This is a genomic window from [Flexibacter] sp. ATCC 35103, from assembly GCF_001975985.1.
GTDB lineage: Bacteria > Bacteroidota > Bacteroidia > Flavobacteriales > Flavobacteriaceae > Flavobacterium.
This window is the reverse complement of the sequence record NZ_MTQF01000012.1, coordinates 115343-203988: the sequence shown is the minus strand read 5'-3', so window position 1 is coordinate 203988 and position 88646 is coordinate 115343. Positions and strand designations below refer to the sequence as shown.

Below are 88646 nucleotides of genomic sequence, written 5' to 3'. Positions count from 1 at the left end.
ACCTTTTTCAGGACAACTCATGGCTTATATTATAACGTCAGATTGGAATTTGGAATTTATTTATTGGAATTTATAAGTATTATTTCAAATACAAATAATGATTGTAATAATCTATAATCGCCTTACCTTCAAGTAGAATATCGGCTCCAATAATGCCATGAACAGGTTTCGCCTTATAAGCTTCCAGAGCTTTATTTACATGCGAAAGATCAAAAATTACAAGACTAAAATCCAGATTTTTCCAACTTCCGAGTTGCAAGTTATTGTTTGCCGAAATTTGCGTTCTCATGCCTGTTCCACCAGCGCCTGAAGCTTTTGTTTTTGATTTTTTTGCACTTAACTCAAAACGTTCAATGCTTTCAAATCCTACACAGGAATTAGATGCACCGGTATCTAAAATAAAATTCCCGGACACACCATTGATTTTGGCTTTTATTAAAAGATGTTGCGTTTTGGTAACCTTGAATTTTATTTTTTTGTATTTCTCTTTTTTGAGAACCTCGTGAAGATTTTCCATTTTGATAGCGATTGAAAACCAAAAATAAACCAATTACAATCAATAAACTAATCATATAAAAGATATAATTTGTTGATTTTTCTTCTTGAGAAATCGAACCATAATATACAAACGAACTCCAGTAATAAGGTGATTTTTTAGTATTTGGGATTGATTTATCTTGTAAAAAAGCAATTTTAGCATTCGTACAAGCTTCATAATACGGAACATTGTTTTTAATATTTTTATAAAAATCAGTCATAAAAACCGATGTCGTATAATCGTTCACCTTCCATAAAGAGAACAATAAATTTTGGGCTCCCGCAAACTGAAAACCTCTCGCCACACTCATCGCACCTTCGGCTTTATAAAGTTTGCCAATTCCCGTTTCGCAGGCACTTAAAACCACTAAATCAGGATTAATATTTAAGTTATACAATTCTGAATATAAGATTTCCTGATCATAGAATTTAATGCTTGCCGGAGTTTCGATATCGCCCGAAGAAGCGTGTGTGCTTAAATGTAAAATCGAATATTGGTTGGCATTATTTTTAAAGTTAGAAAAACTCGCTTCTGCATTTTTTAAATATTTTCCTTTAAAATTACTTTTGATAGATTCTAATTCTTTCTTCGAATAACTCAATTCAAAAGCGGTTTTTTCGAAAATGGGGAAAATTCCCAAAACTGTTTTTTCGGATCTTGAAATTGGTTTAGAATTAAAATACATAGTTGCCGAAGTATTATAAGCAATCTCAAAATCATTCAATAAATAATGCATTTTGGCAAAATTGGTTGTTGATGATTCTTGCGTAATCAAAGCTTCAAAAGGCAGGAAATTTAAAATTCCGTCGGGAACAATGATGAGGTTTTGGTAAACAGAATTATAGGGTAGTTTTAATAAATCGTAAGCTATTTTTCCAGAATGATTATAGCCCGAAATGTCATTCGTAATTGAATTTGAATCATTGAAGTAATTTATAAAATGTATAATATTATAAATCTTTCCGTCACCAACCTGAAGTCGATTTAATGAAATTCGATTGTTTTGCAAAGTAAAACAATACTGATTCTCAAATCCCATAAAATAATAAACCAGTATTGCTTTGTCTTTTTCTAATTTCGAAAACAAGGCTTTTAAATCGTATTTTTCAGGAATATAATTGGGGTTTTCTGATTGCACTTTTTTTAGCAAAAGCATCAATTCGTTTTGTTTTTTTATAAACTTATTTATTGCTGAAATATTAGCCAAATCACCTTTCTGCTGTTCTTTTAAAATAGCATTATTTAAGTTTTGAAGTTGGTGTAAAAACTGTTTTTCTTCTGCGGAAGCATTCTTAATATTCGAACGATAACGTTGCAATATTCCAGATTTTGTTCTTTCAGAAAGGTTAAAAGCTTCTTCTAAATATTTGATTTTGCCTTCTTTTTGATACAATCGATTACAAATAGAAATAGACTTTTCTGTGCGATTACGTGATCGCAATTGTGCAATAATTTTAGCGTTTTCGTAAATCAAAGAATTCATCAATAAATTTTCGATGTAAAATGAAAGTCCAAAAGCCTGAAGTGCTTTTGTAGGCTGTTTTAATTCTAAAATTTCAGCCTGCAAATCGAGCGCGTCAATCAAAACTGTTTCGGCATACAATTGATTTTGATTTGGAAGTATATTTTGGGAATTGTAATTAGGAATTAAAATTCTAAAAATAGCTTTGATTTGCTTTTCGCTTTCAACATATTTTCTTTCTTCAAAAAGTAATAAAGCCTTTTCGTGATAAAGTTTAGCTAGTTTTCTTGGTTGTTGACTGGGAGTTTGTAAAAAGAGTTTTTCTGCTTTTTCTAAATAAGAACTGGCAATCTCAAATCGTTGCCATTGTCTGTTTAACGACGAAAGATTTCTATAAGAATTCGATAAAGTTTCTGATTGATTTTTTTCGTTTTGTAAATACTTTATTGAAGATTGAAATGCGTTTTCAGCTTTCTGATGATTTTCAGGTCTCATCAAATTTCCAGTAGAATTAAGCAAATAACTATTTCCCAGATTATTCAATAAAATCCCTTTCTGCGAGTTGGATAGTTTTTCTGTTTTTAGAGTATTTTCTAATAATTCGATTGCCAAAGAAATTTTACCGGAACTCTGATACACATTTGATAAATTCAGAATTGCAGCAAACTTTTGTTTTGGAGCGTCAGGATAATTTTTAGAAGTATTTACAATAAAAAAGTATTGCTTTATCGTGTTTTCTGCGCTGTCATAATCGCCCAAAACCGTATATAAATTGCCTAAAGGTTTCAGACAATATTCGATAATATCATAACTGTTCAGTTTGTTTTTCTGATAAATTTGCCAGGCTTTTTCGTAGCTCGAAATTGCTTTTTCGGTTTGCCCGAATTGGTTTTCATAATAGGCTTTATTGCAATTTAGAACTACAATCGCCAATAATTCATCTTTGGTTTTAGGTTTTGGATTCCTCCAAAAATCAGCTTCAATCCGGTTTAAGTTTTCTATGGCTTTCGCCGAAGGATTTGCCACAAAAACATCAACCGCATTGTATATTTTATCTTCCGGACTCTGTCCGAAAACAGTCAGATTTATAAAAAGAAAAATTAAACCATATAAGTTATATAAGTTCATATTAATTTGCTGTGCATAGCTTTAAAGTTTTTTCGCCACGAATTCACGAATTATTATATAAAAATAAAATTCGTGAATTCGTGGCAAATTCTCTGCGAATCTTTGTGAAAATCTTCGTGCATCTCTGTGTAATAACTCTAAAATTTCCAGATTCCGTAAAACTGGAAATAGTTGAAATTCTGTTCAAAATTCATCACATATCGTGCGCCCAAACTCGGTCCGATTCTCGCGAAACCTAATGTTAAATCGAATAAAACCCCTGTTTTTAAATTGGCAAACGAATTTTTCTCCGAACTTGATTCGGTTCTCGTATCCATTAAAAACTGATCGGTTCCGCCTTCGAAGCTTTCAATTTTTTTGTTTATCGTTTGTTCTGATGAAACATCAAAATTCGCCTGAATTCCGGCACCAACTCCAATATAATTATTAATGTTATATCTTATCAAAACCGGAATTTCCCAGTTTACGCTTTTGTTTTCGGTGGTGGTTGTCGTGCGTTGAAATTGTTTTACACCATTTGGGTTTACCACATTTTGATCGACAACTGTTGCAGCATCTTCGTATTTGTTGATAGCGTTTAACCATTCGGCTTGCCAGTAAAAACGATACGATTTAAAAGGCGAAATAGTCGCGCCCACAAAATAACTGGTCGATTTTTCGAGATCAGGATACACATTATAACCTGCTTTTGCACCAATCGAAATTCCGGGCAGGAATCGGGTTGTGGCGTAATTAGTAATTATAGGTTCGTTTTTATCAAAGATAATTGCGGTACGGCTTTTAGTTTTTACTTTATGAAAATCCTCGGCAAATTTCATAGAGTATTTTACAAAGCCTTTTGTACTGTCTTTTTCGTGTACATTTTTTTGCTCGCTTCCGGGTAAATAAATGTTTTTGAACGTAAAGAAAATTTGATTTTTCTTGATAATTGTATCAAGACAACTCACGGTAGGAACTTCATCTTTTGGACAAATAGGACATTTTGGGTACATATCCTCAACCTGAAAAGTTTTCTTGTCGAACATATCCGGAACATCTGTTTCCAGCCTGATCATTCGTGCAGGACCTTCACCATTATTCTGGAAACGGGTTTTAAAATTTACTCGTTTAAAACGCACCAATCTATAATTCATAAAACTTCCGTTAGATCCCATTTTGTTAGGATCGTGAGAAGTTACGATTTCCATTTCGAGGTTTTTTATTTTGTGGTTTTTATAACTTCTGTTGGGTACAAAAATACCTCGCATAGTAACAGTTGCGCTGGTATCTTTGATCATTTCCGGAGTGGTTTTAAACGTATAAAATACATTGTGCGTTTCACCCGGATTAGCATCATCAAATTCTAAAACCGAAACGTTATGATAAGTTTTATTAGCATCTAATAATGAAGCATCAAGATTTTCTTCAGTAGTTGTATTTCTATATTTTTTGATTTTGAAATTATTTTCGGCGGAAGCCAAATACCGATCAGAATCCTCAAGATCGTTTACCGAAGCAACAGTTTTTTCTTTTACTTCACGTTCGTTTGCATAAGTCCTGAAATCGACCAATTCGAAATTATTGTTCTTAAATTGTTTCTCATTATAAAACAAATAAAGCTTTCCGCTTGCGACATAATTCTCCATATTTTGATAACCTACTACGACTACCATTTCCTGATCCGGAATAGGATCGCAGTTTTTTATAATCGCAAATCCGTTTTGGTCTGCGATTGAAGCGATGTCTTTATAATTAGTGTCGGTAATATCATTTACGGCTACTTTTTTTGGTCGTGTTGCAGGAGGTTTTCCGTTGTCGTAATTGTTGGTTACGGCAAGTCTTGTGGTATAAGTTCCTTTGTTTTTATAGACATGTTTGGGTTCCGCTTCTTTACTATAATGTCCGTCGCCCAGTTCCCATAAATACGAATAACTTGGTTTTGGAGCGCCAGCAATTGGTATTAATGGCGGTGTTTCGGGCTTGTAAGTAATAACGTTTCCGTTTTGGATCAAACCAATATTGGCTCTTCGGGTTATGGTGTCTTTTACTTTGGTTTGTGAGAAAGAGAATAGAGATAAAAGAAGAAAGAAGATAGATGATAGTGGTTTCATAACTAGTGGTTTTTAGCCCTGATAGTAGTGGAAATCCTTTTCCTGACTTCTTTAGGAAGGAAAAGATTTCAACGTCCCGAAGCTTCGGGAGCAGGATTAGCTTCTTAAAATCATCAGAATTAAATTTGAAAACTGGATTAAATGTAAAAAAAAGTGATGAGCAAATCACCACTTTTTCTTAAAAGTATTTTGTAAGTTACTGAATAGCATTGATTGCCGCTACTAGTTGCGCTTCGGTACCAATTGTTGTTTCGGCTAAAGTAAAGGTGTAAATATCGTTTGCAGCAACGGTTACCGCTTTGATCGCATAACGCCATTGACCATTAAATTCTGTTACAAAAATCACATGACATTTTAAACCAATTGGTATTTGTCCGTAATGTTCGCTAAATAATCCTGCTGCGGTATAGGTGTCAAGTTTTGCCAATGCGTTGTTTCCTTCGCCATCATATGATAAGTAAATTGCACTATTATTGTTGTCGTAACCATCAGGTGCATCAGCAAGAATGGTCGTTTTAGGTCTTGGATCACTGTAAAAACGGTCTACGTTTGTCCAGCCAAAGTTTCCAAAAGTTACATAATAATTTGTTCCTTCGCCTTGAACACCGCCTTTTCCACCAGTTCCGTCAGCATTTGGTTTAGGCTGTTCCCAGGCTAATTCGCCTTTATCATCAATTACTCCATTCCATAAAGTCATTGCATTGTCTAATCCATCTGTTAAGGCAGTTGGTACAATTAAATTCATAGAACAAGAAGTTTTAAGTTCTACTCCGCCTTGCGTAGCTTTGATGAAGAACTCGCCTCCTGAAATCAGTAAGTTTTTCTTTCCGTCAGGCATAACTCCCATTGTTGGTTTGTTGGTCACCAGCATAGTTCCTTTATCAAAAAGTTCGATGTATTCAATGTCTACGGCGCCCGTTACGGCAACTCCGTTTTTAGTAAGGCAGTCTCCGTTAATGTTTAGTTTTACGCCTTTTGCAGATATTATGGTTTTAACACCATCTCCGGCCATGATCGTAAATCGCTGTTTTGTTGATGATACTCCTTTTTCGCTTATGCTTTTAAAAGCTGCTCCGGTTGGCGGAATGTTAACATTGCTGTCATCACCATCGCTATTATCGCAACTGATGAAAGTGATAACTGATAAAAATAAAAGTCCGAATTTTTTAAAATTTGTGTTCATGATTTCTAGTTTTTATAAATCTGCCCTGATTATTTTCAAGTGGTTCTCAGATTCTGGTTGTTAATTGTATTTCTATATCAATTTGGGTTTGATATTGTTACCCTTATTTTTGAAATTATTTTTATGGCTTGTTTTATAATGTTATATCAAGTTGTTTTATAAAATGTTACCCTGGTTTTTAATTTTCTTTCGAAAGGCATTTGTCTTCAAATAAATTTCCGTCTTCGTCTACGGCAAGGAGAATATTTTTTTTCCGCGAAAGCGTAATACTCAAATAAACCCAGACAATTGACCAAAGTCCGAATGTAATGCAGGTAATAAACAGATGAAAAGAATGTTTGATTGCTGTTTTTTCTTTAGATAAAACCACATAAGGCAATTTTTCATTGTGTTCTGTAATTACAAAACCATTCCGGGTTTTGGCAGAAATCATTTGGTTAAACTGTTTGAGATTTTTTTCGGTTATGAATTGATAGGTTTCCATTTCTCTTAATTTTTTAACTGTTTTAAAAGATTTTTGTATTGTTATATCAACTTGATATGTTAATTGTTACCCTATTATGTGAAATTTATTTACAATTGTTTTTTAAATTAGCTACAAAAAGTTTTTTTATGGGAAAAAGTAAAATTCATCCTGATCAAATGTATATTGAAGGACTTGCTGCAAATGACTCTGCAATCATTCAGACGATCTATAAAAAGTTCGTTCCAAAAGTGGTGATGTTCGTTATGAACAATTCAGGAGACAAAGAACATGCTCAGGATATAGTTCAGGAAATTATGATTTTACTTTTTAATCAGGCAAAAGCCAATACACTACAATTGACTTGTCCTTTTGACGCTTACTTTTTTTTATTGTGCAAAAGAAAATGGCTCAACGAGCTTAAAAAAACATCAAATAAAGGGGTAACAATTAATGAAGATGCAGTATCTATGAATGAATCTGCAATAGAATTGATTACACACACAGAAGAATTTGATGAAAAACAGCAGCTTTTTGATACGATGTTCCTAAAATTAGCAGATAAATGTCAGGAGTTGTTAAAGCTGAGCTTTACCACTAAAACAATGGAAGAGGTTGCTGAAAAGCTAAACGTTACATACGGTTATGTTCGCAAAAAGAAATCGTTATGTGTAGGGCAATTAACGCAGTGGATTCAGGAAGCCGGAAATTTTAAATCACTAAAAAACAATTAGTCATGAACGAAGAACGCTATATATTATTCGATCAATATCTTCAGGGAGAAATGACAGCTGAAGAAAAAGATAGTTTTGAACAAAATTTGTCTCACGATCATGAATTGGCTTTAGAATTTGATACTTTCAGAGAAGTACAATTACGCCTGAAAGACAAATTTGAGTTTGAAGAAGAAAGAGAAGCGTTTAAAGCAAACCTGACTACGATTTCAGACAAACATTTTAATACCAATAAAGCTAAAGTGGTTGTTATGCGACCTTGGTTTTATGCAGCAGCAGCATCGATCATTATTTTGTTCGGGTTATTCTTTTTTGATTATAATAATCCAACTTTTGCCGATTATGATAATCCGGAACCAGCTTCATTTGTTGAAAGAGGCGATACAAATGCAACTTTAAAAGAAGTACAAACAGCGTTTAATGATGGGAAATACGCAGCGGCAATTCCACTTTTTGAAGAAATTTTAAAAGAAAATAAAACACCCGAAATTCAATATTTTTACGGAGTTGCTTTACTCGAAGAAAGTAAATATCCTAAAGCCGAAAGCATTTTTAATGAATTAAGATCAGGAACATCTGCTTATAAAGAAAAAGCAACCTGGAATCTTGCCTTGTCTAAACTGAAACAAAAGAAATACGCAGCGTGTAAAGAAATTCTCGAAACCATCTCTCAGGATTATGAAAATTACGATGATGTCGAGAAACTTCTGGATGAGCTGAATTAAATTTCATGAAAACATAAAATTTTTACATGTATTCACACCCGACAGGTTTTTAAAAACCTGTCGGGTTTGCTGTAAATAAACTTTTACCATGAGTTTGCATTTCATGTAACAAAGAAGGAAAAAAGAAATCCGTTTTGTATCCGCGTTTTCACGAAGTGAATCCGTATCATCTGCGTGCCATCACATTCAAATTGGGAAAGTTTTTAATATTGTCGTAATTTTGATCCTTTAAAAATTAAAACATTGAATTCAACACCCATAATTACCGATACACATACACACCTATATTCTGAAGAATTTGATCAGGATCGTGACGAAATGATGCAAAGAGCTATAAATGCCGGAGTAACACGTTTTTTTATTCCTGCAATTGATGCAGCTGCAACACAATCGATGTACGATTTAGAGCAAAATTATCCTGATTATGTATTCCTGATGATGGGTTTGCATCCCACTTATGTCAAAGATAATTATGAAGACGAATTAAAGCATGTAGAAACCGAACTGGTAAAAAGAAAGTTTTATGCCGTTGGTGAGATTGGAATCGATTTATATTGGGATAAAACACACCTGAAAGAGCAACAGATAGCTTTTAAGAGGCAAATTCAGTTGGCAAAACAATATAAATTACCCATTGTAATTCATTGCCGTGAAGCGTTTGATGAAATTTTTGAAGTTCTCGAAGAAGAGAAATCCGATGATTTATTTGGTATTTTTCATTGTTTTTCCGGAACATATGAACAAGCACTTCAGGCGATATCTTACAATATGAAGTTGGGAATTGGAGGAGTAGTAACATTTAAAAACGGAAAAATCGATCAGTTTTTAAATCAAATCGATTTAAAACACATTGTTTTAGAGACAGATTCTCCCTATTTAGCACCAATTCCGTATAGAGGGAAACGCAATGAAAGCAGCTATTTGATAAATGTTATTAGCAAATTAGCGGATATATATGACGTTTCTGAAGAAGAAATAGCACAGAGAACAACTCAAAATTCTAAAGACGTTTTCGGGATTTAACCCATTATGTAACATACTTTAAATTTTTTTTTGTTCTTTTGCCCACTAAAATTGATATTAATGCAGAAATTTGATGCCATTCGACCTTTTTATGATTCAGAAATAAATGAAGCACTTCATGGTGTAGTTAATCATCCGATGATGAAAGCCATGATGAATTTTACTTTTCCAGAATTAGAAGATCAAGTTTGGAAAGATCAATTGAAGAAAACACATTCTATTCGTGATTTTCAATGCAACTTTATTTATAATACAATTCAAAAAGTTTTAGAGAAAAGCTCTGAAGGATTAACAACTTCAGGATTCGAAAAACTGGAGAAAAATGAATCATATTTATTTATCTCTAACCACAGAGATATTCTTTTAGATACAACCTTATTAAACGTTTGCCTTTTTGAACATGGTTTGGTCATGACAGCATCGGCAATTGGAGATAATTTGGTTAAAAAAGCATTTTTAAATACATTGGCAAAACTTAATAGAAACTTTTTGGTTCTTAGAGGATTAACGCCAAGAGAAATGCTGCAGAGTTCTAAGTTATTAGCCGAATATATGGGGCAATTATTGCTTCGCGAAAATCGTTCGGTTTGGATTGCTCAAAGAGAAGGACGTACAAAAGACGGAAATGACGAAACAAATCCGGGAGTTTTAAAAATGATCGGGATGGGTTCTGATGAAGCCAACTTAATGGATTATTTTAAGAAATTAAAGATTGTTCCGGTTTCTATTTCATACGAATACGATCCTACAGATGTTTTGAAAATGCCGCAATTAATGGCAGAAGCAAACAATGAAGTTTATATTAAAGAAAAAAATGAAGATTTCATGACCATTTTAAGTGGTATCATGGGAACTAAAAAAAGAATTCACATTTCTGTTGGAGATGTTCTGGATACTGAAATTGATCAAATTGTGGCTGAAAATGACAACGCAAACAAACAAATTCAGGCTTTGGCACAAGTAATAGATGATTCGATTTTAAAGAATTATCAATTATGGCCAACTAATTTTATTGCTTACGACATCTTAAACGAAACAGATAAATTCTCTCATTTATATAAAGAAAGTGAGAAATCTCTTTTTGAGCGTCGTTTAGAAATGCGTATCGGAAGTGATAATCCAGTTACAAGACAAGGATTTTTAGCCATGTATGCAAATCCTGTAGTCAATAAATTAAAATACCAAGATGTCATCTAAAGCTAAAATATTGCTGATTTATACCGGAGGAACTATCGGTATGAGTAAAGATTTTGAGACAGGCGCACTCAAAGCGTTCAACTTTGGAAAATTATTGCAAAAAATCCCTGAAATCAAGCAATTAGATTGTGAGATTGAAACAGTTTCATTTGAAAACCCAATCGATTCATCGAATATGAATCCTGGAGAATGGACAAAAATTGCCGAAATCATAGAAGAAAATTACATTGCTTATGATGGTTTTGTAGTACTTCATGGTTCTGATACCATGTCATATTCTGCTTCGGCATTGAGTTTTATGCTGGAGAATTTGGCAAAACCTGTTGTGTTTACAGGCTCTCAATTGCCAATTGGGGATCTTCGTACAGATGCTAAAGAAAACCTCATCACAGCGATTCAGATTGCCTCTTTGCAGGAAAACGGAAAGCCGGTTATCAACGAAGTTTGTTTGTATTTCGAGTATAAATTGTACCGCGGAAATAGAACTTCAAAAGTAAATGCAGAACATTTTAAAGCATTTACTGCACCAAATTATCCTGAATTGGTAGAATCTGGTGTTCACTTAAAATTAAACTCACATTTATTTCTTCCTGTAAAAGAAAACGCTAATTTGATTGTACACAAAAACTTAGACAATCATGTAGCGATTATAAAAATGTTCCCGGGAATGAGCGAAGTCGTTTTGTCTTCGATTCTTGCCATAAAAGATTTAAAAGGAATTGTCCTTGAAACATACGGCTCAGGAAATGCCCCAACCGAAGATTGGTTTTTGAATTTGATTCAGAAATCGATTCAATCCGGTTTACACATCGTTAATGTAACACAATGTTCCGGCGGAAGTGTAAATATGGGACAATATGAAACCAGTACAGCCTTAAAATCACTTGGTGTTATCTCAGGAAAAGATATTACTACAGAAGCTGCAATTACAAAATTAATGTATTTGTTAGGTGCTAATATTCCTCAATCTGAATTTAAAACGATTTTCGAAACTGCTTTGCGTGGTGAAATTTCGTTGTAGTTTTTATCATAAAAACTTTTTCACCATATAAGCGATATAAGTTCATTTTAGTTTAAGTGAAATTGATATAGTTTGTGTTTATGTACGAATTAGAATTTTAGTTTAGGTTTCTTTATGTTTTGACTTATAATTTCTCACATCATTTATATGGTGAAGAAAATTAATCTTTATAACGAACTGCACAGCTTTCCAATTCTTCTTCAGAACTGCGGTTTTTATAATATACATATACAATTACCGAAACGATACATATAATTCCCTGAATTGCAACCGTATTCCTGGTTCCTATTATGTGTGAGACATAACCAATAATCAAACTTCCCACAGGAATCATTCCCTGATATGCCATTAAATAATAACTAATACTTCTGGAACGCATGCTTACAGTACTTTGGGTCTGAATGTAAATGTTTATAGAAGAAGTTTGCGCCATCATACCAACTCCGCTCAATGCCATACAAATAAGCGCAACAGATAAACTATTTGAATAGGCGAGAATAATGATGCTGAAACCCAATAATAAACTCGCCGCTATCATTATTTTACCCATATTATCTGCCCGTTTAAGATTGGCCAGATAAATTGCCGATACAATAGAACCAATTCCGGCAGCACTTTCGAACCAACTAAAAGTCTGTGCATTCCCGCTAAAAATATCTTTAGCAAAAACAGGCATCAAAGTATTAAAAGAAATCACGAATAAACTGCTGCACATTAACATCAAGAGCATTTTTGCCATTTCGGTTTCCTTTTTTACATAGTCTAAACCTTCGATAAAATCATTCAGCATTTTCATTTTATCAGTAGCTTTAATATGTGGTGTGATTTTCATCATCAATAAAGAAACCAAAACAGGAATGTAGCTCAGGAAATTACCAATAAAACAAATGTCTTCACCATAATTGTGCAAAATGATTCCGGCTAAAGCAGGACCTGCAATTCTGGCAAAATTATTTAGAGTTGAGTTTAGCGCCACTGCATTTGGCAAATCTTCTTTATTATCTACAATTTCGATCATCATAGTTTGTCTGCAAGTCATATCAAACGAATTGATAATTCCCTGAATTAAACTCAGCGCCATAATAAAGTTGATATTGTATATTTTTAGATAAATCAATAAAGCCAAAGCTCCCGCCTGAAGCATTGCCAAAGACTGTAATACAATCATGGCGCGGTGTCTGTCGTAGCGGCCAATTATACTTCCGGCTAAAGGTGCCAGAAATAAAGACGGAATCATACTTAAAAAAGTAGCTAATCCTAACAAGAAAACTGAACCTGTAACACTGTAGACCATCCAACTTACGGCAGTTTTTTGAAGCCAGGTTCCTATTACCGAAACAGATTGTCCGTAAAAGAACAACTTGAAGTTTTTTGATTTTAGCGCTTTAAACATGATGTCTGATTTTTGTTTTACAAAGTTCGGAATTATGATTTCATTAGAAAAATTAATAATTTTACTGATAATAAGTATTAAAACTTATCGATATGGAAATTTATCAATTAGAGTATTTTATAAAAACGGCTGAGGTTCTTCATTTTACAAAAGCTGCCGAGTTGTGTTTTGTAACCCAATCCGGATTGTCGCAACAAATAAAAAAACTCGAGGAAGAGCTGGGAATGCCTTTGTTTATACGCATTGGTAAAAAAGTTCAGCTTACTGAGGCAGGATCTGTTTTCCTGATTCATGCCAAGCAAGTAATCGAAAACGTACAAAGCGGCAAACAGGCCATAGATGATTTGAATGAAATGATTGGCGGGGAATTGAGAATTGGTGTTACTTATATTTTTGGACTTTTGGTTTTACCAATTGTCAATTTATTTGCAAAAACATATCCTAATTTAAAAATCGTCGTAGAATATGGATCAACTGAACCTCTTGAAAATAAATTACTGAATAACGAATTAGACCTGGTTTTGGTAATTTCGTCTAAAGAGATAAAACAAACCATCCAGAAAATACCATTATTTACTTCGAATCTCGTTATGGCGGTTGCAAAAACACATCCGTTAGCTGTTTTAGATAAAATTTCGTTTAGAAAAATAGGAGATTATCCGCTTATTTTACCTGTAAGAGGATTTAGTTCGAGAGAATTTCTCGATGAGTTGTTTTTAAAAAATAATATGAAGCCAAAAGTTTCGATAGAATTAAATGCCGTTCATGCACTTTTGCAATTGGTAGAAGAAAGTGAGTGGGTTACAATTGTAACTGAGAAAGCCCTAAAAGGCTGGGATAATCTTAAAGCAATCGCCATTACAGGAGTTCCAACACAAAGAGAATCATTCATGTTAACGATCGAAGGAGCGTATCAAAAAAAGGCTGTAAAACTGTTTATGGAAGAATTTAGAAAAAGTATGTAAACTAATGTTGGATTTTGTTTTTCTAACTCATTTTTTTTTGTGTTCTTTGCAGACCAATTTAGAGAGGTGTCCGAGTGGTTGAAGGAGCTAGCCTGGAAAGCTAGTATATGGGTAACTGTATCGTGGGTTCGAATCCCATCCTCTCTGCAAAATAAAAAAAAAACTTAAACCCTGAAATTTTTTCAGGGTTTTTTATTTCTGGATGTTATCATGCTTCAAAGTTTCTTTAATCGATATAGCGTTTGTTTTTAATATAAAACGTCAATTCGCGTATATTTTTTCTTAATGGCGTTTGTTTTTTATCAATATTAAAGTATCTATATTTTAATTCGTTTTCTGGAGCAAAACGACGGAAAACTTTCGAAAAGAGCCGTTGAAAAAGAATTTTCAGTCTTAACGGAAGAAGAAGTTAAAGATATTGAGGATAATTATGAATTGCGAATGAAGTAAATTTTATAATCAAGAGCAAATGTAGGTATCCTCTCCAAAATAAAAAACCGCAATTTCGTTTTGAATGAAGTTGCGGTTTTTTGCTTTTATATAAATTAAAAAGAATCTATTTCTCTTTTAATAATTTCTCTAAATATTCGTTTTTGTCCTTTTCAGCCTGAACTAAACGTTCGTAAAGTTCCACAACTTTGTCTAAAGGATTAAAATTGCAATAATTACCAGTATTAAAAACTCCATTATCATAAATATTATTAAAATAATTAATGATGCTTTCTTCTGAAAAGTTTTTAATTGCTTCAACAGAAACTCCAAGTGCTTTTGCGATTTCTTTAAGTTTTTCTTCTTCCAGGTTTTCGCTGTTTTCTATAGCAGAAACAGATTGCTGAGATATACCTAAAGCTTGTGCAAGTGCTTCTTGTTTCATGTCTTTAAGTTCACGAATACGGCTTATTTTTCGCCCTATATGATATGGTTTTGTTGTTGCGCTCATACCTCAAAGATATTTAAAATTTTAGAGAAAAACAGATTTAAGTAAAAAACAGGCTAGTTTTTGTAAGATACGGTTTTCATTATTTTACAACTGGAATATAAATGTCAAATTTAGCTCCAAGACCTGGTTTGCCTGTTGCTGTAATGATTCCGTTATGGTTTTCTATAATTTTTTTTGCTATGGCAAGACCAATTCCTGTGCCTTTATATTCTGTTTTATTATTTAGCTGCTGAAACATTTCAAATACCCGCGTTTCAAACTGAGGTTCAAATCCTATCCCATTATCATTTATTGTAATATGACAATAATTAGTAAACGATTGGTTTTTCTTTGTTTTTGGCTTCGTATAAATGCTTTCTATCGTAATATGAGGTGTTTTTTCTGTTGTCGAAAACTTCAGGGAGTTGCTTATCAAATTACATATTAATTGGTGAAACTGTGATGGAATTATAAAGGCAGTACAATTTCCTGATATTTCAATAATAGCTTTTTTGTCTGTTATCTCTTCTTTTAAATCTTCCAGTACTTTATCAATGATATCATTAAGTTTAATATTCTCAAATTTCATCTCGGTTACATTTGTGCGCGAATAATTCAATAAATCATTTATCAGTGCCTGCATATGAAAAGCTGCAACTTCGATACGTTCAAAATAATGTTTGCCTTTATCAGTTAAATTTTGATGCTCATCTGTAGTAATTCGATTAGAGAAAACCTGAATTTTCCTTAAAGGTTCCTGAAGATGATGACTGGATATATAGGTAAATGCCTGAAGTTCGTTATTCGCAAGAATTAATTCGGCAGCACGTTTTTCTTTTTCATTGTTCTGATAAGTAAGTTCGGCATTTGCTATAACAAGTTCAGCGGCGCGATTCTCTTTTTCCTTGTTTTGGTAAGCTAATTCTTTATTTGCGATCACGAGTTCTGCCGCACGTTTTTCTTTTTCATTGTTCTGGAAAGTCAGTTCTTTATTCGCAATTGCAAGTTCAGCAGCGCGATTTTCTTTTTCATTGTTCTGATAAGTAAGTTCGGCATTTGCTATGACAAGTTCAGCGGCACGTTTTTCTTTTTCCTTGTTTTGATAAGTAAGTTCGGTATTTGCTATAACAAGTTCAGCAGCGCGTTTTTCTTTTTCCTGATTTTGATACGCCAGTTCAGTATTGGCAATAACAAGTTCAGCAGCACGTTTTTCTTTTTCCTGATTTTGATACGCTAGTTCTTTATTGGCAATAACCAGTTCAGCAGCACGTTTTTTTCGATCTTCTATTTGCAGTGCAAGTCTTTTGTTAACAAGCCATAATTCATCCTTATGATTTTTGTTATTATGTTCTGGAAGAGTATCAGTATCAGGTAAAGTAAATTTTTTTTTACTCATGTTATCGGGTGCATTTTTCCAAATATAATCTAACTGAATTTAAAGTCTTTCCTTTAAAAATAATAAGTGAAATAATAATTTACGAAGTAGCAGTTTTACACAAAACATACTTTTTTAAAAATAGGTTTTTTCTTATGTTTTAAACTTGAGTGAATTATTTATACGGTTGCTTATTTTTAATAATAATTGGCGCCACAATTGATTTTTTCTAAGATTATTTGATTTAGTGGAGTTCAATTTTAAAAATATTTTCAAAAAGTATGTAGCATTTTCATTTTATGATCGTCTTGATTTAAAATGTCTGAATTATTCGGTTTACAAAAATGGCCAAGTTTGTATAAAGGATTTGACAAGTAATCAATCATCAATCAAATAATCATATCAATCACAATCATGAAAATAAATTTTTCTAAATCTCTGGCAATATTCTTTCTTTTTAATTTAATCGGTACTTCGGCTAATTCACAAAACCAACAATTTACAGATAGTATAGATCTTTTTCTAAAAGATAAAATGGAGAAGCTACATATACCTGCACTTCAAATTGCAGTTGTTCAACATGGAAAAATAATTAAACAAAAAAGCTACGGATTTGCCAATATAGAAAATTCGGTTAGTGCTGTAAACGAAAGCATGTTCTCTATTAATTCCTGCACAAAAGCATTTGTAGGTGTTGCAGTAATGCAGCTTCAGGAAGAAGGAAAATTAAATATCAATGATCCTGTTTCAAAATATCTGGATGACTTGCCATCTGCGTGGAAAGGATTAACGATCAAACAATTATTTGCCAACATTTCCGGACTTCCAAACATTATTGATGAAAGAGAAAATTTATTAGCCGATACTGAAAAAGATTCCTGGGAAAAGGTTAAAACATTACCAATGGAATTTAATACCGGAGATCGTTTTCGTTACAATCAGACTGGTTATGTTATCATTGGCAGAATTATAAATAAGTTAAGCGGAATGCATTTTACTAAATTTATTGAAGATCGCCAGTTTAAAGTAGTCGGGATGAAACAAACGCGTTTTGGAGATTCGAATGATATTATTCTAAATTCAGCAGGAGCTTATACAACTCAGGATATTATTAACGGACGCTGGGCTACAACTAATGAAGTAAGAAGTAGTTATGCTAAATTCCCGGAATATTTTAGAACGTGTACAGGAATAATTTCTACATCAGGAGAAATTGCCCAATGGATTATTGCCTTGCAAAATGGTAAATTATTAAAACAAAAATCAAGTTTAGATTTGCTTTGGCAACCGGCTCTTAGAAACAACGGGCGTGTAGGCGGATTTAATAAACTGGTAAACGGATATGCAATTGGCTGGCCAACCGTTACCAGAGAAGAACATCCTGCCGTGGGACCAATTGGCGGAATGAGATCTGCATTTTTCGTTTATCCAAAAGATGATATTTCTATCGTTGTGCTAACAAATCTTCAGGGAGCAAATCCGGAGTGGTTTATTGATGAAATCGCAGGTTATTATATTTCTGATATGAAAGAGTCAAATGGTTTTGGATTATCGCCTTCTGTAAAAAAGTTAAGAAAACAATTAATAACCCAGAAGTATAACAATGCATTTAAAATTGCAGAAACTCTAAAAAAGAATGATTCAGCCTTTACGCTAAGTGAAAATGATTTGAATGATTTTGGATATAAATTACTGGCTGAAGGAAAGCAGAACGAGGCCTTGAAAATTTTTAAACTCAATGTAGATCTTTATCGACAAAGCTCAAATACATATGATAGTTATGCAGAAACACTGGCAGGTTTAGGATACAAAAAAGAAGCTATAAAAAATTATAAAAAAGCATTTGAATTAAATCCAAAAAATACAAATGCTCAGGAACAAGCAAAGAAGCTGGCAAGTATATAAAATACAGACCTAACAGGTTTTTAAAACCTGTTAGGTCTAATCTAAATTTAAAGCTTAATCTCAAACAAACTAAAAGAACCTTCTTTATAATGCTCCGGTAATTCGCTTGTCCATTCGATGGTGCTTATGCCTTTGTATTCAAAACCACAGCTTGTGTAGTATTTGTTTATTCTTTCGTTTCCGCTATGTGTGTCAAGTCTAATATATTCTTTGCCGTTTTCTTTGGCGTATTCTTTTGTCCAGTCAATGATTTTTTTGACATATGATTGTCCTCTGAATTTTGGGTTTGTTGCAATACGATGCAAATATACAGCCGCATCCTGAGCAGCTTCTTTCCAGATAATCAAATCATTAAAAGTAAGTACAAATGTACAGGCAACTTCATTTCCTTCTTTGATTATAAAATGGCGATTTTCTGCGATTTCATTTTCTATCAGAGCTCTTTCAAAACCTCTCCAGCTTTTATTATTGACCGTTTTTTGATACGATGTAGCTTCGTTATAAATGTCAAAAACAGCATCGATATCTTCATTTGTAGTTTTAAAAAATTCCATTATTAGGGTTTATTCTGATGATTAATGAATCCTGCAAAGGTAGATTTTCATGGGCGTAAAGACCGTAAAAAGTTTCGTTTTAACTTTTTTTATCAGGATCCAGCCAAACCACATTCTGCTCCGATTCGTGATTCTGACCAATAATATTTCTATATAATTCTGGTCTTCTAGCTTTTATGTAGCGACTTCCTCCAGCCTGAACGCATTTTTCAGGAGTAAGTGTTGCACTTGCAAAAGAGTCATCAAAAGAGCGACATTCCGCCAAGACATCTCCAAAAGGATCAATAATCATAGAACAGCCATTTTTTAGCTGATCGTCATCCATACCAATTGGGTTCGAAAACACAGTATAAATGGCATTGTCATAAGCTCGTGCCGGCAACCATTTCATTAACCAGTCGCGACCTTTCATTCCGTCAAATTCCAATCGCAAAGAAGTAGGATCAGCTTCACGGTTTTCCCAAAGCTCAGGAGCAACAAAACCAGCTCCAGGTCGGGTAGAAGGCGTGCACATTGTAACGTGAGGCATAAAAATAATGTCAGCGCCTAAAAGTTTTGTCGCACGCACATTTTCGATAATATTATTGTCATAGCAAATTAAGATTCCGCATTTCCAGCCTTCGATTTCAAAAATACAATAACGATCTCCGGCAGTTAAATAAGGATTTATAAAGGGATGCAGTTTTCTGTATTTCGCTATCAGACCATTTTTATCAACACAAACATATGCCTTGAATAAATGATCATTTTCATCTTTTTCGAACAATCCCGCTAAGATTACAATATTATTGTTCTTAGCAATTTGGGTAAGTTTAAGAATGCTTTCCCCAGTTGGGATAATTTCTGCTAAATCCAGCATTTGTTCTTTCGATAAATGTCTTGCAAAAGTATAACCGGTTATCGAACATTCGTGAAAGGAAATCACATCGCAGCCTTCGTTAGCCGCTTTTGCAGCAAGTTTTTCGATTACCGATAAGTTATAATTTTTATCACCACTTTTATTCTCGAACTGAGCTGTGGCTATTTTTAGATTTTTCATATTAAACACTATTAATTTGAGTCAAAAGTAGCGTTCGTGAAATTCTATAAATTGTATAAAACCGACATTTTAGATTATAGTGACAGGAGAAGTTTTGATGAGGTTATTGGTTAGTTTTCCAGCACTAAACAAATATTCTTTTGGAGTGATTCCGGTATGTTTTCTAAACTCTTTTATCAAATGAGACTGATCAGAAAATCCCGCATCGTAACAAATTGTTGTTAGGTTGATGTCTTCAGATTTATCTTTTAGTAGTTTTAGAAAGTGATGCAGTCTTATAATGTTACCAAATTTCTTTGGGTTTAATCCAATGCATTCCTTGAATTTTCTTTCCAGATGTCTTTCTGTATAACCGGTGTAATTTACTAATTGCTTAATAGAGAAATCTCCTTTATTAGCAATAATAAAATCTAAAGAATTGTTGATGATAAACTGATTTGAAACTGGTTTAGTTATAATTTGATTCCTGAAAAACTGATTTAATAGCGTCACTCTTGATTGATTATTTTGTTCCGACAATTTTTCCTGAAGAACAGCAATTTTTTGACCAAATACATCTTCAACCGGAATAATAGCATCCTGAAATTCATTGGCAGGAATGCCTAATAATTGATGTATTCCATTGGGTTGAAAAACAACAATTATCAAAGTAATTTCATTATCAGAATAGATATCTTTAAAACCATTTAGCTGTCCATATAAAAAAGAAGCAGGCAAATACTCCTTTGCTTCATACTTATTTAGACCGGAAATAAGTTTACTTTTCAAAGAAAAAACAACACCAGTATTACCATCAGAAAACAACCGAAGTTTTTGAATAGCAGTTGTAGCATTATCTAAAAAAAGATAATGTTTTATATAAGGGGCTAATTCTTTTTGAGGTGAAACCTGCATGACTGTAGTCGTTTTTTTCGCAATTGAATCTTGAAGAATCTACTTTTTACAAAATTAAGGATATTTTTCCGGATTACTATTTTACGTTTTTTGCAGATATTTTTCTTTCGAAAATCTATAACCAAAGAAAAACACTCTTGTTAAAATTATCTAAAAAATATTATATATTTGACCCGTATATAAATATCTGAATGGATTTACTCCCTTATTCTCCAGGCTTACATAAACTGGTTACTTTACATGTCGATGAAACTCAAAAACTAACTAATAGTCAGGGTTTTGTGGCTGTTACAAATTCGATTTTAGAAACATATAATCTTGAAAAAGTGGGTGTTATTGTGCATGATTTTGATAATAACAGCTTTACAATTTCGTTTTGCCTGAAAGAATCCCATATTTGTATACATACCTGGCCAGAATATAATCAACTTACTCTTGATGTTTATTTGTGCAATTATCAACAAGATAATTCGCAAAAAGTTAGAGATGTTATGGCCCATTATATTGCTTATTTTGAAGGAACAATTATAAAAGATTTTGAAATTAACCGTTAGTATATGAAAGTTCCTTGTTACAATTGTGATACTGTTACCGAATTAGAAGTTGGTTTTGAAGTCAAGAGTTTTGTTTGTCCAAACTGCCATAGTTTATATATAGAAGATAGCGAAGGACTTCGTTTAAGATCTAAATTTAAGCCGGAAGTCGTAAACGATTTTACTCTTAAAATTGGGGATAAAGGCATTTTTGAAGGAATAGAATATCTGGTTACTGGTGCTATTACCAAAAAAGTGAAAGGAGGTTATCATTGGGCAGAATATATCCTGAAGAATGATGCCGGTGATTTTGTCTACCTTTCTGAATCAGACGGACATTGGATATTTTTAACCGAAATGGAAGAAAAGTTTGATGTAAGAACACATCCCAAATCTATAACATATAACAGTAGTTCATTTTATCTTTATGAATATTCTGATACAGAAATAGATAACGCACAAGGGTATTTTGATTTTGAGTTGCCCTCAAAAAAAGTTCATCTAACTGAGTATATTCAGCCCCCTTTGATGATTTCTATCGAAAAAATGAACGGTGTCGAAACAGCTTTTTTAGGAGAATATATTAGCAAATCAAAGATTAAAAAAGCATTCCAAAAGGCTCATTTGCCGTATCAAACTGGAGTAAATATTGCGCAGCCTTATTATTTTGATGTAAATAATACGGCCATTATTTTCTGCATTTTTCTTTTAATGATTATTTCGACAAACTGGTATATTTATAAAGATCAGGCAGAACAGGTTGTGTTTAATAAAGCGATTGCTTTTAGTGATTTTAACGATAGGGAATTTACTGGTGAATCCTTTGTTTTAAAAGGAGGTTCAGCCCCAATGACAATTCATGTTTCTACAGATGTTGACAATTCATGGGCGAATGTAGATGTTGCCCTGGTAAATGAAACAAGTAATGACGAAATTCATGCTAATAAAGATATTGAATATTATCACGGCTATGAAGATGGCGAAAGCTGGACGGAAGGAAACTGGTCTGAAAAATTTAATATTTGCGGTGTCAAAGAAGGAAAATACCATCTTTTGATAAAACCGCTAAAAGCACCCGAAGACACAAAAAATACTGCAATGAAGATTAAAGTAATCTGGAACGAACCTTCGAATCGAAACGTATGGATTATTGCTATATTTATGATCGTTGTATATGTTGTGATACGATATTTTAAAATTAATTTTGAAAAAACCAGATGGGCAAATAGTGATTACTCCCCATACAGCGAATAGCAATTATGAAAAGTATTTTAGATTTTTTAAAGAATAATCTGGCCGCACTAGCAATAGGACTATTTTGCTTTGCATCCTATTTGTATTTTGCTTATTCCGGAAACAGAATTTGCGATTGCGAAACCACAGAAAAATATAGTACTTCGGGAAGTCGAAGTTCAGTGAATCATTTTTATCATAAATAAATTTATAAAGTATGGATTTAATACATTATCAGCCCATCGTAAATTCGATCATTTATTCTCTTTTAGGGTTTGTTATCCTGTTAGTAGCTTATTTCATTATCGAAAAAATGACTCCGGAAAATACCTGGAAAGAAGTTGTCGAGAAAAATAATATTGCTGTTGCTATTGTTTTAGCAGCATTTATCATTGGGATCTCAATGATTATTAGTGCCGCAATTCATGGGTAAAAAATTTCTTAGATTTGAATTTTTACTACTGTTTGCTGTATTTATTATTGCAACCTGCGGACTTGTTTATGAACTTGTTGCAGGTACTTTAGCCAGCTATTTATTAGGAGATTCAGTCAAACAATTTTCGTTTATTATTGGTGTTTACCTGTTTTCAATGGGTATTGGCTCTTTTTTCTCCAAGTTTTTCCATAAAAACCTCCTGAATACTTTTGTAGAAATCGAGATATTAGTGGGATTAATTGGTGGTTTGAGTTCTGTCATTTTATTTTTATTGTTCGAAAGTGTCGAGTACTTTCAGTTCATCTTGTATTTGCTGGTTTTTATAACCGGATTTCTCGTTGGACTAGAAATCCCGCTATTAATGAATATCCTGAAAGATAAAGTCGAGTTCAGGGATTTGGTTTCAAATGTATTTACCTTCGATTATATTGGTGCTTTATTAGCGTCGATACTTTTTCCTTTAATTCTGGTTCCAAAATTAGGAATAATGGGTACTTCATTATTCTTTGGTATGATAAACGTGAGCATTGCCATTGCGTTGTGTTTCCTTTTAAAACGAGAATTAAAAAACAGCTACTTTTTAAAAGCAAAAGCCATTTTTTCGTTTGTCATCTTGTTAAGCGTCTTTATATTTTCAGATACTATTTTAGCATATTCAGAAGGAAAACTTTACGGCGAAAACATCATTTATACCAATTCAACTCCTTATCAAAGAATTGTTTTAACGCATAATAAGAGTGATTACAGACTGTATTTAAACAATAACCTGCAATTTAGTTCTGCAGATGAATATCGTTATCACGAAGCTTTGGTGCATCCTGTAATGTCGATCGCTAAAAATGTAAAACATGTTTTGGTTTTGGGCGGAGGAGATGGTTTGGCCGTACGTGAAATTTTAAAATACAAAGACGTTCAGAAAGTTACGTTAGTCGATCTGGATCAGGGAATGACAAAATTGTTTAAAACCAATAAAGTACTAACAGATTTTAATAAAGGATCGCTAAACAACCCTAAAGTTACCGTTATAAATACCGATGCCTACATTTGGGCAAAAAGCTGCAAAGAAAAGTTTGACGTCGCGATTATCGATTTTCCGGATCCATCAAATTATAGTTTAGGAAAGTTGTATTCACTGAATTTTTATCAAACCATAAAAACGATTCTACAACCAGATGCCGCAGTTGTTATCCAGACAACGTCGCCTTATTTTGCCCCAAAATCATTTTGGTGTATTAATAAAACAGTCATGCAGGTTTTTCCTCAGGCCGATGCCTATCATGCGTACGTTCCTTCGTTTGGAGAATGGGGTTATACCATCGCCATCAATGGTTTTGGAACTACATTTAATACGGTAAACAGAAAAGCTGACGGATTAAAATTCTACAATTATCAGTTTGACAGATTTAATTATTTCACCAATGATATGATTTCAAATGAAATTGAGATCAATCGATTAGACAACCAAATTTTAGTACGCTATTTTGATGAAGAATGGGGAAAATTACAGTAAATCAAGACGCAGTTTTGTAAAAGGAATTGGAGCTTCTTTATTGCTGATTCCGTTTCTGCAATTTTGTTCAGATAAAATTATGCACCTGTTACTTCGTTTGTCCGGAACCAATCATCTTTTGGGACATCGGTTATGGATAAAAGATTTTCCAAAACCAACATCTCAAATTCATATTCCGTACCTGATTGTAGGTGGCGGAATTTCGGGCTTAAGTGCTGCGAGACAATTTAATAAAAAAGGAATTTCTGATTTTCTTTTAATTGAATTAGAAGGACATTTAGGCGGGAACTCATCAAATGGAGAAAATAAATATTCTAAATATCCGCTTGGAGCCCATTATTTGCCTTTGCCTAATTTTAAAGATAAAGAATTATTACAATTTCTTGAAGAAGAGAAAATCATTCTAGGATATGATACAAAAGGATTTCCTGTATTTGATGAATTGCAATTATCTTTTGCACCAGATGAACGCTTATTTTATAAAAACAACTGGCAAGAAGGTGTGGTTCCAAAAGAAGGAAATTCAGTAAGCCAGGATCTCGATTTTCAGCACTTTTTTAAATTAATGGATGCATTTCGCGAAGGAAAAGGAAATGACGGAAAGTATTTATTTGATATTCCGCTGCAGCTTTCGTCAGAAGATGTTGCGACCAGAAGTTTAGATAAAATGACAATGAAAGAATGGTTTGAAACCAACAATTTCAAAGCCAAACCATTATTTAATTATATAGATTATTGCTGTAAAGACGATTTCGGACTTGGAATAGAGTATGTTTCTGCCTGGGCTGGAATTCATTATTTTGCCGGACGAAAACAAGACGCTTCTTTAGATAAAAAAGACAGTGTTTTGACCTGGCCGGAAGGAAACGCCAGACTAGCCTCTCATCTAAAAAAATATACGAACCAGAAAACCTTGAAAAATCATTTGGTTTATGAGGTAAAAATCGAAAACAATAAGGTCGTTGTTAAAGCATTTGATGATATCAGAAAGATTTCGGTAGAAATTATTGCCAACACAGTAATTATGGCGACTCCTCAGTTTGTAAATCAGTATTTAATAAAAGATCGCAAAGAATTTACAAAAGAGTTTCATTATACGCCGTGGCTTTTGGCGAGCTTAACCGTGACTGATTTAGCAGATAATTTTAGTTTCCCGCTTTCCTGGGATAATGTTATTCATGAGGCAAAAGGTTTGGGTTATGTTTATGATCAGCACCAATCTTTAAATCAGGTCCAGACAAAAAAAGTAATAACCTATTATCATAGTTTCTCTTCGTCAGATTTAAGAAAATCACGAAAAGAATTGTATAAAAAAAATCAAGAATATTGGAAACAATTTGTTTTTGATGATTTGAAAATTGCGCATCCTGATATTGAAGATTGTACAGAAGAAATGGAGGTTTTTTTATTAGGACACGGAATGGTGAGTCCTGCGCCCGGATTTATTTTTGGAGAAGCAAAAAGGGACGCTTCAAAAAGTATTGAGAATAAGATCTATTTTGCACATACTGATTTATCAGGAATATCCATTTTTGAAGAAGCTTTTCATCACGGAATCAATATAGTAAACAAAATTTTAGATGAAACAACCCTGGATTCATAAAGCCAAAACAGATTTTGTATTCATAATTGGTCCATCATTCTTTGTATTGATGATTATATTTTTGTTTCAGGATTATATTACTGAAATTGAAAATAAATATTCATTCTATACCTGGCTTTTTCTAATCGTTTTTATTGATGTTGCACATGTTTATGCAACCTTGTTCAAAACCTATTTTGTGGCAGATGAATTTAGAAAAAATAAAAAGAGATTGCTATTATTGCCCGCAATTTGTTTTGCAATCGGGATTATTCTTTTCTCTTTTGGCAGTTTGGTTTTCTGGTCCTTTCTTGCCTATGTTGCTGTTTTTCATTTTATCAGGCAGCAATATGGTTTTATGCGATTGTACGCCAGAAACGAAGAGAAAACAAGACTTTTAGTTGTGGTAGATAATCTTGCTATTTATGCTGCAACAGTTTACCCAATGTTATATTGGTTTTTTTCTTCTCAAAGAAAATTCAACTGGTTTGTCGAAAATGAATTTTTTCGCTTTCAGAATGCATTTTTACTGAAAATACTATTTTGGATCTACGTGATTATCCTGTTGATTTATGTAATCTATACTGTTTATAAAAGTATCAGAAATAAGTTTTTTAATATTCCTAAAAATGCGATTATTCTGGGAACCGCACTTTCATGGTATTTTGGAATTGTCTATTTTAATAATGATCTCATTTTCACTTTGCTAAATGTAGTATCCCACGGAATTCCGTATATGGCTTTGGTTTATTTTAGGGAAATCGAGAATAAGCCAAACAAAATTCCGGGAGTTTTTAAAGACTTAAAAAAGTATAATGTAATCTTTATATATGTATTGATTTTATTGGTAATTGCTTTTACAGAAGAGTTTTTATGGGAAATTTTAGTTTGGAACGAAAATATTTCATTGAGAATATTTGATTTCTCTTCCTGGCAATTTTTAGTAGTGCCTTTATTAAGTGTTCCTCAATTTACTCATTATTTACTCGACGGATTCATTTGGAAATCTAATAAAGGCTTAACTAAAATTGCTTAAAAGGCAAGTCTTTATTGGTCTTAATCCTGTAAAATCATTTTCACTTTAGGCAAAATACGTTCAATAAATAAAGTATAAGCGGCCGCCGAAGGATGTAAACCATCTGCAGCGACTAAGTTTGGTTTTTCAAGACCTTTTCTGGTAATGTCAGTAATTGAAACAAAAGGAACTCCATTTGTTGTGCAATAATGCTCTGCAAAAGAGTTATACTCATTTATTTCATTAGAAATTCTCATGCCCTGACCTTGCATTTGTGTTGTTCCAAATGTGGTATAAGCATAATCAGGAATCGAAATAATAAGAACATTTCGTTTGTCTCCCTTGGCAAGCATAATTGCTTTTGTGACCAATGCCGGAAATTCTTTTTCATAAATAGAAAAATCCCTGCCCTGATATTGATTGTTAACACCAATTAAGAGCGTCACTAAATCATAATTAGAATCCGGGTTTTGGTTGTTTATTGCTGAAATTAAGTTAGTTGTTGTCCAGCCTGTTTTAGCAATTATTTTTAAAGAAAAGTTACTTTGCGGATATATGGCTTTTAGGCTAGATTTTAACTGTTCCGGATAACGGCAGGTTTCACAAACACTTTCGCCTATAGTATAGCTGTCTCCTAATGCCAAATAATTTACTGTGGCAGGTAAAGGCAAAGGATCATTTGGTACTTGTGTTGTGGGAGGTATTATGGCGGTTTCTGACTTTGTTTCGTCAGAACTGCAGCTTAAAAGAAAGATAGAAAGGATAACAATAACTATTTGTTTGAAATGGGGTTTCATAATTTAGATAAATTAAGTTTCAGGTCATTTTAAACAAATAGTTACGTTATATAACTTGTTTTGGTTTTACACCATTTCTGTTTTCATGAGAATTTGTTCTTCGATGGCATTCCAGAGTCCAATTCGTTTTTCTAAAGCCAGGATAGAAATTTCTTCAACCTCTTTCCATTTTTGGTCATCATCTTCACATAAATCAGTAATCATTTGCATCGCCATTGGTCCATGTTCATCTGCATCTAATTCTATATGTCTTTCAAAATAATACAGAAGTTTACTCAAATTTGTATCGGGAAGATTTTTTTGAAAGTTTTTCAGGATCGCCGTAAACATACTCGGGATTAGATCTTCTCTCCCAAAAGTAAATGCAGCAGCAATTTGATGCGGTTTTCCTTCTTCGATAACTCTAAAAGTAAAATCTAAAAACGCCTTTATATCCGGATGTAATGAACTTTGTTTTATCGCAACAAAAATGTTGTGCAGCGAATGTACTTCATATAAAAAGGTATTGATTCCGTTTGTATCAGCACCACAATCTTCCATTGCTTCCAGATACATTTCATAATGACTTTGTCTTCTTCCGTCAATTGTTAAATCAGTTTCTTCGGCCAGAACAATTTCATTGATTAAATATCTTGTTTCCGGATTTTTTGTAGCAAACCAAGGTGTTGTTGTACAGGTAAGTTTTGCTTGTAAAGCTTTTAATAAAGACATAAAATCCCAAACCGCAAAAACATGACTTTCTAGGAAACTATGCAAGTCGTCGATACTTTGGATTTTATTGTATAAAGAATGGTTTAAAAGTTGGTCTTTTTGAGGTTGAATGCTATTGTTTATAGTTTCAATATTCATTTTCGTAAATTTTGTGCAAATATAAAAAGCTTCTCGGTTAGAAGAAGCTTTTTATATTGTTTTTGTATATATTTTAATAGTTGTTGACTATTTAAAAGCTGGAATTCCAGTTACATCCATTCCCGTAATTAGTAAATGAATGTCATGGGTTCCTTCATAAGTAATCACACTTTCGAGGTTCATCATATGGCGCATAATCGAGTATTCGCCTGTAATTCCCATTCCCCCCAACATTTGTCTGGCTTCTCTGGCGATATGAATTGCCATATCAACATTGTTACGTTTTGCCATTGAAATTTGTGAAGTTGTAGCTTTTCCTTCGTTTCTTAAAACACCTAAACGCCAGGTTAATAATTGCGCTTTTGTGATTTCGGTAATCATTTCTGCCAGTTTTTTCTGTTGTAATTGAGTTCCGCCAATTGGTTTCCCAAACTGAATTCTTTCTTTCGAATAACGTAAAGCAGTATCATAACAATCCATTGCTGCACCAATTGCTCCCCACGCAATTCCGTATCGGGCAGAATCCAAACAGCCAAGCGGAGCGCCTAAACCTGATTTATTAGGTAATAGATTTTCTTTAGGAACTTTTACATTGTCAAAAATCAATTCTCCAGTTGAGGATGCACGAAGTGACCATTTATTATGTGTTTCTGGAGTTGTAAAACCCTCCATACCGCGTTCTACAATTAATCCGTGAATTCGTCCTTCTTCGTTTTTTGCCCAAACAACAGCAATATCAGCAAAAGGAGCATTCGAAATCCACATTTTGGCACCATTTAAAAGATAATGATCACCCATATCCTTAAAATTAGTAATCATACTTCCCGGATCAGAACCATGATCTGGTTCAGTCAGGCCAAAACAGCCCATGAATTCTCCTGTGGCCAGTTTTGGTAAATATTTCATGCGTTGTTCTTCGTTTCCGTATTTCCAGATTGGGTACATAACTAAAGAAGACTGAACAGATGAGGTCGATCTTACGCCAGAATCTCCGCGCTCAATTTCCTGCATAATTAAACCATATGAAATTTGGTCTAATCCTGCGCCGCCGTATTCAACTGGAATATAAGGTCCGAAACCGCCGATTTCTCCAAGTCCTTTTATAATTTGTTTTGGAAATTCTGCTTTTTGAGCATATTCTTCTATAATAGGAGAAACTTCTCTTTTTACCCATGCACGAGCAGATTCACGAACTAATTTATGTTCGTCTGTAAGCAAATCGTCTAGGTTATAATAATCTGGAGCTTGAAATAAGTCTGGTTTCATTTTTTGATAGTTTTACAAAACAAATTTACGTAATAAAAATATAACAAAACAACGTTAAATTGTTATATTTTTACGATTGTTAAAGAAGAAAAATAATATAAAGACGAATAAATTTTAGTTTATTGAAAATTTATAAGCTATTTTTGAGATTCCAAAAACAATTTTAATGAGGCTGATCATCTCTTTTTTACTCTTTTTTGTTCTGAATAGTGCATTTGCTCAGCAAAAAAGTGCATTAACGGAACAAGAGTATATCGTATTACAAGACAAAATTCGATTAAATATTAACGTAAATGTCGATAGTGCTGTAGTATATGCCAATAAAATGGCGAAATCTAATAATTATAAACATTTGGCCTTCTCAAATGGTGCTTTGTCATACTTATTTCAGTTGAAAGGAAATGCAGTAAAATCAAAACAAAAATATCAACTGGCATTTAATTATTTGGAAAAAATGACCGATTCAGAAGATAAAATTCAATTAAAAACATACTTATATAATTATGCCGGCCTCTCAGAATGGAAAAGAGGAAATTTTAGCGCAGCCCTGGATAATTACCAGCAGGGAATTAAACTTTCGACACAAATTGGAGATGTTATTCAAATTGTAAAATTTAAAAATAATATAGCCTCCATAAACGATGCTGTAGGTAATTATCGTTTAGCTATTAAAGATTTAAGACAACTTAATGATTTTGTAGATAAGAATCAAGGTGTTTATACCAGAGAACAGTATTTAAATAATAAAAGTAATATCAATCTGAGTTTAGCAGGTTCATATGAAAATTATTATATGAAAAATTCTAAACAAAGATTCTTACTGGATTCAGCGGAATATTTTTATAAAAAAACAATCAGTTATTCACAGAATTTTACAGATAACAAGATTGTGGCAAAATTAAGCCTGGGGAATATTTATAGCGTGCTCAAGGAATACGAAGATGCTGAAAAAACATATTATGACATTGTTTTTCTCGCTCATCAAAACAATATGCAGCAATTGTTGTGTTCAGCAAATTATAATTTGGGAGACATTTATTATACTACAAAAAAGTATGATAAAGCATTAGTGTTTTTTAAAAAATCTGATTCAATTGGCGCTATAACAAAGAATAACGAACTGGATTATTTAAAGTCAAATTATTTTCAGGCAAAAATTTACAACATCCTCAAAGAGCCCGATCTGGCTTATAAACATTCAAAAATTTATTTGGATAATTATGAAAAATCCGAAGCAAAATTAAACGATCAGATTTTAGAAGTAAATTACAAGCTGGGCGTAGGAGGTTTGACTGATGAAATGGTCACCATCAGGGAAAAATACAAATACGACGTTTTTTTAACTAAAGCATTGAGAGTATTTTATGTCGTTTTATTTGTTGGAATTGTTTTTTTATTAATTAAAAACATAAGAGATAAAAATAAGGCTCATAAAAAGATGAATGCCCTGATTGAAGAGTTTAAAGCGAATCTGGAAAAGAAAAACCAACCTGAAATTGAGGAGGTTTTAATTGAACATGAAGAGGAAGTTCACTCTAAAAAAGAAAATGTCAATTTAAGTATTGATGAAGCCAAAGAAAACAAAATAGTAGAGAAACTATTGGCACTCGAAAGCAAACACGAATATTTAAATGCCGATTTCACGCTGCCTTATGTGGCTAAAAAGATCAAAACAAATACAACTTACCTATCATACGTTGTTAATAAACGATTTGGTAAATCATTTGGAGAATATTCGAATGAACTTAAAATCAATTATGTGATTAACGAAATGATTACCAATCATATGTATCGCAAATATTCTACTCAGGCTATTGCAGAAAGTGTAGGGTTTAAAAATGCGGTATCATTTGCTAAATCATTTCGCAAAAGAACTGGAGTATCTCCAGCTCAATTTGCGAATAATTTATAATTAAAAAGGCTTATTTTTTATAAGATATCAATTCTCAAGGATGACCATTTCCGTTTCCGTTTCCTTTTGTAGGTTCTTCATTCCCGCCAAGAACAGTTTTTTGTTGATTTTTAGATAATTTTTCATTTTCAAAATCTTCGAAATTCAATTTACAATTTTTCATCTTTTTATTTATTATTTGTATTAGTGTTATTTATTGTTTCCTGAGTATTTCCGTTTCCGTTTCCTTTGGTAGGTTCTTCACCATCACCGCCTCGAACTGTTTTTTGTTGACTTTTAGATAATGTGCTATTTTCAAAGTCCTGTAGTTTTAATTTATAATTTTTCATATCTATTTATATTTATTTCTATTTTGTTGCTGGTTGGGTATTTCCGTTTCCATTTCCTTTTGTTGGTTCATCATCACCACCACGAACTGTTTTTTGATGGCTTTTAGATAATTTTTCATTTTCAAAAACTTCGAAATTTAATCCTTGATTTGTCATGTTTGTGTGTATTAGAGTTTATGATTTATCAAAACTAGACAAAAAGCAAAACCCTTAATCGAGATTAGGGTTTTGAGGATTTTGTTGTAAATTTAATCAATTTAAATAACTGTATATCAATGTTTTAGTTCTTTCATTCAGACTGATATAATTTATAAATTGTATGTAGTATAATTGATAAAATGTGTGCTAACGGCGTTTTTTTTCCAATAAAAACAGCAATATTTGCATTGTAATTATGATTTTAAAGATTCGTAAAAATGTTAAAACTTGTCCAAAAATTTCTACAAATAAATAGATACTCGGAAATTAAAAATGAGTTTAAGGATTTGTTTCTTTCTCATCCTAATTACCCTAGTTTATTTGCAATAACAGATTCTCTCGATTTATTGTCTGTAGAGAATGCTGCGGTAAGAGTTTCGAAAGAACAAATAGTAGATTTGCCATCGAACTTTTTAGCTTATTTTAAAGAGGAACTTATATTGGTAGAAAAAGCGAAAAATTTCGTTCGTATTAATACCATTAAAAAAGGAAGCTTAAAAATGTCGTATGAAAAATTCCTTTTAGACTGGAACGGAGTAATTGTTGCAATAGAACCAAATAATGTAGTTGGCAGAGAAAACCTGAAAGTTGAATACAGCTGGTTAAAATATACTTTACCATTATTATTAGTAGTAGGATTATCGTTTTACTACAATACATATAATGTATTTAGTCTTGTTTTTTTAATCACATCTATTTTAGGACTTATTGTTAGTGTGCTTATTGTTCAGGAAAAATTAGGTTTTAAAAATAGTATTATTTCAAGATTTTGTAATCTAAGTTCTAATTCATCTTGTAGCTCAGTTATTAATGGAAACCAGGGAATAGGGAGTAATAATTGGATCAATTTTTCTGATCTACCGCTTATTTTCTTTGGTTCAGGTTTAATTGCCATTTTAGTACAGCCTTTGCAATCTGCGATTTTCGTTGGTTTTTTAAGCTTATTGGCTATTCCGGTGATTGTATCTTCGATTTGGATTCAAAAATTTGAAATTCAAAAGTGGTGTGTAATGTGCCTGGTAGTTTCGGGTTTTATTTTTGCACAAAGTGTAATATGGTTTGCATCAGATTTATTTACATTGAGTTTTAGTTTTGGTGAGATGTTCCCGTTTTTATTCGCTGTTCTTCTCCTGTTGCCAATTTGGTCAATATTAAAAACAATGATAAAAAATATATTGGCTAGTGAAAGTTCTCTTAAAGAGATGAAAAAATTCAAAAGAAATTATTCTTTATTGAATTTCCTTTCAAAGAAAGTTCCATATACCAATGGATTTGAAGATTTAAGAGGTTTGAATTTTGGAAATAGAAATGCGGCAGTAAAACTTTCGATTATTATAAGTCCAAGTTGCGAACATTGTCATAAAACATTTCAGGAAGCATTTGATTTGGTTTTAAGATTTCCGGACAAGATTTTTTTAAATGTATTGTTCAATATTAATCCTGAAAATGTAGAGAATCCATACAAGGCTGTTGTAGAAAGGCTTTTAGCTATAAACAGAGCCACTCCGGGCAAAACGGTAGAGGCTATATCTGACTGGCATATTAAAAAAATTGGCCTTAAAAAATGGTTAAAGAAATGGCACGTAGATTCTGTAAGTATAATGATTAATCAGGAAATACAAAAACAATACGAATGGTGTTCTAAGAATAATTTTAATTATACACCAGTTAAAATTGTAAACGAAAGAGTATTTCCTAGTGAATACGAATTGAGTGAATTAAAATATTTCTTAAATGATTTTGTTGAAGAAATTGAAATCCTGGAAAAAAAGATAGCATAAAGCTTTTGACAGATTTGAATGATATTATTAAGATTTAATTTTTAGCACGATATATGTTAAAGAAGATTTTGAATTTAGAGAGTGCTCAACACATAAGCAAAAATGAGCAAAAAACAATAAAAGGAGGAATACCTGAATGTTGGGTTTATGCTATAGAAGCTGGTTGTGTTTTAATACCCGTAGGAGGAACTTGTCCTGTGAATACATTAGCAGGAATTTGTGAAACAAGTCGCCTTTGTTGTTAATTTTTAGCGTTTTGATAGAAGTACAGTACAGCCTTTTTTAGAATTTAGTCATGTTTTTTTTAATTTGTAGGCGCTCGATCGTGGAACATTGAGCAATTTCCCCACATTGATGATTGGTGTAGGGATTCTTAGGAAAATTGGTCACTGAGTTGATTTTATTTGGTTAGGGTTAACCAGTGCCATGTCCTACAGAAATTGTATTTCTAATAAATATGCTTTTAAATACCTGACAGAGAAGATCTAATCTTCTCTGTTTTTTTATGTCAAATCAAGAAATTTAATCTTAAATTGCTCTGAAATTAATAGCTATAAGTTGAAGAAATTTACCAATTATAAGCAGGCAGATTATAAAGATTGTGGTCCTACATGTTTAAAGATTATTGCTAAGCATTACGGCAAAACAATCCAGATTCAGGAGTTGAGGGACATTAGCGAAACAACTCGTGAAGGAAGTAACTTGCTTTTTTTGAGTGATGCAGCAGAGAAAATAGGTTTCAGGACCTTAGGGGTAAAATTAAATCTGGAGCGATTAAAAGAAGCGCCGTTACCTTGTATTCTGCATTGGAATAAAAATCATTATGTGGTTCTTTATAAAATTAAAAAAGAGGTTTATTATATTTCGGATCCTGCCTTTGGCTTAATTGAATATAACAAAGAGGATTTTCTTAAATTTTGGATCGGAAACAATGCAGACGATTCTACCCAGGAAGGTGTTGCCTTATTGATGGAAGCTTCACCAAAATTTTTTCAGTCTGAATTTGACAAGGAAGAAAACAGCGGTTTGGGCTTTAAATTATTGTCGCAATATGTATTGCGATATAAGTCGTTTTTAACCCAATTAAGCATAGGTTTACTGGCCAGTAGTTTATTACAGCTAATATTTCCGTTTTTAACCCAAAGTATTGTTGATGTTGGAATCCAAAATCAGAACATTCATTTTATTTACTTAATTCTTTTTGCCCAACTATTTCTTTTTGCTGGAAAAATAGGTTTGGAACTTATAAGAAGTTGGATATTATTACATCTTTCTACCCGTATTAATATTTCGCTTATTTCGGATTTCTTTATTAAATTAATGAATTTGCCTATTTCGTTTTTTGATGTACGAATGACCGGAGACATTATGCAGCGTATTAACGATCATAGAAGAATCGAAAAAATTCTGACTACATCATCATTAAATGTCTTGTTTTCTGTTATCAATATGTTTGTTCTTGGCGGTGTTCTGGCTTATTTTAATTTAAAGATCTTTTTTGTGTTTTTTATCGGAAGCATACTTTATTTTGGATGGATTACTTTGTTTTTAAAACGCAGGGAGGTTTTGGATTACAAGCGTTTTGCCGAGGTTTCTCAGGAACAAAGCAAAGTAATGGAACTTATTAACGGAATGCAGGAAATAAAGCTTCACAATGCCGAAAAACAAAAACGCTGGGGATGGGAATATGTTCAGGCAAGACTTTTCAGGGTTTCGATAAAAGGTCTGGTATTAGAACAGACACAAACCATTGGTTCATCAGTAATCAACGAATTAAAAAATATCTTTATTATATTTCTTTCCGCAAAATTGGTCATCGATGGTTCTATCACACTTGGTATGATGCTGGCGATAAGCTCGATTGTAGGAAGTTTAAACGGGCCAATTACACAACTTATAGAATTTGTGAGAGAGCTTCAGGATGCTAAAATATCACTCGCCAGATTGTCTGAAATTCATGAGAAAGAAGATGAGACCCAGCAGGAAATTCATCAGACAAGTGATGTACCCTACGATTCAGATATTGATATAAAGGAGCTTTCGTATCGATATCTGGGTTCTGATATCCCTGTTCTGGATAATTTGACCTTAAAGATTCCAGCTAATAAAGTAACTGCAATTGTGGGCGTCAGCGGAAGCGGGAAAACAACCCTAATGAAATTGCTGCTTAAATTTTATGAGCCTGAAAAAGGAGAAGTAATTATAGGCAATACACAACTGAAGAATATTTCGCAAAGAGCCTGGCGCTCCAATATTGGTGCCGTCATGCAGGAAGGTTTCATCTTTAGCGATACCATTGCCAATAATATTGCCATTGGTGTAGATAAAGTCGATAAGGAACGGTTGGTTTATGCATCAGATGTTGCTAATATAAAAGAATATATCAGTGGTTTGCCCCTTGGTTATAATACTAAAATTGGTGCTGAAGGAGTGGGCATGAGTACCGGACAGAAACAACGTTTGCTTATTGCAAGAGCTGTTTATAAAAATCCTGAAATCTTATTTTTTGATGAAGCCACCTCCGCCTTGGATGCCAATAATGAAAAAGAGATTATGCAAAAGCTCGATGTTTTCTTTAAGGATAAAACGGTTGTGGTAATCGCGCACCGATTAAGCACGGTTATGAATGCAGATCAGATTGTAGTTCTCGACAAGGGAAAAATTATCGAAATAGGAAATCATTCGGCTCTGGTAGAGCAAAAAGGGAATTATTTTGAGCTGGTAAAAAATCAATTACAATTAGGAAATTAAATCATGGCTGAAGATACCGCATTTGAATTAAGAAGTGAAGAAGTTCAGGACATTCTCACCAAAGTACCACACTGGATGATACGCTGGGGAACCGTTTTGATATTCGTAATTATCTTTATGCTCTTTTTTGTATCCTGGTTCATAAAATATCCAGATGTTGTCAATACCCAGATTGTCATTACCACCAATATTCCCCCGGAGAAAATTGTTTCAAAATCCTCAGGCCGTATAGAGGCTATTTTGGTAAAAGACAAAGCGTTAGTTTCAAAAAATAGTACATTGGCTATTATCGAGAATACGGCCAACTATAAAGATGTTTTTTTATTAAAGAAAATCGTTGATGCTTATAATATCAACAATCCCAAGAGCGCTTTTCCTTTTGGTTTGCTGAAAAACGCACAATTGGGCGAAATTGAAAGCGCTTTTGCTGTTTTCCAGAAAGATTATCAGGCAGAACAGCTTAACAAGAACCTGCAGCCTTTTGAAGTGGAGAACAGAGCCCAGGTTTCTGAAAAAATTCAGATTAAGGAAAGACTGGAAATCCTGCAGCAGCAAAAAGTGATCAACGAAAGCGAATTGCAGCTTCAGAAAAATGAAATTGCCCGTTTTGAAACCCTTTTTGGGAAAGGTATTATTTCGGCACAGGAAATGGAAGCCAAGAAGCTAGGATATCTTCAGGCTCAAAAGAATTATAAAGGCCTTCTGACGTCTATTTCTCAGTTGAGGTCCTCTTTGATTGATAATTCAAAATTAAGTCAGAATACGCAAATAAGTGGCACTAAAGAAGAAGTTACGCTAGGAAGAAACATGGCGCAATCTTTCTATCAGTTAAAAAAAGTAATAAAAGACTGGGAACTTACTTATGCTTTAAAATCATCTGTTAGTGGTGTGGTTACTTTCTTGCAGGTCTGGACAGAGAACCAGACTATAAATGTTGGCGATAATGTTTTTTCGATTATTCCCGATACCAAAAATGGTTTTGTGGGGAAAGTAAAAGCTCCGGCTTTAAATTCAGGAAAGATAAAAGTGGGACAAGTGGTTAATATCAGGCTGGCCAATTTTCCTGATCGTGAATTTGGGGTGCTAAAAGGTAAGATCCAGAATATTTCATTGGTTCCGGATAAAGACGGGAATTTATTGCTGGATGTAGCCCTGCCAAATGGATTGCAGACCTCTTATAAAAAACAAATTGTGTTTCAGCAGGAAATGAAAGGAAGCGCAGAAATCGTAACTGAAGACCTTCGACTAATTGAAAGGATACTTTATCAGTTCAAAAGTATTTTTGAACAGGTTTAAAATTTCAAATAAAATTCTTTGGTTAATTCTATGTATTCCGAAGTGTAAACATGTCTGTCGATTTCGATAATTAATTCATCGATTTCAGTTTCTGAATTTTCATTTCGGCTAAAAGCCAATAAACAACGTTTTATTGCCGATGTTGAATTTCCTTTTACACGAGTAATTTTTATTGGATATAATTCGGACTCTTTTGCTAAAGAAATAAAGTTTTTTTCTTCTTTAAACGGAAGAATTACGGCAAATATTCCGTTTTCGGAAAGTAATAAATCAGCAGCTTCGATTAATTCCTCAAAAGGCATTGCATCTTGAAAACGTGCCAAATCACGCTGTTCGTTTTCAGTTTTGTAATCTTCGGCATAAAAAGGAGGATTCGAAACAATCAAATCATATTCGTCTTCCGGTTCTTCGATAAATTCATCTAAACCTGCATGAAAACAAAATAAACGATCGCCCCAGGGAGAGTTTTCGAAATTGTCGACTGCTTGTTCATAAGCGTCTTCGTCAATTTCAAGAGCGTCAATTTGTTCAGCGTGAGTTCGCTGAGCAAGCATCAAAGCAATAATTCCGGTTCCGGCGCCAATATCCAATACACTAAATGGATTGTGGTTTATAGGAGCCCATGCGCCTAATAAAACACCATCTGTGCCAACTTTCATCGCAGTTTTATCTTGTTCTATAGAAAATTGCTTGAAAGTGAATTTAGACATTGCTGAAAAATTTAAAATAAAGATATTTAAGAAAACTGAGCAACTGAAAACTGTGACCGAAAGCTGAGAACTTTTTACAAGTACATCTCTATCAATCCTTCCGGAAGGTTCATGATGACTTTTTTATTTTCACGATCAATTTTTACAAGGAAATGATCAATCATTGGAATTAGCATTTCTACTTCACCATTTAGAACTTCAAAAAGAGGCTGTGCGGTAGTGTCATTTACGGCAACAATTTTACCAAAAATACCTAAACGTTGGTCTTCGATTTCAAAACCGATAACTTCGTGGAAATAAAATTTGTTACCACTAAGTTTTGGTAACATATTTAAAGGAAGATAAATGGCATTGCCCATAATGGCGTCTGCATCTTCTTCTGTGTTCATGTCTTCAAAACGAATTCTTAAAAAATCGTTTTTATGCAATGAACTTTTTTCAATAAAAAAAGGAACCAGGTGTTTGTTGCATTCAACAAACACTGATTCCAGATTTTCGTATAACTCAGGTTCGTCCGTGTCTAAATAAGCCAGAACTTCACCTTTGAAACTAAATTTTTTAGCGATTTTACCTAAATAAAAACATTCTTCTTTACGCATTCTCGCTAATTATAATTATGCTTCAGTTGTTTCGTTATTTTCTTCAGCAGCAGGAGTTTCTTCAGTTGATTCAACTTCAGCAACTTCTTCTTCAACTGCAGGAGTTGCAGCAGCGATAGCATCAGCTTCAGCTTGAGCTGCAGCAGCTAAACGTTTAGCGTTAACTTCTTGTTCTGCTTTAAAAGCTTTAGCTTTAGCATCAGCTTGCGCTTTTGTTAAACCGTCTTTTTTAGCATCAACTTTTCCAGCTTTAGCATCTAACCAAGCAGATAATTTAGCATCAGCTTGCTCTTGAGTTAAAGCACCTTTACGAATACCTCCATCAAGGTGGTGTTTCAATAAAGCACCTTTGTAAGAAAGAATTGCTCTTGCAGTATCAGTTGGTTGTGCACCATTGTGTAACCATTTAACTGCACTATCAAGGTTTAAGTCGATAGTTGCCGGGTTAGTGTTTGGATTGTAAGTACCGATTTTCTCTAAGTATTTACCATCTCTTTTTGAGCGTGCATCTGCAGCTACAACCCAGTAAAAAGGTTTTCCTTTTTTACCGTGTCTTTGTAATCTAATTTTTACTGACATAATCTTATGATTAAATTTTGAGGTACTCGACCTCTGTTAATTAAGGGCGCAAAGATATAATTTTTTTATGAATTATCCGTTCCAAACTATATTAAATATGTTTGTGATAAATTCTTGCTGTTTTTTAATACTTTTCAACTTTACATATTTGATTAAATGCGGTATTTTTGCCTCAAATTCATGACTTTATGAAAAAATATTTTTATTTATTAATGACAGTTATTTTATTTATATCTTGTACTGAAGATGTAAAATTCAATAATCCGGCGTTTCAGGGTTTAAAAGACAACAGTTTTTGGAGGGCTCAGAGTTACAATGCTTACACAACTACAAACGGAGATTTTATTATCGAAAGCGCTTTAGGTTTCGAAAAAGTGACTTTTAAGATGCCATATCCAACTCAAAAAACATATATATTAGGTATTGACAATACGACGACAGTAATGTACTCTAATAGTCTTCCTGCACAATCAGAACAATTTACAACAGGAGAGAATAGAGGAAGCGGGCACATTATAGTGACAGAATTTAATACAGAAACTAAAACGATCTCCGGGACATTTAAATTTAAAGCAATAAATGAGGATAAAGGAAATCTCGAAAAGCCTGAGATTAATTTTACAGAAGGGGTTTTTTATAAAATTCCAGTTAATATTACTGCCAACTACTAAGAATTAAGTTTTTCATTTACAATTGTTTGATTTTTATTTTTTTAAATCTAAATAAAAACATAAATAAACTAATATATAGTAGATTACAGAAAAATAAGACTACATTTGCTATATTATTATAAATAAGTACATATGAACATTTTTGTTGGAAGCCTTCCATTCAGTATTGAGGAAGCAGATTTAAGAGAGTCTTTCGAGGCTTACGGAGCAGTAGATTCAGTTAAGATCATTACTGATAAATTTACAGGAAGAAGCAAAGGTTTTGGTTTTGTTGAGATGCCAAACGATGCTGAAGCTCAAAAAGCAATTGATGAATTGAACGGAGCTACTGTTCAAGGTCGTGCAATTGTGGTTAATAAATCTGAACCGAAACCAGAAGGCGAAAGAAGAAGCTTCAACAATAACAGTCGTGGTGGAGATTCACGCGGTGGTTATGGTGGAGGAAACAGCCGTGGTGGAAATGACCGTGGTGGTAACAGAGGAGGATATTAATATTTTTTTCTAAATATATAAAAGGGATCAACTTATGTTGATCCCTTTTTTTATGCAGTAAAATTTGTTTCAGGTTTTATATGTTTCAAGTTTCAGGTTTCACGTTCCAATAACCTGAAACTTGAAACCTGAAAAAAAATAAACTATAAGTTAGCTACAAGCCAGTCTCCAACTTCACTGGTTTTGTATGCTTTTGATCCTTTTACAGCTAAATCTTCTGTAACAACTCCTTGTTCTAATGATTTGTTTACAACAGCTCTGATAGCTTCAGCTTCATCTTTTAGTCCAAAAGCATCTTCGAACATCATCGCTGCAGATAAAATAGTCGCTAACGGGTTAGCAATATTTAATCCGGTTGCTTGCGGATAAGATCCGTGAATTGGTTCGTATAAAGAAGTATGTTCACCCACAGATGCAGAAGGCATTAATCCCATTGAACCTGAAATTACAGAAGCTTCATCTGTTAAGATATCTCCAAATAAGTTTTCTGTAATCAAAACATCATAAGAGTTTGGCCATTGTACCAAACGCATTGCAACAGCATCAACAAATTCGTAAGAAACCGTAACTTCCGGGTAATCTTTTTCCATTGCCTGAACTGTTTCTCTCCATAAACGAGAAGTTTCCAAAACATTTGCTTTATCAACGCAACATAATTTTTTGCTGCGGGTCATTGCAAGTTCAAAACCTTTTTTAGCCAAACGCTGAACTTCTGCTCTTGTATAAACGCAATTGTCAAAAGCAGTTTCTCCGTCATCTCTTCTTCCTTTTTCTCCAAAGTAGATTCCGCCAGTTAATTCTCTTAAGAAAACCAAATCAGTCCCTTCGATTCTTTCTCTTTTTAAAGGGGAATTATCAATCAAAGAAGGGAAGGTAAAAGTAGGACGTACGTTTGCAAACAGCCCTAATTTTTTACGCATTAATAATAATCCTTGCTCCGGACGAACTGGTGCACTTGGATCGTTATCGTATTTTGGATGACCAATTGCTCCAAATAAAACAGCATCGGCTTTCATACAAACTTCGTGCGTTTCATCTGGGTAAGGAACTCCAACAGCATCAATCGCAGCTGCGCCGGTTAATGCCGGTGTCCATGTTATTTCGTGATTGAATTTTTTTGCAATAGCATCAGATACTTTTACTGCTTCATTAATTACCTCAGGACCAATTCCGTCTCCTGCTAAAAGGGCTATGTTTAATTTCATTCTATGTGTGTTATTTAAGGTTCAAAGTGACAAAGGCTCAAAGGCTCAAAGTTTCTGAAATGACGAAGATTTGAAATCTCTGTACCTCTGAAACTTTGAACTTTTGAACCTTTAATTGGTGACTACATTAAGCATTTTTTGAGTTGCTATAATCGCCGCAACGGTTTGATCGGAGTCTAAACCGCGTGTTTTAAATTCTTTTCCGTTGTTTGTCCAGGTGATGATCGTTTCGCATAAAGCATCAGAACTACTTCCTGGTGGGATTCTTACGGCATAATCGATCAATTTAGGAAGTGTTAGTTTTTTACTTTTGTAAATTTTGGATAAAGCATTCATAAAAGCATCAAACTGACCGTCTCCTTGTGCATGTTCTTCAATGATTTCTCCATCAAGATTTAAACTTAATGTTGATGATGGACGTGTTCCTTTTGAATGCATTAATACGTAAGACTGTATGGTGATTTTATCTTGGTAAGTGTGACTGTCCAGAACATCTGAAATAATGTACGGAAGATCTTCCTTGGTAACAGTTTCTTTTTTGTCGCCTAATTCGATGATTCTTTGGGTAACCAATTTCAAATCTTCCGGATTTAATTTTAAACCTAATTCCTGAAGATTTTTTTCGATATTGGCTTTGCCCGAAGTTTTTCCTAAAGCGTATTTTCTTTTTCTTCCAAAACGTTCCGGAAGTAAATCATTAAAATATAAATTGTTTTTATTGTCGCCATCAGCGTGAATTCCGGCAGTTTGTGTAAAAACATTATCACCAACAATTGGCTTATTTGCCGGGATTCTATATCCGGTAAAAGTTTCGACTAATTTACTAACTGTATAAAGTGAAGTCTCTTTTATGTTGATGCTTACTTCTGGTAAGTAATCATTTATCACAGCAACAGTACTTTCAAGCGGAGCATTTCCAGCGCGTTCTCCCATTCCGTTTACTGTAACGTGAAGTCCGTTTATGCCTGCTTTTACAGCTTCCATAACATTGGCAATACTTAAATCGTAATCGTTATGTGCGTGAAAATCAAAATGAATTTGAGGATATTTTGCTCTTATTTTTGATATGAATTCAAAAGTCAAAGACGGAACTAATACGCCTAAAGTATCAGGAAGTAAAATTCGTTTAACAGGCTGAGTAGCTAAAAAATCCAAAAACTGAAAAACATATTCTGGAGAATTTCGCATCCCGTTGCTCCAGTCTTCCAGATAAACATTGGTTTCGATATTGTTTTCTTTTGCTAAAGCAATGATTTGAGCGATTTCAGAAAAATGTTGTTCCGGAGTTTTTTTTAATTGATGCGTCAGGTGATTCATTGAACCTTTGGTCAATAAATTCTGTACTTTGGCCCCCGCTTTTTTCATCCATTCAATAGAGACACCTCCGTCTACAAACGAAAGTACTTCGATACGGTCAATATATCCGCGTTCTTCGGCCCAGGATGTAATGCCTTTTACAGCTTGAAATTCTCCTTCGCTTACACGAGCCGAAGCAATTTCGATTCTATCAATATTTAATTCCTCCAACAATAATTGCGCAATGGTAAGTTTTTCTGCAGCAGAAAAAGATACTCCTGAGGTTTGTTCACCGTCACGGAGCGTCGTGTCCATTATTTCAATTTTTCTTTTTTCCATATTGATATTCTAATTTCTAATGGGTTGGATATAATTGATATCCGCATTTTAATTTTTGACGCTGATTTTACGGATTCGCTATCGCGAAGACGCTGATAAAAACGGATTTTTAGTATTCGGTAAAATGAAAATCCGCGTTAATCCGTGCTTTTGCGATAGCAAATCTGTTTTATCTGCGTTCTATATTTTCTAATTTAATTTAGAAAAACCCGACAGGTTTCAAAAACCTGTCGGGTCTAATAGATCGAACGAGATTTTATTAATACGGAAGTTTATCGGCGAAAGCCACGATATCTTCTTTAATATTTTGCAAATAATCAATGTCATCAAAGCCATTAATCATATTGTTCTTTTTATATCCGTTAATCGCAAAAGATTCTGATTGACCGGTTGCCAATAAAGTAATCGTTTGGTTTGGCAAGTTGATTTCTAGTTGCGTATTTGGATCCGCTTCGATTGCTTTAAAAATTGTGTCTGCAAATTCCGGACTAACCTGAACTGGTAAAACTCCAATATTTAAACAGTTTCCTTTAAAGATATCTGCGAAGAAACTTGAAACGACAGCTCTAAAACCGTAATCGTAAACTGCCCACGCAGCGTGTTCTCTTGAAGATCCTGAACCAAAGTTTTTTCCTCCAACAAGGATTTTTCCGCTATAAGTTGAATCGTTCAAAACGAAATCAGCTTTTGGAGTATCGTCTCCGTTATATCTCCAGTCTCTAAAAAGATTGTCTCCAAAACCTTCGCGTTTTGTAGCTTTTAAGAAACGAGCCGGGATGATTTGATCTGTATCTACGTTCTCAATTGGCAGCGGCACTGCACTGCTGGTAAGTATATTAAATTTATCGTATGCCATTTTGATTTTTGATTTTTGATTAACGATTTATGATTTTAGATTTATTGTTAGAACGTAAAACTGTAATCGTTAAATTTTTTTGTAAAATGTAAATTGAAATTTTAGAAGGTTTTTTAATGAAGTGTGCTGAAATCTGAAATCAGAGATCGTTAATCTTCATTCATAAATCTTTAAAAAAGCTCTCTCGGGTCTGTTAGTTTTCCTGTAACAGCAGCAGCGGCAGCCATAATTGGGCTTGCTAATAATGTTCTTGAACCAGGACCTTGGCGACCTTCAAAGTTTCTGTTTGAAGTACTTACCGCATATTTTCCAGCAGGAACTTTATCGTCGTTCATTGCTAAACAAGCCGAACAACCCGGCTGACGTAATACAAAACCAGCTTCTGTCAGAATATCTAAAATACCTTCTTCTTTAATTTGAGCTTCTACAACGTGAGAACCCGGAACTAACCAAGCGGTAACATTATCTGCTTTTTTTCTTCCTTTTACAATTTCGGCGAAAGCCCTAAAATCTTCAATACGTCCGTTTGTACAACTTCCTAAGAAAACGTAATCAATTGGTTTTCCAATCATCACATCATCTTCCTGGAAGCCCATATAAGCTAACGATTTTTTGTATGTTTCCTCACCGCCTTCAACTTGATTGGCGTTCGGAATATGTTTTGAGATACCAATTCCCATTCCTGGATTAGTACCATAAGTAATCATTGGCTCGATATCTGAAGCTTTGATGTTTAATTCAGCATCAAAAACAGCATCAGCATCCGTTTTTAAAGTTTTCCAGTATTCAACCGCTTTTGTCCAGGCTTCTCCTTTTGGAGCAAATAATCTTCCTTCAAGGAAATCAAAAGTAGTTTGGTCAGGAGCAATCATACCACCACGAGCACCCATTTCGATACTTAGATTACAAACAGTCATACGACCTTCCATCGTCATGTTTTCGAAAACATCTCCGGCGTATTCAACAAAATAACCTGTTCCTCCAGAAGTAGTTAATTGAGCAATAATATAAAGCGCAACGTCTTTTGGGCCAACGCCTTTACTTAATTGACCGTTTACGTTGATACGCATTTTCTTTGGTTTTGGCTGCATAATACATTGAGTAGAAAGCACCATTTCAACCTCAGAAGTTCCGATACCAAAAGCAATCGCTCCAAAAGCACCGTGAGTAGAAGTGTGAGAATCACCACAAACAATAGTAGCACCTGGCAAAGTAATTCCGTTTTCAGGACCAACTACGTGTACAATTCCATTTTTAATGTGACCTAATCCCCAGTGCGAAATTCCGTATTCGGCAGCATTATCTTCAAGCGCTTTAAGCTGATTTGCAGATAGAGCATCTTCAACTGGTAAATGTTGGTTTATGGTTGGTGTATTGTGATCTGCAGTTGCAAAAGTACGCTCCGGGTATAAAACCTTAACGCCTCTGGCTTTTAATCCTAGAAAAGCAACAGGACTCGTAACTTCATGAATGAAATGGCGGTCAATAAAAAACACATCTGGTCCATCTTCAATTTTACGCACTACATGTGAATCCCATACTTTGTCAAATAATGTCTTACTCATTTTTTATTTTTTTTAATTGTAATTCTATAACCACAGCAATTCCTGCTCATTATAATAGGAAAACAAAATTAGAAAAAGATATAAGGGCGTCAATTTGAATATTTCATTATATACGATACCCAAACTTAAATACAAATTGCGATTGACTTTTTTGCAATAAGATTTGGTTGTAGAATGAATATAAATTGGTTTTACTTTTCCTTTTCAGGTTAATTTTGATTTGATTGCTTTAATTTTAATAGTTGGCAAATTTATCTCAAAATCAATATAAAATATAAGTTTTTATTAAAAAAAATGTAACAAAATGAGTTAAAATAGTAATAATTATTAGATTTGATTTGTTTTAAAGTTTCTGCTTTTTTGGATTTTAATAGCTTTAAATGCCAATTTATGAAGATTTTAAATACCCTAAAATTCATTAAAATACTACGACATCCAAGAAGTGTATTTTTATGAAATTTTATGATTTTTAATGTAAAAAGAGATCTGTTAGAGAAGATAATTTTAAAGATTAATTCAATGAGTTTTTAAACTCCAAAGGTGTTAAGTTGGTTTTCTTTTTGAAAAGTTTACTAAACGATTGAGGATATTCAAAACCCAATTGATACGCTATTTCTGCTACCGAAAGATTGGTAGAAATCAGAAAGTCTTTTGATTTTTCAATTAGTTTCGAATGAATGTGCTGCTGAGCATTTTGTCCGGTTAAATTTCGGAGCATATCAGATAAATAATGAGTAGAAACATTGATTTGTGAAGCAAGAAAATCCACGGTAGGTAATCCTTTTTTTAGAGTTTCGGCATTATTAAGATAATTGTCCAGCGTTTCTTCGACTTTTAGTAATAAATCGTGGCTGATTGTTTTTCTGGTAATGAATTGACGTTTGTAAAAACGATTGCTATAATTAAGTAAAACATCGATATAAGAAACAACTACATCCTGACTCATTTCGTCAATAGCCGTATGAAGTTCATTGTCAATGCTGGTTAATAATCCTACAATAGTTGTTTTTTCGCTATCAGAAAGATGAAGCGCTTCATTGGTATCATAAGAGAAAAAGCCATATTTTTTGATCGTTTTTCCCAAAGGATAATTTCTAATAAAGTCCGGATGAAAAAGCAGTGTATAGCCAAAATATTCAACTCCTTCCTGATTATCGGTAAAAATCAATTGATTGGGAGAAGTAAACATTAATCCGCCTTCATTAAAATCATAATAACCCTGACCGTAACCCATTTTTCCGTTAGTAGAATATTTATAAGATATTTTATAAAAATCGAGCAGAAAATGGTTATTAGTTAAATCAGCATTTATAATGAGTTTGGTATTATCAACCAAGGTAATCATAGGATGAAGCGGCTTTGGGAGCTGAAACAAACTATGAAATTGTGATATTGAGGAAATTTTTGACGGATTGTTGTTTTTCTTTTCCATGATATAAAGGTATAAAAAATTAAAAACCAATACCGCACAGCTTATCAAAACCTGAGCGGTATTAGTAATAAATTATGCTCCCAAAAATTGTTTGCCAAATGCGGCGCGAAAAACTTCGTCTCCTTGTTCCTGTCTTTGTTTGTAAAGTGCTTTTGCATCTTCTCCAGCTACATATCTCAGTTGGGTTTTTCCGTCTGTTGCAGCTTCGTAAACAACATCTGCAATTTGCTCTGGTGTTGATGCCATTTCAAACATTGCGTCTACATTTTCAAACATTTTGTTTGCCATTGCCTGATATTCAGGTTTAACACCAGTATCAAGAGAACCGTGAAGGAATTCTGTTTTAATACCGCCAGGAGAAACCGTTTTAATGTTTATTCCAAACGGATTTAATTCATAAGCCATACTTTCGCTCCAGCCTTCTAATCCCCATTTTGTTGCGTGATATACAGATCCTAAAGGGAAAGAAATCAATCCGCCAATAGAAGTTGTTGAGATAAATAATCCGCTTTTTCTTTCTCTGAAATATGGAATAAAAGCATTGGTAACACGAATTACGCCTAATAAATTTGTGTTTAATTGTTTTGTAATTTGATCGTCATTAAAGCTTTCCAAAGGTCCAATTAGACCGTAACCTGCATTATTAAAAACGATATCAATATCGCTTAATTCCAGTGCTTTTTTAACGGTACTTTGTATTTGGTCAAAATTCGTAACATCTAAAGGTAAAAGGGTTACGTTGTTTAAGTTAGAAAGTTCAGTTTCTTTTTCAGGATTTCTCATTGTTGCGATTACATTCCATCCTTTTTGTTGAAATAATTTTGCCGTAGCTTTTCCTAATCCTGATGAAGCGCCTGTGATAAAAATAGTTTTCATGATTATTATTTTTTAATTGTTATAATTTGATGAAGCAAAGTTCAGGATAGAGTGTAGTTTAAAAGTGTTCATTTTGGTGCAATGAGTATCCAAAATGAATAATCGAAGTTTTTAACTTCAAATAATCTAAATTTTATCATTTTTATCGCTTTTTAACAGTTTCTAATAATGATTTTGATTAATGCTTTTTGTTCAATTCTTTATTTCCTTAAGCCAAAAAAAAGCGTAAATTTGAACTTCCTCCATTTTGCATTTCGAGATTTTTTATAGTTCATATAATCAGTTATTTATGTGGAAAAGAGCTTGGGATTTGGAATTTTTAAAATTGTCTTTTTACAAAACTTATGTATTTAATATTCGATACCGAAACTACTGGATTACCAAAACGCTGGGATGCTCCAATTACTGATTCTGATAACTGGCCGCGCTGTATTCAGATCGCCTGGCAGCTTCATGACGAGATGGGGCAACTTATCGAACATCAGGATTATTTGGTTAAGCCTGACGGATTTAATATTCCGTATGATGCAGAACGTATTCACGGAATCTCGACTGAATTGGCTGAAGCCGATGGAATCACGTTGGCCGAAGTTTTAGAGAAATTCAATATCGCTTTAAGTAAAACCAAATTTATTGTAGGTCAGAATTTAGGTTTCGACGTTAATATTATGGGCGCTGAATTTCATAGAATGGGCGTAGATTCTCCAATGAGTTCAATGCCGGTTTTAGATACCTGTACCGAGGTTACGGCTTCATTATTAAAACTTCCCGGAGGTCGTGGAGGTAGATTCAAATTGCCAACACTAACAGAATTACACGAATATCTTTTTAATAAACCTTTCGCGGAAGCGCACAACGCAACTGCCGACGTTGAGGCAACTACGCGTTGTTTTTTGGAGTTAATTAGAAGAGAAGTTTTTACCAAAGAAGAACTAGACGTTCCGAAGGATTATTTCAAGGAATTTCAAAATAGAAATCCACAGGAATTTCCGTTAATTGGTTTAAAACACATCAATTTAAAAGCTGCTTCTGATAAAATCAGGGAACAATTAAGGGCTTTAGAATCTAATGATAAAGGAACTACGGTTTCGGCATCTGACAGAGAAGATTTTAAATTGGCAAAATATGCGCATTTACACAATCATACCCAGTTTTCGGTTTTACAGTCGACAATAGGAATTGGGAATATTGTTGCGGCTACAGCCAAAAACGGAATGCCTGCCGTTGCCATGACTGATACCGGAAATATGATGGGAGCTTTCCATTTTGTGAGCGCCGTTATGAATCACAATAAAGCAGCATCAGGAAAAAATAAAGCTTTGGTTGAAGCTGGTGAAGAACCAACAGAAACTGAAATCAAGCCAATTGTAGGGTGTGAATTTAATGTCTGTGATAATCACTTAGATAAAAGTAAAAAAGACAACGGTAATCAGGTTGTGTTATTGGCCAAAAATAAAAACGGCTATCACAATTTGGCAAAAATGTCGTCGATTGCCTTTACAGACGGATTTTATTATGTTCCCAGAATTGATCGTGCAATTGTTGAAAAATACAAAGAAGATATCATGGTTTTGTCCGGGAATTTATATGGAGAAATCCAGAGTAAAATCCTGAACGTTGGTGAAAATCAGGCCGAAGAAGCTTTGATATGGTGGAAAGAACAATTTGGTGATGACTTTTATTTAGAAGTAATGCGCCACAATCAGGAAGACGAAAATCGTGTGAATAAAACCCTGATTGAGTTTTCTCAAAAACACAACGTCAAATTAATTGCGACAAACAATACCTATTATTTAAATAAAGAAGATGCCAATGCACACGATATTTTGTTGTGTGTAAAAGATGGTGAAAAACAAGCTACGCCAATTGGCCGTGGTCGCGGATATCGTTACGGATTGCCTAATCAGGAATACTACTATAAATCATCAGAAGAGATGAAAAAACTCTTCGCTGATTTGCCTGAAGCGATTATAAATATTCAGGAAATTGTAGATAAGGTTGAGATTTATTCGCTCTATCGAGATGTATTACTTCCTAAATTTGACATTCCTCAAGAATTCGTAGTTCCTGAAGATGAATCTGATGGAGGAGTTCGAGGTGAAAATAAATATCTGCGACACCTTACAATGGTGGGAGCCAAAAAACGATATGGAGAAATTACTGAATCGATTCAGGAACGTTTGGATTTTGAGTTACTGACCATTTCGAATTCCGGATATCCGGGTTACTTTTTGATTGTTCAGGATTTTATCGCCGAAGCCAGAAACATGGACGTTTCGGTAGGACCAGGTCGTGGATCTGCAGCAGGATCTGCGGTAGCATATTGTTTAGGGATCACCAATATTGACCCAATTAAGTACGATTTGCTTTTTGAGCGTTTCCTGAATCCGGATCGTGTATCCATGCCCGATATTGATATTGACTTTGATGACGAGGGCCGTGGTCGTGTTATGGATTATGTAATCAAAAAATACGGTCAAAAGCAGGTTGCGCAAATTATCACTTATGGTAAAATGGCAACCAAATCAGCGATTCGTGATACAGCTCGTGTACTGGATTTACCTTTATTTGAAGCCGATAGAATTGCAAAATTGATTCCGGCAATGATGCCATCTAAATGGAATCTTGCCCGTTTTATTTCTGAAAACGAAGACGAGGTTAAAAAAGCCCTTCGTTCTGATGAATTTGATAATGTAAAAGAATTAATCGCCATTGCCAACGAAGATGATTTGGCGGGAGAAACCATTCAGCAGGCAAAAATCCTGGAAGGATCCATGCGAAATACCGGAATTCATGCCTGTGGAGTAATTATTACGCCATCGGATATTACAAATTATGTTCCCGTTACCACCGCAAAAGATTCTGATTTATATGTAACACAGTTTGATAACTCGGTTGCAGAAAGTGCAGGATTGCTGAAGATGGACTTCCTGGGTCTAAAGACCCTTACTTTAATAAAAGATACCGTTAAACTGGTAAAATATAGAAACGGAATTGATTTGGATCCGGATACTTTCCCGATTGATGATGTTGAGACTTATGCACTTTTCCAGAGAGGAGAAACAGTTGGAATCTTCCAATACGAGTCACCCGGAATGCAGAAATACATGAAGGATCTGAAGCCAACGGTTTTTGGAGATTTAATTGCCATGAATGCCTTATATCGTCCGGGACCTTTAGAGTATATTCCGTCTTTCGTAAGAAGAAAAAATGGCGAAGAAGAAATCAAATACGATTTAGATGCCTGTGAGGAATATTTAGGAGAAACCTACGGAATTACCGTTTACCAGGAGCAGGTAATGCTTTTGTCGCAATCGCTGGCTGACTTTACAAAAGGTGAGGCCGACGTTTTGCGTAAGGCGATGGGTAAGAAACAAAAAGATGTACTGGATAAAATGAAGCCGAAGTTCGTAGAACAAGCGGCGAAGAAAGGACATGATGCAAAAGTTCTGGAGAAAATCTGGAAAGACTGGGAAGCATTTGCGAGTTACGCCTTCAACAAATCGCACTCGACTTGTTATGCCTGGATTGCGTATCAAACAGCGTATTTAAAAGCACATTATCCTGCAGAATATATGGCAGCGGTACTTTCGAATAATATGAATGATATCAAACAAGTATCATTTTTTATGGAAGAATGTAAACGAATGGGATTACAGGTTTTAGGACCGGATGTAAACGAATCGTTTTACAAATTTACGGTAAACGATGAATACGCTGTTCGTTTTGGGATGGGTGCTATTAAAGGAGTGGGTTCCGGAGCTGTGGCAACCATTGTAGAAAGTAGAAAGGACGGTAAGTACAAGTCGATTTTTGATTTGGCGAAACGTATCGATTTGCGTGCTGCGAATAAAAAAGCAATCGAAAATCTGGCTTTGGCAGGAGGATTTGATTCGTTTGAAGGAACGACAAGAGCGCAATATTTTCATGATGATGGCGACGGAATTACTTTTTATGAAAAAGCAATTCGTTACGGATCGAAGTTTCAGGAAAATGAAAACTCATCTCAGGTAAGTTTATTTGGAGAAGCAAGTGAAGTTCAGATTGCAGAACCTGTTGTACCTCCTTGCGAGGATTGGAGTACAATGGAAAAATTGGCGAAAGAGAAAGAAGTTGTAGGGATTTATATTTCCGGACATCCTCTGGATGATTTCAGATTTGAGATGAAATATTTTTGCAATGCCAGATTAGAAGCGCTAAAAAGCATGAATGAATATGTGGGTAAAAATCTAAATTTTGCCGGAATCATCAATAACGTACAGCACCGTGTGGCTAAAAACGGAAAAGGCTGGGCAGTATTTAATTTAGAAGGTTACGATGAAAGTTATGAATTTAAAATTTTTGGTGAAGAATATTTAAAGTTCCGCCATTTCCTGATTCAGAATAATTTTGCTTTCCTGAAAATAATAATAAAAGATGGCTGGGTAAATCACGACACGGGTAAAAAGTCAGATCCAAGAATGCAATTTGTTGAAATTAGGCAGTTGCAGGATATTTTAGAAGCTTTTGCTAAAAAGCTGATTTTATTGTTGAATATAAAAGATTTACAAACAGAATTTATTCATAATCTGAGTCAATTATTTAATGCGAATAAGGGAGATAATTCTGTGACTTTTGAGATCATGGAGTTAGAAAAAATCAAACGTTTGGTTGAAGTAGAAACTCCAACTGATTTTGAAGAAGCAGATGATGCTGTTTTTGTAGACGAGAATGAAGATGCTGATGCGCCGCAAGAAACTAAAATTCAGGAAGTAAATGAAGTCGAAGAAATAAAAGTAGTAACAAAACTAACCATGCCTAGCCGTAGGCTAAAAGTTAGGATTTCGACAGAGTTATTGATAGAATTAGAAAAAATGCAGGTAAATTTTAAGCTGAACTAAATTTTAACAGTTAAAATTTAGAAGAATGCATTTTTTTTACGTTAAAAATATGCATGCATAATACTTTTTTAGTAATATTGCTTAAAATTACAACGATTTCGTACCAAGTCTAACAATGCAAACTATAAGAATATGTTAAAATAATCTAAGTTTGTATAAATTAATTAAAATCAGAATTATGAAAAAGAACCTTTTCTTACTAGGATTATTAGTTTGCTCTATGGCCACAATGGCGCAAACAGAAAAAGCGGATAAACCAGAAAGTTGGTATTTTAAAATTGGTGGATCTTATTTCAACCAAACTGCTTCTACAGAATTTCCAGTTGTTGGAGGTCAATTACCAAATAGAGATGTCTATGCAGGTACTTTAGCAAACAATAAATTAGTTTCAAGAGAAGGTGTTACGGGTTCTTTTGGACAAGGTTTTAGAAGTGGAATTACTGCTGGTTACCGTTTTTCAACACGTTTAGGAGTTGAGATGGCGGCAAATTACTACATCAGTAATACTAAAACAATGGCGCAGACAACAGATAGACTTATTTCATATAACCCGGCTACTAGTCCTGCAGCTACTTATTTAAGTTTTACTGCAGAAGGAGAAATTAAAGCTTTTGATTTAGCTCCGGCACTTGTAATGTTTTTAGGTGAAGCACACGGTTTTGAACCATATACTAAAGTTGGAATCATTGTTCCAATTCACGGAACGTTAGATATTAAAACAGATAGAACTTACAGTACTTTTGTAGGAGCTAACCAGGTAGCAACTACCAATGCTTATTCAAAAGATGTTGTTAAACCAAATCCTTCACTTGGATTTATGGCGTCTATTGGTACTTCTTATAAATTAGGAAAACATATTTCTGCTTTTGCAGAATTAGAATACCGTAACTTTACTGTACACGGAAAAACTAAAGAAACTGAAGTATATACTGAAAATGGTGTAGATAAATTAAATACTCCAACTACTTTCCGTCCTGATGCATCATATTCTGCAAGTCACACTAAATATGTTGAAACAATTAGTTCTACTTCAAATAGTAAAGTAACTAATGCGGCAGGTTTTGATAGTACCAGAGCAACTGACGATGTTAGTACTTATGTTGGTATTTCAGGTTTAGGTTTGACTTTAGGTCTTAAATACAGCCTATAATTTTAAGAAAATTATACTTTATAAAAAAAGAGGATATTCATTTGAATATCCTCTTTTTTTATTTTCTGTCATTTCGAGCGAAGAAAAGAAATCACACGAGAAACTCCGTACAGAATGTTTATATCACTTGTGTAGAATAGATTAAAATCCATCCCTACAATATAAATCGAGCCGAAGGCTCTTTATATAGAGTTCCGGAGGAACGGATTATTTTGTAGCAAGGGATTTTAATCCCTTGAACGCGACGTAACCATAATATTTGCCATCCTGATTTCTAAAATATTTTTCAGGAGCTAATCCCGCACCCGAGCCTGAAAGTGCGAACTGGCGAAGCAATCCGTTACAATCTTTTGCTTTTTAAAGAAAAAAGCAAAAGGATTTTCACTTCTATCGGGGCTATGACAATCATTTTCATAAGAACTTTTTCGTTTTTTACACCAAACCCGACAGGTTTTTAAAGCCTGTCGGGTTTATAAGATTGTGTGATAAATTTATTCTTGATTTTTATAAATGTGATTTTCTAAACTCTTTCAAAACTTCATCAATTACCCAGGTTGTTCTTGCAGCTGAAGTTCCTTTTGAAGGAGAAAAACCTTCATTACCCAAAAGCTCTTCAACAACAGTTTCTATAAAAGGCTGTTGAATATGAAGCGGATTTTCGATTGTAATACTTTCTTTTTCGCCATTTGTATATTGAACATGTATAGGATCATTTCCAAAAGTAGAGAAAGAAATTTTTCCTTTGTCACCTACAATATCAGTGTTGTCGTAACGCTCAAAACTGGCAAAATTCCACAAGCCGGTTCCGTGAATTCCATTTTCGAATAAAAACGACATAGAAACAGCATCTTCTGCCGGATAAGCTTTTAGTTGTGAACTGGCATGTCCGCGAACAGATTGAATTGGACCTAATACAAAATCAAGAAAATCTAAAGTATGGCAGGCTAAATCAACAAATATCCCGCCTCCTGAAATATGCGGTAAAACGGTCCACGGTAAGTTGATTTCATCATCATATCTTTCTTCAAAAGGATGGTATAAAACGCAATTTACGTGTCTAATAGTTCCAATTTTATTCTGATCAATTAATTCTTTTATCTTTAAAAAACGAGGTAAACTTCTTCTGTAATAAGCAACGAATAATGGGACATTATGTTCTTTGCAAGTGCTGATCATTTCGTTGCATTCTTCAAAATTCAGTGCCATTGGTTTTTCTACGTAAACTGGTTTTCCTGCTTTGGCACATAAAATAGTATATTCTTTATGAGATGATGGAGGAGTAGCAATATAAACGGCGTCAACTTCAGGATCATTGATTAAATCAACTGCATTCGAATACGATTTAGGAACATTATGACGTTTGGCATAATCTTCTGCAAGAGCGGCATCCCTTCGCATTACAGCAACCAATGCTGAGTTAGGCGTTTTCTGAAATCCCGGACCGCTTTTAACTTCGGTTACATTCCCGCAACCTATAATTCCCCATTTTACAATTTTCATTTTCTGGTTTTTTAGTTATTCAAATTTAAAAAGTTTGCCACGAAATCACGAATTATTTTCATGGAGATTCTGCAGATTTAATTTTACCGCAAAGCACGCAAAGATTTTATACTTAGAGGATTTTATAAAAAAAAAACACAAAGTTCGCAAAGCTGGTTCAATACAAAGCTTTGCGAACTTTGTGTTTTTACAAAGCTAAGCTGATAGAGAAACTTTGCGTGCTTTGCGGTAAAATTCTTCGACATAAAAATAAAGCCACGAACTCACAAAAATAATTCGTGAATTCGTGGCTAATAAAAATTAAAGTTTAAAATTTTACTTTTTAGGCAAAGCTTTATAGCCCATGTTATAAAGGGTGAACGCCTGAATATCTACATTTTCCTGAATGCTTGCTGCAACAGATTTTCCTGCTCCGTGACCTGCTTTCACATCAATACGAATTAAAACCGGATTAGGACCAGTTTGTTTTTCTTGTAATTCAGCAGCGAATTTAAAACTATGTGCCGGAACAACGCGATCATCATGATCTCCTGTTGTAACCATGGTTGCAGGATACTGAACTCCTTTTTTTACATTTTGTACAGGCGAATATCCTTTTAAGTATTCAAACATTTCTTTATTATCCTGAGCCGTTCCGTAATCAAAAGCCCAACCTGCACCAGCGGTAAAAGTATGGTAACGCAACATATCCATTACCCCAACTGCGGGTAATGCAACTTTCATTAAGTCTGGACGTTGTGTCATTGTTGCTCCAACTAATAAACCACCGTTAGAACCACCGCGAATCGCTAAGAAATCTGATGAAGTATATTTTTGAGCGATTAAGTATTCGCCAGCAGCAATAAAGTCATCAAATACATTTTGCTTTTGCAATTTAGTTCCGGCATCGTGCCATTTTTTACCGTATTCACCACCACCTCTTAAATTGGCAACAGCATAAACTCCTCCGTTTTCTAACCAAACGGCATTTGCAATGCTAAAAGCTGGTGTTAAACTAATGTTGAATCCGCCATATCCGTAAAGGATCGTTGGGTTTTTACCGTCTAATTTTGTTCCTTTTTTATACGTGATGATCATAGGGATTTTTGTTCCGTCTTTTGAAGTATAAAATACTTGTTTAGATTCGTAATCATCACTTTTAAAATCAACTACAGGTTTTTGATACACCTCAGATTTACCTGCTTTTGGTTCAAACGAATAGATTGTTCCCGGAGTTGTATAATTGGTAAAACTGTAATATAATGTTTTTTCATTCTTTTTAGCCCCAAATCCACTTGCAGTTCCTACGGCAGGAAGTTTGATTTCGCGCACTAGTTTTCCGTTATAATCGTATTGTTGTACAAATGAAACGGCATCTTTAGTATAATTGGCAAAAAAATATCCTCCACCAGTAGTTGGCGATAAAATATTTTGGGTTTCTTTAATAAAATCTTTCCAGTTTTCAGGTTTAGGATTGCTTACATCAACCGTAACAACACGTTTGTTTGGTGCATTAAGATCTGTTTCGATAAACAATTTCGTTCCTTCATTTTCGATAATCTGATTGTCGCTGCTAAAGTTGTCTACAATTGTCACGACAGGACTATTTGCTTTCGTTAAATCTTTAATGTACAATTCATTTCCATAAGTAGAATTTGCAGCCGATATTACCAGAAATTTATCATCTTCAGTAACATAACCTCCTACATATCTACGCTTTTGGTCTGCACCAAAAATAACTTTATCTTCTTTTTGAGAAGTTCCTAATTTATGAAAATACAGTTTATGCTGATCTGTTTTTGCAGACAGTTCACTTCCTTTTGGTTTATCATAACTAGAGTAATAAAACCCTTCGTTTCCGCGCCATGAAATTCCGCTAAATTTTACATCAACTAAAGTATCTTCCAGAACTTTTTTTGACAAAGCATCTATGATAATTACCTTTCTCCAGTCGCTTCCTCCTTCAGAAATGGCATAAGCGGCTTTGTTTCCGTCTTTAGAAAAATCTAAACCTCCAAGAGAAGTTGTTCCGTCTTTAGAGAAAGTATTAGGATCTAAAAAAACTTCTTCCTTGCCATCTTGTCCTTTTCTATAAATGACAGATTGATTCTGTAATCCGTTGTTTTTTGAGTAATAAGTAAATTTTCCTTCTACAAATGGAGCACTGATTTTTTCATAGTTCCAAAGTTTTTCCATGCGTTTTTTTAGTTCATCACGAAAAGGGATTTTATCTAAATAACCGTAAGTAACTTCATTTTGAGCTTTTACCCAAGCGCCGGTTTCAGCAGATTTGTCGTCTTCAAGCCAGCGATAAGGATCACTTACTTTTGTGTCAAAATAGACATCAACTGTCTCGCCTTTTTTAGTTTCGGGATATTGAATCTTATTTTGCCCAAATGAAATTCCTGCGGTTGTAATTGCCATTATAAGAAATGTTTTTTTCATTGTATAAGTTTAAACGGTTATAGCAAAAATAACCTTTTTGTTTTGAAATGATAACGATAAAAAGTTAAACCATATAAGACTTGTAAGTTCATTTAGTTTTAACTATTTCTCTTATAAGTCGTATATGGTTTTAAAATGTTACAGATTAAAGTTCACCCCTAAAACAATATTTCGTCCAATATTAGGAATCCCGTCTGTTTTTAATCTTGAAAGATGAGCGATGTATTTTTTATCAAATAAATTGTTTCCGTTCAGGTTTACATCAAAAGCATGTTTGCCTAATTTTACTGTTCCTCCAAAGCCCAGATTTACCAAAGTATAACCGTTTGAAGCCGTTTCAAAACCACTTACATTGTTCTGATTAAAAGTCGAAGAAACATTTAATGAAGCATATCCTTCTTCGAACCAGTTTTTGATTTTAAATTCAGTTCTTAAAGTATTGTTCCAGTTATTAGCAGGAATCAGAGGCAAATAATCCTTATTGTCTTTTTTACCGGTTACGGTTTCAAAACTGGTTTCAAAATGCAGCCAATCAAGCGGATGAGGATGAAAGTGCAAACCAACTTCACCACCATATAATTTTGCATTGTCCTGTACATAAGCAAAGACATCATTGTCATCACGCGTTTCTCCGGTTGGCGAAGTATAAATGTAATTGTTTACATGATTATAAAAACCATTAATGAAGAACTCAAAATGAGTGTTTTTGTATTCTAAATTCAAATCAGTCTGAACATTTTGCTCTGTTTTTAAATCAGCATTTCCAATTTCGTATCGGTTCGTTCCTTCATGAACACCATTTGAAGTTAATTCGGCCAAATTTGGCGCTCTAAATCCTGTTGCCACATTTAGTCGAAGTGTTACCGGTTCAGCCAGTTGTGTTTTATATCCCAAAGATGCATTAAAACTGTCAAAAGATCTGTCTAAAGGTAAAAAGTAACCTTCTTCACCTTCTGTTCCGTGTGCTGTTGAGTTAATGTTTCTATTATCAAAACGCAATCCTGCCTGAACAACACTATTGTCCCATTCGTAATTTGCAGTTCCAAAAACCCCAATATCATTTGTAGTGGCATCCGGAATTAAGTATTCTTCTCCTGAATTTTTATTGGTTTGATGCATTCCCTGAACACCTAAAATAGTTTCAATTTTTCCAAGTTTCGGAAAATGATACTTAGCATTGTAGTTAAAAGTATTCAGTTTCATATGAAGAGATGCCTCATTGCTGTCTTCAAACTCGCTTCTGTCATTGGCGATATACCCTAAATCAACGTCTAATTTCGAATTCTGAAAAAAGATAACATTGTTTAAACTCAATAAATGGTTAAAAATCCCTTGTCTTGGGAACATGGTGTTTTTGCTTGACGATTGTTCTGCAATTCCGTCTTCAGGCATTCCAAGATCCAGTTTATTGTAATTGTATCTTAAAACACTTGAAAAACTGGAGTTACTGTATCCAATTCCGGTTTTAAAATCGGTTTCATTATATCGTGTATTTGTTACGCGATCTCCATCGGCAATTTTATAATCAGAATGTGTGTTGAAACTTCCACGAGCAAGAAATTTCCAGTTATCAGTAGATGTTTTTAATCCAATAGAAGAATTACTTCCTTGTGTATTCGTGAAATATTTTTGACTAAAATTAGCTTTGAATGTGTTTGCATCGGCAAATTTTTCAGGATTAAAATATAAAACCCCGCCCAAAGCATCAGAACCATATAATAAAGAAGCAGGTCCTTTGATTACTTCAACACTTTCGATTCCGGCATCGTTTAAACCTAAACCATGCTCGTCGCCAAATTGCTGATTTTCGATACGAACACCTTGTGAATAAACTAAAACACGATTACCGCTCAATCCACGAATTACAGGTTTACCTATAGATGTTCCTGTCGAGATTTGCGAAACTCCGGGAATTGTTGCCAAACCTTCAATTAAAGTTGAAGTTCCTTTTTGCTGCAGCGTTTTAATGCTTTCGTGCTCTACCTTCATGACGTTTTGCGATTGCAATTTGTTAAAAGGTGTTGAAACTACTACTTCATCCATTTCAAAAACAGATTCTGTAAGTGTTATATCGATAGTGTTTTCTTTTAGTAATTTAGAGATTGATTTACTTTGAGTGGTGAATCCAACAAAAGTAAACGTAAGTCGAAAACTCCCGTTTGGAAGATTCTTAAAATCATATTTTCCGTTTTCATCGGTTGTAGTTCCTTTATGTAGTTCTGGCGCATAAACAGACACGTTTGCCAGTGGCTGGTTCTCAAGATTTGTTACTGTTCCTGAAACCGAATTTTGAGCAGAAAGAATGCTCGAAAACCCTAAAATAAGGGCTAATATTATTTTTTTCATTTGAAAATGATGCTATAGTTAATTTGATTTTGTCTTTTAAAACAAAAACTAAAAGAAATAGTAAAATCTTCCTATCCGGAGCGTTTCAGGATGGGGAAATCAACTAATTTTTTTTGAATCAGATTAAAAGATTTTGATTGTATTTCGAATAGTATCGAAATTAAGAAACTACAGCTTCGGGAGGTCCGCGTAATAAATACGGACTTTCAGAAAGGGAAAATATTTTCTCTGAAAGGGAGAAAAAATAAGGAATTTGAGTGTTGAAGTTGTGAAATTGAAAAGCGAATTGTTCCGGTACGATATAACTTCCAAAAACAAAATGACAAACAAAACAAATATCATAATCATGATGCTGATGTGTTATCTCACCACTAGGATCATTATAATTGTGATGACATTGTTTCTCTGAAAGTTGTTTTACAATATGCTCATAACTGTGTATCGACTGAAACAATATTGAGAACAATACTGTCAGAGCGAGAGAAACACTTAATATGAGCTGTTTTCTTTTCATTCGTGACAAAGGTATAAAAGATCAAAGTAAAATTGATTTATTTTTTATATTCTAATGCTTATTTGTTGAAAAAAGTGCAACAATTGCTTTTATTCGCCATCAAAAACAGAATAATTACGATCTGATTGTATCCGGAACTAGCATTATATTATATTTGTAAGTAAAATAAATCTACACTAAAAACCGTTTACTTGAAAAACTCTTTAAAACCAAAATACGATATGCGATTACTTTTAAGTTGTTTATTTTTAGTGTCGTTTTTCAATTCTTTTTCACAAGAGGTTAAGCCTGAGCTACAACCCATTGTAAAAATCGATTCGTTGTATCGTGAAGATCAATTTTACTTTTCGATTACCTATAATCTTTTGGTTCAGGGACCATCAGGACTTAAACAAGATAAATTTTCAGCGGGAATTTCGGGTGGTTTTTTGCGCGATATGCCAATTAATAAAGACAGAACTATTGCAATTGCAGCTGGTTTAGGATTTAGTTACCAAAATTTTTACCAAAACCTAACCATTTCAAAAGATCAGAACGGGAAACAAGTTTATGGTGTAAATAATTACAGCGAATTTGTTTCGAACAGATATAAGCAATATTCAGTAGATGTGCCCATTGAATTTAGATGGAGAAATTCGACTTATGAAAGTTATAAATTCTGGAGAGTATACAGTGGTGTAAAATTAAGTTACGTTTTCTCAGATAAATCAATTTTAAAAGATGGAGAGAATAGTTATAAAATCTCCAATAATAAAGATATCAATCAATTTCAATATGGTATATATCTTTCAGCAGGTTACAATACCTGGAATGTATATTGTTATTATGGTTTAAATGGTTTGTTTGATAAATCAGTTAAGACAATTTCTGGCGAAAATGTGGCAGTGAAAGCAATGAATATTGGTTTGATTTTCTACATTTTATAACCATAAATACAAGAACAACAACTGCGGAAATATTCCAATAAAAGTCCCAATTAATAATTCATTTGGTGAATGTGCTTCCATTTCTAAACGTGAAGAGGCTACAACACCTGTCATTAAAATTAAAAAAGCTACCCAATACGGGTTTTGCAGCTGGAGATGAATATTTAAGCCTATTGCAAAAATCGTAAATCCAGTAATTGCCATCATATGTAAACTTGCCTTTATTTTAAATAAAGAACATACCAATGCTAATATCGTACTGAACAAAGCACCAAGAAAAAAGAAATGAAGTTCTGGATAACGAGTAATTACAATGCTTCTTTTGACTAATAAAATATACAGAAAACACTGTAAAATAAGCGGAATTTTACGCTGGGAAGTCTCATGAACCATTACTGAATTTACATGTCCAGTTGAGCGAAGCAATAAGAAAAACAACACAGGAACTAAAATCGTAATGATCAGAATCTGAAATAAAACATAATATTTTTCCTCATTTGTAAAAATGTCATTTTTACAAAAAAGGTAGAATAAAGAAGCATACATCGAGATGAAAATCGGATGTAATATATACGAGAATAAAGGCAGGATTCTTTTCAAAACGTTGTATTTAGTGGTGTTCAACAAATATAAACAAATATGAATACGGTTTGGCAATCGATATATTTTTTAAGAAAATCACAACTCTTTTCTATCATTAATGTTTTAAATTTGACAAAAAGAATTTCTAAATGAGCATAAACTTAAAAAGCCTTATCCCGGTTCTTAATGCCCAATGGACAGGCTCAGACGCTGATATTTTTGTTGATCATATTTCAATCGACAGCCGTTCGTTACAAAACGGTCCTGAAACTTTGTTTATTGCCTTGTCAGGTGTTAATAATGATGCTCATTTGTATATAGTAGAACTGATCGAGAAAGGCGTTCAGAATTTTGTCGTGCAATACATTCCTGAAAATTGCGCCGGAAAAGCCAATTTTTTGATAGTTGAAAATACACTCAAAGCCTTGCAGGAATTTGCGGCTTATTATCGTAATCTTTTCCATTTTCCTATTATCGGATTGACGGGAAGTAACGGTAAAACGATCGTAAAAGAATGGCTTAATTTCTTGCTGAGCCCGGATTATAATATTATCCGAAGCCCAAAAAGTTATAACTCACAAGTTGGCGTTCCATTGTCTGTGATTGCGATTAATGAGAAACATAATTTAGGGATTTTCGAAGCCGGAATTTCGACGGTTAACGAAATGATAAAGCTCGAGAAAATTGTAAAGCCTACAATTGGGGTTTTAACCAATATAGGTTCTGCGCATGATGAAGGTTTTGAAAACCTGCAACAAAAAATAAACGAGAAATTATTATTATTTAAAGAGTCTGCAGTTATAATTTATCAAAAAAATCCACTCGTAGAAGAATGTCTTACTTCATTTTCGGCTCAATATTCATTAAACGAAAGAAACCTTTTTTCATGGAGTTTTTCAGATGAATCTGCGGATGTTTTTATTCTGAAAAAAGAAAATAAAAGTGATTCAACAAGTATTAAATACCAATATAAAGACGAGGTTTTTAATTTAGAAATTCCGTTTAGTGATTCAGCATCAATAGAAAATGCTATTTCGTGTTTGTTGGTTTTGCTTTATTTTAAATACGATTCTGAAACCATTCAAAACCGTGTTCAAAACCTATATCCGGTACAAATGCGTTTAGAGGTGAAAAACGGAATCAACAACTGCAGTATTATTGATGATAGTTACAGCTCAGATTTTCAATCGCTAAAAATTGCTTTGGATTTTCTGGAAAGCCAGCAAAAAAAGAACGCTTCAAAAACGATTATCCTTTCGGATATTTTTCAAAGCGGATTCTCAAACGAAGAGTTATATTCTAAAGTCGCACAATTAATATCTGATAATAAAATAAATCGCGTAATAGTGATTGGTGCAACGATTTCTTCTTTTGCAGCTAAATTTTCGAATTGTATTGCGTTTCAAAATACAGCTGAATTCATTGCACAGATAGAAAGTTTGAATTTCGAAAATGAAACTATTTTAATAAAAGGGGCAAGGTCATTTCAGTTTGAAGAAATTGTTTCTTTACTCGAAGAAAAAACGCATGAAACGATTCTTGAAATTAACCTGAATTCGATTAGCCATAACCTGAATTATTACAAATCAAAATTAGCTCATAACGTTAAATTGATGGTTATGGTGAAAGCATTTGGTTATGGAAACGGAGGTTTGGAAATTGCAAAATTATTAGAGCATCATAAAGTAGATTATTTAGGAGTGGCTTTTGCCGATGAAGGAATCTCGCTTAAAAATGGCGGCATAAAATTGCCCATTATGGTTTTGAATCCTGAATCGACCAGTTTTCCTTCGATTATCCAATACAATTTAGAGCCTGAAATTTACAGTATAAAAGGATTAAAAGCTTTCCTGAAAATTGCACGCGAAAAGAATTTAAAAGATTTCCCCATTCATATAAAATTAGATACAGGAATGCATCGTTTAGGTTTTGAAGAAAATACCCTTGACGAATTGATTCAGACCTTAAAAGGAAATTCAACAGTAAAAATAAAAAGTGTTTTGTCGCATTTGGCAACAAGTGACGAACTGCAGCATTACGATTTTGTGATTTCGCAGATCAATTTATTTGATAAACTGTCGTCTAAATTAATATCAGAATTAAATATAAACCCAATTCGTCATATCTTAAATACTTCCGGAATTAGCAATTTCCCAGATGCCCAATATAATATGGTGCGTTTAGGAATTGGTTTATACGGAGTTTCGAATGATCCGGCTGAACAAAAATATCTGGAGAATGTGGGAACTCTTAAATCGATTATTTCTCAGGTTCGTATTATTCCTGCCGGAGACAGCGTGGGATACGGACGTCGCTTTATGGCAGATCGGGAAACTAAAATTGCTACAATACCAATAGGTTATGCTGACGGAATTTCGAGATTATGGGGGAATCAGGTTGGTTTTGTAACTATTAAAAACCAGAAAGCAAACATTTTAGGAAGTGTTTGTATGGATATGTTAATGGTTGATGTAAGTCATATTGATTGCAAAGAAGGAGATTCGGTTATTATTTTTGGAGAAAGCCCAACTGTTATAGAAATGGCAGCAGCGTTAAAAACAATTCCGTATGAAATAATGACCAGTATTTCGCAACGTGTAAAACGGGTATTTTTCAGATAGATTTTGAAACTTTGCAGAAAATTGCGTATTTTCGATATCAATTATTATAAACTAAAATAAACAATTATGGGGATATTTTCAGAATTTAAGGAATTTGCAATGAAAGGCAACGTAGTCGATTTGGCTGTCGGGGTTATAATTGGGGCTGCTTTTGGTAAAATTGTGAGCTCGTTAATTGAAAATGTAATTACACCATTAATATTAAAGCCGGCATTAGATGCGGCGCATTTGTCTACGATAGAAGAGCTTACGGCTTTTGGCGGAGTCAAGTACGGTTTGTTTATATCGGCAGTAATTAACTTTATAATTGTTGCTTTTGTATTGTTTTTAATTATTAAAGGAATAAACAATCTTAAAAAGAAAGAAGTTCCGCCACCGGCAGCACCAGCAGGACCAACACAAGAAGAACTTTTGATACAAATTAGAGATCTTTTAAAAAATAAACAATAACACAATATACCGCTACACTAAGTCTAACTTAACCGCTTCTTGATTGAGGCGGTTTTTTTATTTTTGTTTAATTTGTAACATTTTGTTATTTTTTGTGAAGCGCCTTGTTTTGTTTTTTATTATAGCTACTTTTGCAGAGTAAATTAGATTAATTCATACTAAAGATATAAAAATGAGAATAGCCGTTGTAGGTGCCACTGGTATGGTTGGCGAGATAATGCTTAAAGTTTTAGCAGAAAGAAATTTTCCTGTTACAGAGTTAATTCCTGTTGCTTCTGAAAAATCAATAGGTAAAGAAATTGAATATAAAGGTCAAAAATATAAAGTTGTAGGATTACAAACTGCTGTTGATTTAAAAGCTGATATTGCTGTTTTTTCGGCGGGAGGAGATACTTCATTAGAGTGGGCACCAAAATTTGCAGCTGCAGGAACAACAGTTATTGATAATTCTTCGGCATGGAGAATGGATCCGACAAAAAAATTAATCGTTCCGGAAATCAATGCTGATACTTTAACAAAAGAAGATAAAATTATTGCAAACCCAAACTGCTCAACTATTCAAATGGTTTTGACTTTGGCTCCTTTGCATAGAAAATACAACATCAAAAGAATTATTGTTTCTACTTATCAATCGATCACCGGAACTGGTGTAAAAGCGGTAAGACAATTAGAAAACGAGTACGCTGGAATTCAGGGAGAAATGGCTTATAAATATCCAATTCATAGAAATGCGATTCCACATTGCGATAGCTTTGAAGAAAACGGATACACTAAAGAAGAAATGAAATTAGTTCGTGAGACTCAAAAAATTCTTGGTGATAACACGATCAGAGTTACGGCAACTGCAGTTCGTGTGCCTGTTGTAGGCGGACATAGTGAAGCAGTAAATGTTGAGTTTACAAATGATTTTGATGTAAACGAAGTTCGTGAAATTTTACATCATACAGATGGAGTAGTGGTCCAGGATAATTTAGACACATTTACATATCCGATGCCATTATATGCCGAGGGTAAAAATGATGTTTTTGTAGGTAGGATTCGTCGTGACGAAAGCCAGCCAAACACCTTAAACATGTGGATCGTTGCTGATAACTTAAGAAAAGGAGCGGCAACAAACACCATTCAAATCGCTGAATATTTAATTCAGGCAGGTTTGGTATAATCAGAGATTAGAGAAAATTGTTATAGAGAAAAAACCGTAATTGCAGCAATGTGATTACGGTTTTTTTGTAAGCAAATGTTTTTATTAATTGGTAACTTAGCCATTAAAATTAGATTTATGAACTTTGATAACTATAAAATAATTCCAAATTACAAGACTAATAAAACAGACTTGTTTCTTGCTGAAAATGAAGATATCCTGGCTTGTGAGAAAACCTTGAATATTACTTTTGATGAAGATTATAAAGAGTATGTTTTAAACTACGGAAGCGGAATTCTGGGCGGAACTTACGTGCGGATCTATCTTCCGGAAACCATAATTCTTACTTTAGAAGAATGGAAAAATCGTATAACTGAATATTGGTTTTGGGATGAAGGTAAAGATGTTTTATCTAAAGATGAGGTGCTGAATTCAATTAGAATTGGAGACACGTACGACGGAGATGAAATCATTCTTTATAAAGGCGAGTATTATATTTTACCAAGACATAGCGAAATGATTTATAAAACAGGAAAGAACCTTGAAGAAACTATAACTTGGTTGTGCGCATCAGGAATACTGACCGAAGCATTTTCTGAAAGAGAGTTTGAGCCTTTTGATCCGGGTGATTTAGGCAATTAAAATTAAATAATTCCTAATCATAGAATAACTAAAAGCTCTTTTGAATTTGGTTTTAAAATAGGGTCGTTAAATCAAAAAAAATAAAATGGAAAACTTAAAATATATTGAAGATAATTATATAGAGATTCAGGACGTAATTAAAATAGCAAATATTTCTTTAGAGAAGCTAAATGAATTGATTGAAAGTAAACTCGTTCCTGAGCCTTCTTATATTGTGAATTCAGAAACTATTATTACTTCTTCACTAGATGATAGTCACAAAATTGTTTTTACAAAGAAATATTTTCATCCGGTTATTTTAGAACTTATAAGAGAACATTCTGAGTATAAAACTCCGGAAGACTTTAAAAAGCAATTCAAGGAAAATTTACTGTCTAATTTAAAAAATCATACTCAAAAGACATTTGCTTATGGAAATGTGTTCGATGAGAATAATATAGTAGAAACTCAAAAAATAGATAGTGCGCTGGAAGAAGAGTGGACTTACTTTTGTAAAGGAGTGTACGGAATATGCACTTTAAACAATAATGAGAATGATATTATAGAAAAAGAAATTGCAATAAAAAGGATTCTTAATTTCATCGAAAATAAATCTTCTTTGAATAGTGATGATAAAAATAAATTACAGGAATTAAACGATGAATTCAATAAATCTACCAGCAATTTTGCACCCTATCAAAGAGAATTAAGCAGCAGGGGAAAGTATCTTGATAAGCTGCTAAAAGAATTTGATTTAGAAGATTTAATAAAAAAGTATTATTAAAAAGTTGTCATAAAAAAAGCGAGAATTTAATTTCTCGCTTTTTTTATTATTTAATATTCAGGTGCTAATTCTAACTCTAATCCTTCTAACTCGGTAGTAATTGGAATCTGGCAGCCTAAACGGCTATTTGATTTAACATAAAATGCTTCCGACAGCATGGCTTCTTCCTCATCTCCCATTTCCGGTAATGCAACATCATTAAGAACATAACACTGGCAGGAAGCACACATGGCCATTCCGCCACAGGTTCCTTCAACAGGAAGTTCGTATGCTTTGCACAACTCCATTATATTCATTGCCATATCAGTTGGAGCTTGTAACTCGTGTATAACTCCTTCTCGATCTTTAATCTTTATTAATACATCCATTTTAATTTTTGGAATTTTACTGGTTAGGATTTTATAACGTGAAAAAATCCTTACTTATGTTAGCTATTTTTAATACTAAATGCGTATTCTTTTTTGTTGCCTTCTTTAAGGCGCATTTTTAAACCAAGAGTATTCCCGTTTTTCTCCAATATGGTAACTAAAGCAATTACGGAATAATAATCTTTATCTGACTGAAAGATTAGAGTACCTTCGTAAGTTGAATTCGTTACTCCTTGTTTGTCTGTTGTTACAGATACTTTTCTTGGATTGGTGAATTGCGCAGAGCTATAAGTTGCCTTGTTTGCAAATTTAGCTTTTCCATCACAGAAATCGTATAAGAAATCATAATTACCAATTCTTAAACTGCCTTCTTGTTCATTTGCATTTGTCGAAAATACAATCTGACCTGCGTATTGAAAATCTGACCACTCTTCGGCTTCATTTAGCCATGCTTTATCAACAATTAGAGTTTGTGTAGTTTGCTGTGCATAATTTGCAGAAACAAAAAATAATAATAAAAACAGAGCGTAATAATTCTTCATAATTTGATATTTAGGAGTTTTGTGACAAATTTAAGTTAAATATGTAACAATACCTTGCCTGAAACTCTTAAATCTTTACGTTGTTTTTTGTGAAATCCGCAATAAGCGACATTTTTCTAGTTTGTTTTTTGCACATTCAAAAAACAAACCACCCAAAGAACTATTATTCTTGTTAATTGATTAAATGTAAAAAGGAGAAAAAATCTCCTTTATGTTACATTATATTTACCACAGTTTCAATTTGCGGAGCGTATTTTTTTATTGTTGTTTCAACGCCTGCTTTTAAGGTCATTTGATTTACGCTACAGCTAATACAAGCTCCTTCAAGACGTACTTTAACATGTTTGTCATCGTCTATAGAAATTAGTGTAATGTCTCCTCCGTCAGAATTTAAAAAAGGTCTGATTTCATCCAGAGCCAATAATACGTTGTTTGTTAATTCTTCTGTTGTCATAATTTTATCAATTAGAAAATTAGTCAATTAGAAAATTAGAAAATTCACTTTGAAGTAAAATTATCTCATTATCTAATTTTCTAATTATCTCATTAGTATTGTCTTATTATCTAATTTATTTTTTTACTGCTGAACAACCTGCCATAGTTGTTATTTTAATGGCTTCTGTCGCAGGTAAATTTTCATTTCTATTTACAGTTTCCTGCACAACATTTCTGGTTATCTCCTCAAAAATGGTTTCTATTACTGATGCTGTCTGCAAAGCTGCAGGACGACCAAAATCTCCCGCTTCACGAATAGACTGTACAATTGGAACTTCTCCTAAAAATGGAACATCTAAATCTTCAGCAAGGTTTTTTGCCCCTTCTTGTCCAAAGATATAATATTTATTGTCAGGTAATTCTTCTGGTGTAAAGTATGCCATATTTTCAATAATTCCCAAAACTGGAACATTAATGTTGTCCTGCATAAACATAGCAACACCTTTTTTGGCATCGGCAAGAGCTACAGCCTGAGGAGTACTTACTACAACAGCTCCGGTAATTGGTAATGATTGCATGATCGAAAGGTGAATATCTCCAGTTCCCGGAGGTAAATCGATTAGCATAAAATCTAATTCTCCCCAATCTGCATCAAAAATCATTTGGTTTAATGCTTTTGCAGCCATTGGACCTCTCCATATAACAGCTTGACTTGGAGCTGTAAAGAAACCTATAGAAAGTATTTTGATGTCATAACTTTCAACCGGCTTCATTTTTGATTTTCCGTCAACAGTAATCGAAATTGGTTTTTCGTTTTCAACATCAAACATAATAGGCATCGAAGGTCCGTAGATATCTGCATCAAGAACTCCAACATTAAAACCCATTTTTGCAAGTGTCACGGCAAGATTTGCAGTAACAGTTGATTTTCCAACTCCACCTTTACCAGAGGCAACGGCAATAATATTTTTGATTCCCGGAATCGCCTTCCCTTTTATTTCATTCGGGTTTTCCTTTGCTTCAACCTTAATGTTTACCTTAACTTTTGCTTCAGGAGATACCAGTTCATGAATCGTTTTTCTGATATCATCTTCGGCTCTTTTTTTAATGTGCATTGCCGGAGTGTGCAAAAGCAAATCGACTACTACTTCATCACCAAAAGTAATTACATTGGCAACAGCACCACTCTCAACCATATTTTTTCCTTCTCCCGCTATAGTGATTGTCTCTAGAGCTTTAAGAATTTCTTTTCTGTCTAATTTCATTTTAATCTACTGTTTTCTATTGAAAGAAATCGATTTAAGCATTGTGTTTATTTAAACTGATTTCAGACTACAAAGATAACAGATTATGTTCGGATTCAAACCCTTTTAAATCGTATTTATTGATATTGAGATTACTCAAAACGATTGAGATTGTTTGTCTTTGCTTTCTGAATCTAAAATGATATTGAAATTTTTATTTTATAATTCTGTATTTAAAACATTTTACGCTTAAAATATGTGCAATTGTATAAACTACTGTATTCAGATGCTGTTGTTGCAAAGTAAAATAAAAAAGAAACCCGACAAATGGATCATCTGTCGGGTTTCTTAAAAAAATGGTCTACAAGCTTATTCGTATTTTAAATATTTCAGCACATCGATTTTGGTTACCTGATACGCTTTTGTCAGAACAATTAGTAATGTCAAAAACAACAAAGAAATCAGTGCAATACTAAACGGAACAAATGAAATCCCAATTCTGAAAGCAAAATTCTCCAACCATTTTTGTAACAAAATATAAGCCGGAATAATACCAATCATAAAACCAATTAAACAAAAACCTACATATTGTTTAGATAATTCTTTTAGTAAAACATCTGTTTCTGCACCTAATGTTTTTCTAATTGCGATTTCTTTCAATCTTCTTTCCATAGAAAATGAAGCCAAAGCAAATAATCCGAAAACAGCAATAATAATAACCACAAGATTTAAAATAAAAAATAAATCTTTCTGTTTGATTTGTTCTTCATAAGTTTTGGCAAATCCTTTATTGATAAATTCATAATCAAAAGGATAATCTGGATTGACATTTTTCTCCCAATAAGATTTTAATTTTGCTAAAGTTTCGGTCAGGTTATTAGGCGAAACTTTTATGTAAACGTTTTCAAAATTATTCCATTTTAAAGTTTTCATAGTTACAAAAATCATTGGCGGAACTTTACTTTGGAGCCCTGTTATGTGAAAGTCTTTTACGACTCCAACGACCTTAAATTTCATAATTCCTTTTTCATTCCCCCAACCAGAAGTTAATATAGTATTTATAGGGTTTTTTAGTCCTATTGCTTTGGCAAGAGTTTCATTTATTAACCAGTTGTCAATCGTATCTGAGGCAAATTTTGGTGATAAATCTCGTCCTTCAACAATCTTAATTTTCATCATATCCAGAAAGCCATAATCCATTTCGATGTTTCTGGGTTGCACAAAAACGCCATTGTGTGTAAAACCTGAGCTTGAACTGCTGCCGTATCCAAAAGAACCTGTAAATGTAGATACATTCTCTACACCTGAAAATTTAAGAATTTCTTGTTTAGTCGTCGTGTATTTTTGTCCTTTTTTAGATTGGTCAGTATATCTAAACGGAACGCGAATTACCTGGGATCCGCTAAAACCAAGATCTTTATTCATCATATAAGAAACCTGTGAATTTACGATTAGCGCACCAATGATAAAAAAAGCAGCAATACCAAACTGAAAAATCAACATTGAATTTCGAACCCAAATTCCGCTTTTACTTCTGGAGAAATTCCCTTTTAAAACTTTTAGCGTTTCAAAATTTGAAATATAAATGGCCGGAAAAATACCTGCAAGAATGATTACTAATCCAAATATACAAATAAGCTGCAGGTAAAATTCACCACCATTCATTGTCAAAGACTTCTGCAAAAAATTATTGTAATAAGGCAGTGACAGCTCTACAATTGCCAGCGCACAAATAATTGCCAAGATGACAATAATTGCAGTCTCAAAAATAAATTGAGCTATGATTTGCTTTTTACTGGCACCAACGATTTTACGAACGCCTACTTCTTTGGCACGCTTTATTGCTGACGCAGTTGCGAGATTGATGTAATTTACAAGCGACAATGTAAGAATCAAAATAGACAGACCTACCATGATATAAAGCAGTTGTAAATTGCCTCTTCCTTCAGGAAAATTATCACCGTTAGGGGATTTTGTACCATGCAAACGTGCTGTTGCCAATTGATCAATAATAACTAAAATCTGGCCGTTTTCTTTAATATATTGTTCAGGTGTTTGTCCTTTCTCTTTCGCTTCTTTTACAGTTCTATTGACAAAATTTACGTGTAGCATCTTCTTTAAAACCATTTCTTTACTAACTCCTTTTTTGGTTTTAATCATTAAGGTATAATTAAAGTTACCCCAATTATTGATGTCGTTCTCGCTGATCAAACCTCCAAAAACATAATTTGGTTCTACAGATGAAGGTCTCATGATTTTATAAACCGATTTTACAACATACGGCTTATTGTCCTTTGTGATAATTTTACCAATAGGATCTTCATTTTTAAAAATTAATTTTGCGGTTTCATCAGAAATAGCAACACTGTTTTTTTCTTTTAAGATGTCTTTTTTAGCTCCTTTTAGAATTGGAAACGGAAAAGAATCGAAGAAATCATAATCTGCAATGATAATTTTTTTGCCAATCCATTTTTGGTTTTGATATTTTATTACCTCCTCAGTATACCAGCCGGTATAAAAAGTTATAGATTCAATCTCAGGTATAGTGGCTTTGCAGGTTAAACCAAAAGGTACCGGACTTGAGTTCCATAAATCGGCATTTCCAAATTTATTTAGAACTTCATATACGTTTTCTTTTTCAGGATTCCATTGATCATACGAGTTTTCATTATTCCAATATAAAATTGCGAAAATGACACCGGCAATTCCAATGCTTAATCCCATGACATTCAAAAACGAAAACAGTTTGTTTTGCTTTAAATGATATATAAATATTTTAAACCAGTTAAAAATCATGCTTTATTTTTTATAGTTATTATAGTCGTTTTGGATAATCAATAGTTTTTTTAAGAACCATTTATTTTTAAATCATAGCTAATATTTTGCATACAAATCCCATCAGGACGATGAATGCCGTTACAATAAACTTTATCATTTTAGTATTATTTAGCGTCCATAAAAACATCAACATTTCTCTGATTTAATTTTTCAGAAAATATAACACCATCTTTCATGTGTATTGTTCTTTGCGAGAACGAAGCATCATAATCAGAGTGTGTAACCATCAATATAGTAGCGCCTTTAGCATGTAGATCAGTTAAAAGTTCCATAACCTCATTACCATTTTTACTATCTAAATTTCCCGTAGGCTCATCGGCAAGGATAATTTTTGGATCGTTTACCAAAGCTCTTGCAACGGCAACCCTTTGTTGTTGTCCTCCTGAAAGCTGTTGCGGATAATGTTTTAATCGATGTGAGATATTTAGTTTCTCAGCAATCGCTTCGATTTTTTGTTTTCTTTCAGATGCTTTTACATTGTTATAAAGTAAAGGCAATTCGATATTGTCATAAACCGAAAGCTCATCAATCAAGTTGAAATTCTGAAAAATAAAACCAATGTTTTCTTTACGAACAGCTGCTCTCCCTTTTTCTTTTAAGCCAACCATTTCCTGATCTAATAGTTTGTAGCTTCCGCCGCTCGCGCTGTCAAGAAGCCCAATGATATTTAATAAAGTCGATTTACCACAGCCAGAAGGTCCCATAATAGTCAGGAAATCTCCTTTTTTAATTTCTACAGAGATTCCGCTTAAAGCTGAAGTTTCTACTTCTTCTGTTCTAAAAACTTTGGTTAAATTTTGAATTGTTATCATAGTTTTAAAATTTTAGTTGTTGTTAATTCTATTTTTTGATTGATGATTGAAACGCTGTTAATTGTTAATTATAAATTGTTAATTGTAAACTGAGACTGAAAACTGAGACTGAAAACTGTTTACTGCGAACTACTAATCGATAATTCCTCAATATCTTTATAATCAGAATAAGAAGATATAATCACAGATTCGCCTTCTTTCAAACCTTCCAGTACTTCATAATACGAAGGATTTTCTCTTCCTAATTTTAGGTTTCTTCTTTCGGCTTTATTTCCTTTTACCACAAAGATCCATTTTCCTGCGGTTTCCTGATTAAAACTTCCTTTTTGAACCACAAGAGTTTTGTTTTTCTCTGATAAAATTAGTTTCACACCAAAACTAAGTCCGTCTTGCAAAACGATATTTTCTTTAGACGTAAAAGCCAATTCTACTATAAAATGGCCGCCTTTTACTTCCGGAATTACCTTAGTGACCAGAACTTCCAGATTTTTTCCTTTAAATTCTACCTGACCTTTTAAACCTTCCCGAACTTTTTCGAGATAAAATTCATCGACTTCAGCAGTTAATTTATAGCCTTGTTTAGAATCTATTTTCCCGATGCTTTCACCAGCCTGAAACGTTTTTCCTAAAACAGGCTGGAACGAAGTCAATCGACCGGATTCAGGAGCAATAATCAAAAAGTTCTTTTTATTGTTTCTTAAAATATCCAGACTTTTTTCCATCGTTTGAATCGAATGATTGATTTGAGAAATCTGAATTTGATTCGTTTGTTTTTCTTTTTGAATACTTTGCTGAATCGTTCTTTTTCGTTCTTCCTGAAAACGAAGACTTTCTTTAAACGTATTCCAGTCGTTTTTAGAAATCACTTCTTTTTCATATAATCGGGCATTCATGTCATATAATCTTTTGGCATCATTATAATCATGTTCGATCAAAACCAAATCTTTGTTTAGATTTAGTTCCTGATTTCTAATGTTTAGTTTTCCTGTATTCAAATTGTTAATTTGTTCGATAATCGCCGTTTCCTGAGTCAGGTAATTAAGTTCAGTATTGGGGTTGTACAAACGTGCCAGCGACTGACCTTTAGTAACCATGGCTCCGTTTTCGACAAAAATCTCTTTTACAGATCCTCCTTCAGTAACATTTACAAGCATCACATTCAAAGGTTCTACTTTTGCCTGAAAAACAACAAAATCTTCAAAAAAGGCTTTTTCAACTTTCTGAATACTTAAATCTTCTGCTTTTACATTTAAGCTTCTTTTAGTGTTAAACGAAAAAAATACGATTGTTGCCAAAACTAAAAAAACTCCAATTACTATTGTGAGATATCTAAATTTTCTATTTTTACGAGGAATTACTTTGTCCATTTTTTTTAATAATTTACTGATTACCAATAGGTAAATACTGTGCCATAAAAATTATTATTTGTAAAGTATTGATTTTAAAGAAGCTTTAAAAACCACTCAAAAAAGAGGTGTTCGATAATGAACAGTTGATCGTTCATAATCGCACAAAAAAAGATATCATGCGAAAAAAACAAGCCCAAATATTAATCGTTGACGATCAGGAAGAAATTCTTTTTTCGGCAAAAATGATCCTGAAAAAACATTTCGAAAACATTTTTACGGCAAATAGCCCTAAAAAAATCATTTCTATTTTAAGTGAAAATGAAATAAATGTGGTTTTGCTAGACATGAATTATAGAATTGGTTTTGAAGATGGGCGGGAAGGCATTCATTGGCTTAAAGAAATTAAAACACTTTCACCACAAACGGTTGTGATTTTAATGACAGCTTTTGGAAAAATTGATACCGCTGTTGAAGGAATAAAAATTGGTGCTTTTGATTATGTTTTAAAACCCTGGCACAACGAAAAATTAATAGAAACAATTGATAAGGCTGTGACCGAAAGTAGAAAAAATAACAAAAAAGTAGTGGAGCAAAAAACAGAAAAAAGCTATTTTACAGGCAATTCTCCTAAAATAAAACAAGCTTATACGATTGCTGAAAGAGTTGCCAGAACAGATGCTAATGTTTTAATATTAGGAGAAAACGGAACAGGAAAATATGTTTTTGCCGAATTTATTCACTTGAATTCAGAACGAAAAGAACAGCCTTTCGTTCATGTTGATTTAGGATCTTTGAGTGATAATTTATTCGAAAGTGAACTTTTTGGTTATGCAAAAGGCGCATTTACTGATGCTAAAACAGATACACCCGGAAGATTTGAAGCCGCACAAAACGGAACCATTTTTTTAGACGAAATAGGGAATATTCCATTGCATTTGCAGTCAAAATTATTACATGTTCTACAAACTAAAACCGTTACACGATTAGGAGAAAGTAAAGCCAGACCATTGAATGTGCGTATTATTGCAGCAACTAACAGCGATTTAAAAGCTGAGGTAAAAAATAAAACTTTCCGTGAAGATTTGCTGTATCGCATCAATACAATGGAAATTTATTTACCATCATTACGCGAACGAAAAGACGATATCGTTCCTATGGCGCATTTTATCCTCGATAAAATTGCCCAAAAATACAATCATGGTCCCGAAGCTTCGGGATGGCATTTTGATGATAATGTAGCGCCATATTTAGAAAAATATCCCTGGAAAGGAAACATTCGTGAACTTGAAAATAAGATCGAACGTGCTTTGATTTTGTCTGATAACAATACGATTTCTGTAACCAATCTTGATATTCTTGATTTCGAAGAAATTCAGGAAAACGATGAAAACCCATTGTCTGAACTGGAAAAAAGTGCGATCGAAAAAACCCTCTTCAAATACAATGGCAATATTAGTAAAACAGCTGAAGAACTTGGTTTGTCAAGAGCTGCTTTGTACAGAAGAATTGAGAAATACGATTTAAAAAATATTTAAGAACAGGAAAGAAATGATAGAATTAATTTTAACATTATTAACTTTAAGTTTAGTTGGTACTCTTATTTACTTGTTTCGATATAGAAATAAAGAAAAACCAAAAGTTGGAGTTAAAAGAAATAATTCTTCAGAATATTTTAAAGACTATATAGAATTAAAATTATACTACGGTTCTATATTTTTAATTGTAATTGGTATTGTTGGTCTGCTTGCAATTGTAATTATAGAGATGATCTTTATATAAGTTAGTCTCAAAGCAAAAATTAAAGCTTAGCTAACCTTGCGGTTAGGTTCAAGCATAAAAAATAAATAATGAAAAACTGGAAATTCTATAATGCATTATTCATAAGGGTCCTCTTTATTATGATTCCCTTTTTCTTTTGCATTTTTTTGATTTATAAAACGCTTTATTACAATGCAATTTTAGTAGGGTTTTTTATATTTCTATTGTTGTTTGAGATGTATTTTTACATCAAAAATCATTCTTTGTTTTATGATAAAACATTGCTTTCAATATTGCAAAGTGATTTTTCTACCAATTTTCCGGAAGAATATAAAAAGGAGAATTTCAAGAACTTATATCTTTTATATAATAAACTGAAACTGCAGCAACAAGAACAAATTTCTAAAGAACAAATTTATCAGTCGATTTTAAATAATATTGATACCGCAACTTTAATTCTTGAAAAAGACAATGACGATTGGAATATTTTTTTAATGAATGATTGTTTTTCCCATTTATTTAAAGTGCCAAAAGTGAGCCATTGGACATATCTTAAAAATTATTTACCATCACTTTGCAGTGAGATTGAGAAGGTAGGTTTTGCCGAAATAAAGTCAGCCATTTCGATTAAAATCGAAGATAAGGATTTGCAGACTTTTGTGCTTCAAACCTCCAATACGAAGACTTTCGATAAAGAATATTTTATTATTTTACTGGATAGTATTCAACGTGTAATTGAGAAAAAGGAAAAAGAAGCATGGATTAATTTAATGAAGATTATTTCGCATGAATTAATGAATTCCTTAACGCCAATTCGGGCACTTTCTCAGAATTTGCTTCATATTGTTGACCAGGAACAACTGGAAGAAGATGATTTTGAAGACATAAAAAGCAGTATTTCGACCATTATAAACCGAAGTGATCACTTGCAGGTATTTGTCGAAAATTATCGAAAATTGGCAATGCTGCCAACTCCAACCAAACAAATGACACCCATAAATACACTTTTTGAAGATTGTATGCGAATTATGAGTCCAATTTTGAAAGCGGAGAATATCGAATTAATAAACGAAATTAACAGTTCAAGATCGATTTTGATAGACAAAAGCCAGATGGAACAAGTGATTATTAATTTAATTACCAATAGCGTTTATGCTTTAAAAGAAAAGAGCGAAAAGAAAATGTTTTTGTCCAGTTATACCGAAAATAATCGCTTTTTTATCACCATTTCAGACAACGGAAAAGGAATTGATACCGAAATTAGAGATAAAGTATTCCTGCCATTTTTTACTACCAGAAAAGATGGCGCCGGAATTGGATTAACGCTTTCTAAAAACATCATCGAAGCGCACGGAGGTTACCTAAGTTACCAAACTGATGAAGATAAAACGAGCTTTGTGATTTGTTTGATTTAGGTTTTTTGAACCATATCAAGGGTATAAGTTCATATTAAAAATTACGCATAAATCTCTCGCAAAGTTCGCGAAGCTATTTTATTAATCGCGCAAAGTCGCAAAGAAAAACTTAGCGGCTTTGCGCGACTAAATGACAAAGTAAATCGAGACAATACTTTAAATGAACTTATATCACTTATATGGTAAAAACATTAAAATTCAATCTCAGGTGTCCAAAAGTGTTTTTCGAGATCTATGATTTGATTGTTTACTACTTCAATGCCTTCACTTTCCAGTAGTTGCTGCATTAAATTAGTTCCGTCAAAATGATGTTTTCCGGTTAGTAATCCTTTTCGGTTTACAACTCTATGTGCCGGAACATCTTCCATATTATGGCATGCATTCATTGCCCAACCTACCATTCGGGCAGAACGAGCCGTTCCTAAAGCTTTCGCAATTGCGCCATATGAAGTTACTTTTCCGTACGGAATTTGTCTGGCGATCGCATAAACCCTTTCAAAAAAATTATCTTCAGCCATAGATTTGGATTTTTTTTCACCGTAGATTTCACAGATTAAAATGATTTTTAACTTTGCCTGTAAAATTAAATTTTCAACCAGATTTTACAGATTTATGCAAATCTAAAAGGATCTTTTTTATTTAATTTTATCTGCAAAATCTGCGTGAAACAAATTTAAAAAAATCATTTGTAATCCTTAGATTTATAAGTTACCCGAAATAGTAATTCAGGATATTAAAAAGTGTAGCAATGGCAATTATTCCCGTGATACTACCAATAATAGTATTCATGTTTCGCATGATATAATCGGTTTTCTTTTCGATTCTTCCAAAGAAACCAATATAACTGTATAAAGCAGCAAATGAACCCAAAACAGACCCGAATACAAAAGTAAAAATAATATTATTTTCGAATGCAAAAAGATGATATGAAGCCAGCGTAACACTTACCACCACATAATACGGAATAGGGAAAAAGTTCAAACCAGAAAGTAACATTCCTAAAAAGAAACGGCTTTTTTTACTGCTCTTTTTAATCTTCGATTTCTTGGCTTTTGGTTCTTTTGCGATAAACAAAAAGTAAATCGTTAATATCGAAAATATAGCAAACCCAACCTCACGCAATAAAGTTACCACATCAGGACGATTATCGATTACCTGAGCAAATAAAACCGCTAAAGAAACCTGAAAAAAGATCACTAAAACGGCGCCGGCAACAAACCATAAAGCGTTCCTTTTTCCTTCTTTCAAATTTACTTTAGCTGCTGTCATATTGATTAATCCAGGCGGAATAATCCCAATGAAAGCGGCAATAAAACCTGAAAGTAATGGGGTAAGTAATGCCATTCAGTTATTTAATGGGTTTGAAAAATTGTTTTTAAAATTAAATTAGTCTTTAATTTTAAAGCGAATATACGTAATTGCCTTGTTAATTTCTAAATATTGTTTCTCGTAAAAAGTCTGAAAAGCAGTAACTTCCTCAGGGCTTCCTTCGTTTGTATACACATTATGATTTGCATATAAAACTTCATGTCCTTCACCGTGAAGTAATCCAAGCGTGTAACCGTGCATGAATTCACTATCGGTTTTAAGATTTACGACACCATCTTTTTTAAGGATCTTTTTATACAATTTCAAAAACTCTGAATTGGTCATTCTGTGTTTTGTTCTTTTGTATTTAATTTGCGGATCCGGAAAAGTAATCCAGATTTCATCCACTTCATTTTCATTAAAAATATGATCAATCAATTCGATTTGAGTACGAATAAAAGCAACATTATGAAGTCCGTTTTCTACAGCGGTTTTGGCACCTCTCCAGAAACGAGCCCCTTTAATATCGATACCGATAAAATTTTTGTTTGGATATCTTTCTGCTAAACCAACAGAATATTCTCCTTTTCCACATCCTAATTCTAAAACTAATGGATTATCATTTTTAAAGAAATCAGAGTTCCATTTCCCTTTCAAAGGCATTAAATCGCCTACAACTTCTTCTCTGGTTGGTTGAAAAACGTTTTCAAACGTTTCGTTTTCTCTGAATCTTTTTAGTTTATTTTTACTTCCCACTTTTACAAAAATTTTCAGCAAAATTAAGGAATATAAACGAATGAAAATAGCTGAAATACGTTTAAAGTTTATTAGCCACGAATTCACGAATTTTTAATTATCAATTACTATAAAATAGGAGAAGAAAAAATTCGTGAATTCGTGGCTAATTTTAATAATATGAATATTTTTTTACCCGTAATGAGCCTCGGTAATAGGTTTTAATTTAGGATCAAGCGTTTCATCGTGTTGAGACAAATCAAGTCCGATATGTTCATTTTCTTCAGAAACACGAAGCGGAATGATAAAATTAGTTACTTTAAACAAGAAATAAGCTCCAAAGAAAGTAAAGATTGAAACCAAAACCAGTGCCATCATATGGTGAGCAAAAACGTTCCATCCTCCGTGAAGTAAACTTGCATCTTCGCCATGAGCAAAAATAGCAGTCAAAATCATTCCCATAATTCCGCCAACACCGTGACAGGCAAAAACGTCAAGCGTATCATCAAATCGTTTAGAGAAACGACAATTTACAACTGAGTTCGAAACCAAAGCGGTAATAAACCCAAAAAACATACTCTCAGGAACAGAAACAAATCCTGCAGCAGGAGTTATAGCAACTAAACCTACAACAGCGCCAATACAAGCACCAAGCGCTGAAACTTTTCTGCCATTCATTCGATCAAAGAAAACCCATGTCAACATTGCAGCGGCTGACGAAGTTGTTGTCGTTGCAAAAGCCATGGCAGCAGTTCCGTTGGCCGCAAGAGCAGAACCAGCGTTGAAGCCAAACCATCCAAACCATAACATTCCCGTTCCTAATAATACGAACGGAATATTGGTTGGTATATGAGCACTATTTTTTCTTTTTCCTAAAACCAAAACTCCGGCAAGCGCAGCAAAACCTGAACTCATATGCACGACAGTTCCTCCGGCGAAATCTTTCACACCAAAATAACTTCCTAAAACACCAGTAGGATACCAAACGGAATGGCACAAAGGCGCATAGATAAAAATGGTAAACAAACTAATGAATAATAAATACGATATAAAGCGAACACGTTCTGCAAACGAACCCGTAATAATTGCCGGAGCAATAATCGCAAATTTCATCTGGAACAACGCAAACAACATAAACGGAATCGTACTCGCCAATTTTTTATGAGGCAAAACGCCGACATAATCCATAAAAGCAAAAGTAGTAGGATTACCAAAAAAGCTATAAAAATGCTCTCCGGAACCAAAACCTACAGGATCGCCAAAAGCTAAACTAAAACCCACAACAACCCATAAAAGCGTTACAACGCCCAAGCAAATAAAACTTTGCAACATGGTCGAAATCACATTTTTTCGGCCTACCATTCCTCCGTAGAAAAAAGATAACCCAGGTGTCATGATCAAAACCAAACAGCAAGAAGTTAACATCCAGGCGACATCGGCAGGAACGATATGATCAGTTGTTCCAAATTCTGATAATACGTAACTATTCTCTGTAACTGTTGGCCAAAATGCGCCCGTAATACAAACAATACTTATAATAATAAAGGAAATGATCCAGCGTTTTTCTATTTTCATTTTTCAAATACTTTATTTAACCCTATTTTTTTTGGGGTCAAAGTTAAAAAAAAATAAAGATTTTGATTTTTAGGGCTAACAAAATAGAGGCTGTTGTTTTATTTTAGTCAATTTTGTAAAATTCGATCTGTTTTTTTGAGAGTATCTTATTTTGAACTTCTAATTTAAGGATAAAATTGCCAATTGTATTATAATTAATTTGATATAAGATCTTGTAAAACGCTAGAAAAGTTAGGATTATAATAAGAAAGTTCGAAAATGTTTATTTTTTCTGAAGCTTTGCGATCAACACATCTTCAATTGGTGCTTTTATCTTAGTAGCAGCATCAACTTCTTCATTAGGAACCGTCATTGATAAAACATAGTGCTGAATTTTCCATTCTTTCCCCACTTTTACCAAAACACCAGAACCGCGACAAATTTTCATTTGGGTATTTAGCAATTCGTCGAACCATGCAATTTTTCCTGATTTGTCAAAAAAGATATGACGTTCAAGAGCCGTAAAATTCCAGGTAGTTCCTTTATCAAAAAATGGTTTTGCCCAAACTTTAAACTCTTTTTTATTCCAGTTTTCTGTGGCATCAGTTCCAATAAAAATTCCGTCTTCGGCAATTAGATTAAAGTAAGCGTCAAATTTCACATCGGCAGCAGCCTTATGCCACGTATCGATAGTTTGATTGACTTTGTCTTTTTCAGACGTTTGTGCATTTGCAAAAGTGGCAATGAATAATAAAAGTAGAATCGATTTTTTCATAAAAAGTTTTATTTTGGATTTAAAGTTAGCAAAAATTATTTCAAAGGAACAAAGGTGCAGAGGTTCAAAGGTGCAAAGTTTTTTTGTTGGGCGAATTTAATCTCGCAAAGGCGCGAAGTCGCAATTTTTTTTTATTGGTATTCGTTTTAATCTCGCAAAGGCTCAGATTAAATAAAAATCAAATTGATTTAGTTTCGCGCAGATGATAACAGATTAAATTTATAAATCCTCTGCGTCCATCTGCTTAAATCTTTTTAAATCTGCGTGAAACAAAAACGTTGCGACTTCGGAAATTTCTCAACGCTTAAATTAAAAAACTTAAAACAAATCCCACTAAGTGAAAGAAAAACCAAAAACTTTGCGCCTCTGCGCCTTTGCGAGATTAAATGAAAAAGCAATACAAATCTTATATTACTTATATGGTGAAATCTTAGTATATTTGAGAGCTTTAAAATCGATACATCATGAATTCAAAAATACTTCTCACCTCAATATTTGTTACTTCTTTAGTTTTTACTTCTTGTAAGAAAGAATTAGAACCACAAGAAAGCACACCAACATCTGAATTAGTAAAACTAGGATTAGCAAAAGATACCACAAAAACACAGTCAGTTGTTCAAAATCCGGTGACAAATCCTAATACCGTAATGGGCGATACTAACGGCATAAATCCTGCACACGGACAACCCGGACATCGATGCGATATTGCAGTTGGTGCACCTTTAAATTCTGCTCCAACTCAGCAAGTACAAACAACAAATACGCAAACAGCACAACCTGTACAAGTAAATGCGGGTCAGCAAAATGTAGTAACCACAACAACTGTTGCGCCGGTAAAAGTAGGTAAAGGAATGAATCCGTCGCACGGACAACCCGGACACAGATGTGATATTCCGGTTGGAGCGCCTTTAAATTCTGCAGCACCAAAACAACCTGTTGCAAATACAGCACAAAGCGGTACAACGTCGCAAACTTATACCGTTACGCCACCGCCTGCAAATGCAGTTCCGGCTTTATTAAGTACCGAAGAAGCCGTAGTTGCCGACGGAATGAATCCTGCACACGGAAAACCCGGACATCGTTGCGATATCGCAGTTGGATCTCCGTTGCCAAAATCATAATATTTACGTCAATAATCTGGGCGTGCCACCAATAAAAAAGGGGCCAACTATGCAAATCGCTTAGTCGGCCCCTTTTTTATTGCTGTCGGGCTTTCGCTGCTACTTCGGTAGCTTAGCTCTATCCCTCACGCGAAACAGTTTTTAGTCTCAGTTTTCAGTGTACTCTTGTCATCCTGAGTGAAGTCGAAATGTCATTTTATATAATATGATATGAATTCCAATTTTGCGTAGAGACGCAGAGCAGTGTGTCTAATGTTTTTAAACACAATCCCTTTGCGATCTCAAAGCAAAAGCATAATTCACAAAACTTTGTGACCTTTGCGTAATCCTTTGCTCCCGATAGCTATCGGGATTGCGGTAAAATTTTCCTTTATTCAATTTCAAAAATCGCCTGAATTTCTACAGCCGAATTTATCGGTAACGAAACCGCACCAATTGTTGCTCTCGCGTGTTTTCCTTTTTCACCAAAAACCAAAGCTGTCAAATTCGAAGCCGAATTCATAATCGCAGCATGTTGTGTGTATTCTGGAGTTGTATTAAAATATCCTGTCAATTGCACGCATTGTTTTACCTTGTTCAAATCACCACCACAAGCTTCTTTCAAAACCGCAATAACATTTAGCATGGTTTGATACGTTGCTTCTTTCGCCTGATCTTCAGTAACCGTTGCGCCAACTTTTCCTGGATTTAAAATCTTTCCGTCTTTCAGTGCCACCTGATTAATATATACTTTATGATCTGAAATCGTAAACGGAACATAATTCCCAACCGGTTTAGGCGCTTCAGGAAGTACAATATTATTGTCTTTTAAAGTTTTGTTGATGTCGATTTTAGTTTCTGCCGACGCTGTTTTTACAGACTTTATATTCTCTGTATTTTTCAATCCTGACGCAACTCTTGCCAAAGCCTTTCCTTGTTCTTTAGCCAAATTCAATTCGCTTTGCGACGGACGAGTTCCCGTTGATCCCGCTAGTGAAGTTGCGCCAAAAGGTGTGTTTCCCTGCGGAACAGTTTTGTCTAAAGTTGCCGTTCCCATAATTCCCGTAGGTACAATCACCATTCCGTGCGACGCCAGGATATTCCAGAAGGATAAAATTGCCGCTTCTTTTCCTACGCCAGATCCTGCTGACATGAAAACAGTTGCTGGTTTTCCTTCTAAAGCTCTCGAAGTCCAAAGCGGAATACTCTGGCTGAAAAAGTAATTCATATCAGCACTAATATTCGCAAAATGAACCGGACTTCCAAATGCGATTCCGTCATAATTCGCCAATTCTTCGATCGTTGCAACAGGTAATTTCTCGACATCAGCATTTAGTTTTTCTTTTGAGTTTATGGATGGAACACGTTTTAAAGTCGCTTTAGTATTTGGATATTCCTGAATTCCGTCAGCAATAGCTTTTGCCATTTTATAAGTTCCGCCGTTTTGAGAATAGATCAAAACCAGCACATTTGTTTCAGATGATTTTGTTTGTGCGTTTACGCTAAAACCTATAAATATTGCGATTAATAATACGAGTAGTTGCTTTTTCATGAAGGTAATTTTTTAATAATTTGTAATGCATAATCTCAAAAAAAGAGCTTGTTTTATTTCAAAATCAAGTTTCTTTTTTGGGACTGCAAAATTACTTCTTACAATCCCGAAAAGCGTTATTATTATCTTAATTGTCCAATTAAGCATAGTTAATTTTAGTCCCATCGGGACGACATATTTATAGAAAAAATCAGAACAATGTATGTAGAGCTCCAGCGGAGCGATATATTTATCTAAAATTTAAAATACATCCCAACAAAAACCAATCGTGGTGACATATCGAATCGTGCTAAAAATATATGTCGCTCCGCTGGAGCTGGATTATAATGGCGCGTAATAAAATTGGGCTATAAATATGTCGCTCCGCTGGAGCTTTACATTAAAAGTTTAGAAAAAAATCTGCTTTATCTGCAAAATCTGCGTGAAACAAAAAATATTAATCCTTCTAATCTGTGAAATCTGTGGCAAAAATTTCTAACTTCGAGGAAACAAATCGCCTTACTTATGAAAAAAGCAATTGTATACGGAGCAAGCGGATTAGTAGGATCTTATATTCTGGAAACGTTACTGAATAATGCCAATTATGAACAAGTCATAATTGTGGTTAGAAAAGAATTAAACATTCAGCATCCAAAATTAAAAACACTAATTGGTGATTTTAATACATTGCCAGAAGTCGTAAAAGACATTCAAATAGATGAAGTTTTTATCGCGCTTGGAACAACACAAAAGAAAACGCCGGATAAAAAACTCTACTATCAAATCGATCATGATTATCCCATTCTGGCGGCAAAACTGGCAAAAGAAAATGGAGCAAAATCAGTCTTTTTAGTTTCGGCAATTGGAGCAAATGCAAAGTCTTCGATATTTTATACCAAGCTGAAAGGTGAAACCGAACAAGATATTATCAATTTGAATCTAGATCATACGTATATTTTTCGGCCATCGATGATTTTGGGAGATAGAAAAGAAAGCCGACCTCTTGAAAAAGTATTCATCGGAATTTTTAAATTCATCAATCCGTTATTTGTTGGAGGAATAAATAAATACAAAGGAATCGAGGCAAGCGATATTGCCAAAGCAATGGTAAATAGTGCGAACACACTAAACGAGAAAGTCAAAATATTGCATTGGGAAGAAATGACCGCTTTACTAAAATAATACCAATTTATTTATGTTTTAGTCCAATGTTTTCCGGTATAATGCCGATGTAATATGAAAATAGTACAATGTAATTGGACTATATTGAATATACAATCGGTATAAAAAATGGCATTATCCGGATTAGAGATAATGCCATTTTTAGATTTTGATACTATATAAATTAATGCGCTTTCATTTTTTCGAAAGTCGTAGTAAGTGATTTTTTTGCTTTTGCAAGAGCACCGCTAAAAGCTTTTTCAAGCGTATCTGCGTGGTCTGTTACGGTTAAGGGTTGTAAGTTGGCAATACGAACTTCGATTACACATTTTTTATCGTTCAAGCTGAATTTCTCTCCGTTTTCATCTCCAAAATGTACTTCAACTCGGGTTATTTTTTCCTCGAAACGAGCTAAGCCTTTTTCTAATTCTTCAGAAAAATAAGTGGCTAATCTTTCGTGTCCTTCGATGTTCTTGTCGGTATTGATTTGAATTTTCATATGGCTTTATATTTAATGATTGTTTCTCAAAGCTATCTTTTTTAGAATGAAAAGCCAAGTGAGTTAATAAAACATTATGAAAAAATGTTGGAAATTTTTAAGCTTATTTTTATCAGGCTTGGCGATCTCGAAATGTTATTATGGAACACGGATTTAACGGATTCACTTCGTGAAAACGCAGATAAAAACAGATTTTTTTTATTTGTGTTTTTTGTCAGGCTGAGCGAAGTCGAAGCCCTAGTAACAATAAGCAAACTAAAAATTTATAACATTTTAAATTGCTAGAGAAAACCCACACAAATCAAAGGTTTATTTGGTATCTTCGCAGTCCTAAAATGCAAGAATTATGAACTCAGAAAAACTTTGTGCCCGTGTGGTATGGTGGCGGTATTGGAAACAACTGCAACGCTCTTGCAGCGTAGGACACCTAAGCTACGCGGGTTTTATATTTCCTAAAATGCAAGATTATGAGTCTAAACACCCTTTCAAAAGAAACCGAATTACGGTTAAACGAATTTTTCAACCAAGCGACTGATCCTAAAAGTTTCGCAAAAGCAATTCGAAAAG

The 88646-nt window shown here is 33.7% G+C and carries 78 protein-coding genes and 1 tRNA gene (1 of these 79 cut by a window edge); 34 read left to right on the top strand and 45 right to left on the bottom strand.

Annotated features, from left to right (window positions below; all coding sequences use genetic code 11):
- Positions 1–79 precede the first annotated feature (79 nt).
- From BXU01_RS21630 to BXU01_RS21610, 5 genes are all read right to left on the bottom strand, one after another.
- Positions 80–415 (bottom strand): retropepsin-like aspartic protease, encoded by a 336-nt coding sequence (locus BXU01_RS21630; protein ID WP_255373821.1) that lies wholly within the window; start codon positions 413–415, stop codon positions 80–82.
- A complete protein-coding gene (locus BXU01_RS21625) occupies positions 378–3128 on the bottom strand; it encodes a CHAT domain-containing protein (RefSeq protein ID WP_255373820.1) in 2751 nt (916 codons plus the stop codon). The genes BXU01_RS21630 and BXU01_RS21625 overlap by 38 nt, the downstream gene beginning before the upstream one ends.
- Positions 3129–3265: 137 nt before the next feature.
- Positions 3266–5218 (bottom strand): PKD domain-containing protein, encoded by a 1953-nt coding sequence (locus tag BXU01_RS21620; RefSeq protein ID WP_083695443.1) that lies wholly within the window; start codon positions 5216–5218, stop codon positions 3266–3268.
- Between the two features lie 196 nt (positions 5219–5414).
- Positions 5415–6401, bottom strand: coding sequence for a hypothetical protein (locus tag BXU01_RS21615; protein WP_083695440.1), 987 nt, complete (start codon positions 6399–6401; stop codon positions 5415–5417).
- A 178-nt stretch (positions 6402–6579) separates the two neighbouring features.
- A complete protein-coding gene (locus tag BXU01_RS21610) occupies positions 6580–6885 on the bottom strand; it encodes a hypothetical protein (protein WP_083695437.1) in 306 nt (101 codons plus the stop codon).
- A gap of 128 nt (positions 6886–7013) precedes the next feature.
- On the opposite strand from BXU01_RS21610, the gene BXU01_RS21605 reads away from it, so the two are divergent.
- The 5 genes from BXU01_RS21605 to BXU01_RS21585 all read left to right on the top strand — a co-directional run bounded on the left by BXU01_RS21605 (position 7014) and on the right by BXU01_RS21585 (position 11564).
- A complete protein-coding gene (locus BXU01_RS21605) occupies positions 7014–7598 on the top strand; it encodes an RNA polymerase sigma factor (protein ID WP_083695496.1) in 585 nt (194 codons plus the stop codon).
- A gap of 2 nt (positions 7599–7600) precedes the next feature.
- Positions 7601–8323, top strand: coding sequence for a tol-pal system YbgF family protein (locus BXU01_RS21600; protein WP_083695434.1), 723 nt, complete (start codon positions 7601–7603; stop codon positions 8321–8323).
- Between the two features lie 243 nt (positions 8324–8566).
- Positions 8567–9346 (top strand): TatD family hydrolase, encoded by a 780-nt coding sequence (locus BXU01_RS21595; RefSeq protein ID WP_083695431.1) that lies wholly within the window; start codon positions 8567–8569, stop codon positions 9344–9346.
- A 60-nt stretch (positions 9347–9406) separates the two neighbouring features.
- A complete protein-coding gene (locus tag BXU01_RS21590) occupies positions 9407–10543 on the top strand; it encodes a 1-acyl-sn-glycerol-3-phosphate acyltransferase (RefSeq protein WP_055097460.1) in 1137 nt (378 codons plus the stop codon).
- The gene (locus BXU01_RS21585; protein WP_083695428.1) at positions 10533–11564 is read left to right on the top strand and encodes an asparaginase; all 1032 of its coding nucleotides are present in this window, start codon (positions 10533–10535) and stop codon (positions 11562–11564) included. The genes BXU01_RS21590 and BXU01_RS21585 overlap by 11 nt, the downstream gene beginning before the upstream one ends.
- Before the next feature lie 160 nt (positions 11565–11724).
- Here BXU01_RS21585 and BXU01_RS21580 read toward each other — a convergent pair whose 3' ends face one another.
- Positions 11725–12957 (bottom strand): MFS transporter, encoded by a 1233-nt coding sequence (locus tag BXU01_RS21580; protein ID WP_083695425.1) that lies wholly within the window; start codon positions 12955–12957, stop codon positions 11725–11727.
- A 92-nt stretch (positions 12958–13049) separates the two neighbouring features.
- Between BXU01_RS21580 and BXU01_RS21575 the strand changes: the two genes are divergently transcribed.
- Together BXU01_RS21575 and BXU01_RS21570 are read left to right on the top strand one after the other, a co-directional pair.
- Positions 13050–13922 (top strand): LysR substrate-binding domain-containing protein, encoded by an 873-nt coding sequence (locus tag BXU01_RS21575; protein WP_056244321.1) that lies wholly within the window; start codon positions 13050–13052, stop codon positions 13920–13922.
- 60 nt (positions 13923–13982) lie between these two features.
- Positions 13983–14069 (top strand) — tRNA-Ser (locus BXU01_RS21570).
- A 409-nt stretch (positions 14070–14478) separates the two neighbouring features.
- Here the strand turns inward: BXU01_RS21570 and BXU01_RS21565 are convergent.
- Together BXU01_RS21565 and BXU01_RS21560 are read right to left on the bottom strand one after the other, a co-directional pair.
- Entirely contained in the window at positions 14479–14862 is a 384-nt protein-coding gene (locus BXU01_RS21565) for a helix-turn-helix transcriptional regulator (protein WP_083695423.1), read from the bottom strand.
- Positions 14863–14941: 79 nt separating this feature from the next.
- Positions 14942–16237 (bottom strand): ATP-binding protein, encoded by a 1296-nt coding sequence (locus BXU01_RS21560; RefSeq protein WP_083695420.1) that lies wholly within the window; start codon positions 16235–16237, stop codon positions 14942–14944.
- A 393-nt stretch (positions 16238–16630) separates the two neighbouring features.
- On the opposite strand from BXU01_RS21560, the gene BXU01_RS21555 reads away from it, so the two are divergent.
- Complete coding sequence (locus BXU01_RS21555) at positions 16631–18121, top strand: serine hydrolase (protein ID WP_123774137.1); 1491 nt, start codon at positions 16631–16633, stop codon at positions 18119–18121.
- Positions 18122–18168: 47 nt separating this feature from the next.
- Here BXU01_RS21555 and BXU01_RS21550 read toward each other — a convergent pair whose 3' ends face one another.
- The 3 genes from BXU01_RS21550 to BXU01_RS21540 all read right to left on the bottom strand — a co-directional run bounded on the left by BXU01_RS21550 (position 18169) and on the right by BXU01_RS21540 (position 20608).
- Positions 18169–18675 carry a GNAT family N-acetyltransferase gene (locus BXU01_RS21550; RefSeq protein WP_083695418.1) on the bottom strand — a complete coding sequence of 169 codons (507 nt, stop codon included), beginning with the start codon at positions 18673–18675 and terminating at the stop codon, positions 18169–18171.
- A 79-nt stretch (positions 18676–18754) separates the two neighbouring features.
- Complete coding sequence (locus BXU01_RS21545) at positions 18755–19714, bottom strand: nitrilase family protein (RefSeq protein WP_083695415.1); 960 nt, start codon at positions 19712–19714, stop codon at positions 18755–18757.
- A 69-nt stretch (positions 19715–19783) separates the two neighbouring features.
- Positions 19784–20608, bottom strand: a complete 825-nt coding sequence (locus BXU01_RS21540) for a helix-turn-helix domain-containing protein (protein WP_083695413.1) — start codon at positions 20606–20608, stop codon at positions 19784–19786.
- 191 nt (positions 20609–20799) lie between these two features.
- On the opposite strand from BXU01_RS21540, the gene BXU01_RS21535 reads away from it, so the two are divergent.
- The 6 genes from BXU01_RS21535 to BXU01_RS21505 all read left to right on the top strand — a co-directional run bounded on the left by BXU01_RS21535 (position 20800) and on the right by BXU01_RS21505 (position 26938).
- The gene (locus BXU01_RS21535) at positions 20800–21162 is read left to right on the top strand and encodes an S-adenosylmethionine decarboxylase family protein (RefSeq protein WP_083695398.1); all 363 of its coding nucleotides are present in this window, start codon (positions 20800–20802) and stop codon (positions 21160–21162) included.
- A 3-nt stretch (positions 21163–21165) separates the two neighbouring features.
- A complete protein-coding gene (locus BXU01_RS21530; protein WP_083695395.1) occupies positions 21166–22395 on the top strand; it encodes a DUF4178 domain-containing protein in 1230 nt (409 codons plus the stop codon).
- Positions 22396–22591: 196 nt separating this feature from the next.
- The gene (locus tag BXU01_RS21520; protein ID WP_055097443.1) at positions 22592–22807 is read left to right on the top strand and encodes a DUF350 domain-containing protein; all 216 of its coding nucleotides are present in this window, start codon (positions 22592–22594) and stop codon (positions 22805–22807) included.
- Entirely contained in the window at positions 22800–24320 is a 1521-nt protein-coding gene (locus tag BXU01_RS21515) for a polyamine aminopropyltransferase (RefSeq protein WP_083695389.1), read from the top strand. The genes BXU01_RS21520 and BXU01_RS21515 overlap by 8 nt, the downstream gene beginning before the upstream one ends.
- Positions 24295–25923: an NAD(P)/FAD-dependent oxidoreductase gene (locus tag BXU01_RS21510; RefSeq protein WP_083695386.1), complete on the top strand. Its 1629-nt coding sequence runs from the start codon at positions 24295–24297 to the stop codon at positions 25921–25923. Before BXU01_RS21515 ends, BXU01_RS21510 begins: the two co-directional genes overlap by 26 nt.
- Positions 25901–26938, top strand: a complete 1038-nt coding sequence (locus tag BXU01_RS21505; protein WP_083695384.1) for a hypothetical protein — start codon at positions 25901–25903, stop codon at positions 26936–26938. The genes BXU01_RS21510 and BXU01_RS21505 overlap by 23 nt, the downstream gene beginning before the upstream one ends.
- Before the next feature lie 20 nt (positions 26939–26958).
- On the opposite strand, the gene BXU01_RS21500 is transcribed toward BXU01_RS21505, so the two are convergent.
- The 3 genes from BXU01_RS21500 to BXU01_RS21490 all read right to left on the bottom strand — a co-directional run bounded on the left by BXU01_RS21500 (position 26959) and on the right by BXU01_RS21490 (position 29829).
- Positions 26959–27714, bottom strand: coding sequence for an SGNH/GDSL hydrolase family protein (locus tag BXU01_RS21500; protein WP_083695381.1), 756 nt, complete (start codon positions 27712–27714; stop codon positions 26959–26961).
- A gap of 66 nt (positions 27715–27780) precedes the next feature.
- Positions 27781–28563, bottom strand: a complete 783-nt coding sequence (locus BXU01_RS21495) for a DUF3050 domain-containing protein (RefSeq protein WP_083695378.1) — start codon at positions 28561–28563, stop codon at positions 27781–27783.
- Between the two features lie 87 nt (positions 28564–28650).
- Positions 28651–29829: an acyl-CoA dehydrogenase family protein gene (locus tag BXU01_RS21490; RefSeq protein WP_056244360.1), complete on the bottom strand. Its 1179-nt coding sequence runs from the start codon at positions 29827–29829 to the stop codon at positions 28651–28653.
- A 166-nt stretch (positions 29830–29995) separates the two neighbouring features.
- Between BXU01_RS21490 and BXU01_RS21485 the strand changes: the two genes are divergently transcribed.
- A complete protein-coding gene (locus tag BXU01_RS21485; RefSeq protein ID WP_083695376.1) occupies positions 29996–31741 on the top strand; it encodes a helix-turn-helix domain-containing protein in 1746 nt (581 codons plus the stop codon).
- Between the two features lie 34 nt (positions 31742–31775).
- On the opposite strand, the gene BXU01_RS23525 is transcribed toward BXU01_RS21485, so the two are convergent.
- From BXU01_RS23525 to BXU01_RS23515, 3 genes are read right to left on the bottom strand one after another with little or no spacing between them, the layout of a single operon-like run.
- A complete protein-coding gene (locus BXU01_RS23525; protein WP_123774135.1) occupies positions 31776–31904 on the bottom strand; it encodes an rSAM-modified peptide in 129 nt (42 codons plus the stop codon).
- 4 nt (positions 31905–31908) lie between these two features.
- Positions 31909–32070 (bottom strand): rSAM-modified peptide, encoded by a 162-nt coding sequence (locus BXU01_RS23520; protein WP_123774133.1) that lies wholly within the window; start codon positions 32068–32070, stop codon positions 31909–31911.
- An 18-nt stretch (positions 32071–32088) separates the two neighbouring features.
- Positions 32089–32226: an rSAM-modified peptide gene (locus BXU01_RS23515; RefSeq protein ID WP_123774131.1), complete on the bottom strand. Its 138-nt coding sequence runs from the start codon at positions 32224–32226 to the stop codon at positions 32089–32091.
- Between the two features lie 260 nt (positions 32227–32486).
- Here BXU01_RS23515 and BXU01_RS21480 point away from each other — a divergent pair, with 260 nt between their 5' ends.
- From BXU01_RS21480 to BXU01_RS21465, 3 genes are all read left to right on the top strand, one after another.
- Positions 32487–34049 carry a vitamin K epoxide reductase family protein gene (locus tag BXU01_RS21480; protein WP_083695374.1) on the top strand — a complete coding sequence of 521 codons (1563 nt, stop codon included), beginning with the start codon at positions 32487–32489 and terminating at the stop codon, positions 34047–34049.
- A 558-nt stretch (positions 34050–34607) separates the two neighbouring features.
- Positions 34608–36800: a peptidase domain-containing ABC transporter gene (locus tag BXU01_RS21470; protein ID WP_083695368.1), complete on the top strand. Its 2193-nt coding sequence runs from the start codon at positions 34608–34610 to the stop codon at positions 36798–36800.
- A 3-nt stretch (positions 36801–36803) separates the two neighbouring features.
- Positions 36804–38096 carry an HlyD family secretion protein gene (locus BXU01_RS21465; protein ID WP_083695365.1) on the top strand — a complete coding sequence of 431 codons (1293 nt, stop codon included), beginning with the start codon at positions 36804–36806 and terminating at the stop codon, positions 38094–38096.
- Here the strand turns inward: BXU01_RS21465 and BXU01_RS21460 are convergent.
- From BXU01_RS21460 to BXU01_RS21450, 3 genes are all read right to left on the bottom strand, one after another.
- A complete protein-coding gene (locus BXU01_RS21460; protein ID WP_083695362.1) occupies positions 38093–38806 on the bottom strand; it encodes a tRNA1(Val) (adenine(37)-N6)-methyltransferase in 714 nt (237 codons plus the stop codon). The genes BXU01_RS21465 and BXU01_RS21460 overlap by 4 nt on opposite strands.
- Before the next feature lie 74 nt (positions 38807–38880).
- On the bottom strand, positions 38881–39405 hold the full coding sequence (gene rimM / locus BXU01_RS21455; RefSeq protein ID WP_083695359.1) for a ribosome maturation factor RimM: 525 nt from the start codon (positions 39403–39405) through the stop codon (positions 38881–38883).
- 15 nt (positions 39406–39420) lie between these two features.
- On the bottom strand, positions 39421–39984 hold the full coding sequence (locus BXU01_RS21450; protein ID WP_083695357.1) for a 30S ribosomal protein S16: 564 nt from the start codon (positions 39982–39984) through the stop codon (positions 39421–39423).
- A 188-nt stretch (positions 39985–40172) separates the two neighbouring features.
- Between BXU01_RS21450 and BXU01_RS21445 the strand changes: the two genes are divergently transcribed.
- Both BXU01_RS21445 and BXU01_RS21440 read left to right on the top strand, forming a co-directional pair.
- The gene (locus BXU01_RS21445) at positions 40173–40655 is read left to right on the top strand and encodes a DUF6252 family protein (RefSeq protein WP_083695354.1); all 483 of its coding nucleotides are present in this window, start codon (positions 40173–40175) and stop codon (positions 40653–40655) included.
- A gap of 132 nt (positions 40656–40787) precedes the next feature.
- The gene (locus BXU01_RS21440; RefSeq protein ID WP_026982652.1) at positions 40788–41147 is read left to right on the top strand and encodes an RNA-binding protein; all 360 of its coding nucleotides are present in this window, start codon (positions 40788–40790) and stop codon (positions 41145–41147) included.
- A gap of 143 nt (positions 41148–41290) precedes the next feature.
- On the opposite strand, the gene leuB is transcribed toward BXU01_RS21440, so the two are convergent.
- From leuB to BXU01_RS21410, 6 genes are all read right to left on the bottom strand, one after another.
- Entirely contained in the window at positions 41291–42352 is a 1062-nt protein-coding gene (leuB, locus tag BXU01_RS21435; RefSeq protein ID WP_083695351.1) for a 3-isopropylmalate dehydrogenase, read from the bottom strand.
- Between the two features lie 111 nt (positions 42353–42463).
- Complete coding sequence (locus tag BXU01_RS21430) at positions 42464–43987, bottom strand: alpha-isopropylmalate synthase regulatory domain-containing protein (protein WP_083695349.1); 1524 nt, start codon at positions 43985–43987, stop codon at positions 42464–42466.
- A 259-nt stretch (positions 43988–44246) separates the two neighbouring features.
- Positions 44247–44843: a 3-isopropylmalate dehydratase small subunit gene (gene leuD / locus BXU01_RS21425; RefSeq protein WP_007809710.1), complete on the bottom strand. Its 597-nt coding sequence runs from the start codon at positions 44841–44843 to the stop codon at positions 44247–44249.
- Between the two features lie 170 nt (positions 44844–45013).
- Positions 45014–46408 (bottom strand): 3-isopropylmalate dehydratase large subunit, encoded by a 1395-nt coding sequence (leuC, locus tag BXU01_RS21420; RefSeq protein WP_083695346.1) that lies wholly within the window; start codon positions 46406–46408, stop codon positions 45014–45016.
- Positions 46409–46919: 511 nt separating this feature from the next.
- Complete coding sequence (locus BXU01_RS21415; RefSeq protein WP_083695344.1) at positions 46920–47840, bottom strand: AraC family transcriptional regulator; 921 nt, start codon at positions 47838–47840, stop codon at positions 46920–46922.
- A gap of 72 nt (positions 47841–47912) precedes the next feature.
- A complete protein-coding gene (locus BXU01_RS21410; RefSeq protein ID WP_083695342.1) occupies positions 47913–48716 on the bottom strand; it encodes an SDR family oxidoreductase in 804 nt (267 codons plus the stop codon).
- 344 nt (positions 48717–49060) lie between these two features.
- Between BXU01_RS21410 and dnaE the strand changes: the two genes are divergently transcribed.
- Both dnaE and BXU01_RS21400 read left to right on the top strand, forming a co-directional pair.
- Positions 49061–53596: a DNA polymerase III subunit alpha gene (gene dnaE / locus BXU01_RS21405; RefSeq protein ID WP_083695340.1), complete on the top strand. Its 4536-nt coding sequence runs from the start codon at positions 49061–49063 to the stop codon at positions 53594–53596.
- A 178-nt stretch (positions 53597–53774) separates the two neighbouring features.
- On the top strand, positions 53775–54746 hold the full coding sequence (locus BXU01_RS21400; RefSeq protein WP_083695337.1) for an outer membrane beta-barrel protein: 972 nt from the start codon (positions 53775–53777) through the stop codon (positions 54744–54746).
- A 504-nt stretch (positions 54747–55250) separates the two neighbouring features.
- On the opposite strand, the gene BXU01_RS21395 is transcribed toward BXU01_RS21400, so the two are convergent.
- From BXU01_RS21395 to BXU01_RS21380, 4 genes are all read right to left on the bottom strand, one after another.
- Positions 55251–56246, bottom strand: coding sequence for a Gfo/Idh/MocA family protein (locus tag BXU01_RS21395; protein WP_083695335.1), 996 nt, complete (start codon positions 56244–56246; stop codon positions 55251–55253).
- A gap of 315 nt (positions 56247–56561) precedes the next feature.
- Positions 56562–58670, bottom strand: coding sequence for a prolyl oligopeptidase family protein (locus BXU01_RS21390; protein ID WP_083695332.1), 2109 nt, complete (start codon positions 58668–58670; stop codon positions 56562–56564).
- Between the two features lie 138 nt (positions 58671–58808).
- Positions 58809–61016, bottom strand: coding sequence for a TonB-dependent receptor (locus BXU01_RS21385; protein ID WP_083695330.1), 2208 nt, complete (start codon positions 61014–61016; stop codon positions 58809–58811).
- 160 nt (positions 61017–61176) lie between these two features.
- On the bottom strand, positions 61177–61530 hold the full coding sequence (locus tag BXU01_RS21380) for a hypothetical protein (RefSeq protein WP_083695327.1): 354 nt from the start codon (positions 61528–61530) through the stop codon (positions 61177–61179).
- A 191-nt stretch (positions 61531–61721) separates the two neighbouring features.
- Here BXU01_RS21380 and BXU01_RS21375 point away from each other — a divergent pair, with 191 nt between their 5' ends.
- Complete coding sequence (locus BXU01_RS21375; protein ID WP_369819601.1) at positions 61722–62456, top strand: porin family protein; 735 nt, start codon at positions 61722–61724, stop codon at positions 62454–62456.
- On the opposite strand, the gene BXU01_RS21370 is transcribed toward BXU01_RS21375, so the two are convergent.
- Positions 62451–63056, bottom strand: coding sequence for a hypothetical protein (locus tag BXU01_RS21370; protein WP_255373819.1), 606 nt, complete (start codon positions 63054–63056; stop codon positions 62451–62453). The genes BXU01_RS21375 and BXU01_RS21370 overlap by 6 nt on opposite strands.
- 131 nt (positions 63057–63187) lie before the next feature.
- Here BXU01_RS21370 and BXU01_RS21365 point away from each other — a divergent pair, with 131 nt between their 5' ends.
- From BXU01_RS21365 to BXU01_RS21345, 5 genes are all read left to right on the top strand, one after another.
- Complete coding sequence (locus BXU01_RS21365; RefSeq protein WP_083695325.1) at positions 63188–65659, top strand: bifunctional UDP-N-acetylmuramoyl-tripeptide:D-alanyl-D-alanine ligase/alanine racemase; 2472 nt, start codon at positions 63188–63190, stop codon at positions 65657–65659.
- Positions 65660–65725: 66 nt separating this feature from the next.
- Positions 65726–66109: a large conductance mechanosensitive channel protein MscL gene (gene mscL, locus BXU01_RS21360; protein WP_056244442.1), complete on the top strand. Its 384-nt coding sequence runs from the start codon at positions 65726–65728 to the stop codon at positions 66107–66109.
- Positions 66110–66281: 172 nt separating this feature from the next.
- On the top strand, positions 66282–67271 hold the full coding sequence (locus BXU01_RS21355) for an aspartate-semialdehyde dehydrogenase (RefSeq protein WP_055097402.1): 990 nt from the start codon (positions 66282–66284) through the stop codon (positions 67269–67271).
- Positions 67272–67388: 117 nt separating this feature from the next.
- The gene (locus tag BXU01_RS21350; protein ID WP_083695484.1) at positions 67389–67892 is read left to right on the top strand and encodes an SMI1/KNR4 family protein; all 504 of its coding nucleotides are present in this window, start codon (positions 67389–67391) and stop codon (positions 67890–67892) included.
- Between the two features lie 85 nt (positions 67893–67977).
- Positions 67978–68655: a DUF6058 family natural product biosynthesis protein gene (locus BXU01_RS21345; protein WP_083695322.1), complete on the top strand. Its 678-nt coding sequence runs from the start codon at positions 67978–67980 to the stop codon at positions 68653–68655.
- A gap of 50 nt (positions 68656–68705) precedes the next feature.
- On the opposite strand, the gene BXU01_RS21340 is transcribed toward BXU01_RS21345, so the two are convergent.
- The 7 genes from BXU01_RS21340 to BXU01_RS21310 form a co-directional block, all read right to left on the bottom strand.
- Entirely contained in the window at positions 68706–69023 is a 318-nt protein-coding gene (locus BXU01_RS21340; RefSeq protein WP_026982672.1) for a 2Fe-2S iron-sulfur cluster-binding protein, read from the bottom strand.
- A 59-nt stretch (positions 69024–69082) separates the two neighbouring features.
- Positions 69083–69565: a hypothetical protein gene (locus BXU01_RS21335; protein WP_083695319.1), complete on the bottom strand. Its 483-nt coding sequence runs from the start codon at positions 69563–69565 to the stop codon at positions 69083–69085.
- A 214-nt stretch (positions 69566–69779) separates the two neighbouring features.
- Positions 69780–70019, bottom strand: a complete 240-nt coding sequence (locus BXU01_RS21330) for a NifU family protein (RefSeq protein ID WP_055097397.1) — start codon at positions 70017–70019, stop codon at positions 69780–69782.
- 115 nt (positions 70020–70134) lie between these two features.
- Positions 70135–71265 (bottom strand): Mrp/NBP35 family ATP-binding protein, encoded by a 1131-nt coding sequence (locus BXU01_RS21325; protein ID WP_055097395.1) that lies wholly within the window; start codon positions 71263–71265, stop codon positions 70135–70137.
- A 348-nt stretch (positions 71266–71613) separates the two neighbouring features.
- Positions 71614–74040: an ABC transporter permease gene (locus tag BXU01_RS21320; RefSeq protein WP_083695316.1), complete on the bottom strand. Its 2427-nt coding sequence runs from the start codon at positions 74038–74040 to the stop codon at positions 71614–71616.
- Between the two features lie 146 nt (positions 74041–74186).
- Complete coding sequence (locus BXU01_RS21315) at positions 74187–74894, bottom strand: ABC transporter ATP-binding protein (protein ID WP_055097392.1); 708 nt, start codon at positions 74892–74894, stop codon at positions 74187–74189.
- A gap of 119 nt (positions 74895–75013) precedes the next feature.
- Positions 75014–76261 carry an efflux RND transporter periplasmic adaptor subunit gene (locus tag BXU01_RS21310; RefSeq protein WP_083695313.1) on the bottom strand — a complete coding sequence of 416 codons (1248 nt, stop codon included), beginning with the start codon at positions 76259–76261 and terminating at the stop codon, positions 75014–75016.
- 158 nt (positions 76262–76419) lie between these two features.
- On the opposite strand from BXU01_RS21310, the gene BXU01_RS21305 reads away from it, so the two are divergent.
- The 3 genes from BXU01_RS21305 to BXU01_RS21295 all read left to right on the top strand — a co-directional run bounded on the left by BXU01_RS21305 (position 76420) and on the right by BXU01_RS21295 (position 79416).
- A complete protein-coding gene (locus BXU01_RS21305; protein ID WP_083695482.1) occupies positions 76420–77778 on the top strand; it encodes a sigma-54 dependent transcriptional regulator in 1359 nt (452 codons plus the stop codon).
- A gap of 13 nt (positions 77779–77791) precedes the next feature.
- A complete protein-coding gene (locus BXU01_RS21300) occupies positions 77792–78022 on the top strand; it encodes a hypothetical protein (RefSeq protein WP_083695310.1) in 231 nt (76 codons plus the stop codon).
- A 68-nt stretch (positions 78023–78090) separates the two neighbouring features.
- On the top strand, positions 78091–79416 hold the full coding sequence (locus tag BXU01_RS21295; protein ID WP_083695307.1) for a PAS domain-containing sensor histidine kinase: 1326 nt from the start codon (positions 78091–78093) through the stop codon (positions 79414–79416).
- Positions 79417–79607: 191 nt separating this feature from the next.
- Here the strand turns inward: BXU01_RS21295 and BXU01_RS21290 are convergent, their stop codons facing one another.
- From BXU01_RS21290 to BXU01_RS21270, 5 genes are all read right to left on the bottom strand, one after another.
- On the bottom strand, positions 79608–79934 hold the full coding sequence (locus BXU01_RS21290) for an MGMT family protein (protein ID WP_083695304.1): 327 nt from the start codon (positions 79932–79934) through the stop codon (positions 79608–79610).
- 190 nt (positions 79935–80124) lie between these two features.
- A complete protein-coding gene (locus tag BXU01_RS21285; RefSeq protein ID WP_055097384.1) occupies positions 80125–80760 on the bottom strand; it encodes a LysE family transporter in 636 nt (211 codons plus the stop codon).
- A gap of 42 nt (positions 80761–80802) precedes the next feature.
- Complete coding sequence (trmB, locus tag BXU01_RS21280) at positions 80803–81480, bottom strand: tRNA (guanosine(46)-N7)-methyltransferase TrmB (RefSeq protein ID WP_083695479.1); 678 nt, start codon at positions 81478–81480, stop codon at positions 80803–80805.
- A gap of 171 nt (positions 81481–81651) precedes the next feature.
- On the bottom strand, positions 81652–83034 hold the full coding sequence (locus tag BXU01_RS21275; protein WP_083695301.1) for an ammonium transporter: 1383 nt from the start codon (positions 83032–83034) through the stop codon (positions 81652–81654).
- 262 nt (positions 83035–83296) lie between these two features.
- Positions 83297–83788 (bottom strand): nuclear transport factor 2 family protein, encoded by a 492-nt coding sequence (locus tag BXU01_RS21270; protein WP_083695298.1) that lies wholly within the window; start codon positions 83786–83788, stop codon positions 83297–83299.
- A gap of 464 nt (positions 83789–84252) precedes the next feature.
- Between BXU01_RS21270 and BXU01_RS21265 the strand changes: the two genes are divergently transcribed.
- Positions 84253–84909 carry a hypothetical protein gene (locus tag BXU01_RS21265; protein WP_083695295.1) on the top strand — a complete coding sequence of 219 codons (657 nt, stop codon included), beginning with the start codon at positions 84253–84255 and terminating at the stop codon, positions 84907–84909.
- A 370-nt stretch (positions 84910–85279) separates the two neighbouring features.
- On the opposite strand, the gene wrbA is transcribed toward BXU01_RS21265, so the two are convergent.
- Positions 85280–86440, bottom strand: coding sequence for an NAD(P)H:quinone oxidoreductase (wrbA, locus tag BXU01_RS21260; RefSeq protein ID WP_083695292.1), 1161 nt, complete (start codon positions 86438–86440; stop codon positions 85280–85282).
- Positions 86441–86944: 504 nt separating this feature from the next.
- Here wrbA and BXU01_RS21255 point away from each other — a divergent pair.
- Positions 86945–87601, top strand: a complete 657-nt coding sequence (locus BXU01_RS21255) for an oxidoreductase (RefSeq protein WP_083695289.1) — start codon at positions 86945–86947, stop codon at positions 87599–87601.
- Between the two features lie 163 nt (positions 87602–87764).
- Here BXU01_RS21255 and BXU01_RS21250 read toward each other — a convergent pair whose 3' ends face one another.
- On the bottom strand, positions 87765–88079 hold the full coding sequence (locus BXU01_RS21250) for an HPF/RaiA family ribosome-associated protein (protein ID WP_056244515.1): 315 nt from the start codon (positions 88077–88079) through the stop codon (positions 87765–87767).
- 467 nt (positions 88080–88546) lie between these two features.
- Between BXU01_RS21250 and BXU01_RS21245 the strand changes: the two genes are divergently transcribed.
- Positions 88547–88646, top strand: the 5' end (the start) of a protein-coding gene (locus BXU01_RS21245; RefSeq protein ID WP_083695286.1) for a hypothetical protein. Its footprint extends 134 nt past the window's final position; 100 of the gene's 234 nt are visible here — the first part of the coding sequence; it begins with the start codon at positions 88547–88549; its stop codon lies off the right edge, out of view.

Bases quoted from the DNA above. Each gene is read 5' to 3' on its own strand.
- leuD (WP_007809710.1), bottom strand. From the start codon at position 44,843: ATGGCATACGATAAATTTAATATACTTACCAGCAGTGCAGTGCCGCTG.
- leuC (WP_083695346.1), bottom strand. From the start codon at position 46,408: ATGAGTAAGACATTATTTGACAAAGTATGGGATTCACATGTAGTGCGT.
- BXU01_RS21545 (WP_083695415.1), bottom strand. From the start codon at position 19,714: ATGAAAAATCTAAAAATAGCCACAGCTCAGTTCGAGAATAAAAGTGGT.
- wrbA (WP_083695292.1), bottom strand. From the start codon at position 86,440: ATGAAAAAGCAACTACTCGTATTATTAATCGCAATATTTATAGGTTTT.
- BXU01_RS21530 (WP_083695395.1), top strand. From the start codon at position 21,166: ATGAAAGTTCCTTGTTACAATTGTGATACTGTTACCGAATTAGAAGTT.
- BXU01_RS21250 (WP_056244515.1), bottom strand. From the start codon at position 88,079: ATGAAAATTCAAATCAATACCGACAAGAACATCGAAGGACACGAAAGA.
- BXU01_RS21400 (WP_083695337.1), top strand. From the start codon at position 53,775: ATGAAAAAGAACCTTTTCTTACTAGGATTATTAGTTTGCTCTATGGCC.
- BXU01_RS21480 (WP_083695374.1), top strand. From the start codon at position 32,487: ATGTTAAAACTTGTCCAAAAATTTCTACAAATAAATAGATACTCGGAA.
- dnaE (WP_083695340.1), top strand. From the start codon at position 49,061: ATGTATTTAATATTCGATACCGAAACTACTGGATTACCAAAACGCTGG.
- BXU01_RS21605 (WP_083695496.1), top strand. From the start codon at position 7,014: ATGGGAAAAAGTAAAATTCATCCTGATCAAATGTATATTGAAGGACTT.
- BXU01_RS21625 (WP_255373820.1), bottom strand. From the start codon at position 3,128: ATGAACTTATATAACTTATATGGTTTAATTTTTCTTTTTATAAATCTG.
- BXU01_RS21315 (WP_055097392.1), bottom strand. From the start codon at position 74,894: ATGATAACAATTCAAAATTTAACCAAAGTTTTTAGAACAGAAGAAGTA.
- BXU01_RS21350 (WP_083695484.1), top strand. From the start codon at position 67,389: ATGAACTTTGATAACTATAAAATAATTCCAAATTACAAGACTAATAAA.
- BXU01_RS21610 (WP_083695437.1), bottom strand. From the start codon at position 6,885: ATGGAAACCTATCAATTCATAACCGAAAAAAATCTCAAACAGTTTAAC.
- BXU01_RS21345 (WP_083695322.1), top strand. From the start codon at position 67,978: ATGGAAAACTTAAAATATATTGAAGATAATTATATAGAGATTCAGGAC.
- BXU01_RS21500 (WP_083695381.1), bottom strand. From the start codon at position 27,714: ATGAAACCCCATTTCAAACAAATAGTTATTGTTATCCTTTCTATCTTT.
- BXU01_RS21585 (WP_083695428.1), top strand. From the start codon at position 10,533: ATGTCATCTAAAGCTAAAATATTGCTGATTTATACCGGAGGAACTATC.
- BXU01_RS21590 (WP_055097460.1), top strand. From the start codon at position 9,407: ATGCAGAAATTTGATGCCATTCGACCTTTTTATGATTCAGAAATAAAT.
- BXU01_RS21285 (WP_055097384.1), bottom strand. From the start codon at position 80,760: ATGGCATTACTTACCCCATTACTTTCAGGTTTTATTGCCGCTTTCATT.
- BXU01_RS21535 (WP_083695398.1), top strand. From the start codon at position 20,800: ATGGATTTACTCCCTTATTCTCCAGGCTTACATAAACTGGTTACTTTA.
- BXU01_RS21445 (WP_083695354.1), top strand. From the start codon at position 40,173: ATGAAAAAATATTTTTATTTATTAATGACAGTTATTTTATTTATATCT.
- BXU01_RS21510 (WP_083695386.1), top strand. From the start codon at position 24,295: ATGAAGAATGGGGAAAATTACAGTAAATCAAGACGCAGTTTTGTAAAA.
- BXU01_RS23525 (WP_123774135.1), bottom strand. From the start codon at position 31,904: ATGAAAAATTGTAAATTGAATTTCGAAGATTTTGAAAATGAAAAATTA.
- BXU01_RS21335 (WP_083695319.1), bottom strand. From the start codon at position 69,565: ATGAAGAATTATTACGCTCTGTTTTTATTATTATTTTTTGTTTCTGCA.
- BXU01_RS21465 (WP_083695365.1), top strand. From the start codon at position 36,804: ATGGCTGAAGATACCGCATTTGAATTAAGAAGTGAAGAAGTTCAGGAC.
- BXU01_RS21580 (WP_083695425.1), bottom strand. From the start codon at position 12,957: ATGTTTAAAGCGCTAAAATCAAAAAACTTCAAGTTGTTCTTTTACGGA.
- BXU01_RS21600 (WP_083695434.1), top strand. From the start codon at position 7,601: ATGAACGAAGAACGCTATATATTATTCGATCAATATCTTCAGGGAGAA.
- BXU01_RS21515 (WP_083695389.1), top strand. From the start codon at position 22,800: ATGGGTAAAAAATTTCTTAGATTTGAATTTTTACTACTGTTTGCTGTA.
- BXU01_RS21560 (WP_083695420.1), bottom strand. From the start codon at position 16,237: ATGAGTAAAAAAAAATTTACTTTACCTGATACTGATACTCTTCCAGAA.
- BXU01_RS21270 (WP_083695298.1), bottom strand. From the start codon at position 83,788: ATGAAAAAATCGATTCTACTTTTATTATTCATTGCCACTTTTGCAAAT.
- BXU01_RS21320 (WP_083695316.1), bottom strand. From the start codon at position 74,040: ATGATTTTTAACTGGTTTAAAATATTTATATATCATTTAAAGCAAAAC.
- BXU01_RS23515 (WP_123774131.1), bottom strand. From the start codon at position 32,226: ATGACAAATCAAGGATTAAATTTCGAAGTTTTTGAAAATGAAAAATTA.
- BXU01_RS21575 (WP_056244321.1), top strand. From the start codon at position 13,050: ATGGAAATTTATCAATTAGAGTATTTTATAAAAACGGCTGAGGTTCTT.
- BXU01_RS21615 (WP_083695440.1), bottom strand. From the start codon at position 6,401: ATGAACACAAATTTTAAAAAATTCGGACTTTTATTTTTATCAGTTATC.
- BXU01_RS21540 (WP_083695413.1), bottom strand. From the start codon at position 20,608: ATGCAGGTTTCACCTCAAAAAGAATTAGCCCCTTATATAAAACATTAT.
- BXU01_RS21365 (WP_083695325.1), top strand. From the start codon at position 63,188: ATGAGCATAAACTTAAAAAGCCTTATCCCGGTTCTTAATGCCCAATGG.
- BXU01_RS21325 (WP_055097395.1), bottom strand. From the start codon at position 71,265: ATGAAATTAGACAGAAAAGAAATTCTTAAAGCTCTAGAGACAATCACT.
- BXU01_RS21620 (WP_083695443.1), bottom strand. From the start codon at position 5,218: ATGAAACCACTATCATCTATCTTCTTTCTTCTTTTATCTCTATTCTCT.
- BXU01_RS21380 (WP_083695327.1), bottom strand. From the start codon at position 61,530: ATGAAAAGAAAACAGCTCATATTAAGTGTTTCTCTCGCTCTGACAGTA.
- BXU01_RS21460 (WP_083695362.1), bottom strand. From the start codon at position 38,806: ATGTCTAAATTCACTTTCAAGCAATTTTCTATAGAACAAGATAAAACT.
- leuB (WP_083695351.1), bottom strand. From the start codon at position 42,352: ATGAAATTAAACATAGCCCTTTTAGCAGGAGACGGAATTGGTCCTGAG.
- BXU01_RS21275 (WP_083695301.1), bottom strand. From the start codon at position 83,034: ATGAAAATAGAAAAACGCTGGATCATTTCCTTTATTATTATAAGTATT.
- BXU01_RS21340 (WP_026982672.1), bottom strand. From the start codon at position 69,023: ATGGATGTATTAATAAAGATTAAAGATCGAGAAGGAGTTATACACGAG.
- BXU01_RS21495 (WP_083695378.1), bottom strand. From the start codon at position 28,563: ATGAATATTGAAACTATAAACAATAGCATTCAACCTCAAAAAGACCAA.
- BXU01_RS21410 (WP_083695342.1), bottom strand. From the start codon at position 48,716: ATGAAAACTATTTTTATCACAGGCGCTTCATCAGGATTAGGAAAAGCT.
- BXU01_RS21565 (WP_083695423.1), bottom strand. From the start codon at position 14,862: ATGAGCGCAACAACAAAACCATATCATATAGGGCGAAAAATAAGCCGT.
- BXU01_RS21550 (WP_083695418.1), bottom strand. From the start codon at position 18,675: ATGGAATTTTTTAAAACTACAAATGAAGATATCGATGCTGTTTTTGAC.
- BXU01_RS21385 (WP_083695330.1), bottom strand. From the start codon at position 61,016: ATGAAAAAAATAATATTAGCCCTTATTTTAGGGTTTTCGAGCATTCTT.
- BXU01_RS21490 (WP_056244360.1), bottom strand. From the start codon at position 29,829: ATGAAACCAGACTTATTTCAAGCTCCAGATTATTATAACCTAGACGAT.
- BXU01_RS23520 (WP_123774133.1), bottom strand. From the start codon at position 32,070: ATGAAAAATTATAAATTAAAACTACAGGACTTTGAAAATAGCACATTA.
- BXU01_RS21290 (WP_083695304.1), bottom strand. From the start codon at position 79,934: ATGGCTGAAGATAATTTTTTTGAAAGGGTTTATGCGATCGCCAGACAA.
- BXU01_RS21390 (WP_083695332.1), bottom strand. From the start codon at position 58,670: ATGAAAAAAACATTTCTTATAATGGCAATTACAACCGCAGGAATTTCA.
- BXU01_RS21520 (WP_055097443.1), top strand. From the start codon at position 22,592: ATGGATTTAATACATTATCAGCCCATCGTAAATTCGATCATTTATTCT.
- BXU01_RS21485 (WP_083695376.1), top strand. From the start codon at position 29,996: ATGAGGCTGATCATCTCTTTTTTACTCTTTTTTGTTCTGAATAGTGCA.
- BXU01_RS21295 (WP_083695307.1), top strand. From the start codon at position 78,091: ATGAAAAACTGGAAATTCTATAATGCATTATTCATAAGGGTCCTCTTT.
- BXU01_RS21265 (WP_083695295.1), top strand. From the start codon at position 84,253: ATGAATTCAAAAATACTTCTCACCTCAATATTTGTTACTTCTTTAGTT.
- BXU01_RS21555 (WP_123774137.1), top strand. From the start codon at position 16,631: ATGAAAATAAATTTTTCTAAATCTCTGGCAATATTCTTTCTTTTTAAT.
- BXU01_RS21505 (WP_083695384.1), top strand. From the start codon at position 25,901: ATGAAACAACCCTGGATTCATAAAGCCAAAACAGATTTTGTATTCATA.
- BXU01_RS21430 (WP_083695349.1), bottom strand. From the start codon at position 43,987: ATGGAAAAAAGAAAAATTGAAATAATGGACACGACGCTCCGTGACGGT.
- BXU01_RS21395 (WP_083695335.1), bottom strand. From the start codon at position 56,246: ATGAAAATTGTAAAATGGGGAATTATAGGTTGCGGGAATGTAACCGAA.
- BXU01_RS21255 (WP_083695289.1), top strand. From the start codon at position 86,945: ATGAAAAAAGCAATTGTATACGGAGCAAGCGGATTAGTAGGATCTTAT.
- BXU01_RS21310 (WP_083695313.1), bottom strand. From the start codon at position 76,261: ATGGACAAAGTAATTCCTCGTAAAAATAGAAAATTTAGATATCTCACA.
- BXU01_RS21305 (WP_083695482.1), top strand. From the start codon at position 76,420: ATGCGAAAAAAACAAGCCCAAATATTAATCGTTGACGATCAGGAAGAA.
- BXU01_RS21300 (WP_083695310.1), top strand. From the start codon at position 77,792: ATGATAGAATTAATTTTAACATTATTAACTTTAAGTTTAGTTGGTACT.
- BXU01_RS21450 (WP_083695357.1), bottom strand. From the start codon at position 39,984: ATGTCAGTAAAAATTAGATTACAAAGACACGGTAAAAAAGGAAAACCT.
- BXU01_RS21415 (WP_083695344.1), bottom strand. From the start codon at position 47,840: ATGGAAAAGAAAAACAACAATCCGTCAAAAATTTCCTCAATATCACAA.
- BXU01_RS21330 (WP_055097397.1), bottom strand. From the start codon at position 70,019: ATGACAACAGAAGAATTAACAAACAACGTATTATTGGCTCTGGATGAA.
- rimM (WP_083695359.1), bottom strand. From the start codon at position 39,405: ATGCGTAAAGAAGAATGTTTTTATTTAGGTAAAATCGCTAAAAAATTT.
- BXU01_RS21355 (WP_055097402.1), top strand. From the start codon at position 66,282: ATGAGAATAGCCGTTGTAGGTGCCACTGGTATGGTTGGCGAGATAATG.
- BXU01_RS21440 (WP_026982652.1), top strand. From the start codon at position 40,788: ATGAACATTTTTGTTGGAAGCCTTCCATTCAGTATTGAGGAAGCAGAT.
- mscL (WP_056244442.1), top strand. From the start codon at position 65,726: ATGGGGATATTTTCAGAATTTAAGGAATTTGCAATGAAAGGCAACGTA.